Annotated in this window: 95 protein-coding genes, 1 tRNA gene, 1 rRNA gene and 1 pseudogene (1 of these 98 running past the window's edge); 44 read left to right on the top strand and 54 right to left on the bottom strand. The window is 64.8% G+C overall.

Going from position 1 to position 115,343, the window contains the following annotated elements; all coding sequences use genetic code 11:
- Together ACODS9_RS02575 and ACODS9_RS02570 are read left to right on the top strand one after the other, a co-directional pair.
- Positions 1-784, top strand: partial view of a purine-cytosine permease family protein gene (locus ACODS9_RS02575; protein ID WP_489093164.1) — the 3' portion only. It extends 716 nt beyond the left edge of the window; 784 of the gene's 1,500 nt are visible here — the last part of the coding sequence; its start codon lies beyond the left edge, outside the window; it ends in the stop codon at positions 782-784.
- A 13-nt stretch (positions 785-797) separates the two neighbouring features.
- A complete protein-coding gene (locus tag ACODS9_RS02570) occupies positions 798-2,228 on the top strand; it encodes an aldehyde dehydrogenase family protein (RefSeq protein ID WP_489093163.1) in 1,431 nt (476 codons plus the stop codon).
- Between the two features lie 114 nt (positions 2,229-2,342).
- Here ACODS9_RS02570 and ACODS9_RS02565 read toward each other — a convergent pair whose 3' ends face one another.
- The 5 genes from ACODS9_RS02565 to ACODS9_RS02545 all read right to left on the bottom strand — a co-directional run bounded on the left by ACODS9_RS02565 (position 2,343) and on the right by ACODS9_RS02545 (position 7,654).
- Positions 2,343-2,864, bottom strand: a complete 522-nt coding sequence (locus ACODS9_RS02565) for a GNAT family N-acetyltransferase (RefSeq protein WP_489093162.1) — start codon at positions 2,862-2,864, stop codon at positions 2,343-2,345.
- Entirely contained in the window at positions 2,822-3,112 is a 291-nt protein-coding gene (locus tag ACODS9_RS02560) for a type II toxin-antitoxin system TacA family antitoxin (protein WP_401111668.1), read from the bottom strand. Before ACODS9_RS02560 ends, ACODS9_RS02565 begins: the two co-directional genes overlap by 43 nt.
- Before the next feature lie 305 nt (positions 3,113-3,417).
- On the bottom strand, positions 3,418-5,820 hold the full coding sequence (locus ACODS9_RS02555; protein ID WP_489093161.1) for a DUF3772 domain-containing protein: 2,403 nt from the start codon (positions 5,818-5,820) through the stop codon (positions 3,418-3,420).
- Between the two features lie 54 nt (positions 5,821-5,874).
- The gene (gene ada / locus ACODS9_RS02550) at positions 5,875-6,933 is read right to left on the bottom strand and encodes a bifunctional DNA-binding transcriptional regulator/O6-methylguanine-DNA methyltransferase Ada (RefSeq protein WP_401111663.1); all 1,059 of its coding nucleotides are present in this window, start codon (positions 6,931-6,933) and stop codon (positions 5,875-5,877) included.
- A gap of 94 nt (positions 6,934-7,027) precedes the next feature.
- Positions 7,028-7,654, bottom strand: a complete 627-nt coding sequence (locus ACODS9_RS02545) for a DNA-3-methyladenine glycosylase family protein (protein ID WP_489093160.1) — start codon at positions 7,652-7,654, stop codon at positions 7,028-7,030.
- Between the two features lie 167 nt (positions 7,655-7,821).
- Between ACODS9_RS02545 and ACODS9_RS02540 the strand changes: the two genes are divergently transcribed.
- The 3 genes from ACODS9_RS02540 (at position 7,822) to ACODS9_RS02530 (ending at position 11,851) form a co-directional block, all read left to right on the top strand.
- A complete protein-coding gene (locus tag ACODS9_RS02540) occupies positions 7,822-8,337 on the top strand; it encodes a sigma-70 family RNA polymerase sigma factor (RefSeq protein WP_023632317.1) in 516 nt (171 codons plus the stop codon).
- Positions 8,324-9,280 (top strand): FecR domain-containing protein, encoded by a 957-nt coding sequence (locus ACODS9_RS02535; protein WP_489093159.1) that lies wholly within the window; start codon positions 8,324-8,326, stop codon positions 9,278-9,280. Before ACODS9_RS02540 ends, ACODS9_RS02535 begins: the two co-directional genes overlap by 14 nt.
- Before the next feature lie 96 nt (positions 9,281-9,376).
- Positions 9,377-11,851, top strand: a complete 2,475-nt coding sequence (locus ACODS9_RS02530; RefSeq protein WP_489093158.1) for a TonB-dependent siderophore receptor — start codon at positions 9,377-9,379, stop codon at positions 11,849-11,851.
- A 22-nt stretch (positions 11,852-11,873) separates the two neighbouring features.
- On the opposite strand, the gene ACODS9_RS02525 is transcribed toward ACODS9_RS02530, so the two are convergent.
- Complete coding sequence (locus ACODS9_RS02525) at positions 11,874-13,031, bottom strand: MFS transporter (RefSeq protein WP_046857169.1); 1,158 nt, start codon at positions 13,029-13,031, stop codon at positions 11,874-11,876.
- Between the two features lie 806 nt (positions 13,032-13,837).
- Between ACODS9_RS02525 and ACODS9_RS02520 the strand changes: the two are divergent.
- Positions 13,838-13,942, top strand: a pseudogene (locus ACODS9_RS02520) (DUF3077 domain-containing protein); the annotation flags it as partial.
- 97 nt (positions 13,943-14,039) lie between these two features.
- Here ACODS9_RS02520 and ACODS9_RS02515 read toward each other — a convergent pair.
- Positions 14,040-15,254 carry an MFS transporter gene (locus tag ACODS9_RS02515; protein WP_489093157.1) on the bottom strand — a complete coding sequence of 405 codons (1,215 nt, stop codon included), beginning with the start codon at positions 15,252-15,254 and terminating at the stop codon, positions 14,040-14,042.
- A 201-nt stretch (positions 15,255-15,455) separates the two neighbouring features.
- On the opposite strand from ACODS9_RS02515, the gene ACODS9_RS02510 reads away from it, so the two are divergent.
- Both ACODS9_RS02510 and ACODS9_RS02505 read left to right on the top strand, forming a co-directional pair.
- Complete coding sequence (locus ACODS9_RS02510) at positions 15,456-16,379, top strand: FecR family protein (protein ID WP_489093251.1); 924 nt, start codon at positions 15,456-15,458, stop codon at positions 16,377-16,379.
- Between the two features lie 96 nt (positions 16,380-16,475).
- A tRNA-Met gene (locus ACODS9_RS02505) sits at positions 16,476-16,552 on the top strand.
- Positions 16,553-16,672: 120 nt separating this feature from the next.
- Here the strand turns inward: ACODS9_RS02505 and ACODS9_RS02500 are convergent.
- Together ACODS9_RS02500 and ACODS9_RS02495 are read right to left on the bottom strand one after the other, a co-directional pair.
- Positions 16,673-17,932, bottom strand: coding sequence for a DUF4062 domain-containing protein (locus ACODS9_RS02500; RefSeq protein ID WP_401111649.1), 1,260 nt, complete (start codon positions 17,930-17,932; stop codon positions 16,673-16,675).
- Positions 17,933-18,015: 83 nt separating this feature from the next.
- On the bottom strand, positions 18,016-18,630 hold the full coding sequence (locus ACODS9_RS02495) for a LysE family translocator (protein ID WP_401111647.1): 615 nt from the start codon (positions 18,628-18,630) through the stop codon (positions 18,016-18,018).
- Between the two features lie 157 nt (positions 18,631-18,787).
- Here ACODS9_RS02495 and ACODS9_RS02490 point away from each other — a divergent pair, with 157 nt between their 5' ends.
- Positions 18,788-19,693 carry a LysR substrate-binding domain-containing protein gene (locus tag ACODS9_RS02490; RefSeq protein WP_401111644.1) on the top strand — a complete coding sequence of 302 codons (906 nt, stop codon included), beginning with the start codon at positions 18,788-18,790 and terminating at the stop codon, positions 19,691-19,693.
- Here the strand turns inward: ACODS9_RS02490 and ACODS9_RS02485 are convergent.
- Complete coding sequence (locus ACODS9_RS02485; RefSeq protein ID WP_046857175.1) at positions 19,633-20,217, bottom strand: D-Ala-D-Ala carboxypeptidase family metallohydrolase; 585 nt, start codon at positions 20,215-20,217, stop codon at positions 19,633-19,635. The genes ACODS9_RS02490 and ACODS9_RS02485 overlap by 61 nt on opposite strands.
- Positions 20,218-20,282: 65 nt before the next feature.
- Between ACODS9_RS02485 and ACODS9_RS02480 the strand changes: the two genes are divergently transcribed.
- On the top strand, positions 20,283-21,452 hold the full coding sequence (locus tag ACODS9_RS02480; RefSeq protein ID WP_489093156.1) for a hypothetical protein: 1,170 nt from the start codon (positions 20,283-20,285) through the stop codon (positions 21,450-21,452).
- Positions 21,453-21,584: 132 nt separating this feature from the next.
- Positions 21,585-22,100, top strand: coding sequence for a hypothetical protein (locus ACODS9_RS02475; RefSeq protein WP_401111638.1), 516 nt, complete (start codon positions 21,585-21,587; stop codon positions 22,098-22,100).
- Between the two features lie 214 nt (positions 22,101-22,314).
- Here the strand turns inward: ACODS9_RS02475 and rimI are convergent, their stop codons facing one another.
- The gene (gene rimI / locus ACODS9_RS02470) at positions 22,315-22,770 is read right to left on the bottom strand and encodes a ribosomal protein S18-alanine N-acetyltransferase (RefSeq protein ID WP_046857177.1); all 456 of its coding nucleotides are present in this window, start codon (positions 22,768-22,770) and stop codon (positions 22,315-22,317) included.
- Complete coding sequence (locus tag ACODS9_RS02465; protein WP_489093250.1) at positions 22,767-23,564, bottom strand: energy transducer TonB; 798 nt, start codon at positions 23,562-23,564, stop codon at positions 22,767-22,769. The genes rimI and ACODS9_RS02465 overlap by 4 nt, the downstream gene beginning before the upstream one ends.
- Positions 23,565-23,788: 224 nt before the next feature.
- Here ACODS9_RS02465 and mksB point away from each other — a divergent pair, with 224 nt between their 5' ends.
- From mksB to mksF, 3 genes are read left to right on the top strand one after another with little or no spacing between them, the layout of a single operon-like run.
- Positions 23,789-25,075: an Mks condensin complex protein MksB gene (gene mksB / locus ACODS9_RS02460; protein ID WP_046857179.1), complete on the top strand. Its 1,287-nt coding sequence runs from the start codon at positions 23,789-23,791 to the stop codon at positions 25,073-25,075.
- The gene (gene mksE, locus ACODS9_RS02455; protein WP_401111635.1) at positions 25,065-25,772 is read left to right on the top strand and encodes an Mks condensin complex protein MksE; all 708 of its coding nucleotides are present in this window, start codon (positions 25,065-25,067) and stop codon (positions 25,770-25,772) included. Before mksB ends, mksE begins: the two co-directional genes overlap by 11 nt.
- Positions 25,769-28,600, top strand: coding sequence for an Mks condensin complex protein MksF (mksF, locus tag ACODS9_RS02450; protein WP_046857181.1), 2,832 nt, complete (start codon positions 25,769-25,771; stop codon positions 28,598-28,600). Before mksE ends, mksF begins: the two co-directional genes overlap by 4 nt.
- Positions 28,601-28,686: 86 nt before the next feature.
- Here mksF and ACODS9_RS02445 read toward each other — a convergent pair whose 3' ends face one another.
- The 5 genes from ACODS9_RS02445 to rplU form a co-directional block, all read right to left on the bottom strand.
- Positions 28,687-29,151, bottom strand: a complete 465-nt coding sequence (locus ACODS9_RS02445; RefSeq protein WP_110702513.1) for a CreA family protein — start codon at positions 29,149-29,151, stop codon at positions 28,687-28,689.
- Positions 29,152-29,156: 5 nt separating this feature from the next.
- A complete protein-coding gene (gene proB / locus ACODS9_RS02440) occupies positions 29,157-30,275 on the bottom strand; it encodes a glutamate 5-kinase (protein WP_102683860.1) in 1,119 nt (372 codons plus the stop codon).
- Positions 30,276-30,362: 87 nt separating this feature from the next.
- Complete coding sequence (gene cgtA / locus ACODS9_RS02435) at positions 30,363-31,586, bottom strand: Obg family GTPase CgtA (protein WP_217868324.1); 1,224 nt, start codon at positions 31,584-31,586, stop codon at positions 30,363-30,365.
- A gap of 188 nt (positions 31,587-31,774) precedes the next feature.
- Positions 31,775-32,032: a 50S ribosomal protein L27 gene (gene rpmA, locus ACODS9_RS02430; RefSeq protein ID WP_003247464.1), complete on the bottom strand. Its 258-nt coding sequence runs from the start codon at positions 32,030-32,032 to the stop codon at positions 31,775-31,777.
- Positions 32,033-32,069: 37 nt separating this feature from the next.
- Positions 32,070-32,384 (bottom strand): 50S ribosomal protein L21, encoded by a 315-nt coding sequence (gene rplU / locus ACODS9_RS02425; RefSeq protein ID WP_003247466.1) that lies wholly within the window; start codon positions 32,382-32,384, stop codon positions 32,070-32,072.
- Positions 32,385-32,628: 244 nt separating this feature from the next.
- Between rplU and ACODS9_RS02420 the strand changes: the two genes are divergently transcribed.
- From ACODS9_RS02420 to ACODS9_RS02410, 3 genes are all read left to right on the top strand, one after another.
- Positions 32,629-33,597 carry a polyprenyl synthetase family protein gene (locus tag ACODS9_RS02420; RefSeq protein ID WP_102683861.1) on the top strand — a complete coding sequence of 323 codons (969 nt, stop codon included), beginning with the start codon at positions 32,629-32,631 and terminating at the stop codon, positions 33,595-33,597.
- 153 nt (positions 33,598-33,750) lie between these two features.
- Entirely contained in the window at positions 33,751-34,092 is a 342-nt protein-coding gene (locus tag ACODS9_RS02415) for a zinc ribbon domain-containing protein YjdM (RefSeq protein WP_186661734.1), read from the top strand.
- Positions 34,093-34,243: 151 nt separating this feature from the next.
- Complete coding sequence (locus tag ACODS9_RS02410; protein WP_038707330.1) at positions 34,244-34,489, top strand: PA4570 family protein; 246 nt, start codon at positions 34,244-34,246, stop codon at positions 34,487-34,489.
- 127 nt (positions 34,490-34,616) lie between these two features.
- On the opposite strand, the gene bamJ is transcribed toward ACODS9_RS02410, so the two are convergent.
- From bamJ to ACODS9_RS02385, 5 genes are all read right to left on the bottom strand, one after another.
- On the bottom strand, positions 34,617-35,234 hold the full coding sequence (bamJ, locus tag ACODS9_RS02405) for a BamJ family beta-barrel-assembly machinery protein (protein ID WP_046857187.1): 618 nt from the start codon (positions 35,232-35,234) through the stop codon (positions 34,617-34,619).
- Between the two features lie 85 nt (positions 35,235-35,319).
- The gene (locus ACODS9_RS02400) at positions 35,320-35,625 is read right to left on the bottom strand and encodes a DUF6482 family protein (RefSeq protein WP_046857188.1); all 306 of its coding nucleotides are present in this window, start codon (positions 35,623-35,625) and stop codon (positions 35,320-35,322) included.
- A gap of 128 nt (positions 35,626-35,753) precedes the next feature.
- Positions 35,754-36,242 (bottom strand): TIGR00645 family protein, encoded by a 489-nt coding sequence (locus tag ACODS9_RS02395; RefSeq protein WP_023631146.1) that lies wholly within the window; start codon positions 36,240-36,242, stop codon positions 35,754-35,756.
- A 179-nt stretch (positions 36,243-36,421) separates the two neighbouring features.
- A complete protein-coding gene (locus ACODS9_RS02390) occupies positions 36,422-36,760 on the bottom strand; it encodes a PA4575 family protein (protein WP_023631147.1) in 339 nt (112 codons plus the stop codon).
- Positions 36,761-36,923: 163 nt separating this feature from the next.
- Positions 36,924-39,362 carry a Lon protease family protein gene (locus tag ACODS9_RS02385; protein ID WP_046857189.1) on the bottom strand — a complete coding sequence of 813 codons (2,439 nt, stop codon included), beginning with the start codon at positions 39,360-39,362 and terminating at the stop codon, positions 36,924-36,926.
- 254 nt (positions 39,363-39,616) lie between these two features.
- Between ACODS9_RS02385 and ACODS9_RS02380 the strand changes: the two genes are divergently transcribed.
- The 4 genes from ACODS9_RS02380 to ACODS9_RS02365 all read left to right on the top strand — a co-directional run bounded on the left by ACODS9_RS02380 (position 39,617) and on the right by ACODS9_RS02365 (position 43,069).
- On the top strand, positions 39,617-40,105 hold the full coding sequence (locus ACODS9_RS02380) for a DUF3015 domain-containing protein (protein ID WP_023630569.1): 489 nt from the start codon (positions 39,617-39,619) through the stop codon (positions 40,103-40,105).
- Between the two features lie 78 nt (positions 40,106-40,183).
- Complete coding sequence (locus ACODS9_RS02375) at positions 40,184-42,037, top strand: Lnb N-terminal periplasmic domain-containing protein (RefSeq protein WP_489093155.1); 1,854 nt, start codon at positions 40,184-40,186, stop codon at positions 42,035-42,037.
- Positions 42,038-42,152: 115 nt separating this feature from the next.
- Positions 42,153-42,506, top strand: a complete 354-nt coding sequence (locus tag ACODS9_RS02370; protein ID WP_489093154.1) for a hypothetical protein — start codon at positions 42,153-42,155, stop codon at positions 42,504-42,506.
- 68 nt (positions 42,507-42,574) lie between these two features.
- Positions 42,575-43,069 (top strand): GreA/GreB family elongation factor, encoded by a 495-nt coding sequence (locus ACODS9_RS02365; RefSeq protein WP_367857162.1) that lies wholly within the window; start codon positions 42,575-42,577, stop codon positions 43,067-43,069.
- 56 nt (positions 43,070-43,125) lie between these two features.
- Here the strand turns inward: ACODS9_RS02365 and gdhA are convergent, their stop codons facing one another.
- From gdhA to ACODS9_RS02350, 3 genes are all read right to left on the bottom strand, one after another.
- A complete protein-coding gene (gene gdhA, locus ACODS9_RS02360) occupies positions 43,126-44,466 on the bottom strand; it encodes an NADP-specific glutamate dehydrogenase (protein ID WP_046857193.1) in 1,341 nt (446 codons plus the stop codon).
- 290 nt (positions 44,467-44,756) lie between these two features.
- A complete protein-coding gene (ettA, locus tag ACODS9_RS02355) occupies positions 44,757-46,424 on the bottom strand; it encodes an energy-dependent translational throttle protein EttA (RefSeq protein ID WP_038707327.1) in 1,668 nt (555 codons plus the stop codon).
- Between the two features lie 203 nt (positions 46,425-46,627).
- Positions 46,628-47,020 carry a hypothetical protein gene (locus tag ACODS9_RS02350; RefSeq protein WP_046857195.1) on the bottom strand — a complete coding sequence of 131 codons (393 nt, stop codon included), beginning with the start codon at positions 47,018-47,020 and terminating at the stop codon, positions 46,628-46,630.
- 251 nt (positions 47,021-47,271) lie between these two features.
- On the opposite strand from ACODS9_RS02350, the gene ACODS9_RS02345 reads away from it, so the two are divergent.
- Both ACODS9_RS02345 and glyA read left to right on the top strand, forming a co-directional pair.
- Positions 47,272-51,102: a sensor domain-containing protein gene (locus ACODS9_RS02345; RefSeq protein WP_401111615.1), complete on the top strand. Its 3,831-nt coding sequence runs from the start codon at positions 47,272-47,274 to the stop codon at positions 51,100-51,102.
- A 200-nt stretch (positions 51,103-51,302) separates the two neighbouring features.
- On the top strand, positions 51,303-52,556 hold the full coding sequence (gene glyA / locus ACODS9_RS02340) for a serine hydroxymethyltransferase (protein WP_094010328.1): 1,254 nt from the start codon (positions 51,303-51,305) through the stop codon (positions 52,554-52,556).
- A gap of 60 nt (positions 52,557-52,616) precedes the next feature.
- On the opposite strand, the gene ACODS9_RS02335 is transcribed toward glyA, so the two are convergent.
- The 5 genes from ACODS9_RS02335 to ACODS9_RS02315 all read right to left on the bottom strand — a co-directional run bounded on the left by ACODS9_RS02335 (position 52,617) and on the right by ACODS9_RS02315 (position 56,716).
- Positions 52,617-52,916: a helix-turn-helix domain-containing protein gene (locus ACODS9_RS02335; RefSeq protein WP_489093153.1), complete on the bottom strand. Its 300-nt coding sequence runs from the start codon at positions 52,914-52,916 to the stop codon at positions 52,617-52,619.
- A complete protein-coding gene (locus ACODS9_RS02330; RefSeq protein ID WP_401111730.1) occupies positions 52,913-53,269 on the bottom strand; it encodes a type II toxin-antitoxin system RelE/ParE family toxin in 357 nt (118 codons plus the stop codon). The genes ACODS9_RS02335 and ACODS9_RS02330 overlap by 4 nt, the downstream gene beginning before the upstream one ends.
- A 113-nt stretch (positions 53,270-53,382) precedes the next feature.
- Entirely contained in the window at positions 53,383-54,360 is a 978-nt protein-coding gene (yjiA, locus tag ACODS9_RS02325; protein WP_489093152.1) for a GTPase, read from the bottom strand.
- Positions 54,361-54,438: 78 nt separating this feature from the next.
- Positions 54,439-54,636: a YbdD/YjiX family protein gene (locus ACODS9_RS02320; protein ID WP_008094130.1), complete on the bottom strand. Its 198-nt coding sequence runs from the start codon at positions 54,634-54,636 to the stop codon at positions 54,439-54,441.
- A gap of 13 nt (positions 54,637-54,649) precedes the next feature.
- Positions 54,650-56,716 carry a carbon starvation CstA family protein gene (locus ACODS9_RS02315; protein ID WP_046857199.1) on the bottom strand — a complete coding sequence of 689 codons (2,067 nt, stop codon included), beginning with the start codon at positions 56,714-56,716 and terminating at the stop codon, positions 54,650-54,652.
- Between the two features lie 212 nt (positions 56,717-56,928).
- Here ACODS9_RS02315 and ACODS9_RS02310 point away from each other — a divergent pair, with 212 nt between their 5' ends.
- The 3 genes from ACODS9_RS02310 (at position 56,929) to ACODS9_RS02300 (ending at position 59,951) form a co-directional block, all read left to right on the top strand.
- Complete coding sequence (locus tag ACODS9_RS02310) at positions 56,929-57,732, top strand: lytic polysaccharide monooxygenase (RefSeq protein WP_401111607.1); 804 nt, start codon at positions 56,929-56,931, stop codon at positions 57,730-57,732.
- A 68-nt stretch (positions 57,733-57,800) separates the two neighbouring features.
- Entirely contained in the window at positions 57,801-58,172 is a 372-nt protein-coding gene (locus ACODS9_RS02305; RefSeq protein ID WP_104444528.1) for a PilZ domain-containing protein, read from the top strand.
- 261 nt (positions 58,173-58,433) lie between these two features.
- A complete protein-coding gene (locus ACODS9_RS02300; RefSeq protein WP_023630301.1) occupies positions 58,434-59,951 on the top strand; it encodes a nucleobase:cation symporter-2 family protein in 1,518 nt (505 codons plus the stop codon).
- Between the two features lie 100 nt (positions 59,952-60,051).
- Here the strand turns inward: ACODS9_RS02300 and ACODS9_RS02295 are convergent, their stop codons facing one another.
- The 9 genes from ACODS9_RS02295 to radA form a co-directional block, all read right to left on the bottom strand.
- Positions 60,052-61,389 (bottom strand): TolC family outer membrane protein, encoded by a 1,338-nt coding sequence (locus ACODS9_RS02295; RefSeq protein WP_489093151.1) that lies wholly within the window; start codon positions 61,387-61,389, stop codon positions 60,052-60,054.
- 5 nt (positions 61,390-61,394) lie between these two features.
- Positions 61,395-62,726 (bottom strand): HlyD family type I secretion periplasmic adaptor subunit, encoded by a 1,332-nt coding sequence (locus ACODS9_RS02290; RefSeq protein ID WP_401111600.1) that lies wholly within the window; start codon positions 62,724-62,726, stop codon positions 61,395-61,397.
- Between the two features lie 4 nt (positions 62,727-62,730).
- On the bottom strand, positions 62,731-64,503 hold the full coding sequence (locus tag ACODS9_RS02285; protein WP_401111597.1) for a type I secretion system permease/ATPase: 1,773 nt from the start codon (positions 64,501-64,503) through the stop codon (positions 62,731-62,733).
- Positions 64,504-64,672: 169 nt separating this feature from the next.
- Positions 64,673-65,290 carry a heme acquisition protein HasA gene (locus ACODS9_RS02280; protein ID WP_401111595.1) on the bottom strand — a complete coding sequence of 206 codons (618 nt, stop codon included), beginning with the start codon at positions 65,288-65,290 and terminating at the stop codon, positions 64,673-64,675.
- Between the two features lie 229 nt (positions 65,291-65,519).
- Positions 65,520-66,131: a heme acquisition protein HasA gene (locus ACODS9_RS02275; protein WP_489093150.1), complete on the bottom strand. Its 612-nt coding sequence runs from the start codon at positions 66,129-66,131 to the stop codon at positions 65,520-65,522.
- An 82-nt stretch (positions 66,132-66,213) separates the two neighbouring features.
- Positions 66,214-68,877, bottom strand: coding sequence for a TonB-dependent receptor (locus ACODS9_RS02270; RefSeq protein WP_489093249.1), 2,664 nt, complete (start codon positions 68,875-68,877; stop codon positions 66,214-66,216).
- Positions 68,878-69,072: 195 nt separating this feature from the next.
- Positions 69,073-70,065, bottom strand: a complete 993-nt coding sequence (locus ACODS9_RS02265; RefSeq protein WP_489093149.1) for a FecR family protein — start codon at positions 70,063-70,065, stop codon at positions 69,073-69,075.
- A gap of 68 nt (positions 70,066-70,133) precedes the next feature.
- A complete protein-coding gene (locus tag ACODS9_RS02260) occupies positions 70,134-70,637 on the bottom strand; it encodes an RNA polymerase sigma factor (protein ID WP_401111588.1) in 504 nt (167 codons plus the stop codon).
- 72 nt (positions 70,638-70,709) lie between these two features.
- Positions 70,710-72,077, bottom strand: coding sequence for a DNA repair protein RadA (radA, locus tag ACODS9_RS02255; RefSeq protein WP_489093148.1), 1,368 nt, complete (start codon positions 72,075-72,077; stop codon positions 70,710-70,712).
- A gap of 178 nt (positions 72,078-72,255) precedes the next feature.
- Here radA and mscL point away from each other — a divergent pair, with 178 nt between their 5' ends.
- The gene (gene mscL, locus ACODS9_RS02250; RefSeq protein ID WP_046857209.1) at positions 72,256-72,669 is read left to right on the top strand and encodes a large-conductance mechanosensitive channel protein MscL; all 414 of its coding nucleotides are present in this window, start codon (positions 72,256-72,258) and stop codon (positions 72,667-72,669) included.
- A 68-nt stretch (positions 72,670-72,737) separates the two neighbouring features.
- Here mscL and ACODS9_RS02245 read toward each other — a convergent pair whose 3' ends face one another.
- Entirely contained in the window at positions 72,738-73,514 is a 777-nt protein-coding gene (locus ACODS9_RS02245; protein WP_094010334.1) for a ferredoxin--NADP reductase, read from the bottom strand.
- Between the two features lie 216 nt (positions 73,515-73,730).
- Here ACODS9_RS02245 and ACODS9_RS02240 point away from each other — a divergent pair, with 216 nt between their 5' ends.
- Both ACODS9_RS02240 and ACODS9_RS02235 read left to right on the top strand, forming a co-directional pair.
- The gene (locus tag ACODS9_RS02240) at positions 73,731-74,435 is read left to right on the top strand and encodes an autoinducer binding domain-containing protein (RefSeq protein WP_401111584.1); all 705 of its coding nucleotides are present in this window, start codon (positions 73,731-73,733) and stop codon (positions 74,433-74,435) included.
- A gap of 78 nt (positions 74,436-74,513) precedes the next feature.
- Positions 74,514-75,638 carry a methyltransferase gene (locus tag ACODS9_RS02235; RefSeq protein WP_401111582.1) on the top strand — a complete coding sequence of 375 codons (1,125 nt, stop codon included), beginning with the start codon at positions 74,514-74,516 and terminating at the stop codon, positions 75,636-75,638.
- 55 nt (positions 75,639-75,693) lie between these two features.
- Here the strand turns inward: ACODS9_RS02235 and ACODS9_RS02230 are convergent, their stop codons facing one another.
- From ACODS9_RS02230 to ACODS9_RS02220, 3 genes are read right to left on the bottom strand one after another with little or no spacing between them, the layout of a single operon-like run.
- The gene (locus ACODS9_RS02230) at positions 75,694-75,834 is read right to left on the bottom strand and encodes a DUF2474 domain-containing protein (RefSeq protein ID WP_023630574.1); all 141 of its coding nucleotides are present in this window, start codon (positions 75,832-75,834) and stop codon (positions 75,694-75,696) included.
- A gap of 12 nt (positions 75,835-75,846) precedes the next feature.
- Complete coding sequence (cydB, locus tag ACODS9_RS02225; protein ID WP_046857213.1) at positions 75,847-76,854, bottom strand: cytochrome d ubiquinol oxidase subunit II; 1,008 nt, start codon at positions 76,852-76,854, stop codon at positions 75,847-75,849.
- Between the two features lies 1 nt (position 76,855).
- Positions 76,856-78,292, bottom strand: coding sequence for a cytochrome ubiquinol oxidase subunit I (locus ACODS9_RS02220; protein WP_367857177.1), 1,437 nt, complete (start codon positions 78,290-78,292; stop codon positions 76,856-76,858).
- 342 nt (positions 78,293-78,634) lie between these two features.
- On the opposite strand from ACODS9_RS02220, the gene ACODS9_RS02215 reads away from it, so the two are divergent.
- The 5 genes from ACODS9_RS02215 (at position 78,635) to ACODS9_RS02195 (ending at position 83,943) form a co-directional block, all read left to right on the top strand.
- Entirely contained in the window at positions 78,635-79,855 is a 1,221-nt protein-coding gene (locus ACODS9_RS02215) for an MFS transporter (protein WP_102684554.1), read from the top strand.
- Between the two features lie 206 nt (positions 79,856-80,061).
- Entirely contained in the window at positions 80,062-81,357 is a 1,296-nt protein-coding gene (locus ACODS9_RS02210; RefSeq protein ID WP_038707321.1) for an NCS2 family permease, read from the top strand.
- Positions 81,354-82,439 carry a tRNA (uridine(54)-C5)-methyltransferase TrmA gene (trmA, locus tag ACODS9_RS02205; protein WP_046857216.1) on the top strand — a complete coding sequence of 362 codons (1,086 nt, stop codon included), beginning with the start codon at positions 81,354-81,356 and terminating at the stop codon, positions 82,437-82,439. Before ACODS9_RS02210 ends, trmA begins: the two co-directional genes overlap by 4 nt.
- A gap of 58 nt (positions 82,440-82,497) precedes the next feature.
- Complete coding sequence (locus tag ACODS9_RS02200) at positions 82,498-83,397, top strand: LysR family transcriptional regulator (RefSeq protein ID WP_489093147.1); 900 nt, start codon at positions 82,498-82,500, stop codon at positions 83,395-83,397.
- A gap of 108 nt (positions 83,398-83,505) precedes the next feature.
- Positions 83,506-83,943, top strand: a complete 438-nt coding sequence (locus tag ACODS9_RS02195; protein WP_489093146.1) for a cupin domain-containing protein — start codon at positions 83,506-83,508, stop codon at positions 83,941-83,943.
- A gap of 15 nt (positions 83,944-83,958) precedes the next feature.
- Here the strand turns inward: ACODS9_RS02195 and pbpC are convergent, their stop codons facing one another.
- The gene (gene pbpC, locus ACODS9_RS02190; RefSeq protein WP_489093145.1) at positions 83,959-86,307 is read right to left on the bottom strand and encodes a peptidoglycan glycosyltransferase PbpC; all 2,349 of its coding nucleotides are present in this window, start codon (positions 86,305-86,307) and stop codon (positions 83,959-83,961) included.
- Between the two features lie 68 nt (positions 86,308-86,375).
- Between pbpC and ACODS9_RS02185 the strand changes: the two genes are divergently transcribed.
- Positions 86,376-86,669 (top strand): hypothetical protein, encoded by a 294-nt coding sequence (locus tag ACODS9_RS02185; RefSeq protein WP_023631497.1) that lies wholly within the window; start codon positions 86,376-86,378, stop codon positions 86,667-86,669.
- An 85-nt stretch (positions 86,670-86,754) separates the two neighbouring features.
- Here ACODS9_RS02185 and ACODS9_RS02180 read toward each other — a convergent pair whose 3' ends face one another.
- Entirely contained in the window at positions 86,755-91,659 is a 4,905-nt protein-coding gene (locus tag ACODS9_RS02180) for an alpha-2-macroglobulin (RefSeq protein WP_489093144.1), read from the bottom strand.
- A gap of 155 nt (positions 91,660-91,814) precedes the next feature.
- Between ACODS9_RS02180 and ACODS9_RS02175 the strand changes: the two genes are divergently transcribed.
- The 8 genes from ACODS9_RS02175 (at position 91,815) to ACODS9_RS02140 (ending at position 99,540) form a co-directional block, all read left to right on the top strand.
- Positions 91,815-93,152: an MATE family efflux transporter gene (locus ACODS9_RS02175; protein WP_401111561.1), complete on the top strand. Its 1,338-nt coding sequence runs from the start codon at positions 91,815-91,817 to the stop codon at positions 93,150-93,152.
- 124 nt (positions 93,153-93,276) lie between these two features.
- Complete coding sequence (locus tag ACODS9_RS02170) at positions 93,277-93,882, top strand: CDP-alcohol phosphatidyltransferase family protein (protein WP_367857183.1); 606 nt, start codon at positions 93,277-93,279, stop codon at positions 93,880-93,882.
- A gap of 30 nt (positions 93,883-93,912) precedes the next feature.
- Positions 93,913-95,667, top strand: a complete 1,755-nt coding sequence (locus tag ACODS9_RS02165; RefSeq protein WP_489093143.1) for a bifunctional alpha/beta hydrolase/class I SAM-dependent methyltransferase — start codon at positions 93,913-93,915, stop codon at positions 95,665-95,667.
- Positions 95,667-97,013 (top strand): phosphatase PAP2/dual specificity phosphatase family protein, encoded by a 1,347-nt coding sequence (locus ACODS9_RS02160; protein WP_489093142.1) that lies wholly within the window; start codon positions 95,667-95,669, stop codon positions 97,011-97,013. Before ACODS9_RS02165 ends, ACODS9_RS02160 begins: the two co-directional genes overlap by 1 nt.
- A complete protein-coding gene (locus ACODS9_RS02155; RefSeq protein WP_489093141.1) occupies positions 97,010-97,429 on the top strand; it encodes a hypothetical protein in 420 nt (139 codons plus the stop codon). The genes ACODS9_RS02160 and ACODS9_RS02155 overlap by 4 nt, the downstream gene beginning before the upstream one ends.
- A gap of 6 nt (positions 97,430-97,435) precedes the next feature.
- Positions 97,436-98,056: a lysophospholipid acyltransferase family protein gene (locus tag ACODS9_RS02150; RefSeq protein ID WP_489093140.1), complete on the top strand. Its 621-nt coding sequence runs from the start codon at positions 97,436-97,438 to the stop codon at positions 98,054-98,056.
- A 1-nt stretch (position 98,057) separates the two neighbouring features.
- A complete protein-coding gene (locus ACODS9_RS02145) occupies positions 98,058-98,990 on the top strand; it encodes a phosphatidate cytidylyltransferase (protein WP_023631694.1) in 933 nt (310 codons plus the stop codon).
- A gap of 205 nt (positions 98,991-99,195) precedes the next feature.
- Positions 99,196-99,540, top strand: a complete 345-nt coding sequence (locus tag ACODS9_RS02140; protein WP_023631693.1) for a cupin domain-containing protein — start codon at positions 99,196-99,198, stop codon at positions 99,538-99,540.
- 227 nt (positions 99,541-99,767) lie between these two features.
- On the opposite strand, the gene mmsB is transcribed toward ACODS9_RS02140, so the two are convergent.
- Both mmsB and ACODS9_RS02130 read right to left on the bottom strand, forming a co-directional pair.
- Positions 99,768-100,658 carry a 3-hydroxyisobutyrate dehydrogenase gene (mmsB, locus tag ACODS9_RS02135; RefSeq protein ID WP_028691313.1) on the bottom strand — a complete coding sequence of 297 codons (891 nt, stop codon included), beginning with the start codon at positions 100,656-100,658 and terminating at the stop codon, positions 99,768-99,770.
- A gap of 10 nt (positions 100,659-100,668) precedes the next feature.
- Positions 100,669-102,195: a CoA-acylating methylmalonate-semialdehyde dehydrogenase gene (locus tag ACODS9_RS02130; RefSeq protein ID WP_038707313.1), complete on the bottom strand. Its 1,527-nt coding sequence runs from the start codon at positions 102,193-102,195 to the stop codon at positions 100,669-100,671.
- 133 nt (positions 102,196-102,328) lie between these two features.
- Here ACODS9_RS02130 and ACODS9_RS02125 point away from each other — a divergent pair, with 133 nt between their 5' ends.
- Entirely contained in the window at positions 102,329-103,279 is a 951-nt protein-coding gene (locus ACODS9_RS02125; protein ID WP_031316500.1) for a LysR family transcriptional regulator, read from the top strand.
- 40 nt (positions 103,280-103,319) lie between these two features.
- Here ACODS9_RS02125 and yfiB read toward each other — a convergent pair whose 3' ends face one another.
- From yfiB to rrf, 7 genes are all read right to left on the bottom strand, one after another.
- Positions 103,320-103,820 carry an outer membrane lipoprotein YfiB gene (yfiB, locus tag ACODS9_RS02120; protein WP_231867455.1) on the bottom strand — a complete coding sequence of 167 codons (501 nt, stop codon included), beginning with the start codon at positions 103,818-103,820 and terminating at the stop codon, positions 103,320-103,322.
- 3 nt (positions 103,821-103,823) lie between these two features.
- On the bottom strand, positions 103,824-105,095 hold the full coding sequence (gene dgcN / locus ACODS9_RS02115) for a diguanylate cyclase DgcN/YfiN (protein WP_489093139.1): 1,272 nt from the start codon (positions 105,093-105,095) through the stop codon (positions 103,824-103,826).
- On the bottom strand, positions 105,092-105,667 hold the full coding sequence (gene yfiR / locus ACODS9_RS02110; protein ID WP_401111538.1) for a regulatory sequestration protein YfiR: 576 nt from the start codon (positions 105,665-105,667) through the stop codon (positions 105,092-105,094). Before yfiR ends, dgcN begins: the two co-directional genes overlap by 4 nt.
- 69 nt (positions 105,668-105,736) lie before the next feature.
- Positions 105,737-107,812 carry an exodeoxyribonuclease V subunit alpha gene (gene recD / locus ACODS9_RS02105; protein WP_489093138.1) on the bottom strand — a complete coding sequence of 692 codons (2,076 nt, stop codon included), beginning with the start codon at positions 107,810-107,812 and terminating at the stop codon, positions 105,737-105,739.
- Entirely contained in the window at positions 107,809-111,480 is a 3,672-nt protein-coding gene (gene recB / locus ACODS9_RS02100) for an exodeoxyribonuclease V subunit beta (protein WP_489093137.1), read from the bottom strand. Before recB ends, recD begins: the two co-directional genes overlap by 4 nt.
- Positions 111,477-114,959, bottom strand: coding sequence for an exodeoxyribonuclease V subunit gamma (gene recC / locus ACODS9_RS02095; protein WP_489093136.1), 3,483 nt, complete (start codon positions 114,957-114,959; stop codon positions 111,477-111,479). Before recC ends, recB begins: the two co-directional genes overlap by 4 nt.
- A 155-nt stretch (positions 114,960-115,114) precedes the next feature.
- Positions 115,115-115,230: ribosomal RNA gene (gene rrf, locus ACODS9_RS02090) — 5S ribosomal RNA — on the bottom strand.
- Between the last annotated feature and the right edge of the window lie 113 nt (positions 115,231-115,343).

Raw genomic sequence — 115,343 nt, 5'->3', positions numbered from 1 at the left:
CAAGTCGCGCATCATGCTGGCGGTGATTCTCGCCCAGGCCGCCACGCTGATCCCGTTCCTGTTCGGCCTGTGTACCGCCACCCTGGTGGCCAGCCAGGCACCGGACTACATCGCCGCCAACAACTACGTCGGCGGCCTGCTGGCAATTTCGCCGGGCTGGTTCTTCCTGCCGGTGTGCCTGATCGCGGTGATCGGCGGTATGTCCACCGGCACCACGGCGCTGTACGGCACCGGCCTGGACATGTCCAGCGTGTTCCCGCGCCTGCTCAGCCGCGCCGCCGCCACATTGCTGATCGGCGTGCTGGCCATCGGCTTCATCTTCGTCGGCCGCTTCACCTTCAACCTGGTGCAGAGCGTGTCGACCTTCGCCGTGCTGATCATCACCTGCACCAGCCCGTGGATGGTGATCATGATCCTCGGCCTGATCACCCGCCGCGGCTTCTACCATGCCGACGACCTGCAAGTGTTCACCCGTGGCCAGCAAGGCGGCCACTACTGGTTCAACCACGGCTGGAACTGGCGCGGCATGGGCGCGTGGATCCCCAGCGCGGTGGTTGGCCTGTGCTTCGTCAACCTGCCCGGGCAGTTCGTCGGCCCGCTGGGCGAGCTCGCCGGCGGCATCGACCTGAGCCTGCCGGCGACCCTCGGCATCGCCGCCGTGCTGTACCTGATCCTGCTCAACCTGTTCCCTGAACCGGCTGGCGTGTATGGCCCCCTGGGCCCGCGCTGGGTGCGTTGCAAAAGCACGCCGGTAAAGCCCGTGACCACTGCCGAAATGGCCTGACTGGAATCCGACCATGACCACTCCTCACTACATCGACGGCCGCTGGGTCGAAGGCCAGGGCAGCGACTGCATCGTTGTCCACAACCCGTCCGACGGCCAGCCGTTCGCCGAACTGATGGCTGCCAGCAGCGCCCAGGTCGACCAGGCCGTGACCGCCGCGCGCCGTGCCCTGGCGTCCTGGAAGACGGTCAGCGCCACCGAGCGTGCCAACTACCTGCGCGGCTTCGCCGAACAGCTGGGCCAGCGCCGCGACGAACTGATCGCGTTGCAGATGCGCAACAACGGCAAGCCGCGCCATGAGGCCGAGATCGATCTGGACGACGCCATCGCCACCTTCGCCTACTACGCCGACCTGGCTGAGCAGTTACCGTCGAAAAACCGTGACGTGCCCCTGGCCGCGCCGGGCTTCACCGCCCGCACCCGCCTTGAGCCGGTGGGCGTGGTCGGCCTGATCGTGCCGTGGAACTTCCCGCTGGTAACCAGCGCCTGGAAGCTCGCCCCGGCCCTCGCGGCCGGCTGCACCGTGGTGCTCAAGCCCTCCGAAATCACCCCGCTGATCGAGCAGGCCTACGGCCAGATCGCCGAGGTGCTTGGCCTGCCGGCCGGCGTGCTGAACATCGTGGGCGGCAAGGCCGAGACCGGCGCCGCGCTGAGCGGCCACAACGGCCTGGACAAGCTGTCATTCACCGGCAGCAACGGCGTCGGCAGCCAAGTGATGCGCGCCGCCGCGGCCCAGTGCCGGCCGGTGACGCTGGAGCTGGGCGGCAAGTCGGCCATCGTGGTGTTCGACGATTGCGATGTCGACCAGGCAGTGGAGTGGATCGTCGCCGGTATTACCTGGAACGCCGGGCAGATGTGCTCGGCCACTTCGCGCCTGCTGGTTCAGGACGGCATCGCCGATGCCCTGCTGCCGCGCTTGCAGGCGGCGCTGGCGGCGTTGCGCGTGGGCAACCCGCTCACTGAAGAAGTGGACATGGGGCCGCTGACCAGCCAGGCACAGTGGCTGAAGGTCGCCGGCTATTTCGCCACCGCCCGCGAAGAAGGCCTGAGGTGCCTGGCCGGCGGCACCGCGCTGGACCGCGACGGCTGGTTCGTCAGCCCGACGTTGTATGTGGATGTACCGGTAAGCAGTCGCCTGTGGGGCGAAGAAATCTTCGGCCCGGTGCTGTGCGCGCGGCGCTTCGGCAGCGAGGCCGAGGCCATCGCCCAAGCCAACGACAGCCGCTTCGGCTTGGTCGCCACCGTGTGCTCCGCCGACCTGGAACGCGCCGAGCGCGTGGCCGATGCGCTGGAGGTGGGGCATGTGTGGATCAACTCGGTGCAGGCGGTGTTCGTCGAAACCTCATGGGGCGGGACCAAGGGCAGCGGGATCGGGCGAGAGCTCGGGCCTTGGGGGCTTTCGGGGTATCAGTCGGTGAAGCATGTGACGCGGTGTCTGGGCTGATTACCGTTGACGACGCAAGCCCCTTGCCGGCTCAAACGGCATGGGCTTTTGCTTCTCGCTGGTAGTGTTCAGTCTTCGGCGACTACCTTGCAAAAATGCAGATTCGAGAAATGGCTAGCGTAGCGCAAGCATCATGGTCTTGGGCGACAGATCAGGGCAGTTCTTAAACCCGGCCGTCTTCGCATAGAACTGCTCAAGACGCTCATTCAGCGGGTGAACAACCATCGCCAGGCAGCCGACCGACTCAGAAGCGAAGAGTGCTCTTTCGATCGCATCCTGCAACAAGTCGGTGGCCACCCCCTGCCCCGCTGCCTGCCGAGTCACCCCCATTCGTCCCAGGAGCACTATTGGCAAATCACTTGGTGCATTACGTCGCAAGCTGGCCGTCGCTCCATGAGCACGAGCGACAGATCCATTTGACAGCGTGTAGTAGCCTGCAACGAGCGATGTACCTTTGAAACAGGTGACATAGACCACGGCATGTTTCGCGAGTTGTGCCTTCAAGGCTTGGTTGCGCAGGTAGGTGTCGATAGATGCCTCCCCGCTTTCGAACTGATCCAACAGGTGAAATGTCTCGAGCCTGCGTGGCGCCGTCAGCTCCAGCGCTTTGGTCTTGCCAGCAGTTTCCTCACGCATTCATTACTCCTGATGGGATTATCTTCCAGTGCCTGGGCGAAGCGGTCGAACGCCTCTTCATCGAGCAGAAAAAGCCGGCGTTCCATCAGGACTTCCTCGGCCCGCTTACAGGCAGCATCAAGAACAAAACTGGTCCTGTCGCCACCCACCACTTCCACGGCTGCATCGATCAGGTCACGCCGATGCTCGGCCACTCTCATGTTCAGAGGTACCGCCTTGGTGCGGTCCCGGGTCTGCAAATCACTCATTGGTGACTCCCTTGCCCATAACACGTGGGCGTTGAAATCGACGGAGGATGTCGACTTGCAAAAGGCTACCCCCCTGTAACGCAAATGTATAGCTGACAGATGATCTGCATTACGAACGGCCGCTACCTGACGATGGTCACTACCTTGCACATTCACGCCAAAAACTGCACGTCAGCGTTTTCTGAAAGGCCCGCAGGCAGCTTCGAGTCAGGTGGGCATAGCGGATTTAACGGCAGCGTTTTGCCGGAGAGCATCACGGGGCCTGTCACATCGGTGCGCCGATACGACTTGCCCCGCGATTGGCCTTATGCCGATTCGTCGGCCTGGCGCCCGTTCTCCTGCACCAGCACCATGCTGGCCGGCGACGACAGGGCGATGCCCTCTTCACGCAAGCGCCCGAGAATGGTGAATAGCAGGTCGCTGCGCGTGGTCGACACCTGTCGCGGCGAGGCAACGTAGCCACTGACTGCGATCACCATGCCACTGGCAGAAAGCTCCTTGAACTTCACCGTGGTCGCCGGCGCATCAAGAATCAGATCGTGCTCTTCGTAAGCTGCAAACAGCAATTCGCGCACTCGATTGGCGTCGGTTTCCAAAGGCAGTGTGAGCGTTACATCGACCACCCCCAAAGCATTGGCCATGGTCACGTTGCGCACGTTCTGCGAGATGAACTGCGAATTGGGCACGATCACCGTCGAGCGGTCGGACATCTGAATTTCCGTGGCGCGCACGTTGATCCGGCGAATATCACCCTCGACACCTGCCAGGCTAACCCAGTCACCCACCTTCACCGGGCGCTCGGTAAGCAGGATCAGGCCGGAGATGAAGTTCTGCACGATCTGCTGCAGGCCGAAACCGATACCCACCGACAGCGCACTGACTACCCAGGTCAGGCTGGTCAGGTTGATGTGCAGGGTGGACATCACCAGCATGGCCAGGAACAGGAAGCCCAGGTAGCCCACCAGGGTCACCAGCGAGGCGCGCATGCCGGCGTCCATATCGGTTTCCGGCAGCAGGCGCTCGCTCAGCCAGCGCTTGACCACGCGAATGGCGAACCAGCCACCGAGGAAGATCGCCACGGCCAGGAAGATGTCCTGGGGCACGATGTTCAGGTTGCCCAGCACCTTGCCACCGGTGCCGTCCCAGTCCGCCAGGCTCAGCAGCAGCTCGCCGGGGCTGGTGCCCGATGGCATGAATATCAACAACGCAGCGGCAAACAGCAGCAGAGTACGGCCGATGCCCGCCAGCACCGTGCTGGCCTGGGCCTGGTGGCGTTGCTGCAGGCCCAGCGCCGAGGCCAGCGCCAGGCCACCAGGCTGGCGCGGTGACAGCAGGGTTTCGCACAGATCGCCGAACACGGTCACCAGCAGGTAGGCGCAGGTCACCACCACACTGACCCACAGCAGCTTGGCGGTGAGGAAGTAGGCCAGCGTCAGGTAACCGGCGAGCAGGGTCAGCAGGACCGCCGCCACCCACACCACGATCACGAACGGGATCAGCCCGGCCAGGCCCTTGGGACGCTCCAGGTCGTGCAGGCGGTGGGCGCGGCGATAGCGCAGCAGCGCCACGACGAACAGCAGCGACACCACCAGCGCGGTAACGCCGTTGGTAGCCAGGGTCAGCGCCAGGCTGGTGCCGATCACGCTGTTGATGCGCTCCTGGGTCAGCAGCACCATCAACGCCAGGGCCAGCACCTTGGGGAACCAGCCCAGCGCGCTGGCCACCTCGTCGGCGATCGGCGGCAGGCGCCAGGACGGGCGCTGCAGCATCAGCATGGCGCGGCCCAGGCCCGAAATAAAGGCACTGAAGATCACCAACGCCAGGATATGGTTGGTCAGGCTGGCGACGTCGGTACCCAGGTCGGCGCTGCTCTCCAGGCCCCAACGCAGCAGCGACACCGAGCCGGAGATGGTGCCCAGCGTGGCCAGGCTGACGCTCAGGGCCAGGGCGCTGCGGCGCAGGCGGCCTTCGGGCAGCCAGCGGATCATCGCATCGGCCAGCAGGCGCTCCAGCAGCCGCCGTACCAGGGTCCAGACCAGCACCGCCGCCACCAGCGCGGTGATGAACAACCAGCGGTGTTCGGCGCTGAAGGCACTGGCCATGGCGTCCGAGACTTCGCCGCGCAGGTCGCGCAGGCGCGCCACGTCGTCGTCGGTGGGGCGGATCAGGCTCGACCAGAACGCCGGGCTCAACGGGCTGGCGGCGCGGCTGGTGATCTGCGAGTTGAACAGGCTGCGGCGCAGGTTGACGATCTGCGTGGACAGGTCACGGGCCGACTGGGTCAGCGTGGTGGCGTCCTTCTGCTCGGCGACCACCTTGTTCTTTTCGTCAGTGAGCTGCTTGCGCTGCCGCGTCAGGCTCTCGGCCTCTTCGGCCATGGGCGGGCCGAGCACGTTGAGCTGGTCGTCCAGGCGCTGCACGTCGGCGGTGCGCTGGGTGGCCAGCGCATCGGCCTGGCGCTGCACCTGCAGGGCCGACTGGCGCAACTGCGCGAGCAGGTCGTCGTTGGCGTTGCTGGTGACGCCCTGGCGGATCTGGTCGAGTCGTTCGCTCAACTCTTCCAGGCTGGCGTTCTCGTCCAGCACCTGCTGCTCGGCCACGGCCAGGCGCGATGCCGGCGTGGCCGGGGCAGCCCAGGCCGGGACGGCCAGGCACAACAGCAGGGCGAAAATCCCCGCATAGAATCGGTCAAGGCTGACACGCCTCATCGAATGTTCCTCTACGCAACTCGACAGGGCGTGAATTCTACTCGGTCCGGGCGCTCAGGAGAGTGCCGTCTCTCGGTCCAGCAACTGACGCTTGCGCTCGATGCCCCAGCGGTAGCCACTGAGGTCACCGTCACGGCGCACCACCCGGTGACAGGGAATGGCCACGGCGATCGCGTTGGCCGCGCAGGCCTGGGCCACCGCCCGCACGGCCTTGGGCGCGCCGATACGCTCGGCGATGTCGGTGTAGCTGACCCTGGTCCCGGGCGGTACCTCCCGCAGCGCTTGCCAGACCCGCTCCTGGAACGCCGTGCCCTGCACATCCAGAGGCAACGCCAATCCCAGCGCCGGCGCCTCGACAAAGCCGATTACCTCGGCCACCAGCCGCTCGAAGGTGTCATCGCCGCCGATCAGGCGGGCCTTGGGGAATTTGTCCTGCAGGTCCTTGAGCAAGGGCTCGGGCTCGTCACCCAGCAGGATCGCGCAGATGCCCCGCTCGCTCTGGGCCACCAGGATCGCCCCCAGCGAGCACTGGGCCACGGCAAAATGGATGGTGGCACCCTGGCCGCCGGCACGGTACTCCCGCGGGCGCATGCCCAGCCGCTCGGCGGCGCTCTCGTAAAACCGGCTGTTGGAGTTGTAGCCCGCGTCGTAGATGGCCTCGGTGACGCTGTCGGCGGCATCCAGGCGCTGGCGCAGACGCTGGGCGCGGAAGGCTGAGGCATAGGCCTTGGGGGTCAGGCCGGTCTCGGCCTTGAACAGGCGATGCAGATGGAAGGGGCTGACGTTCAGCTCGCTGCCGAGCTGGTCGAGGTTGGGCGCGGTTTCACTGGCTTCGATCAGGCGGCAGGCGCGGGCTACAAGGTCGGTGCGCCGGCTGCCCTGCCCGGCCTTGCAGCGTTTGCAGGCGCGGTAGCCAGCTGCCTCGGCCTGGCCGGGGTCGGCAAAGAACTCGACGTTCTCGCGCTTGGCCAGGCGCGACTTGCAGGCGGGCTGGCAGTAGACGCCGGTGGTGCGCACGGCGTAGACAAAGTGGCCGGTGGCGGCGGTGTCGCGGGACTGCACGGCATGCCAGCGTTCAGCGTCGGTGGTGTAGGTGGTCGGGGCGGGGGTCATGGCGCCTCTCCTTGGTTCAATGCGCCGAGCTTGGCGGGTTGGCCGAAAGTGAACACTCCGAATCTTGCGTTATCTTCAACGGCCCAATCACGGGTCAAGCCCGCCACAGGTACCAGGCCGCCACGGTGCGATACGGGCTCCACGCCCCGCCCAATACCCGCATCTGCGCGGGCGTCGGCGCCTTGTCCAGGCCCTTCATGCGTCGATACCCCTCACGCACGCCAAAATCATCCACCGGCAGGATATCCGATCGCTCCAGGCTATAGATCAGCAGCATTTCCACCGTCCAGCGCCCCACTCCGCGCAGCGCCACCAGGCGCTCGACCAGTGCGGCATCCGACATATGCAGCGCCTCTTCCCGGCTGGGCACCACACCCTCCACACGCGCCTGGGCGATCCCGTGAACCGTGGCGATCTTGCTCGCGGATAGCCCACAGGCGCGCATCGCCTCCGGCGTCACCGCCAGCAATTGTTTGGGCGAGGGAAACGCTCCCTCCGGGAACAGCGCCAGCAATCGCCCGAGGATCGCCTCGGCCGCCCGCGCATGCAACTGCTGGTAGGCGATGGCCCGCACCAGCGCTTCGTAAGGCTCGCGCCCGGGCGTGGCCCGATGCAAACAGGGGCCCACGGCGGCAATATGCCGCGCCCAGTCCGCATCCTGCACGGCCAACCAGGCAGCGGCATCGTCAAAGGCCTGCGGGGAAAGGTCTGCAAGGATCATTGTTGGCGTTCCCATGGACACAGCCTCCCAGCCTAACCCAACCGTTCATCGGTGAAACGCTCAATCTTGCGCATCTAATCGCTGGCATACCATTGATCCGCCCGTGGCGCCCCGCATAGAATTGAGAACTATTAACAATCACATTATCCGGGCAGGCTCTCCAGACGATGCAGATCGAAGACACGCTGAAACCGGCCGAGGTCGATCTGCTCTATCAGGCCCATCACCGCTGGCTGCGCGGCTGGCTCGGCGCCCGGGTGGGTTGCCGGGAGAACGCCGCCGACCTGGCCCAGGACACCTTCGTACGCCTGCTCAAGGCGCGCCAGGCCTCCCCACTCAAAGAGCCACGCGCCTACCTGAGCAGCATCGCCCGTGGCCTGATGATCGACCAGTTCCGCCGTCGCGCCCTGGAAAAAGCCTACCTGGAAAGCCTGGCCAACCTGCCGGAACAAGAGGCGCCCAGCGAGGAGCAACGCCTGTTGATCCTCGATACCCTCGAGCGCCTCGACCTTGCCCTGCAACGCCTCAAGCCCCGGGCTCGCCAGGCCTTCCTGCTGGCCCAGCTCGACGGCCTCAGCCTGACGCAGATCGCCCAGCGCCTGGACGTTTCCCGGGCCACGGTGGAACGCGACCTGGCCAAGGCCCTGGGCGTCTGCTACCGGATGCGCTATGCCGACGCCTGACCAGATACCGACCCAGGCCCAGATCGACCAGGCCATCGAATGGCTGGTCAAACTGCGCTACGACAGCCCCGGCCCGCGTACCGAACAGCAGTTCCAGCGCTGGCTGGCCAGCCACCCGCAGCATGCCCAGGCGTGGCAGCGGGTCAGCAGCCTCGGTGACGAACTGGCCAGCCTGCCCGCCGAGCTGAGTCGGCAGACCCTCGCCGGTACCGAGCGCCGACGCATGAGCCGGCGCGACCATCTCAAGCTGCTGTCGGTATTGGCCCTGGGCGGCGCCGCCGGCTGGGCGGCGCGTGAACCGCTGGGCCTGTCGGCCTGGATGGCCGACAGCCGCACCGCCATCGGCGAGCGCCGTGAACTGCTCGGCAGCGACGGCAGCCTGATCCGCCTGAACACCGCCAGTGCCATCGACCTGCGCTACAGCGCCGACCAACGCCGGCTGACCCTGCTGCGTGGCGAAATCAGCCTGGACAGCAACGTCAACGACAACCGCCCGTTCAGCATCAACACCCCGGTTGGCACCCTCGGCACCCAAGGCGGCCAACTGCTGCTGCGCGAGAACGACCAGGGCCTGCTGCTGACCGTGCGCCGCGGCGAGGTGACGTTGTTCCCCGCCTCCAGCGCCGCGCATTCGGTCAAGCCTGGCGAGGTGCTGCAGGTGTTCGCCCAAGGCGACTACCGGCCTGCCACCGTACATGGCGACCTCTGGGGCTGGACCGACGGCGTGCTCAGCGTGCAGCAGATGCCCCTCGGCGAGTTCATCGACGAGCTGTCGCGCTACCGCCCCGGCGTGTTGCGCTGCGCGCCGGAGGTGGCCGGGCTGAAGGTTTCCGGCACCTACCAGCTGGCCGACACCGATCAGGCCCTGCTGCTGGTCGCCCGTAGCCTGCCGGTGCGCGTCGACTACCGCACACGCTATTGGGTGAGCATCGGCGCCGCCTGAACAATTGATGAAAATAAATGAGGTGGAATCTCATTCTCGTCCGGCCTGAAGGAAAACAAGCCCGAACAGTGGTCTGACAACCTTCAGGAGCGCTTCATGATTCGCCCGTGTTCCCCTCGCAACGCCACCCTGCGCCATGCCATCCACGCTGCCGCCCTCGGCCTGGGCATGGCCTGCGCAGGCGTGCTGCCGCCAGTCGCCGTCGCCGCGCCCGCCAGCCAGAGCCAGCAGCGCGACTGGAACATCCCGGCCGGCCCGTTGGCCGCCGCGCTGGACCAGCTGGCGCGCCAGGGTGGGCTGAACCTGTCATTCGACGCCGGCAGCCTGCAGGGCAAGACCACCCAAGGCGTGCGGGGCCGGCATGACAGCGCGCAGGCGTTGCAGATCCTGCTGCAGGGCAGCGATGTGCAGGTCCAGCAGGAAAGCGAAAAAAGCTTCCTGCTGATACCCGCCCTGGAGGTGGGCGATGCCCTGCAACTGGGCGCCACCAGCATCTCCAGCAACCGCCTGGGCGAGACCACCGAGCACAGCGGCTCCTACACCACCGGGGCGGTCACCATCGGCAAGACGCCGCAGAGCATCCGCCACACGCCGCAATCGGTGACCGTGGTCACCCGCCAGCGGATCGACGACCAGAACATCACCAACCTCACCAACCTGCTCGAGCAGACCCCAGGCGTGGTGGTCAACCTGACCGACAGCGAGCGGGTGCAGTACTACTCGCGCGGCTACCAGATCGACGCCATCCAGTACGACGGCGCCACCGTGGTGCAGAGCAGCGGCGGTGGTTCGTTCATCCAGAGCGATTCGGCGATCCTCGACCGCGCCGAAATCCTGCGCGGCGCAACCGGCATGCTGCGCGGCGCCGGCAACCCCTCCGGCACCGTCAACCTGGTGCGCAAGCGCCCCACCTATGAGTTCCAGGGCGAAGGCAGCGTCACCCTCGGCACCTGGGATGCCCAGCGCTACGTCGCCGACCTTTCCGGCCCCTTGACCGAGACTGGCAACGTGCGTGGCCGGGTGATCGCGGTGCATGACGAGAAGGACCACTTCCAGCAATCGCGCCAGGAGCGCAAGGATGTGCTGTACGGGGTCATGGCCTTCGATCTCGACGACAGCACCACCCTGACCACTGGCCTCGAGTGGACCCAGCTCGACGCCACCGGCGCCTGGGGCAACCTGCCGGCCGACTACGACGGCTCGCCACTGCCGTTCGGCCGCAGCACCTACCTGGGCGCCGACTGGAACCGCTGGAACCGCAGCAACCTGCAGGCCTTCGCCGAGCTCGAGCATCGCTTCGACAATGACTGGACGCTCAAGCTGATGGCCCAGCGCACCCACTTCGAGCTGGACGACAACGGCTTCAAGCAGACCTACTTCAGCCGTGCCACCGGCACCGCCAACCCGACCCGCAACCCTTACCTGATGAGCTACCAGGTAACCGAAGGCGATGGCGGCGAGAGCCTGCAGAACAACCTCAGTGCCACCCTCAACGGCCCGTTCGACCTGCTCGGTCGCAGCCACGAGCTGATGCTGGGCGTCGAACGCATCCGCAACGACTCCTACGCCTCGGCCACCAACAATGTGCAATCGGGCGTGTTCGACATCCGCACCTGGGACCCGAAGACCAGCCTGGCCAACCCGAGCATCGACATCACCGCCCACCCGGTACGCACCCGCACCACCCAGGAAGGTGCCTATGCCACCTGGCGCATCTCCCTGGCCGATCCGCTCACCGCGATCATCGGCGCCCGCGCCAACTGGTACGACTACGAGCAGGAAAACAACACCAAGGCCAACGGCAAGTTCAGCGTCGACAACGAGATCGTGCCCTACGCCGCGCTGATCTACGACCTCAACGAGAACTTCAGCACCTACGCCAGCTACACCGAGATCTTCAACCCGCAGACCAACACCGATGCCGCAGGCTCCGTGCTCGAGCCGGTCACCGGCGAAGCTTACGAGACCGGGATCAAGGGTGAGTTCTACGAGGGCCGGCTGAACACCTCGCTGGCGTTCTTCCGCATCTACCAGGTCGGCAACGCACTGGACGACCTCAGCGGGCCGAACCCGTGCCTGCCCAACTACACCAGCGGCTATTGCAAGGTCGCCGCGGGCAAGAACCGCAGCCAGGGCTTCGAGCTGGAGATTTCCGGCGAAGTGCTGCCGGGCTGGAACGTGACCGGCGGCTACACCTACAACACCACCGAATACCTCAAGGACACCACCGGCAACAACGGCAACCCGATCCGCACCACCGACCCCAAGCGCATGCTGCGCCTGTTCACCAGCTATCGCCTGCCGGGCGAGCTGCAGGCCTGGACCGTGGGCGGCGGCGTGCAGGCGCAGAGCGCCATCTACAACCGCAGCGGCACAGCCGAAGCTTCGCAGTCGGGGTATGCGGTGTACAACGCGATGGTGAACTACCGCTTCAACGACAACTATTCGTTGCAGTTGAACGCCAACAACCTGTTCGACAAGAAGTACTACCGCCAGGTGGCGCCGACGCCGACCGGGTACTACTGGGGCGATCCGCGCAATGTGTCGGTGACCTTGCGCGGAACGTTCTGACCTACCGTTCGATGGCTGGGGGTCAGTCCGCCACAGCCTGAAGCTTGCCTGCCCGGCGATAGGCCTGGCGGGCGAAGCACACGAACAGCCCCGCCATCAGCGCCAGCGCCATGGGCAGGCCATGGGGCGCCACGTCCATCGCCGCGCCGCTGACCAGCGGCCCGACCAGGCTGCCGACGCCCCACAGCAAGCCGACGCTGGCGTTCGCCGTGACCAGGTCCTGGCCTTTGAAGCGCTGCCCGATCAGTACCAGCGCCAAGGTATAGATGCCCCCCGCCACCGCGCCGAGCACCACCAGCAGCGGCCACAGCAGCCAGGTCATCTGCAGCAGCCAGGGCAAGGCGATGCCGATAATCATTGCCACCAACCCGCACACCAGGTGCAGCCCGGTGCGCTCTACCCGGTCGGCGAGCCAGCCCAGCGGCAGCTGGAAGAGCATGTCGCCGGCGAACACCACGGTCACCATCAGCGCCGCCACGCCCACGGCGAAACCATGGCTGGTGGCGTACACCGGCAGCAGCGACAGCACCACGGCATCGAAGAACGAGAAGAACAGCACCGCCACGCACAAGGCCGGGGCCACACGGAAGAAACCGGCCAGGCCGAAGCTCTTGGCGTCTTCCTCATGCTCGACATGATCGTTGGGCACGGTGAACAGGATGCACAGCAAGGCCAGGCCATAACAGAGGGTGACCACGCCGGTCAGCCATGGGCTATTGGCGCCCAGCAACGCGAGCAGCGCCGGGCCGAGTACCTGGAAGCCGGTGAAGCTGGTGGCGTATAGGGCCATGATCTTGCCGCGGTTGTGCTCCGGGCACAGTTCGTTGACCCACGACTCGCCGAGGATGATCGCGATGCCCATGCCAATACCGAGCCCAAGGCGCAGCAGCGCCAGCCACAGCATCGAGTCGAAGGCCCACTCGAGCAAGGCGATGCTCAGGGTGCAAAGACTGAAGCTCAGCAGATAGATGACGCGGCGGGTCAGGTGCCGGCAACAAGCGTCGACCATGAACGCCGAGAGCATCATGCCCGCCGCCGGGATCGCCGAGATGATGCCGATCTCCAGGGTCCCCGCCCCCGCTTCGTGCAGGCGCAACGACACCAGCGGCAGGCTCGCCCCAAGGCTGAAACCGACCACCGACACGGCGAACAACAGGCCCGCCAGCAAACGCATGTTCATGTACCACTCCTTGCAAGCCGGCGCGCAGGGGCTCAGGCCCTGGCCGACTGGAAAATCCGCTGAAAGATGTTCGAACGCAGACGCCCGCCGTCACGCCGGGAAGGCGCGCTACGCAGGGGCGCGGATCAGTTCAGGGCAAGGTGTGGCGAGAAGGTGAAGGCGAACAGCACGCTGCGTCGACGCTTGAGCACCGTGTCGCTCGGCCACGCGCGGCGCGCTGTCGGGGCGACAGGCTGGCGATGTGGGCGAAGACTACGGGTACGGCGCATTGCATCGGCTACGCAGGTATTGAGGAGGCGGCACTCTAGGCCAAGGTGATCCGGACCGTCAATCGCCACAGTGGCTTCGCCCTCTCTGTGGACGCTGCCGCGCTACAACGCCCGCTGAAAGTCGTAAGCGGAGCAGTGCTGATTTTTTACGACTTTCCCCATTCCCTGTAGTCCATTTCCCAAACATACTCCCAAGCCCTTTCAAGCCATTGCGGTGCTCTGGGTTGGCCTCTAGTCTCGGGCGGTCGCTGCAAAATCAGCGACCGGCTTTGACAGGCCGCTCTGAACAAAACCGCATGGCGCTGCTTTATGGCGGCTGTGCGTGGGGCACCTTGTGTGCGCCGGTTTCTGGTCTTGTTCACCGGTCTGTCAACCCATGTACAGCTGCCACTTTGCAGATGCCGGTACAGGCGCCGACGCTGCATTAAGCCCGCTTCACGCAGCTAAGTACTGAGAAGTCCTGGCGTGGGAGCGGGCTTGCCCCGCGATGGCGCCCGCACAGGCACCGACCATTTCAGGGAGAACAACCATGACATCACCGGGATCATGGAGGAAAAGCCCCATCTGCTCTGGGCGTCGTATTACCTGAGCGCGCTGGCCAAGGCGCTGATGGATGATGCCGAGCTAGGCATGAAGCGCTGACACCTCAAAAGCATCGCGCAGGCAAGACGCCTGAGCGCAAACGCCCGGGCGCCGGCTTGTCGCGGCGGCGAAAGGGGCGCACAGCGCCCCTACCCTCTCAGCGCTTGCCGGTGGAAGGCAAGAACACCGCCAGCAACCCAAACAACGGCAGGAACGAGCAAACCCCGTACACATACTCGATCCCACGCAGGTCGGCCACATACCCCAGCAGCGCCGCGCCGATCCCGCCAAACCCGAACATCAGCCCGAAGAAGATCCCAGCGATCATCCCCACATTGCCCGGCACCAGCTCCTGGGCATACACCACGATGGCCGAGAACGCCGAAGCCAGGACAAAACCGATCACCACGCTGAGCACAGTGGTCCAGAACAGGTCGGCATAGGGCAGCGCCAGGGTGAACGGTGCCACACCCAGGATCGAGAACCAGATCACCGCCTTGCGCCCGATGCGGTCACCGATGGGTCCGCCAAAGAAGGTGCCCGCCGCCACCGCGCCAAGGAACAGGAACAGGTGCAGCTGCGAACTGGCCACCGACAGCTGGAACTTCTCGATCAGGTAGAAGGTGAAGTAACTGGTGAAGCTGGCCATGTAGAAGTACTTGGAAAACACCAGCAGGCCCAGCACCACCAAGGCCATGATCACCCGCTGGCGCGAGATGCCGTGGGTGGCCTGCACCGTCTTGCGCGCCTTGGCCTGGTTCAGGTGCTCCTTGTACCAGCGGCGCAGCATCAGGGTCACGGCAAAGAAGAACAGCCCGGCCACGCCGAACCAGGCCACGTGGGTCTGGCCGAAGGGAATGACGATTGCCGCCGCCAACAACGGGCCAAGGGCGGAGCCTGCGTTGCCGCCAACCTGGAAGCTCGACTGGGCCAGGCCGAAGCGCCCGCCCGAGGCCAGCCGGGCGATGCGCGAGGTCTCCGGGTGGAAGGTCGAGGAGCCGATGCCCACTAGCGCCGAGGCCAGCAGAATCATCGGGAAGCTGCCAACGAAGGCCAGCATCACGATCCCCACCAGGGTGCACAGGGTGCCCAGCGGCAACAGGTTCGGCGTGGGCCGCTTGTCGGTGAAGAAGCCCACCCACGGCTGCAGCAGCGACGCAGTGATCTGGAAGGTCAGGGTGATCAGGCCGATCTGGGCGAAGCTCAGGTTGTAGTTGGCCTTGAGCATCGGGTAGATCGCCGGCAGCACGGCCTGGATCAGGTCGTTGATCAGGTGCGCCAGGGCACAGAAACCAATGATGCTCATCACCAGCGGCGTGGCCGGGTTTGCCGGGCTGCTCGCGCTGGAAGTCGGGGTGCTGCTGATGGCCATGGGCTGGATGTCCGTCTGCGGGTTGGGATCCGATTATCGTGAAACAAATAGATACGAAGCTACCTTTTTATTTGCGCGAGCCTTCCATCCGACACGTACTTGTAAATAATTCTCAATATATTTAGCATCCTTTCTCCTCTTCCCTGTGAACGCTGGGCGAAACCGCCCGCCCTCTGCGAGCAGACCGATCCCATGAGCCCGATGCCCGCCTTGCAGCCCACGCCCGACCCCGAGCAGGAAGCCCTGGACTGGTTCTCGCGCCTGCGCCAACCCGGCTGTGACGAGGCCCTGCGCCAGACATTCGCCAGCTGGTGCCAGGACCCGCTCAACGCCAGGGCCTATGCCCAACTCGAAGCTTACTGGCAGCAGTTGCAGGTGCCGGCCGCCCGGCCACGACCACGGGTCGCCAAGGTGCGCCGCAGCCGTGCCGGGCTGTGCCTGGCGCTGCTGTTCCTGATGCTGGTGGCGGCACTGGCCTGGCTCTACTGGCCACTGATGCAGCGCCTGGGCAGTGAATTGCACACCGACAGCGGCGAACGCCGTAGCGTGCGCCTGGCCGACGGCTCGACCCTGCACCTGGACAGCGCCAGCGCGATGAATGTCGACCTGCGTGGCCGCACCCGCCAACTGCATCTGGTGCAGGGCCAGGTTTACTTGGAAGTAATGCTTGATGGCCGCGCCATGGAGGTGCAGGTCGATGACACCCGGATCCAGGTGTTCGGTACCCGCCTGCAGATCGCCCGCCATGCCGACCACGACGAACTGGTGGTGCTCAGCGGCAAGGCCGCAGTCCTGCAGGGTGGCGACCAGCGCCTGGTGAATGCCGGTGAGCGGGTGACGTTCAGCGAAAGCCGCATCAATCCGGTCGAAAAGATCGATGCCAAATTGGCCGATGCCTGGCGCAACGGCCAATTGAAGGCCAGGAGCCTGCCGTTGAGCGAAGTGCTGGAGCGCCTGGCCGATTACCGTGGCCAGCGTGTCTGGATGATGAACGAGCAAGCAGCCTATCAGCGGGTCAGCGGTGACTTCGACCTCGACCACCCGACGCAGAGCCTCGAGCGCCTGGCCGCCGATCAGCAATTGCGCCTGCACAGCCTGCTCGGCCACTGGCTGATCGTGCGCTGAGGCGCCCTTCCCGGCTAAGCGTTTGAAAGGTTGGAAAATTTTTTTGAAAACGTTGTTGACAGGATCGCGATTCGAGCTAATAATGCGCGCCAAGTTGGCTACATAGCTCAGTTGGTTAGAGCATAGCATTCATAATGCTGGGGTCCGGGGTTCAAGTCCCTGTGTAGCCACCACCTTCTAAAAGGGCTTATCGAAAGATAAGCCCTTTTTTTATGCTAAAAATTTCTTGCTCGTGCGCAACAACCAGGCACGACTCGGAAGCACTCGGCTTCACCGCCGTGCCCGCCCACACTTCAAACCGGCTCGTAAGACGCCATAAACTGATCCGCCGTGGCGATCACGCGCTTGAGTCCGAACAACGAAATGAGCACGTCATCGCCCGGTGCCTCCGAGGGCGACACATGGATGGCCGTACGCTCGCCGCGCTCACCAAGTAGCTGCTGAACATTGCTGTCTCGCAGTGAATGGCCGATGACCACAAGCTCATGCCTCTTGACCAGTTCCCGGATACTTTCGAAGACAGGCGTGCGCATACTGGAGGGTAGATCCGCACTGGTGATAATCAGCGAAGAGGGATCGGATGCGCTTCCCACGATCTTGTAGAGCGTTAACCCCTCGAAATCATCGTCTGGCAGCGCATCGTGAGGCTGAACAACACGGTAACGGATCCGCAGAAACTCACAGGCCCTCTCGAACAGAAGGTCGTAATTAGTAGTGACAATAACCTGAAAACTCACAACTGCACGCAGGTGCGCCAGGGTTGGCAGCACTGTCTGCGGCGTGTTCAGAAAATCCAGTACGCGCTGCTGCAAACGCGACGCACCAAATTTGGCTTGGTAGTAACCTGCCAATTCACTGAAGCTATATCGAACCTCGCTCACCTCTCCCTCCCAGAGGTCTCTTGCAAACGCCTCCATCAGCAACTGGGCAGTGGGGTAACCGGCCGCGACCGACATCCCGGCACCGGCAATCAGCACGCGTCCCGAGCGCTGGAGCGGCCGGATAGCGACAGCCGGCAAAGGAGTGCTGGACGGGCGGCGTGCTTCAGCCTCTTGGATGAGCTGCCTGGCCAAGGCATTTGTCCACAGCTCAGTGATCGACTCACCAACATGGGCAGCAAGATCATCTGCCCACTCGAACTCTCGTCTGAAAACCCCATCATTCCAGTGCGCCACCTCTTCTCGAAAGTCATCACGCTGCTTGTTTGCTGGATCGTAGGAGCTGGCGTAAGGCAGACGCTTGGTGAAAACCAGCATCGGCTTGTTCGCTGCCTTTGCGGCCTCAAACTCCAGATGCGTCACCGACTTTCCTGACTCGGCACCATATCCCGAGTCAGGAACCCAACCGTAGCGATCACCAAGAATCAAGATAAACAGGTGAGACTCTTCAATCGCCTGGCGCAGCGTCGCCCAACTCGTAGTGGTACTCGATGGCATTGTCTCTGCGTGGACAGGCTCTAGCCCCATTTCAGCGAGACGCTTGACGACGGCACGCCGCTCGTTGCCGAGGTCCTGCATGGTGCTGCTGATGAATGCGCGAAGTTTGCTTGCCACGTTCAACCACTCCCTGGAAAAACTCGCCGAGATGAAATCAACGCAGATTACCAGAGCGCCATCACTGCGCCACCTCGAAGTATCTAGTGGACTGCGGTCCACGCCACGCTAAAGCCCAGGCCAATGAGTGCCATGCCGATCGTTCGATCAATCACCACCTGCCGCTCGATCATCGCCCGACGCAGCAGGTGATTGGAAAAGAACACCGCCACCAGGCTGAACCACACCCAATGGGCGAACGACATGAACGCGCCATAGGCGAAGTCCAGCGCCAGCGGGCTGCCCGGCTGCACCACCTGGGTGTAGGCGCTGACCACGAAGAGCATGGTCTTGGGATTAAGCGCGTTGGTCAGAAAGCCCGTGCGCAACGCGCTCGCCACGCTGGACGCGCCTTGCGCCAGGCCGTCGAGGCTGATGCGCGTGGTGTTGGTCAGCGATTTATAGCCCAGGTACACCAGGTAGCCCGCCCCCACTACCTTCATGGCCAGGAACAGGGTCGGGCTCTGACTGATGATCACGGCGATGCCGAGCACGGTGTACAGCACATGCACTTGCACGCCCAGGGCGATGCCTGCCGCGGCAGCGAGGCCAGCCTTGCGACCTTGTGCGTAACTGCTGCGGGTGACCATGGCGAAGTCGGCGCCAGGACTGATGACAGCCAGGATGGTGAACAGGGCTACGGCGATGAGTTCGTTCACAAACAGGGATCCTCGATGAAAATTCACGTAATATGGGATTATCCTGTTGCCTTGAACGAGTAAAAATCGATTTATAGTCTGGCTAACCTGCTAGTTTTACTCACCTATCTGCATTGAATCGACTTGCCCCGCCGACAAAGCCGAAACAGGCCAGCACATGAAACTGCCTCCCCTTACCGCCTTTCGCTACTTCGACATCGCCGCTTGCACTGAAAGCTTCGTGCGCGCCGCCGAGCAGCTGCATGTCACCCACGGCGCCGTCAGCCGCCAGGTGCGCCTGCTCGAGGAAAGCCTCGGCGTGGCACTGTTCGAACGGCGCAACCGGGCAATCTTTCTCACCCCCGCCGGTCGCGAGTTGCACAGCACCACCCAGTCGATCTTCGAGCAATTGGAGGGCGCCGTGCAGCGCCTGCAACAGCAGCCTGAAGACAACGTACTGGTGGTCTCCTGCGAGCCGACCATCGCCATGCGCTGGCTGATCCCGCGCCTGCCGCGCTTTCACGCCGCACACCCCGACCTGCAGCTGCACCTGGTGGCGGCCGGCGGGCCGGTGGACTTCGCCCGTGGCGGCATCGACCTGGCACTGCGCCGCGATGACTTCCATTGGGATCGCCAGTTGCACAGCCTGAAGATCTGCGATGAGTGGATAGGCCCGGTCGCAAGGCCAGACTTCAAGGGCCAACGCCTGCTGCACAGCGCCACCCGCCCCGATGCCTGGGCCACCTGGCTACGCCTGAGCGGCCAAGGCATCCGGCACACGGCGCGCAGCGACTTCGAGCACTTCTACTTGTCGATCCAGGCTGCCAGCGCGGGCATGGGGCTGGCCATCGCCTCGGCGCTGATGGTTCGCGACGAACTGGACAATGGCCAGCTACAGGCGCCGTACAGCTTCCTGCGCGACGGCTCCGGCTACCACCTGCTCAGCCCGCAGCCGCTGGACGACGGCAGCAAGCGCCAGCGCTTCGCGCAGTGGGTCGGCGACGAATGCCAGGCCTGCCTGGCTCACCTGGGCTTGCTGCAGAACGACGACCCGGCCCCGCCGTCACCGCCCCAGGTGCGATAGCCGGCCGTGTCGATATGGATACGCCCCGAGGGGTAACGGCCAAGCCCCATGTTCCAGGCCTGGCCGTGCTGCTGCCAGAAGCGGCACAGCGGGTTCGGGTCGGCCCAGGGTGGCAGCAGCAGGTCGACGGCGAAGGCGCGCATGTGCGCACTGCTCGGCGCGCCGCCGGCACAGGCATTGAGCCGGGGATCGCGGTAGGCCGACACCACTTCGAACTGACGCAGGATGCCCTGCTGGTCCAGGGTCTTGATCAATGCCAGCGTCGAACGCACCGCCGGCCAGTGGCTCGCCGGCGGCACCGCAAAGGGTGAAGCCTTGCACAGGCGCCAGTCCGAGGCCGAACGCAGCAACTGATGGATCGGCACCACGCCATACAGCCGGGCGTCCACCAGCATTTCACGAAACCTGCGGTTCTCGTGATCCCCGGCCCACTGGGCGAACATCCACACATCGCGCTCATCGGCCTGCACCGCACCCAGCCCGACCAGCGCGCTAGCCAATAGCCATATCCTGGCGCTTTTCATTCCCCCACCTCTTCATCCACCATGGGCGGTCCGCCGTCCTGGCGGCCACTGACAAGGAGTTAAGCATGCACAAGATTGCTGTATCGGGCCTGGCCGCCCTCGCCTTCAGCGGCCTGGCCATGGCCGACGCGCAGATCGACCTGGGCGATGCCCAGCGGGTCACCCGGCTGTTCGCCTATCCCAACAACTGCAACGTGATCTGCTACCGCGACTGGACACTCGAACAGACCGTCGAGCACTACCTCACCCAGAGCGTGCAGCGCGACGGCTATGCCAATGCCAAGGTCACGGTGAACCGCGACAACGACAAGCTGCACGCCAGCATCACCGACGTACCGGCGAGCTACGCCGAACCCTTGCGCAAGCTGCTCGACAGCGGCGAGCTGGCCTACCAGGGCGCCACCCGCCTCAACCAGAAAGGCGGCTGGGACTATAGCTGGTACCTGTTCCTGCCCCTGGGCATGGCCCTGGAGAACCGTCGCAGCATCGAACTGCTGCACTTCCCGCCGGACTATTCGCTGACCCGCTACCAGGACTACCTGAAGTCCAACACCACCGACCGTTGGGCGCAGCTTCTGACCTTCAATGGTGTCGAGGCTGCCCAGACCCCGGCCTACCAAACCATCGTCGACATCGCCCCGATCGCCGCGCCGGCCAGCGCCGGCAAGGACCTGGAAGGGGTCTACAGCTACTTCAACGACTACCAGGTGCGCATGGTCAAGGAAGTGGCCCTGACCCACGATGGCAAAGGCGCCTTGCCGATGGTCGCGTTCGGCGCGCCGGTACGGGCCTGGATCCAGCAGCAGTATGGGCCGAAGGTCAACGTGCTCGGCCTGGTGAGCATCAGCCCCGAGGCCAACAGCGCCAAGGTGCCCGTGCTCGGCGCCAACCACCCGAGCGCGATCTGGTACGCCGCCGACCCGAAAAGCTACGACGGCGACCAGGACAAGGCCGATGCCGCAGGCCTGAAGATGATGGGCCAGGACCTCTCCGCCGCGTGCTGGCAGGCCGGCATGGGGCGCAACCCGCAGGCCGATGCAAAGCTCACCCTGGATGCCTGCACCAGCAAGTGGCAGGTAACCCAGAAGAAGCAGACCTGCGAATTGTTCTACCGCACCATTCGCGAGATGACTCCGGAGCAGGCGGCAGCCAAGTGCAATACCGGAACGGTGACGCGCAGCTTGCGCGACCTGCGTAAACCTTTGGAAACGAATGGCTCGGATCAGGCGCTTTGATGAGCATTTTGCGCACGGCATAATCTGTCCACCGCTCAGCCCCGAAACAATGACTCGGTTCATTGGCTATCAGGGTGAAGAAACCGGCCTCGTGCCGGTTTTTTCGTTTTTGGACACGACAGGAAGTCGGCCATGCGCAAGAACGCTACCCAACTAGGCGACGAAAGCCTTGCCGAGGCATTCAGCCGATTGCTGCACCAGGCAATCGCCCTGCAAGAGGCAGGCGGGTCGACGCATCATGCGCAACAGGTGACCGAGTTCAGCTACCTCCTGACACCGAAGCAGCTCGAACGCATTCGTCGCATCTGCAGGCAAATGAATTGGCCCGTGCCACAGTGCCGGGGCATTCGAATCGACCTCCAGGCCATCCTTCATCCTTTGCACGCCAGAGAGACGAAGGATCGATGCACGCCGCAGGAGACACTACAGATTCTGATCAACGCTTACAGCGCCTACAGCCAGGTCGGACTGAACAAGCCCAAGCATGGTCAAGGCATCCTGTTCAATACCGGCCGCAAGGTCAGGATCGGCAAAGGCAGCTATTACGCAGTGGCTGTCGTGAGAATCTGTAGCGCGGAAGGCAAAACGTACTTGGCCCCCGTTACGGCGTATCACGCAACGGAGGCCAAGATTCGGAATATTTCATGACTACGGAGGAAGGACGGCCTCGAAGGCAGGTCTCCCGCACCGAAGCGGAACAACCCATGCGCCTGCGAATTCCCTTCATATGACCCCGGTTGCCCAGGGCCTACGCAGCACCGCCGACAAATTTTCTGCTGTCTACGTAGTCGGAGTCCATCCTAGAAGGGGGCGGCCGGATTTGCAAACCCGTCTGGCGGAACGCGAAGCCCCCAGGCCCCGATCAGTCTTCCAGCAACGTACAGGCCATCACCAGCGCATCTTCTCGCCCGCCCGCCATCGGGTAGTAGTCACGGCGCCGGCCGACTTCATTGAAGCCATAGCGCTCATACAAGCGATACGCCGACTGGTTGCTGGCACGCACTTCCAGGAAACACTCCCGGCCATTGAGCTGGTAGGCCCGGGCCATCAAGTGCTCAAGCAGGCGCAGGCCGAGGCCACAACCCTGGTTCTCCGGCTTGACGGTGATGTTGAGCAGGTGCGCCTCGTCGATGATCACGTTGATCACGCCATGGCCGACCTGCTGCTGGCCGTCGAACATCAGCCACACTTCGTAGGACTTCAGCGCATCCTGGAAGATGCCGCGGGTCCAGGGATGGCTGAAGGCGGCATATTCGATCTTCAGCAGGGTATCCAGATCCGCCTCGGTCGCCGGGCGGAAACTGATCGAGTCACTCATTCAACGCGTTTCCAGCGCGCCATCAGCTGGCGCATGGCTTTCCAGACGTCCGCCTTGCGCTGCGGCTCGTCCATCAACAGTTCAAGGCCGGGCAAGGCCCAGGCATCGCCGAGCAGGTCGACCTTGAGTTCTTGGTAATAAGCTTCGCCGTCTGCCTGGCCGGCGAAGCGAATGGCCGGCAGGCCGATCAGCCACAGGCAGGCGCACGGCGCCTCTTCCAGGCGCGCGGCGATAAAGCCCTGGACAAAGTCCCGGGCGGCATCCGGCCCCTGGTCCATGTTGCCGCGCATCAGCAACGGCCAGCGTACCGGCTCGCCAATGATCTGCGGGGCGTCCGGCAGGCCGGCGGCGCGCAGCATGTCCTTGAGCAGCAGGTAGGACGGGTCGCGGCTCTGGAACGGCTGGCCGGTGGCCAGTTCCACCAGCAGCAGACAGTCGCCGGCACGTAGCAACTGCAGGGCGAAGCGCGGTGGTGGCACAGGCGCCGGGCGCGGCGCGGGAGGCTCTGCCTCTGCCTCGACCGGCTTGGCGGCGACTTTCGGCGCGCTGCCCGGGCGCGGGATCTCGATCTTCGGCCGCTCGGCACGTGCCTGAGGGGCTGCCGGGGTGGCGCTCGGCGCAGGCGCAGGCGCGGGAGCGACCGGACGCACCTCGAAGTCGACCTCATCGAGCGGTGCCACCGGCAACAGCAGCTCTGGCCGTGACGGCGCGGCGAACGGCAGTTCGGCGCGCGGCAGCCAGTGCACCACTTGCATGGCGGACAGGTAGGCGCGGCGGCGGGACTCGATCAGCAAGGCGCGGGTATCCGGTGGATAGTCGAAACAGTCGGGCATTCTAACGCTGTTGACCTGGATGCGCCGCAACAGATTGTCGGTCATCGTGCTCCCACGCCCCTTGGTGGGCCGGTGAATCCCCCCTTGAGCATCAGGGTTATCCCCATAACAGACCAAGGGGTGAAATCCTCCCCCCCGGATGCAGTACAATCGCCGCTTTTATTTGGCAACGAGTCGACCCGCCAATGATCGAACCCAAGCGCGTCCTGCGCGCCCTAGCCGAACACTGGGCCTTGATCGAGCCGCTGTGCGAGCGCTTCGACCAGGGCACCCTGAGCCTGGTCGAGCTGCGCCAGCAACTGGCCCGCCAGCAGGTGGAAAGCACCCCGCAGGACATCACCCAGCTGCTCGACGTGTGGATCCGCCTGGACATCCTGGTCCCGGTGGCCAAGAGCCCGAACCGTTTCGAGCTCAACGCGCAGATCCACGACTTCCTCGCCTACCTGCGCCGCGAGCACCGGCTGGGCCTGTGCCTGGAGATCGAGGCCTACCTGCGCCACCTGGAACGCCTGGCCGGACATATCCAGGACGCCTTCGACAACCGCGACAGCGACGACCTGGCGCGCCAGCTGCGCCTGCTCGACATGCGCGTGCGCGATGTACTGAAAAAGCTCGACAACGACGAGCAGGCGCTGGTGGCCGTGGCCGAGCGGGCCAAGACCAGCAACCGCCAGATCCCCCTGCGCCAGCGCTACGCCGAGGTACTGGCGACCTGGGACGAGTACGTCGAGCCGATGATCCAGCTGGTCAACGCCGACGGCGCCTTCGAGCAGGGCGTGCGCAAGGTCGAGACCGTGCTGCTGCGCCTGCTGGGTGAGCAGGCGCGCCTGGGCCACCTGGTCGACGACGACATGCTGCTGCGCACCCACGCGCGCATCCTCGAGATGCAGACCAGCGCCCAGCTGACCTTGCGCCACGCCCGCGAGCTGCTGCTGCCGCTGCGTGAAGAAGCGCGCCGGCACAACGCCGTGACCCGCGGCGCGGCGCTGGCCCTGTCGGTGATCCGCAAGAAGGGCATCGACGCCGTGCCGCAGGCGGCCATGCCGATGTTCACCCGCCCGCAGAGCACCTTCCTCGGCAGCGCCAGCCAGGTCGAGGCCTACGTCTACGCCCTGGCCCGCTTCGAGCCCAAGCCCGCGCGCTTCCCCAAGGCGCACAAGACGCAAAAAGGCCCGCTGCCCCGCGCCCCGCGCACGGTCAAGGAAATGCTCGAGCGTTGCGAAGACGCCCTGCCGCTGCCGGACCTGATGGTCTGGCTGCTGGAGCAGGAGCCTGAAGGCGCCACCGACGAACTGCTGTACTGGTTCTCGCGCCTGTCGCGCGAGAAGCGCTTCAGCCGCGAGCGCCTCGATCGCCAGCAATACCTCACCCGCGAACACCTGGTCAGCCTGCGCTCCTTCGCCCTGACCTCCAGCCGCGACAAGCCGGCGACCACGACCGAATCCACCGCGAGCCCCACCCATGCATCTTGATCTTTCCGAACTGTCCCAGCTCGCGCCGATCTTCCGCGAGCTGTTCAAGGGCTTCCACGTCAGCCGCCGCGACCCGGAGCTGTACACCCAGCTGTCGAACTTCCAGGACCAGTACCGCACCCTGTTCAAGGCCCTGGGCTTCGAGCTGGTCTGCGATACCCGCGGTTTCTACTACTTCGTCCCCGAGCAGGCCGCCGCGCAGGTCAACAAGACCGCCCAGCGCCTGTCGCTGTTCACCTTCATCCTGGTCGAGCACCTCGCCGACCAGGGGCGCGACCCGATGGCCGTGCTCGACGGTGGCAGCATCGGCCGTGACGAACTGCCGTCGCTGCTGGACAAGTACCGCGACCTGTTCCTGCAGGCCGAAGTGCAGACCGTCGACGAGCTCGAAGAAAAGATCATGCGCCGCATGAGCCAGCTCGGCTTTGCCCATGAGGAAGGCGGCATCTACCGCTTCCTGCCGCCGATGCACCGCTTCCTCGACGTCTGCCTGTCGGTCCAGCAGGACCGCGACCTGGCCGCCACCCTGCACAGCGACCTGCCGCTGCCGGTACCCGTGCTGGTGGTGGAAGAGACGCCCGAAGAACTCAACCGCACCGACGACCCGCTCGACCTCACCCCGTTCGACGGCGAGGAAAGCGAAGAGGATGCCCTGGCCCGGGCGATCCGCGAAGAGCAACAGGAGATTGACGCATGAGCCAGGAACGCTACGGCATCCGCCGCTTCGCACTGCTCAACACCGCCGGCTACAGCCTCGGTCTGTTCCCCCTGGAACACCCACTGTCGGTCTACGGCGCCAACAACCTGGGTAAATCGGCGTCGATCAACGCCCTGCAGTTCCCGATCCTGGCGCGCATGTCCGACATGAGCTTCGGCAAGTACAGCCTGGAGCAGTCGCGGCGCTTCTACTTCGCCAGCGACACCAGCTACATCCTCACCGAACTGAACCTGCCCCACGGCCCGCACGTGATCGGCGTGGTCGGCCGCGGGCCGGGTGGCGGCTTCGGCCACCAGTTCTTCGCCTACCAGGGCGAGCTGGACCTGGCCCACTACCAGAAAGACGACACCTGCCTGCGCCAGAAAGAGCTGTTCACCAACCTCGAGCGCCATGGCCTGAAGGCCTACGAGCTCAAACCGGACGAACTGCGCCGGCTGCTGGTCGGCGGCCACACCTCGGTGCCGCTGGACCTGACCCTGATCCCGCTGCGCTCGACCAGCGAGCAGAGCCTGAAGACCTTCCGCGCGCTGTTCATCAACCTGCTGCACATGCGCGAAATCACCGCCGCCAAGCTCAAGCAGCTGTTCCTCGACGCCTTCGAGCACAGCCTGCGTTCAGGTAGCGTCGACTACATCGCCGCCTGCGAAGAGGCCTTCCGCGACGTGCGCCGCATGGAGGGCGACTACAACGCCCTGGTGGCTGCCGGCCCGTTGGTCGAGGCCCTGGCCGGCGGCGTGGCCCAGCGCGACATCCTGCGCGGCAAGCTGCACCGTATCTCGCCCTTGCTCGACAACCTGCTGGGCACCTGGCAGGAATACGCCATGGCGCGCAAGGAAGAGCTGGTAATCCAATCCGAGCACTACCGTGGCGAGCAGGACCGCCTGCAGAACGACCAGCGCGGCGGTACCCAGGAGCTGATGCGTCTGGAGCGCGAGATCACCGGTATCCAGCGTTGGCTGGGTGAGCTGTCGGTGCTCAAGCACCGCTTCGCCCTGGTCACCGACGTCAAGACCCTGGAACAGCAACTGCTGGCCGCCAAGGACGCCCACGACGAACTGGCCGGCGCCCTGGCCCAGTCGCGGCAGTTCTCCGCCGAAGACCTCGACGAGCGCGTGCGCGACCTGGAAAAACGCGTCAAGGCAGTCAAGCAGCAGCTCGACCACGCCGACAACAACAGCTATGCCCGCCTGCGCGAGGAGTTCTCGCAGCAGGACGTGGACCGCCTGATGCGCCTGTTCAACGGCGCGCTGTTCAGCCTGCCGATGGGTGACCGCGGCATCGAGCTGGACGACAGCGACGTCTGGGTGAAAACCCTGGAAGGCGTGCTCGACCGCTTCAAGGGCGAACGCTTCGAAGTGCCTGGCCTGTCCATCGACATCTCGCACATCGACCCACCCGCGCTGCAGGCCCTGGCCGACCGCGCCGCCCTGCGCGACCAGAAGGAACGCCTGGAGAAGGAGCTCAAGCAGCTCAAGACCCAGCAGGCCGTGGCCCTCGACCGCGCCGCGAGCAAGGCGCAGACCGAGGCGCTGTACCAGCAGGTGCTGGATGCGCAGAAGGCCCTGGAAGACTTCCGCCGCACCGAGACCCTGGCCGCCGAAGAGCCGGAAAAAATGGAGCAACTGGGCCAGCTGGAAGCCGCCCAGGACGAGCTCAAGCGCTCCAGCGACGCCTTCACCGAGCGCGTCCAGCAGCTGTCGGCCAAGCTGCAACTGGTGGGCCGGCAGATCGCCGACCTCGAAGCCAAGCAGCGCACCCTGGAAGACGCCCTGCGCCGTCGCCAGTTGCTGCCGGCCGACCTGCCGTTCGGCACGCCGTTCATGGAAGCCATCGACGACTCCATGGACAACCTGCTGCCGCTGCTCAACGACTACCAGGACAGCTGGCAGGCCCTGCAGCGCGTGGACAACCAGATCGAGGCGCTGTACGCCCAGGTGCGCCTGAAGGGCGTGGCCAAGTTCGACAGCGAAGACGACATGGAGCGCCGCCTGCAGCTGCTGATCAACGCCTACTCGCACCGCACCGAGGAAGCGCTGACCCTGGCCAAGGCCCGCCGCGCCGCGGTCACCGACATCGCCCGGACCTTGCGCAACATCCGTAGCGACTATGACAGCCTCGAGCACCAGCTGGCGCTGTTCAACCGCGAGATCAACAAGCGCCAGGTATCGAACCTGGAGAGCTTCCGCGTGGTCCTGGCCCCGAACAAGGAAGCGCTCAAGCATATCGACCAGATCATCCACAGCGCCGGCCAGTACGAGGAAGGCGAGACCCTGTCGGTATTCGACCTGACCCAGAGCGCCGAGCAGGATCACAAGAACGAAGAGGCCAAGGAGTACCTGGCGCGGCTGGTGGCGGCCAACCACAACCAGCTGGGCCTGAAGGACCTGTTCGAACTGGCCTTCGAGATCACCAAGATCAACAGCCAGCCGGTGATCCACGCCGACATCGATGGCGCCGCGTCCAACGGCACCACCATGACCATCAAGGCGCTGACCAACATGTATTTGTTGCTGCACCTGATGGACCGCGACCTGGCCGGGCGCATTCGCCTGCCGTACTACCTCGACGAAGCGGCGGACATCGACGAACGCAACCAGGCGGCGTTGCTGGAAACCAGCCAGCAGCTGGGCTTCGTGCCGATCCTGGCGAGCGTGAAGCCGCAGGTGTCGGCGCGGGTGGCAATCGACCTGGAAGGTGGCAGCGGGCCGAACGGCATCTACATCGACGAGGCGGACTGGAAGTACATCAGCCGTCGCGACGAGGTGAAGGCGATCGTGCGTGAGGATGAGGCCGAGGAACTGGCCTGATTCAAACCGAAAAGCATCGCGGGGCAAGCCCGCTCCCACAAGGCTCTGTGGGAGCGGGCTTGCCCCGCGATCATTTCAACCGGCTGTTACTGTTGAGCCCAAGGCACAATCGGAATCGCCGTCACCGCATTCTGCGGGCTGCCTTCGATCACGCGGTCGCTGTACACCAGGTACACCAACGTGTTGCGCTTCTTGTCGAGAAAACGCACCACCTGCATGGTCTTGAACACCAGCGAGGTGCGTTCCTTGAACACCTCCTCGCCATCCTTGAGTTCACCCTTGAACTGGATCGGCCCGACCTGACGGCAGGCAATCGACGCTTCGGCGCGGTCCTCGGCCAGACCCAACCCACCTTTCAGGCCGCCGGTCTTGGCCCGCGACAGGTAGCAGGTCACGCCATCGACCTTCGGGTCGTCGAACGCCTCGACGACGATGCGATCATTCGGCCCGACGAACTTGAACACGGTGGACACCTGGCCGATTTCCTCGGCCCCGGCCAGCAGCGGCAGCGCCAGCGCGGCGGCGGCAATCAATCCTTTAAGCACTTGCATCTCCTTCAGACCAACACCAGGTTGTCGCGGTGCACCAGCTCAGGTTCGGCGCTGTAGCCCAGCAGGCTCTCGATGGCATCGGACGGCTGGCCGATGATCTTCTGCGCCTCCAGGGCGCTGTAGTTGGCCAGGCCACGGGCCACTTCCAGGCCGTCGGGGCCGACGCAGACCACCATCTCGCCACGGCGGAAGCTGCCTTGCACGGTCTTCACGCCGACCGGCAGCAGGCTCTTGCTCGATTCGCGCAGGGCCTTCACGGCGCCAGCGTCGAGCACCAGGGTGCCACGGGTCTGCAGGTGGCCGGCCAGCCACTGCTTGCGCGCGGCGAGCATGCCGCGCTCGGGCGACAGCAGGGTGCCCAGGCGCTCACCGGCCTTGAGGCGGTCGAGCACGCGCTCGATACGGCCACCGATGATGATGGTGTGCGCACCGGAACGGGCGGCCAGCCGCGCGGCGCGCAGCTTGGTCTGCATGCCGCCACGGCCCAAGGCGCCGCCGGTGCCGCCGGCCACGGCATCCAGCGCCGGGTCATCGGCGCGGGCTTCGTAGATCAGCTGGGCCTCGGGGTTGTTGCGCGGGTCGGCGTCGAACATGCCGTCGCGGTCGGTGAGGATCACCAGCAGGTCGGCTTCCACCAGGTTGGCCACCAGCGCCGCCAGGGTGTCGTTGTCACCAAAGCGGATCTCGTCGGTGACCACGGTGTCGTTCTCGTTGATCACCGGCACCACGCCCAGGTCGACCAGGGTGCGCAGGGTGCTGCGGGCGTTGAGGTAACGCTTGCGGTCGGAGAGGTCGTCGTGGGTCAGCAGGATCTGCGCGGTGTGCTTGCCGTGCTCGCCGAAGCTCGACTCCCAGGCCTGCACCAGGCGCATCTGGCCAAGCGAGGCGGCGGCCTGCAGCTCGTTCATCGCGCTCGGTCGCGTGGTCCAGCCCAGCTGGCTCATGCCCGCCGCCACGGCCCCGGAGGAGACCAGCACCAGTTCCACGCCCGCTTCACGCAGGGCCACCATCTGCTCGACCCAGACCGCCATGGCGCCCCGGTCGAGGCCCTTGCCGTCGGCGGTCAGCAGCGCGCTGCCGATCTTCACGACCCAGCGCTTGGCGCCAGTCACCTTGCTTCGCATCTTCTCTTCCAACCTATGTCGAATCTGTAGATACCTTGGATACAAAAACGCCGCTCCAGAGAGCGGCGTTTAGTGTACTGCAACCGATCAGTCGCGCACGTAAATGATTTCCGGGCCGTCTTCGTCGTCCTCGAAATCATCCCAATCGTCATCGTCGCCGATGTCGTGCACGCTCTTGACGCCGGTGCGACGCAGGGTGCGGGCGTCGTCCAGGGCCTGCAGCTGGGCACGGGCCTCGTCTTCGATGCGCTGGTCGAGCTCGGCCAGTTCCTCGGCGTAGGCCGGATCGTTGGCCAGGCGGTCGGCGCGGTCTTCCAGATAACGCATCAGGTCGTGGCTGAGCTTCTCGGTGCCCTGCTTGGCGATAGCCGAGATCACGTACACCGGGCCATCCCAGTTCAGGCGCTCGACCACTTCCTTGACGCGCTCATCCTTCTCGTCGTCCATGATCATGTCGGCCTTGTTCAGCACCAGCCAGCGCTCACGGTCGACCAGCGCCGGACTGAACTGCGCCAGCTCGTTGATGATCACCTCGGCGGCGTCGGCCGGGCTGCTGCCATCCAGCGGCGCCAGGTCGACCAGGTGCAGCAGCACGCGGGTACGGGCCAGGTGCTTGAGGAAGCGGATACCCAGGCCGGCACCTTCGGAGGCGCCTTCGATCAGGCCGGGGATGTCGGCGATGACGAAGCTCTTCCAGCGGTCGACGCTGACCACGCCCAGGTTCGGCACCAGGGTGGTGAACGGGTAGTCGGCGACCTTCGGCTTGGCTGCCGAAACCGAGCGGATGAAGGTGCTCTTGCCGGCGTTCGGCAGGCCCAGCAGACCGACGTCGGCCAGGACTTTCATTTCCATCTTCAGGTCGCGCTGATCGCCCGGCTTGCCTGGGGTGGTCTGGCGCGGCGCACGGTTGGTGCTCGACTTGAAACGGGTGTTGCCCAGGCCGTGCCAGCCGCCTTGGGCGACCATCAGCTTCTGGCCCGGAGTGACCAGGTCACCGATCACTTCCTGGGTGGAGGCGTCGATCACGGTGGTGCCGACCGGCACGCGCAGGAACAGGTCCTCGCCCTTCTTGCCGGTGCAATCGGTGCTGCCGCCGTTCTGGCCGCGCTGGGCCTCGTGGTGGCGGGTATAGCGATAGTCGACGAGGGTGTTGAGGTTCTCGTCGGCCACCATGTACACCGAGCCGCCGTCACCGCCGTCGCCGCCGTTGGGGCCACCGTTCTCGATGAATTTCTCGCGGCGGAAGCTCATGCAACCGTTGCCGCCGTCACCGGCTTTTACCCGGATCGATACTTCGTCTACAAACTTCATTCAAAACCGCCTCTCGTCGGACGACGAGTCGAAAACCAGAAAACCATGAGGCTCTTGCAAAGATGAGCGCGGCGGCCCCGTACGAACCAGAAACCAACGCCGGCAGCCCATTCAAACAGCTTTGCAAGAGGCTCACCACAAACGAAAAAGCCCCGTCGCATGACGGGGCTTCTGGAGCGACGTCGCGATTAAGCGGCGACGATGCTCACGTAACGGCGCATGAACTCGCCTTTCTTCTCGAACTTGATCACGCCTTCGATCTTGGCGAACAGGGTGTGATCCTTGCCCATGCCAACGCCGTAGCCAGCGTGGAATTCGGTGCCGCGCTGACGGACGATGATGTTGCCAGGCTTGATGACCTGACCGCCATACATCTTCACGCCAAGGCGTTTCGATTCTGAGTCGCGACCGTTACGAGTACTACCACCAGCCTTCTTGTGAGCCATGGTTCAATTCTCCAATAAATTCAGGGGATCGGGGCGATTAAGCCTGGATACCGGTGATTTTGATTTCGGTGAACCACTGGCGGTGGCCCATGCGCTTCATGTGGTGCTTACGACGACGGAACTTGATGATGCGAACCTTGTCGTGGCGGCCTTGCGAAACGACTTCGGCCACTACTTTAGCACCAGCAACAACTGGAGCACCGATGGTGACTTCTTCACCGTTGGCGACCAGCAGAACGCGATCGAAGGTCACGGATTCGCCAGTGGCGACTTCCAGTTTTTCGATCTTGAGGAATTCACCTTCAGCGACTTTGTACTGCTTGCCGCCGGTAACGATTACTGCGTAAGACATGGTATTTCTCCGATAATCCTGCTCACCCAGCGCTTTATATGATGAGTATTGGCTGGCATGGCTGCACAGGGCTGGAACGGCCCGATGCAATTGCGTAAGGCAGGTGCTGCCCAGGAAGTTAGGGTGCGCGATTGTACGCAACCCCATAAATGCTTGCAAGTACCGGCCCGGGGCCACGGCCACCGCGCCTTGACACACCGATACCTGCGACCTAGCATGCCGCGCAACCTCAATGGAGCAGCCGATGCAACCCCAAACCTTCTACCGCGCGGTAGCTGATGACTTCAGCGCCGTCGACGAGATCATCAAGAAGCAGCTGACCTCGCGCGTGCCGCTGGTATCGAAGATCGGCGACTATATCACGTCCGCCGGCGGCAAACGCCTGCGCCCCCTGCTGGTGCTGCTGTGCGGCAAGGCCCTGGGCCGCGAGGGCGATGACCTGCGCCTGCTGGCAGCGACCATCGAGTTCCTGCACACCGCCACCCTGCTGCACGACGACGTGGTCGACATGTCCGGCATGCGCCGTGGCCGCTCCACAGCCAACGCCCTGTGGGGCAACGCGCCGAGCGTGCTGGTAGGCGACTTCCTCTATTCACGCTCGTTCGAGATGATGGTCGAGCTGGGCTCGATGCCGGTCATGCAGATCCTCTCCAAGGCCACCCGGGTGATCGCCGAAGGTGAAGTGCTGCAGCTGTCGCGCGTGCGTGATGCCAGCACCACCGAGGAAATCTACATGGACGTCATCCGCGGCAAGACCGCGATGCTGTTCGAAGCCTCGACCCACAGCGCCGCGGCCCTGGCCGGCGCCACGGACGCTCAGCGCGAGGCCCTGCGTACCTTCGGCGACCACCTGGGCGTGGCCTTCCAGCTGGTCGACGACCTGCTCGACTACAAGGGCGACTCCGAGACCCTGGGCAAGAACGTCGGCGACGACCTGGCCGAAGGCAAGCCGACCCTGCCGCTGATCTACACCATGCGCGAAGGCACCGCGGAGCAGGCCGCGCTGGTGCGCCAGGCGATCCAGAAGGGTGGCCTGGAGGACCTGGAGCAGATCCGCATCGCCGTCGAGGCATCCGGCGCCCTGGACTATACCGCGCAGATGGCCCGCGACTACGTCGCCCGCGCCATCGCCTGCCTGGAAGTGCTGCCGGCCAGCGAGTACCGGGATGCACTGGTAGAGCTGAGCGAGTTTGCCGTAGCGCGTACGCACTGACACATCGCATCACCCCTATCGCGGGGCAAGCCCGCTCCCACGCCAGCACATCATGGCGTGGGAGGGGGCTTGCCCCGCGATGCTTTTGTGCAGGAAATCACTAAACCCTATACAATGTGCGCCTTTAACCGCCTGTACTTGAAAGGAAACGCCGTGAGCACTCTGCCACCCTGCCCCCAATGCAACTCCGAATACACCTATGAGGATGGCACCCAACTGATCTGCCCCGAATGCGCCCACGAGTGGTCGGCCAACGGCGAAGCCGAAGCTGCCAGCGACGACGTGGTGAAAAAGGATTCGGTCGGCAACATCCTGCAGGACGGCGACACCGTCACCGTGATCAAGGACCTCAAGGTCAAGGGTTCGTCCCTGGTGGTCAAGGTTGGCACCAAGGTCAAGAACATCCGTCTGTGCGACGGCGACCACGACATCGACTGCAAGATCGACGGTATCGGCGCAATGAAACTCAAGTCCGAGTTCGTACGCAAGGTCTGATCGCCTGCCCCTCGGGGCTGCCCAACGGGCGGCCCTGACAGATCCTGCAACAGGATCGCCGGGACCATTCGGAAGAAATCTTCCAATAGTCTCTTGCTATTTTGATAATAAGAATTATTCTCATTGGAACCGCTATCCAAGGAGAGTAGCCATGACCTATCTGATCGACGCCTGGCTCGACCGCCCTCACCCTTACCTGCGCATCCTGCATCGCGAGACTGGCGAAGTCTGCGCCGTGCTCGAGGAAGACGCGCTCGATGAACTGCGCGACCAGGGCGACCTGGACCTCATGGGGCTGAATTCGAGTGAGCCGGGAGTGCTCAAGGAGCTGGTGAGGAACCTGTTCCTGTTCTGCTATGCGCGGGCATTGCGCCCGGGGGGAACGGATTGGAACTGAATTTAGCAGACCTGCCCTCATCGCCGGCAAGCCGGCTCCCACACTGATCGCAACGACCTAAGGTCTTGTGCTGTTCCTGTGGGAGCGGGCTTGCCCGCGAATGGGCCGCAAAGCGGCCCCGACGGTATTACAGAACGTCGAGCAGCTCGACGTCGAACACCAGGGTGCTGTGCGGCGGGATGCTGCCGACGCCCTGGGCGCCGTAGGCCAGCTCGCTCGGCACGTACAGGCGCCATTTGCTGCCGGCGTTCATCAGTTGCAGGGCCTCGGTCCAGCCGGCGATCACGCCGCCAACCGGGAATTCGGCAGGCTGGCCACGATCGTAGGAGCTGTCGAACACGGTGCCGTCGATCAGGGTGCCGTGGTAGTGAGTACGCACGTTGTCTTCGCGGGACGGCTTGGCGCCTTCGCCTGCGGTCAGCACTTCGTACTGCAGGCCCGAGGCCAGGGTGACGATGCCTTCACGCTTGGCGTTATCAGCCAGGAATTCCTTGCCGGCGGCAGCAGCGGCTTCGGCCTTGGCAGCAGCTTCGGCCTGCATCACTTCACGGATGACCTTGAAGGCCGCCGACAGGTCTTCTTCGCTGACGCGGCTGTCGGCGCCGTTGAAGGCGTCGGTCAGGCCGGCGACGATGGCGTTCAGGTTGACGCCCGGTGGCGGGTTGTCGCGCAGCTGACCACCCAGCTGACGGCCGATGCCGTAGCTGACGCGGGATTCGTCGGTGGACAGATTGAGTTCGGACATTGGCGTGCTCCGCTTGAGGGCGCACTGCATCCGCGCCCTGATGAAAAGGGCGAGCAGCCTAGCACACTGGCGCCGCGCGAAGCAGCTACCAGGCCGAACGCTGGGAAATCGGTACTTTGAGGTCTTCTTCCGGGTGCGTGCCCATGCCGCACATCTCGTCCTGCACGGACCAGTGCACCAGATTCAGCGACAGCAGGGGGATCGATTGCAGAAGCAGGCGCGCATCCTCGACCGAATGCACGCGCAGGCGTTGACCACGCGGGTCGTCGAGTGGGTGGGCGCGGCCCTTGACCCGGGCCTCGAGCAGGTAATCACCGCCTTCGATGGCGATCAGGTTTAGTTCGTCGACATGGCCAGCCCTGGCCTCGGTGTTGAGCTGATGCAGGTTCATGGGCGTACCTCGCTGCGGGAACCACGCATGAGTGCTCATTTTTTGTACAGACCTGCTGAAAGTACAAGCCACCATCCGTCAGGAGCTGAAAAGCATCGCGGGGCAAGCCCGCGATGAGAACAGACGGATCAGTGCTTGGTGATGCGATCCAGGTAACCCATGACGAATGCCGAAATGACGAAGGTCATGTGGATGATCACGTACCACATCAGGTAGTCGGTGGAGATGTTCTGCGCATCCATGAACACCCGTAGCAGGTGGATCGAGGAAATGGCGACGATCGACGCTGCGACCTTCATCTTCAGCGAAGAGGAATCCATCTTGCCCAGCCAGTTGAGCTTTTCCTTGCTCTCGTCGATGTCCAGTTGCGAGACGAAGTTCTCGTAACCGGAGATCATCACCATCACCAGCAGGCCGCCAACCAGCGACATGTCGATCAGCGACAGGATCACCAGGATCAGGTCGGCTTCGGCAAGGGTGAAGACGTTGGGCAGGACATGGATGATCTCCTGGAAGAACTTCAGGGCCAGTGCCAGCAGGCCCAGCGAGAGGCCGAAGTAGATCGGGGCGAGCAGCCAGCGCGAGGCATACATCGCGTTTTCGAGGATACGTTCCATGGACAATAGGGGACTCTGAAGTGACTGGAAAAGCGAGCGCGAGTATATCCAGCCACCTGTGACAGCAAAAGCCTGCGGTCAGTTGCCGCAGGCCCGATACATCCTCGATACCCTATCGCCGGCAAGCCGGCTCCCACAGGTCAGGTGTGTGGGAGCTTGCTGGCGATGCGATCATTGGGTCAGGTTTCGGGATGGAACTGATAATCCCCAAGGTTCCGGCAACGTTCACCATTGATCCGGCGCAACTGCGCCTGCAGGTGCAGGCACCAGATCTGCGGATCTTCAGCGACCTGATAGCCATGGAGGGTGAGGCTGTCGACGATGGCGTTCATCACCGATTCGGCCACCATCGGCCCGTGAAACGGGCCCTGGGCCTTGATCGCCGAGGGTTGTTCACCGGCCATGCCGGCGGCGAACAGCAAGGTCCACATGCCATTGTCGCCGGCCAGCGGACGGATGCTGCATTCGATGCGGGTCACCAGGCCCAGGCACTGGCGGGTGAGGCTGAGGTTGCGCATGGCGGCGTCCCCTCTGTAAAGCCCTGTTCAGCCTGAAACCATCAGGCTGTTTCCATCCTGAACCCTGATAACGTCCTTAAGTTCCACTGTAGCCGACCTAAGGAAAAAGTTGGAAAACTGGCGCTGAACGGTAGCACTTCGCCGCTAACGCCAGTTTATTGACTTACGCAGGCTTGGCCTGGGCGATGACCTCCTCCAGGCGCTCTTTCTCGGCTTCCTTGATTTCTTCCTCGCTGATCATCTCGGCGATCACCCGCAGGCGCTCGACCACCCGGGCGTTGACACTGCCCTCGGCGAATTCGCCCTTGTCATCCATCTCGCCGGCCTCCTCGCCAACCAGCAGGCTCAAGGCTTCGTCGGCCTGGCTGACGGCATAGACATGGAAGCGACCAGCCTCGACCGCCTGCACTACCCGCTCGTCGAGCATCAGGGTGGCGACGTTGGCACGCGGGATGATCACCCCTTGTTCACCGGTCAGGCCACGGGCTTCGCAAAGACGGAAGAAGCCTTCGATCTTCTCGTTGACCCCACCGACCGCCTGTACCTCGCCAAACTGGTTGATCGAGCCGGTAATGGCGAAACACTGCTTGAGCGGGGTACGCGACAATGCCGAGATCAGCGTGCACGCTTCGCCCAGCGAGGCGCTGTCGCCATCGACGTAGCCGTAGGACTGCTCCAGCGCGATGCTCGCCGAGATCGCCAGGGGGAACTCCTGGGCATAGCGGCTGCCCAGGTAGCCGGTGAGGATCATCACCCCCTTGGAGTGGATCGGCTGCCCCAGGTTGACCTCGCGCTCGATGTCGACGATGCCGCTGCCGCCCGGGTAGACGGTGGCCGAGATGCGCGCCGGCATGCCGAACGCCGAATCGCCTACTTCAAGGACGGTCAGGCCGTTGCACTTGCCGATCGCCGCGCCTTCGGTGTCGATCAGGATAATCCCGGCGAGCATGTCGTCGAGTACCCGCTGCGACACCCGCCCGGTGCGCTGGGCCTTGGCCTTGAGCGCCCGCTCGATGTGGCCGGCGTCAGTCATGCTCTCGCTGGCCAACTGGCGGATGAAGTCGGCCTCGCTGACCAGCTGGAACAGGTCGCCGATACGCGCCGACAAGCGCGACTGGTTCTCGGCCAGGCGCGCGCTGTAGGTGGCCAGGCGCGCCACCGCATCGCTGGTCAGCGGCGCCATGCCTTCCTCGTTGGTGCGGGTGCGCAGCAACTGGGCGAACTGCTCCAGGTTCTCGTCGACCATGGGCATGTCTTCATCGAAGTCCACCAGCACCCGGAACATCTCCTGGAAGTCCGAATCATGGTCCTGCAGCGCGTAGTACAGCTGGCGCGAGCCGATGATCACCAGCTTGACGCTGAGCGGGATCACCTGCGGCGTCAGGCTCACGGTGGCGACACGACCCAGTTCGCCCAGCGGCGACTCCATCTTCAGCTTGCGCGACTGCAAGGCACGCTTCAGGGCGTCCCAGACGAAGGGCTCGCCGAGCATCTTCTCGGCTTCGAGAATCAGGAAGCCGCCATTGGCGCGGTGCAACGCACCGGCGCGAAGCTGGCGGTAGGAGGTGTACAACGCGCCCTGGTCAGTGCTGTATTCGATGCGACCGAACAGGTTGTCGTAGGTCGGGTGTGGTTCGAACACCACCGGCGCCCCGCCTTTGCCAGGGTGGCCGACCACCAGGTTGGGCGCGTACTGCTCCTCGAGCATCTTGCGCGCCACCGCGTCGGTCTTGCTGTCATCGACCAGTTGCTCGACCACGGTGCGCAGCAGGTTCAATTGCAGCGACTGCAGGTAGGCGCACACCGCGGCGTTTTCCGCGTACTTTTCCGACAACGGCGCCAGCAGCGGCTGCAGGGCGAGGGTGATGGTTTCCTCGTTGAGCTGGCGCAACTGGTTGTTCGATTCGCGTTTCCATTGCGGCAGGCTGGAGAGCTCCTCGTTCAGGCGCTCCTCGAGCTCGGCGATGTCTTCATGGAAACGCTCGCGCAATTCCTCAGGCAGTTGGGCGAATTCGGCTTCATCCAGCGCCTTGCCATCGGCCATGGGGGTAAAGGCGACATTGCTGCTGTCGCGGTACAGCGCCACGTCCTTCTCCAGCGAGGCGCGCTCGATCACGTCCAGCGCGCGGTCATAGCGTTGGTTGAAGGCGCGGTCGATGGCGCTTTTCTTCTGCTGGTAGGAAGGGTGCTCGAACACCGCCGGGAACGTGGCCAACAGGTTGTCGATCAGGCCGTTCATGTCGCTGAGGAACGCTTGCGCGCTGCCGGCCGGCAGCTCCAGCGCGCGCGGCTCGCGGGAGTCCTCGAAGTTGTTGACGTACAGCCAGTCGGCCGGGGTGTGCTGGCGCTTGCCTTCGGCCTTGAGGTAACGCTTGACGAAGGAGAAGCGGCCCGTGCCGGGCTCGCCCATCACATACACGTTGTAACCGGGGCGCGGCATCGCCACGCCGAACTGCAGGGCCTCGACGGCACGCTCCTGGCCCAGCACACCACGAAACGGCTCCAGATCGTCGGTATTGGAAAAAGCAAACTGTTCAGCGGAGAAACGCCGGGTCAGGGCTTCTGGCGCGAGACGCAGGCGCGAGGCGACAGGATCGGGCATTGGGTTTCCTTACTTCGGCGGGGCGGATGAAAGGCATTCTGGCGCTGCCAGCGCGCAGCGGCAAGGCTCCGTGGGACTTTATGTCACAGCCCAAGCCAAGCAATCACGCAAGCAATTTTTCGCAATAAACAACGCAACCTTTGGATCGTGCCTAAACTCCAAGCTGCGCAGGGGGATGGAAATCCTCCCGCCCTGGCAACCGCGTTGCCAGAAACCTGACCATTGGTACGTCACTTGAGAAAGAGAACAACGCTATGAAACGGATTCTTCTGGGTACTCTGTTCGCCGCTGTCTCGATCAACGCCATGGCCGAAGCGCCAGGCGGCCCGAACTGCGGCTGGGGCAACCTGCTGTTCGAGGGCCAGCGCGGCACGCCGGCCCACTTCCTGGCTTCCACCACCAACGGCACCTCCGGCAACGCAACCTTCGGCATGACCTCGGGCACCAACGGCTGCTCGACCAAGGCCGCACTCACCTATGGCGGCAAATCCTGGTTCGCCATGAACGGCATGATGAACGAGCTCTCCGAAGACATGGCCCAGGGCCAGGGCGAAGCCCTGACCACCTATGCCGTGGTCCTCGGTGTGGCGCCTGAAGACCGCGCGCATTTCGCCGCTGTCACCCACGAGCACTTCCAGCAGATCTTCAGCAGCGCCGACGTGACTGCCGAGACTGTCCATTCCAACACCCTGGCGGTGCTCAAGAGCGACCCGCAACTGGCCAAGTACGCCACCGAGGCTTGAGTACCACGCCTCCCGCCCCGGCAGCGGGGCGGGTTTGGCGCTTCACCTTTCGGCATCATCAGGATGTAGTTGCCCGACATGCTCAAACGCCTCGTTCCCCTGGCGCTGATCGTCAGCGCACCGCTTCATGCCGCCCCACAACCAGACCCGGCCCGCGTCCAGCAGTTGGCGGCCACGCCCTACTGGATCGCCCTCGGACACTACGAGACTGCCAAGCTTGGCGGTTGGCGCAGCTATGTGGACGACCCGCGCTTCTTTCTCGCCGAGGATGGCGCGCATCACCCGGACCAGGAGCTGCAGGCCACGGTCGCCGCGCTGTACGCCCCAGCCAGCCTGGGCGACAAGCACGCTCAATGCGTGTTCCCGGCACGGACCCGCTGGCTGCGCGAACAGCTGGCCCTCACCGATCTGCCGAGCCCGGCCTGCCAGGAATTCGATACCTGGTACAAGTCGATCGACCCGCACAGCGCGGCGCTGATCTTCCCGGCGGCCTATCTCAACAGCCCGTCGTCGATGTTCGGCCATACGCTGCTGCGCATCGACCAGTCCAATACCCGGCGCGACGACACCACGCTGCTGAGCTACGCGATCAATTTCGGCGCCTACATCGAGGGCAGCGACAACAGCATCCTCTATGCCTGGAAAGGCCTGATGGGCGGCTATCCCGGGCTGTTCGCGATGATGCCCTACCAGGAAAAGCTGTCCGAGTACCGCAGCCTGGAAAACCGCGACCTGTGGGAGTACCAGCTGGACCTGACCCCGGAAGAGACCGGGCGCATGGTCGAGCACGTGTGGGAACTCAAGCAGATCAAGTTCGACTATTTCTTCTTCGACGAGAACTGCTCCTATCGCCTGCTGGAGCTGTTGCAGGTGGCACGCCCCAGCCTGGACCTGACCTCGCAGTTCCCGCTGACCGCCATCCCTACCGACACCGTGAAGGCGGTGAAACAGTCCGGGCTGGTGGCGGACGTGCGCTACCGCCCGTCCCGCGAGCGTGAACTGCTGGCCCGTGCCGAGCCGCTGGACCACGAGGAAAAACAGCAGGTGCTGGCCATCAGCGCCGACACCGCGCAGTTGCAAAGCCCCTCCTTCACCGCCCTGCCCCGCGACCGTCAGGCGCTGGTACAGGACGCCGCCTACCGGTTGGAGCGCTACCGCGCCAATGGCCAGGAACGCGACCCGGCCCAGGCCGGCCGCAGCTATGAACTGCTCAGGGCGATCAACCGCAACCCGCCGCCGCCATTGCAGATCGAGCGGCCCGGCCTGCCGGAGGACGGCCACCAGTCGCGCACCTGGCAACTTGGCTTGGGTACCCGCGAGGACCGCGCCTACGCCGAGTATGGCCTGCGCATGGCCTACCACGACCTCAACGACAACATGGACAGTTTCCCCCTCGGCGCGCAGATCGAGATCCTGCAGCTCAAGCTGCGTCAGTACGAGGGTAACGACTGGCAGGTACAACGCCTGGACCTGGCCACCATCCGCTCGCTGACACCGCGCAACGAACTACTCAAGCCTTGGTCGTGGCAGGTCGCGGGTGGCCTGGAACGCGTGCCGGGCAAGCATGACGACGAGGTGCTGGTCAGCCATGTCAACGGCGGCGCCGGCGGTACCTGGCAACTGGGTGACGACTTGCTGGGCTTTGCCCTGGGCACGGTGCGGGTCGAGCATCACAACGATTTCGCCGAATTCATCTCGCCCGCCGCCGGGTTCAATGGCGGGCTGTTGTGGCGCAACCCGCTGGGCAACCTGACGCTTGAGGCCAAGGGTGATTTTTTCACCAATGGCGAAGTGCGGCGCAGCGTGAGCCTTAACCAGCAATGGGAGATCAGTCGCGACCTGGGCTTGCGATTGAGTGCTTCACGCCAGTTCAGCCACCTGGCCACGGCGCAGAACGAGGTGATGCTGGAGTTGAAGTGGTATCAGTACTGAGCACCTGGGCCGCTTTGCGGTCCCAGTCCCGGTGCAATCCTTCGACAGCGTTTTGACATAGTGCCAACAATTCCCGACCTAGACTTTGCGGTATCAATCCGAGGGTCCTGTGGTCATGTCGCGGTACTGGTTAGCCTTGTTTCTCTTGCTGCTGGCGGGTTGCGAAACCACCCATGAACAAATGGTCAACCAGGGCTACCCGCCCGCCTATGCCGACGGCTTCCAGGACGGCTGCAGCAGCGGTCGCCAGGCCGCCGGGCTGATGGCCGGCGACTTTCGCAAGGATGTCCCGCGCTACCTGCACAACCGCCAGTACGAAAGCGGCTGGGACGATGGCTTTCGCCAGTGCCACGCCATGCAGTCCAACGAAGACCTGCGCGAGTATCGCGAACGCTATTGGGACGAGCGTGACCGCGACTGGCAGCAGGAGAAAGACCAAGGTGCGGCCCGTGCCTATCGGCGCAATTGACGTCGCAAACGGACAACTGTTGAAACCCGCAGCCTGCCAACATGGTCTCCAGCACAAGGAGGCCAACCATGAGCCGAGCATTCGTCAATGAAGACCAGGCCGCCGCCCAGGCCAGCCAGCCGGTCGAGCGCCTGGTCAGCGACCAGCCCAACTATGTCACCGCCAGCGGCCTGGCGCAGTTGCAGCAGCGAGTGGCCGCGCTCAATGCATTGCGCGCCGAGCTGCAGGCCGAGGGCGATGCCGACAAGCAGCGTCTGGCCGATACCGAGCGTGACCTGCGCTATTTCACCGCCCGCGTACAGAGCGCGCAGGTGGTACCTGCTGCAACGTCCACGGAGAAAGTGCAGATTGGCAGCCTGGTGCGGTTCGTCGATGAGCATGACCAGGAGCATCAGGTGCAACTGGTGGGCGAGGATCAGGCCGATGCCGCCCAGGGGTTGGTCAACTGGGGCTCGCCGCTGGGGCGGGCGCTTTTGGGGGCCGGGCCTGGGGATGAAGTGTTGTGGCGAAGGCCGGCGGGGGACCAGATGATCGAGGTGCTGGCCATTCTGGGTGAGTGCTGAAATCATCGCGGCCGCTTCGCGCCCCTTTCGGCGCGAAGCGGCCGCAAGTTATCGAATCAGACCACGCCCTGGGCCAGCATCGCGTCAGCCACCTTCACAAAGCCGGCGATATTGGCGCCCTTGACGTAGTTGATGCTGCCATCGGCCTCCTCGCCGTAGTGCACGCAGGCATGGTGGATCGACTGCATGATGTGGTGCAGCTTGCTGTCCACCTCCCCGGCCGTCCACAGCAGGCGCATGGCGTTCTGCGACATCTCCAGGCCCGACACGGCCACGCCACCGGCATTGGATGCCTTGCCAGGCGCGTAGAGGATGCCGGCCTCGATGAAGATATCCACGGCCTCCAGGGTGGTCGGCATGTTGGCCCCTTCGGCAACGCAGATACAGCCATTGCGCAACAGGGTACGGGCGTCTTCGGCGCCCAGTTCGTTCTGCGTCGCGCACGGCAGCGCGATATCGCATGCCAGGCTCCAGGGCGTCTGGCCTTTGCGGAACTCCAGGCCGAACTGCTCGGCCAGCTCGCTGATGCGGCCGCGCTTGACGTTCTTCAGCTCCATCACCGCGTCCCACTGGGCATCGGTAAGGCCGGCTTCGGCATACAAGGTGCCTTCGGAGTCGGACAGCGAGATCACCTTGCCGCCCAGGTCCATGACCTTGCGCGCAGCGTACTGGGCAACGTTGCCGGAACCGGAGATCGCCACACGGCGACCGTCGATGCGCTGGTCGCGGCGCTTGAGCATCTCTTCGGCGAAGTACACGCAGCCGTAGCCGGTGGCCTCCGGGCGGATCAGGCTGCCGCCATAGGTCATGCCCTTGCCGGTCAGCACCGAAGTGAACTGGTTGGCCAGGCGCTTGTACTGGCCGAACAGGAAGCCGATCTCGCGGGCACCGACGCCGATGTCACCCGCCGGCACATCCAGGTCGGCGCCAATGTGGCGGTACAGCTCGCTCATGAACGCCTGGCAGAAGCGCATCACTTCGGCGTCGCTCTTGCCCTTCGGGTCGAAGTCCGAGCCGCCTTTACCGCCGCCCATGGGCAGCGAGGTCAGCGAGTTCTTGAACACCTGCTCGAAGGCCAGGAACTTGAGCACGCCCAGGTTGACCGACGGGTGGAAGCGCAGGCCGCCCTTGTACGGGCCGATGGCGCTGCTCATCTGGATGCGGTAGCCGCGGTTGACCTGGACCTTACCCTGGTCGTCGACCCACGACACACGGAACAGCACGGCGCGCTCGGGTTCGACCATGCGTTCGAGAATGCCTGCCTGCAGGTAGTGAGGGTTGGCTTCAAGGAAAGGCCACAGGCTGCGCAGCACCTCCTCCACGGCCTGATGGAATTCGGGCTGGGCCGGGTCGCGTTGTTGCAGTCGGGCCAGGAAATCGTCGACAGATTCGATCATGGTAGACATCTCACCAAGAGAGGGATTGTTTTTGGTTTTTTCGGGAATGTACCAAGAACCAATCGCACTGGAACAGGGCGCAATGTCGTTTTTATGAAATTAATTGGTGCGTTTTCTATAACTGTATACAAGTTTTTCGCTGTACTCGTGAAAGCGCACTTGCTCCCTGCTCTCCTGTAACGCAGCAACCGCAGGGCAAGCCCGCTCCCACGCCAGCCATCCCGACGCCTGTACGCCGGGCACAAAAATGGGGCCCCTGAGGGCCCCATCGTTGTGCAGCGAAAAACGGCTTACTGGGCCAGTTTCTTGTGACGCACGCGGTGCGGCTGGGCAGCGGCGTCGCCCAGGCGCTTCTTGCGATCAGCTTCGTACTCGGTGTAGTTGCCTTCGAAGAACACCACGCTGGAGTCGTCTTCGTATGCCAGGATGTGAGTGGCCACACGGTCCAGGAACCAACGGTCGTGGGAAATCACGATGGCGGCGCCCGGGAAGTCCAGCAGGGCTTCCTCCAGCGAACGCAGGGTTTCGACGTCGAGGTCGTTGGACGGTTCGTCGAGCAGCAGGACGTTGCCGCCCTCCTTCAGGGTCAGGGCCAGGTGCAGGCGGCCACGCTCACCACCGGAGAGGTCCTTGACGAACTTCTGCTGGTCGCCGCCCTTGAAGTTGAAGCGGCCGACGTAGGTGCGCGACGGGATCTCGTAGCTGCCGATGCGGATCTGGTCGGAGCCGTCGGAGATCTGCTGGAACACGGTCTTGCTGCCGTCCAGGTCTTCGCGGCTCTGGTCGACGCAGGCCAGCTGCACGGTTTCACCGATCTCGATGCTGCCCGAGTCCGGCTGCTCCTTGCCCATCAGCATGCGGAACAGGGTCGATTTACCGGCACCGTTACCACCGATCACGCCGACGATGGCGCCCTTGGGCATGGCGAACGACAGGTTGTCGATCAGCACGCGATCGCCGTAGCCCTTGGTGACGTTCTTGAACTCGATGACCTTGTCGCCCAGGCGCGGACCGGCCGGGATGTAGATCTCGTTGGTCTCGCTGCGCTTCTGGAACTCCTGCGACTGCATCTCTTCGAAGCGCTGCAGACGGGCCTTGGACTTGGACTGACGGGCCTTGGCGCCTTTGCGCACCCACTCCAGTTCCTCTTTCATGGCCTTCTCGTGGGCGCTCTGCTGCTTGGATTCCTGCGCCAGACGGTCCGACTTGGCTTCCAGCCAGCCCGAGTAGTTGCCTTCGTACGGAATGCCGGCGCCGCGGTCCAGCTCGAGGATCCAGCCGGCGACGTTGTCGAGGAAGTAACGGTCGTGGGTGATTGCCACCACGGTGCCTGGGAAGTCGTGCAGGAAGCGCTCCAGCCAGGCTACCGAGTCGGCGTCCAGGTGGTTGGTCGGTTCGTCGAGCAGCAGCATGTCGGGGGCCGACAGCAGCAGGCGGCACAGGGCCACGCGGCGCTTCTCGCCACCGGACAGGTGCTCGATCTTCGCCTCCCAGGCCGGCAAGCGCAGGGCATCGGCGGCGACGTCCAGCTGGCGCTCCAGGTTGTGGCCGTCGGCGGCCTGCAGGATGGCCTCGAGCTTGGCCTGTTCGGCGGCCAGCTTGTCGAAGTCGGCATCCGGGTCGGCGTAGGCGGCGTAGACCTCGTCCAGGCGGGCCTGGGCGTCCTTGATCACGCTGACCGCTTCCTCGACCACTTCACGCACGGTCTTGCTCGGGTCCAGCTGCGGCTCCTGGGGCAGGTAGCCGACGTTGATGTCGGGCATCGGACGGGCTTCGCCGTCGAATTCCTTGTCGACGCCCGCCATGATCCGCAGCAGGGTCGATTTACCAGCGCCGTTCAGGCCCAGCACGCCGATCTTGGCACCCGGGAAGAACGACAGGGAAATGTTCTTGAGAATTTCCCGCTTCGGCGGCACGACCTTGCTCAGCCGATGCATGGTGTAGACGTATTGAGCCAAAACCAAGCCCTCTATCAGATAGGTAAATACACGCGCCCCGGCATTGGCCAGGGGATGTGATTACGGGGTCATTGAACAAAGTGGGCCATTCTACGCCAAGTCGCGGCGTTGCACAGATGGGGTAGATGGCGGGGCCGCTCGGCGGCCTTCGCGGGGCAAGCCCGCGCCCACGCCGGCATGGGTGGGGCGGGCTTGGCGCGGGCTCAGACGTGCGACTGCCTGGCCTTGCCACGCGGCAGGCGGCAACGGTCCGATTGCTCGGCCAGGCGCGCGGCCCAGGCGGACTTGACGCTGAAGCCGCCACTGCGGGCAGGTTTGCCAGCCGGCTTGCTCACGGCCTTGGCAGGCGCGGCAGTGGGCTTGGCGGTGGGTTGTGCGGCAACCTGGGCGACCGGCTCGGCGGCAGCCTTGGCCGACTTGCGCAGCTCGGCCAGCGACGGCGTCTTGTTGGCACTGGCGGCAGCCGCGTCCGGCTTGGCCAGCGAGCGCTGGCAGGTCTTGCAGGATACGTCCTCGGCCACGGCAGTGCTGACCAGCGTCTGACTGCTACGCCCGCAGGCGGAATCGAGGCCATTGGTGGAATAGTGGGTAACCAAAACCGTACATCTCCGATGCGTTGACTATGAAGCGGGCGGCATTCTCGCACAGGTTGCAGGGACTTGCCGAACCGGCATGACCAACTGCGGGCCGGCATCAGACATGCGGACTGGCACTTTGCCATATTTGAAGGCATGCTAGTCGGCTTCCCGCGTGCGCCTTATAGTGCGCCCAGCAGCCACGGCACGGGCCGTGCATGCCGCGAGAACGCAACCCCTGCCATCGTCAGCCCAATCGCAGGACCCAACGCTTGACCAATCTCACGCAACCGTCATCCCTGCGTCCTGCCGATTCCACGGCCGGCACGCACCTGCGTGGCTCGCTCAAGGGGGCGCTGGCCCTGCTCGCCCTGGTTCTGCTGGGTCTGCTGCTGTGGCAACTGTTCGCCCAGTACCGCCATACCCAGGCCGACCTGCGCCAGCAGAGCCTGGCCACCAGTGCCGAACTGGCCGACCATCTGAGCCTGAACATGGCGCTGAAGGCCCAGCAATCACTGAACCTGGTCCAGCCCTACGTCAAACCTCCGGCGCCTGTCGCCCTGCCCAGCCTGCTCGCCACCTTGCAGGCCCGCCTGCCGGCCCTGCGCGACCTGGCCTGGCTTGACGCCACCGGGCAGGTGCGCAGCGACACCCTCGCCGGTTCACCCGACCGTCAGCTGATTGACGACCTGCTGCAATTGAATCAAGGCCGGGCGTTCTTCTATGGCAACGATGCCGACAATCAGCGGCTCTACCTGCTGCTGCGCCAGCCGACCGAGCAAGACCGCGGCTACTGGCTGCTGCGCCTGAGCCGCGACTACTACCAGGAGCTGACCCGTCACCTTGACGGCCCCACCCATCCCCTGTGGCTGCTGGAAAACAGCCGCAGCGGCGAGGTCATCGAGCGCCACGGGCACCGGCAGACCAGCGAAGAGCCTCTGCAAAGCGTGATGCTTGCCTTCATCGACAACAGCACCTGGCAACTGCGTGGCCTGTTCGATGCCGGCCTGGCCCGCGACAGGTTGCTGCCGGCGCTGCTCGGCAAATGCGTGCTGGTGCTGTTCTGCGCGCTGCTGCCGGTGCTGGCGCTGATCAACATGCGCCGTCGCCAACGCGCCTTGCAGGAAGATCGCCGACGCTACCAGGAAATCTTCGAGGGCACCGGCGTGGCCCTGTGCGTGCTCGATCTCTCCAGCCTGCCGGGGCAGCTCGACCGCTACCACCTGCGCAACCGCGCCGCGCTCAAGCAGAGCCTGGCCCTGGACACCAAGCTGCGCCGCTCGCTGCTCACCGAACTGAAGATCACCGAGATCAACCAGGTGGCCCGCCAGTTGCTCAACGTCGACTGCCACGAAGGCGCCTGGCAGCGCCTGATCGATGGCAGCGGCGACGGCCGCGACAGTGTCGGCATGCAGTTGATCGATGCGTTGATCGAAGAGCGCCCGCAGCTCGAGCTGGAGGTGCGCCTGCCGGCCCCGCTGGGCGGCGAACTGCACTTGTGGCTGATGGCCCGCCTGCCACAGCAGCGCCGCGACTACCAGGCAGTGATCCTGAGCATCAGCGACATCACCAGCCGCAAGCAGGTGGAGCTGTCGCTGCTCGAACGCGAGGGCTTCTGGTCGGACGTGGTGCGTACCGTGCCCGACCAGCTCTACGTGCAGGACGTTGACAGCCAGCGGATGATCTTCAGCAACCGCCACCTTGGCCAGACCCTGGGCTACGACCGCGCGGAACTGGCGCAGATGGGCGACCGCTTCTGGGAGATGCTCCTGCACCCCGGCGACGCCGAGCACTACCGCGCCCTGCGCCAGCAGCAGCGTGACACCGGCTACGGCCAGTCGCTGCACTGCCAGTTGCGCTTCCGCCACCGCGACGGCGGCTGGCGTTGCTACGATATCCGCGAGCAGGTGCTGACCCGCGACAGCGAAGGCCTGGTCACACGCATCATCGGCGTGGGCAAGGACGTCACCGTGCAGATCGAAGCCAGCGAATCGCTGCGCGACAGCGAACAGCGCTACCGCATGCTCGCCGAGAGCATCAGCGACGTGATCTTCTCCACCGACAGCCAGCTGCAGCTCAACTATGTCAGCCCCTCGGTGCAGGCGGTGCTGGGCTACCAGGCCGACTGGATCTTTGCCAACGGCTGGCAGTCGATCATTGCCAACCCGGCCCAGCTCAGCGGTGTCTACAACCTGCTCGAGCGCGTCAGCCAGGTGCTGGACGACAGCACGCAGCTGGCCCAGTTGCGCAGTACCCTGCCCACGCAGTTGTTCCTCTTCGACTGCCTGCGCGCTGACGGCCGCAAGATCCCCATCGAGCTGCGCCTGGTGCTGGTGTGGGACGAACACGAGCGCTTCGAGGGGGTGCTCGGCGTAGGCCGCGACATCAGCCAGCAACGCCGGGCCGAAAAAGACCTGCGCATGGCCGCGACCGTGTTCGAGCACTCCACCTCGGCGATCCTCATTACCGACCCGGCCGGCTATATCGTCCAGGCCAACGAAGCATTCACCCGCGTCAGCGGCTATGCCGTGGCCGAGGTGCTCGACCAGCTCCCCGGCATGCTCACCGTCGAGCAGCAACAGAACGCCCAGCAAGGCTACGTGCTCAAGCAACTGAGCCAGCGCGGCAGCTGGGAAGGCGAGGTCTGGCTGAAACGGCGCAACGGCGAGCACTACCCGGCGTGGGTAGGCATCACTGCGGTGCTCGACGATGAAGGCGACCTGGCCAGCTATGTGTGCTTCTTCACCGACATCAGCGAACGCAAGGCCAGCGAACAGCGCATCCACCGCCTGGCGTACTACGACGCCCTCACCCACCTGCCCAACCGCACATTGTTCCAGGACCGCCTGTACACCGCCCTGCAACAGGCCGAGCGGCAGAAGGCCTGGGTAGTGCTGATGTTCCTCGACCTCGACCGCTTCAAGCCGATCAACGACTCCCTTGGCCATGCGGCGGGCGATCGCATGCTCAAGGACATGGCCGAGCGCCTGCTGGCCTGCGTCGACGACGACGACACGGTGGCGCGCATGGGCGGCGACGAGTTCACCCTGCTGCTGCAGCCCAAGGCCAGCCGCGAGCAGGCGCTCAACCGCGCCATCCATGTTGCCGAGCACATCCTCGACGGGCTGGTCACCCCGTTCGTCCTGGAAAACCGCGAATTCTTCGTCACCGCCAGTATCGGCATCGCCCTGAGCCCGCAGGATGGCAGCGAGCTCAGCCAACTGATGAAGAACGCCGACACGGCCATGTACCACGCCAAGGAACGTGGAAAGAACAACTTCCAGTTCTACCAGGCAGACATGAACGCCAGCGCCCTGGAACGCCTGGAGCTGGAGAGCGACCTGCGCCATGCCCTGGAGCAGAACGAGTTCATCCTCTACTACCAGCCGCAGTTCAGCGGCGACGGCAAGCGCCTGACCGGTGCCGAGGCACTGTTGCGCTGGCGCCACCCGACCCGCGGCCTGGTGCCGCCGGGCGACTTCATCCCGGTGATCGAGGAACTGGGCCTGGTGGTCGACGTCGGCGACTGGGTACTGCGCGAGGCCTGCCGTCAGCTCAAGGCCTGGCACCAGCAGAAAGTGCGTGTGCCCAAGGTGTCGGTGAACATTTCCGCCCGGCAGTTCTCGGACGGCCAGCTGGGCACGCGCATCGCCACCATCCTCGACGAAACGGGGCTGCCACCGGCGTGCCTGGAGCTGGAGCTGACCGAAAGCATCCTGATGCGCGAGGTCAACGAGGCCATGCAGATCCTCGACAGCCTGAAGAACCTGGGCCTGAGCATCGCGGTCGACGACTTCGGCACCGGCTACTCGTCGCTCAACTACCTCAAGCAGTTCCCCATCGACGTGTTGAAGATCGACCGCACCTTCGTCGATGGCCTGCCCGAAGGCGAGCAGGATGCGCAGATCGCCCGGGCGATCATCGCCATGGCCCACAGCCTCAACCTCGCGGTGATCGCCGAAGGCGTGGAGACCCATGAGCAGCTTGAATTCCTCCGCGAACACGGCTGTGACGAGGTGCAGGGCTACCTGTTCGGCCGACCGATGCCGGCCAACCAGTTCGAGGCCCAGTTCAGCAACGAGACGTTGTTCATGTTCCAGTAGGCGTTGCGCGGGGTCTTCGCGCCCACGCAGACCTCATGCAGCCTGGAAAAAACCGGACCTCAAAGTCAACTCCAGCCCAGTCGCCACGCGGCCTGCAACATGAAGCCCATTGGTCCGCGACTTGATGCCACTTCATATGCCAGCGGCGAATCAATCGGTTAGAATGCTCCCCCAATTCTGCCCGATCCTTGAGGACCGCCATGTTCAGCCGTGATTTGACCATTGCCAAGTACGACGCCGAGCTCTTCGAAGCCATGCAGCAAGAAGCCCTGCGCCAGGAAGAGCATATCGAGCTGATCGCTTCGGAAAACTACACCAGCCCGGCGGTCATGGAGGCCCAGGGTTCGGTTCTGACCAACAAGTACGCCGAAGGCTACCCAGGCAAGCGCTACTACGGTGGTTGCGAGTACGTCGACGTCGTCGAGCAGCTGGCCATCGACCGCGCCAAGGAGCTGTTCGGCGCCGACTACGCCAACGTCCAGCCGCACGCCGGTTCCCAGGCCAACGCCGCTGTCTACCTGGCCCTGCTGTCGGCCGGTGACACCATCCTGGGCATGAGCCTGGCCCACGGCGGCCACCTGACCCACGGTGCCAGCGTTTCCTCCTCGGGCAAGCTGTACAACGCCATCCAGTACGGCATCGACGCCAACGGCCTGATCGACTACGACGAAGTCGAGCGCCTGGCTGTCGAGCACAAGCCGAAGATGATCGTTGCCGGCTTCTCCGCCTACTCGCAAGTGCTGGATTTCCCACGCTTCCGCGAAATCGCCGACAAGGTCGGTGCCTACCTGTTCGTCGACATGGCTCACGTCGCCGGCCTGGTCGCCGCTGGCGTGTACCCGAACCCTGTGCCGTTCGCCGATGTGGTCACCACCACCACCCACAAGACCCTGCGCGGTCCACGTGGCGGCCTGATCCTGGCCCGTGCCAACGCCGACATCGAGAAGAAGCTGAACTCCGCCGTCTTCCCAGGCGCCCAGGGCGGCCCGCTGGAGCACGTCATCGCTGCCAAGGCGATCTGCTTCAAGGAAGCCCTGCAGCCTGAGTTCAAGGCCTACCAGCAGCAGGTCGTGAAAAACGCTCAGGCCATGGCCAGCGTATTCATCGAGCGTGGCTTCGACGTCGTCTCCGGCGGCACCGAAAACCACCTGTTCCTGCTGTCGCTGATCAAGCAGGAAATCTCCGGTAAGGACGCCGATGCCGCCCTGGGCAAGGCCTTCATCACCGTCAACAAGAACTCGGTACCGAACGACCCACGTTCGCCGTTCGTCACTTCGGGCCTGCGTTTCGGCACCCCAGCCGTCACCACCCGTGGCTTCAAGGAAGCCGAGTGCCGCGAACTGGCCGGCTGGATCTGCGACATCCTGGCCGACCTGAACAACGAAGCGGTGATCGACGCCGTACGTGAGAAGGTCAAGGCCATCTGCAAGAAGCTGCCGGTGTACGGCAACTGATCGGCAGACGCCTGAAATGAAGAAGCCCGGCCTTGTGCCGGGCTTTTTCATGTTTGTACTTCATCGGGCTGGTGCGACATCCGGTACGAGACGTATTTCCACACGCTGCCCCAAGGCCCTGGCAGCGCTGGCCAGTGTTGTCAAGGTCATGCCAGCGTCAGTCTGATCCAAGGCTCGATCGACCGCCGCCCGGCTGGTGTGCATACGCTCGGCCAAGGCCTTCTTGCTGATCTTTTGCTGCTTCATCGCCTGCGTCAGTTGCCAGGCGATCACCCGTTTCAGCGCAGCCGCCGTGACCTCTTCGAGGATGCCCTCTTCGGCGAGAAAATCATCGAAGTTCGAACCGATGTGCGGGTTCATATAGTTGACCTCCGTAAGCTGGCCTTGCGTTGCCTGGCCAGAGCCAGATCTGCTGAAGGCGTTTTCTGGCTTTTCTTGATGAATCCATGGAGCATGAACATCACGCCATCCATGATCGTGAACAGTACACGGGCAACGACATGCCCCATGTCGATACGGATTTCCCAGAGCCCGTGCTCCAGCTTTCTGACCAAAGGCATGCCAAGTGGCCATCCCAACTGAACGGTCTTGATTTCCATGCCAATCAGATAGCGTTCTTCACGTGCCAAGCCCTTTAGCCACTCCCTCACGGGCTCATTACCCAACGCACTACGGAAGAACTGCACACTTATTTTTAGATCCGACGCGGCCAAGTGTACCAAAAAAAGTACCTCCTGCAAGCGGCCACCTCGACTGGCCTGATCGCTGAAACGAGGCCAAAAAAATGCCGCCTTACGGCGGCATCGAACAGTCGGCTGCATCCCAATCAGGCGTGACTCAAAGCTTCGAAACCAGCCCGAATCCTTTCCTCCGGCAGCTCATCGGCGATGAACACCATCACGCTTTCCCGCAGCTCGCCTTCCTTCCACTCGGCGTCCCAGTCGAAGCCGTACAGCTTCAGCACTCCCTGGAACACCAAACGGCGATCTTCACCCGCGATATTCAACACGCCCTTGTAGCGCAACAGCTGTTTGCCGTGCTCCTCCAGCAGCTCGTTCATGAAGTCGCTGAGTCGATCGATATCCAACGGCGTTTCGGTGCGCAGCACCAGCGTCGAAATGCGATCCGGGGTGGCGGGTTTGAGGACCGGGCGCAAGCTGGGCCCGGGGCTGATGCCCAGGTCCGGGTTGAGGTTGAACCCTCGCACATCGAGCAGTTCGGCCAGGTCGATATGCCCATGCTCGACTACGCGGATCGCCGCCCGGCCATTGATGCGCGCCAGGCGCTCGCGCAGGGCATCGACCACCTGCGGCTCGACCAGATCGGTCTTGCTCAGCAGCAGGCGGTCGGCAAAGCCGACCTGGGCCTGGGCGATGGCCTGGGTCAGGTGCAGTTCGGCGTGGGCGGTGTCGACCAGGGTGATGATGCCATCGAGGATATAGCGTTCTCGCAGCTCTTCGTCGATGAAGAAGGTCTGTGCCACGGGTGCAGGGTCGGCGAGACCCGTGCACTCGATCACCAGGCGATCGAAGGCGATCTCGCCGGCGTCCAGGCGTTCGAGCAGCAGGTACAGGGCACGGGTCAGGTCGCCATGGATGCTGCAGCACACACAGCCGTTGGCCAGGGTCATCACCTGCACCGGTTCATCGCCCAGCAGTTGGCTGTCGATGCCGGCCTCGCTGAACTCGTTCTCGATCACGGCGAGCCTCAGGCCGTGCTCGGCCTTGAGCATGTGCTTGAGCAGTGTGGTCTTGCCGGCACCAAGAAAGCCGGTCAGCACGGTAACGGGAATCGGCGTTTGCACGCGGTTGTCTCCTGCAGCTGAAAATGAAAGTGGGAGCCCGGTTACCCGGGCTCCCACTGGTTCATGCGTGTCGCGGGTTCAACAGCACTTGGGCCCGGACTTGCCACCATAACGCGCTTCCTGGCGCTCGCGGAAGAACGCCTCGTAGCTCATCACCGGCTTGTCCGGGTGCTTGGTCTGCATGTGCTCGACATAGTTGTCGTAATCGGGCATGCCGACCATCAGGCGGGCGGCCTGCCCCAGGTACTTACCCAGTCGACCCAGGTCGTTGAACATCGCGGCATTCCTCTCAAGCGTCAGGCAAAGCCTGGAACGGGGTTTCCTTGTCGCTGCGCTCCTTGCGGCCCCAGGCGGCGTAGCCGACCTTGAGGGCGAAGAACAGGATGCTGAACACCACCACCAGGAACAGGATCGTCAGGCCGGCGTTGGTGTAGGCGTTGAAGATCACATGCTGCATCTGGCCGATGTCCTTGGCAGGCGCCAGCACCTGGCCGGCGTCCAGCGCGGTGCTGTACTTCTTGGCCAGGGCCAGGAAGCCCACAGCCGGGTTCGGGTCGAACAGCTTGATCAGGCCCGCGGCGGTGGTGCAGATCAGCAGCCATACCGCAGGTACCAGGGTGACCCAGATGTAGCGCTGGCGCTTCATCTTGATCAGTACCACGGTGCCAAGCATCAGGGCGATACCGGCCAGCATCTGGTTGGAGATACCGAACAGCGGCCACAAGGTGTTGATACCCCCCAGCGGATCGATCACGCCTTGATACAGCAGGTAACCCCACATTGCCACGCAACCGGCGGTCGCGAGCAGGTTGGCCCCCCACGACTCGGTGCGCTTGAGCGCCGGGACGAAGCTGCCCAGCAGGTCCTGCAGCATGAAGCGCCCGGCACGGGTACCGGCGTCCACTGCGGTGAGGATGAACAGTGCCTCGAACAGAATGGCGAAGTGGTACCAGAACGCCATGGTGTTCTCGCCCGGCAGCACCTGGTGCAGGATCTGTGCGATACCTACCGCCAGGGTGGGCGCGCCACCGGCACGGGCGAGGATGGTGTGCTCGCCGATGTCGCGGGCGGTGGCCTCCAGCTGCTCGGGAGTAATCATGAAGCCCCAGCTGCTGACGGTCTGCGCCACCGAAGCGACGTCGGCGCCGACCACTGCGGCCGGGCTGTTCATGGCGAAGTACACGCCCGGCTCGATCACCGAGGCGGCGACCATGGCCATGATGGCGACGAACGACTCCATCAGCATGCCGCCGTAGCCGATGTAACGGGCGTTGGTTTCGTTATCCAGCAGCTTCGGCGTGGTCCCCGAGGAGATCAGCGCGTGGAAGCCGGACACCGCGCCGCAGGCGATGGTGATGAACAGGAACGGGAACAGGGTGCCCTTCCAGACCGGGCCGGTACCGTCGGTGAACTGGGTCAGCGCCGGCATCTTCAGCTCGGGCGCGATGATCAGGATACCGATGGCCAGGCCGACGATGGTGCCGATCTTGAGGAAGGTCGACAGGTAGTCGCGCGGCGCCAGGACCAGCCATACCGGCAGCACGGCGGCGACGAAACCGTAGCCCACAAGCATCCAGGTGATCTGCACGCCAGTGAAGGTGAACGCCGGGCCCCACACCGGATCCGCGGCGATCTGGCCCCCCAGCCAGATCGACAGCAGCAGCAGGACCACGCCGACGATGGAGATTTCACCGATGCGGCCCGGGCGGATGTAGCGCATGTAGATGCCCATGAACATCGCGATCGGGATGGTCGCGATCACCGTGAACATGCCCCACGGGCTCTCGGCCAGGGCTTTGACCACGATCAGCGCCAGCACCGCGAGGATGATGATCATGATCAGGAAGCAACCGAACAGGGCGATGGTGCCCGGTATGCGGCCCATTTCTTCCCGGACCATGTCGCCCAGCGAGCGGCCGTTACGCCGTGTGGACAGGAACAGGACCATGAAGTCCTGTACCGCACCGGCCAGCACCACGCCAGCGATCAGCCACAGCGTGCCGGGCAGGTAACCCATCTGCGCCGCGAGCACCGGGCCCACGAGCGGGCCGGCGCCAGCGATGGCGGCGAAGTGGTGACCAAAAAGGATGTGCTTGTTGGTCGGGACGTAGTCCAGGCCATCGTTGTTGAGTACCGCCGGCGTGGCTCGGCGAGGGTCGAGTTGCATCACCTTGGTGGCGATGAACAGGCTGTAGTAACGGTAGGCAACCAGGTAAATGGCCACTGCCGCGACGACGATCCACAAGGCATTGATCGCCTCACCGCGACGCAGGGCGACGACGCCCAGCGCGCAGGCCCCTATGACTGCCAGCGCCAGCCACGGGATATGGCGTAGCAGGCTGTTATTGTTGTTCATGGCATGCTTCCAGCTTAAGTGGTTGGAATAGACAGCCCTCTGAGTCTAGGGCCTGCTTGCCTCCATTACCATATCCAGATGAGCGGCGTCGCTACCCCGCGGGCTCCGACTTAGAGCGGCACCACCGCAACTCCCCTGGTAATTCTGTCAGTTGTCAGGCCACTGCCGCGGTTGCATCTTGAACAGGTCTTGAATGCACAAGGATGTTCACAATGAAGATCAAGTTCCTGCTTCACACCTCTTTCATCGGCCTGCTCGCCTCTGCGGCGATACATGCCCATGGCGCCATGGAAGAACCCGTGAGACCAATGCATGGCGCCATGGAAGTACCCATCGCACGCCAACTGGCTTGCTACAACGCAAAGGACTTTGACTGGCCAGAAGATGGCTCAGGCATCAAGAATCCCGGCTGTAAAGCGGCGTACCAGCACGCTTATCGCAAGTTCAACAACAACGCCCAACAGGCGGTCTATCAATTCAACCAGTGGCACGAAGTGTCAAGGAACGTCACCGACTACCGGAATATCGAAGCAGTCAAGGAGGCTATCCCCGACGGCCAGTTGTGCTCGGCGGGCAGTGACGTGGACGCTGCCGAGGTACGCAGGGCTCAGGACGAGGTCAACCGGGTCGCACCCAACAAGCAGCTGTTGGTCCTCGCCAACGACAAGAGCGGCCTGGACCAACCTGCCGAGTGGGTCACCCAGGAACTGCGCAAGGGGGCCGACAACAAAGTGCACATGCGCTACAAGATCGAGGCCGTGCACAACCCCAGTTACTGGGAAATTTATGTGTCCAAGCCTGGCTACAACCCCGCAGAGCGCGCACTGAACTGGGACGACCTGGAACTGGTGCAGGAAATCGGCGACGTGCCACCAGTAAATGGGTACTACGAGCTGGAGGTCGATCTCGAGAACCACATCGGTAAGCGTGTCATCTACAGCCGCTGGCAGCGCGTGGATCCGGCCGGCGAAGGCTTTTACAACTGCAGTGATGTGAATATCGTCAGCGACAAATAGCCGGTTGACCCTCCGAAAGGGGCGGCCATGGCTGGGCTATAGTCAGAAGATCTGACGAGGATCCAGCCATGACTAGCTCCCACGACGAACGCCGCCGTTTCCAGCGCATCGCCTTCGATGCCCCTACCGAACTGCGCCAGGGCGAACGTCGCTGGCCGGTGAAGCTCCTCGACCTGTCGCTCAAGGGCTTGCTGGTAGAGCGCCCAGAACCCTGGGATGCCGACCCCACCCAGGACTTCGACGCGGTCATCCATCTCAACGACAAGAAAACCCAGGTCAGGATGCAGGTCGAACTGCGCCACGACGAGTCCACCCGCCTGGGCTTCATCTGCCTGCACATCGACATCGACTCGATGACCCATCTGCACCGTCTTGTGGAACTCAACCTGGCAGACAGCACCGAAATGATGCGCGAGCTGCGCGAACTCATCGAAGATTGATATCTCTTAGCCTGCTAACAATCTGGCTGTGACAGCTTTCTTGTCCAGCCAGACAGCTTTCCTGCCTTTCCCAGCCCCTTTGTACACACCCCTCTGGAACAGCCTCTCGCAGGTTGGAACGCAACGTGCATCCAGGTTTCAGGCACCCTGGACGCACCCGTTACGGCGCTACGATCAAAACTTTGTATACAATTTTAGTGGCAATTATTTGCGCTAGTTGTCTACAGTAGCGGCACAACAATAAACAGAGAGCCTGCTCCAATGACCACGTCCCCCAGCACGTCTCCCGCCCCGCGCCCCGAGGACGAAAACCTCGGCCTCGGCGCCAACCTGGCCTACGGGCTGCAGCATGTCCTGACCATGTATGGAGGGATCGTCGCCGTACCCCTGATCCTCGGCCAGGCCGCCGGCCTGGCGCCGGCGGAGATCGGCCTGCTGATCGCTGCCTCGTTGTTCGCCGGTGGCCTGGCGACATTGCTGCAGACCCTTGGGCTGCCGTTCTTCGGCTGCCAGCTGCCACTGGTCCAGGGCGTGTCGTTCGCGGGCGTGGCGACCATGGGCGCGATTCTTGGCAGCCAGGGCGGCGGTGGCCTGCCGGCGGTGCTGGGCGCGGTAATGGCAGCTTCGTTGATCGGCTTCCTGATTACCCCGGTGTTCTCGCGTATCACCAAGTTCTTCCCGCCCCTGGTGACCGGCATCGTCATCACCACCATCGGCCTGACCCTGATGCCCGTCGCGGCCCGCTGGGTGATGGGCGGCAACAGCGCCTCGCCAGAGTTCGGCAGCATGGCCAACATCGGCCTGGCGGCGCTGACCTTCGCCATCGTCCTGCTGCTGAGCAAGCTGGGCAGCGCGAGCATTTCGCGCCTGTCGATCCTGCTGGCGATGGTCGCCGGCACATTGATCGCCTGGTCGCTGGGCATGGCCGATTTCAGCAAGGTCACCGAAGGCCCGATCTTCGCCTTCCCCACCCCGTTCCACTTCGGCATGCCGACCTTCCACATCGCCGCGATCCTGTCGATGTGCATCGTGATCATGGTGACCCTGGTGGAAACCTCGGCGGACATCCTGGCAGTCGGTGAGATCATTGACACCAAGGTCGACTCCAAGCGCCTGGGCAACGGCCTGCGCGCCGACATGGCATCGAGCATCCTGGCGCCGATCTTCGGCTCGTTCACCCAGAGCGCCTTCGCCCAGAACGTGGGCCTGGTGGCAGTGACCGGCGTGAAGAGCCGCTATGTGGTGGCCACCGGCGGCGTGATCCTGGTGGTGCTCGGCCTGCTGCCGATCATGGGCCGGGTGATTGCGGCAGTACCTACCCCGGTACTCGGCGGCGCCGGTATCGTACTGTTTGGCACCGTGGCTGCCAGCGGCATCCGCACCCTGTCGAAAGTCAGCTACAAGAACAACGTCAACCTGATCATCGTCGCCGCCTCGCTGGGCTTCGGCATGATCCCGATCGCGGCGCCGAACTTCTACCACAGCTTCCCCAGCTGGTTCGAAACCATCTTCCACTCCGGCATCAGCTCGGCGGCGATCATGGCAATTCTGCTGAACCTGATGTTCAACCACTTCACCACCGGCAACTCGGAAAACCAGTCGGTGTTCGCCGCGGCCTACGAGCGCACCATCCAGTACTCCGACATCTCGGCGCTGCGTGATGGCGACTACTTCAAGGATGGCAAGCTGTTCGACGCAGAAGGCAACGAGGTACCGGTGCTGGAACTGGACGAACACGGCAACGAGACGCCCAGACGCAAGGCGGTTGCCGAACACTGATCGCTGACCAGGACGGTCATCGAGGGGAGCCGACGCGCATCGTCAGCTCCCTTTTTTGTCTGGGTAGATACATGGAAGCAAGCCCGCTCCCACGACCGCCCTAGCCGTGCGCCACGAAGTACCGATTCAACACATTCAGGTCCCCGGCCTCCAGCACCCCCGCCAGATAGCGCAGCTGCAACCAGGCCCGCAGGTACTCATGCCGCGCCTGGGCCAGGTCGCGCCGGGCACCGAACAGCTGTTGCTCGGCATCCAACACATCGAGGTTGACCCGCTCACCGCCTTGCACGCTCTTGCGCGTGGCCTGCACCAGGGCTGTAGCTGCCTTGACCGCTAGGTCGTAGGCGCGAATCTTCGCCGTGCCGCTGGCGCATAGGTTGAACTGCCGACGCAACTGGTTGACCGTGTCGCGCAGTTGCGCATCCAGTTCGAAGCCCGCGGCATCCCGCTGGGCCCGGGCCTGGCGCACCGACGCGGACACGCCGCCACCGGCGAACAGCGGCACGTTCAATTGCACGCCGATGCTGTCGGTGTCGTAGCGCTGGTTATAGCTGCTCTCGGAGCTGGAGCTGGATATACCCTTGCTGGCATAGGCGCTCAACGAGGGCAGATGACCGGCCCGCTGACGCTCGATGTTCTGCTCGGCGACCTCCAGCCCATGGCGCTGGCTGGCCAGCTCGGCGTTGCGGGCAACAGCCAGGTCGCGCCAGGGCTCGAAACGCGCGGGCGTCAGTGGCTGGACGCGAAAATCACCGGTCATCGGCGCCAGGTCATCGACCTCTACCGGCTCGCCGATGATCGCCTGCAAGGCCCGCAACGCCGCATCGAGATTGTCGCCTGCCTCGATCTCCTGGGCCTGGGCCAACTCGTAGCGGGCCCGGGTCTCAAGCACATCGGTGCGGGTACCCTCGCCACCTTTGACCAGTTGTTCGTTGAGCGTCAGTTGTTCAGCAAAGGTACGCCGCTGGGCCTGGGCCAGGGCGATCTGTTCATTGGCGAACAGCGCTTCGCTGTAGGCGCCGAACAGCCGCACCATCAGTTCCTGGCCACGACCACGATAGCGTTCGTCGGCCAGCGCGGCCTGGGCCACGCCACGGCGGTAGTCACTCCAGGCGGCATAGTCGAACAGCGGCTGCTCGAGGGTCAGCGTCGAGCTGTAGCTGCGGTAATCGCGCTGTGTGGTCACGTCGCCGAACTGGCTGCGCTGGGTCACCTCTGAGTCGTTGCGGGCACGGTTGTAGCGATACGACAGTTTCGGCAGCAGTCCAGCGCGGCCGATCGCCCGGTTTTCAAGCCCGGCCTCACGCTCGGCTATGGAGCCCTGCCAGGTCGGGTCGTTGCGCAGGGCCAGGGCATAGGCATCGCCCAGGTCCAGGGCCTGCGCCGAGAGACTGGTGAGCAGTAGCAACAGGCCTGCGAAACGCAAAGATACCGGCATCACCCTTACTCCTCCGCCAGGGCAACGTGCACCCGGTCGGCCAAAGGCTTGAACAGGTAATTGAGCATCGAGCGTTCGCCGGTGCGCACGAAGGCCTCCACCGGCATGCCGGGGCGGATATCCAGGCCCGCCAGTTGCCCCAGCCCCTGTTCGCTGACCTTGATACGTACCTGGTAGTAGGGCTGCTGGGTCTTCTCGTCCACCAGGCGGTCGGCCGAGACCAGCGTCACCTCGCCGTCCACCCGCGGCGTGGTGCTCTGGTTGAACGCCACGAACATCAGCTCCACCGGCAAGCCTGGGCGCAGACGATCGATCATCTCCACCGAGGCCCGCGCATCGACCAGCAAAGGCGCATCGCGCGGCACGATCTCCATCAGTTGCTGGCCGCGGGCGATGACCCCGCCGTTGGTGAACACACTGAGGCCGACCACGGTACCGGCCACCGGGGCCCGCACCTGGGCATGGGCCAGTTCGAATTCAGCGCTGCGCAGGCGATTGCCCAGGTCCTCGGCGCTGGCCTGCAGTTCGGCGAGCTGCTGGCGCACCTCGTTCTGGTACTCCTGCTGGCGCTGGCCGATACGCAGCTTCAGCTCCAGCACCTGGCGCCGGGTGCGGCCGATGTTACCGAAGTCCTCGGCGATCGAGCCATTGACCTGGGCCAGCAGGCGTTCGCTGTCGAGCAGGCGATTGCGGGCGATGTAGCCGTCCCGGGCCAGCTCGCGCAGGCCGCGCAACTGCTCGTCCAGCGCATCGCGCTGGGCCTGCTTGCTGGCCAGCGAACCTTGCAGCCCCTGCAGCGAGGCTTCTGCACCGGCAATGCTCTCGCGCAGGCCGCCGAGTTCCATGTCCAACGCCTGGGCCCGGCTGCCACGCAGCTGGCGCTGCCCATCCAGCACCGTGGCCACCCAGGGGAGGTTCGCCCGGGCCAGCAGGTCTTCGGGATAGGCAATCGTCGCCCGACCATCGCGCTCGGCCAGCAGGCGCGCCTCCCCGGCGCGGGCGTTGACGTACTGCACCCGCAACGAACCGACCTGGGCCTGGGACTGGGTCGGGTCCATGCGCAGCAGCACCTGGCCGGCACTCACCGTGTCACCGTCACGCACCAGCAACTGTTCGATCACCCCACCCGTGGGGTGCTGCACGGCCTGGCGGCTACCGGCAACCATCACGCTGCCGCTGACCGGCACGCCCTTGTCCAAGGGCGCCAGCGCGGCCCACAACAGAAAGCCGCCGAAACCCGCCAACACCAGCCAGCGGCCGACACGACCCGGCCGGTGTTCATCGAGGCTGAGCAGGCTCGCTTCGGTCTTTTGCGTGGAGAGGGCGTGTACGCTCATGAAATCAGGCTCTTGGTTGGCCGAACGTAACGTTCATGCCGATGGGGTTACGGGCGATGGGGGGTGTGGTGGAGGGGACGACGGGGGCGGGCCGGGCAGCCCGTTGGGCGTCCTGCAATACCCTGGCGGTGGGACCGAAGGCCTGCAACTGGCCGCCCTTGAGCATCAACAGGTTGTCCAGGCCGGCCAACAGCGAAGACTTGTGGGTAATCAGGATCAGCGTGCGCTTGTGCTCGCGCAGCCTGGCAATGGCCTCGACCAGCGCCCGCTCACCGGCGTCATCGAGGTTGGAGTTCGGTTCGTCGAGCACGATCAGCGCCGGCAGCCCGTACAGCGCGCGTGCCAGGCCGATGCGCTGGCGCTGACCACCGGAAAGCCCCATGCCACCCTCCCCCAGCAGCGTGTCATAGCCGCCCGGCAAGGCTAGGATCATGTCGTGCACGCCCGCCAGCTGCGCCGCAGCGACCACCTGCTGGGCGTCGACAAGGCCGAGACGGGCGATGTTGTCGGCAATGCTGCCGGCGAACAGCTGCACATCCTGCGGCAGGTAGCCGATGTGCTGGCCCAGCGCGCCACGGTCCCAGGTCCGCAGGTCGGCGCCGTCCAGGCGCACCTTGCCGGTGATCGGCGCGCCAGCGCCGACCAGCAGCCGCGCCAGGGTCGACTTGCCCGACCCGGAAGGGCCGATGATCCCCAGTGACTCGCCCGCCGGCAGCTCGAAGCCCAGGTTGTTCAGGCACAGGCGACTGCTGCCCGGTTGCGTCGCGCCCACCTGCTCGACGGTGAGTTTGCCCAGCGGGGCCGGCAGCGGCATGCCAGCCGGGCGCGGCGGCTGGGCCTGCAGCAACTCGCTCAGGCGCTGATAGGCCAGGCGCGCACCGCTCCATTGGCGCCAGGCGCCGATCAGCTGGTCGATCGGCGCCAGCACGCGGGCCATGAGGATGGAGCCGGCGATCATCATCCCCGGGGTGATCAACTGTTCGATGGCCAGCCAGGCGCCCAGCCCGAGCACCAGCGACTGCAAGGCCAGGCGCACGGTCTTGGTCAGCGCGGTGACCGCCGCGGTACGCTCGCTGCCCAGGTTCTGCTGGGCCAGGAACCCATGATGCAACCGCGCCCAGCGCTGGCGCACGGCGCCAAGCATGCCCATGGCCTCGATCACTTCGGCATTGCGCAGGTTGGCGCTGGCCTCCAGGCCCGCCTGCTGCGACAACTGCCCGGCTTGCGCAAACGGCGCCTGGGTCAGGCGCTCGTTGACCCACGCCAGCACCGTCAGCAACACCGCGCCCGCCAGCGCCATCAGGCCCAGCCACGGGCTGAACATGAACATCACCAGCAGGTACACCGGGAACCACGGCGCATCGAAGAAGGCGAACAACGCCTGGCCGGTGGCGAACTGGCGCAACGCGGTCAGGTCGGCGAGCATCTGCCCCGCCGCCCCCTTGTGCCCGGCCAGGCTGGCCTCGTAGGCGGCCTCGAACACCCGCGGGTTGAGGTCCATGTCCATGCGCGTGCCCAGGCGAATCACTACCTGGCTGCGCAGCCACTCCAGCAGCCCCATGAAGGCGAACACCCCGAGCACCATGAGGCTGAGCATCAGCAGGGTCATCTCGTTGCGCGACGACAGGACCCGGTCATAGACCTGCAGCATGTAGAGCGCCGGTGCCAGCATCAGCACATTGATCACCGCGGTGAACAACGCGACGTTGCCAAGCCCGGCACGGCAGGCCTTGAGCGCCCGCAGCACTTCATTGGCCGCGGCGGGAGCGGTTCGCATTTGTTGGAAACCTCTTGGAAGGCGCCGACAGGCGATTGCATTCGCGCCAGCGTCGCCACAGAATTCGCACCGCCGCAGCCTGGGCCCGGCAAAGACACGGGCTGCGGGGTAAGTGCATCAGATCAGCGAATGGCAGGGTGACCTTCCATTCGCTTTTTCATGCCTGCGCTCAGGCCGCCAGGGCCAAGTCATCAGGCAGCGCCTGCACGCCAACCGCTTCGGCGGAGGCCGCGTGAACCGGGCCGGCAGCCAGGGCCGCGTCGATCTGGGCGAAGGTGCTGTTGGTGGATACGCCATAGTCGGCCAGCAGGTTGTCCAGCACGGTTTCCAGCGCGCCGGTCTTGCCCTGCATGAGGTTGTAGATGACGTTGTGCACGTCGTTGCCAGCACGGCCGGCACCTTGGGCGGCGCTCAGGTCCAGGCCGTCGAAGCTCACGGCCAGCGACTGCACGCTGTAGTTGCCGCTGGCGTCCTTGAGCAGGGTGTTGCCCAGGGTCACGGTGTCCAGCTCGCCGTACAGGTAGTGGTTCAGGTTGCTGCTGGCCGGCAGCGAGGCGTCCCAGACGTAGTGCAGGCCGGTCTGGGTATCGCTCTGGGCGATCACGGCATAGTTCGAGCCGTTGGTGCCACGAATGGCGTACTGGCTGCCATCGGTGCCACCTTCGTTGAAGCCACCAGTGTTGCTGGCGTTGTGGTCGGCGGTCTTGAAGCCGGCGGCCCAGACCGACAGGTACTGGTCGACGGTGACGCTGGCGAACGAAGCCGAGTAGGTAACGGACAGAGACATTTCAAATCCTCTTGGCGTTGCAGTTGAGAGCGAAGGCATTCATTGCCCTCGTGTTGCCCGACGTTGGGCGAACCTGGTGGATCGACATCCATCGCAATGGCGTCCAGGCATGGACACTGCAGCCCTGCCAGCCATGCAAATGAATATCAGTCTCATCACTAAGACGTAATGCTCGGGAAAAGTCAGTAAAGGAAATCTCGAAAAGAGTGCTGCCGCTTCGAACGGTGGATCAGGCAACCAACGCGAGGTCCTCGGGCAGCGCTTGCACGCCGAGCGCTGGCGCCGGGTTGGCCAGTACCGGGCCATGGGCCAGGGCGGCATCGATGGCGGCGAAGGTGTTGCCGGTGGATACGCCGTAATCCGCCAGGAGCGTGTCCAGTACACCTTCGAGCGCACTGGTGTCTCCCCGCATCAGACCGTGGATCAGGCCATGCACCGTGTTTTCGGCCACGCCTGCCCCCTCGCTGGCGCTCAGGCCGAGGCCGGCGAAGCCGACCTTCAGGTAGCCTGTGCTGTAGTGGCCACTGCCATCCCGTGCGAGGGTGTGGCCCAGATCGATGCTGTCGAGTGCGCCATGGAAGTAGAGGTTGGCATTGCTGTCCTCCGGGAGCAGTGGCTCGCGGTAATAGTGCAGGCCGTTCTGACTGTCGCTGCCGGCGATCAGCGCATAGTTGGTACCGTTGCCACCGCGCGTGGCGAACTGACTGCCACTGCTGGCGCCGTCGTTGAAGCCACCGCCGCTGTAGCTATCGGTGGTGCCGAATCCGGTGCGCCAGGCCGACAGGTACTGGTCGATGGAGACCCCGCTCAGGTATGGCTCATAGGTGACAGAGACGGTCATGCCTGGTTCCTCATGGTTGCAATGGAAACGAAGGCCATTCCCTGACCTTCGGTGTTGCCCGACATTGGGCGAGGCTGATAAATCAGAATCGATACTCGAGCATGCCGGACAGCGTCCGCCCGCGTGCCAGGGACAGGTTGTTTGCATCGCCCATGGCCACGAAGTAGGCCTGGTCGGTGACGTTCTCCAGAGACAGGGCGATGTTCAACTGCTTGGTCGCCCAGTAGCTGGCATAAAGGTCGTACACCTTGTATTCCGGCCAGCGTGCCTTCTCCAGATTGCCGAAGCCCTGGCTGTTCAGGTGCTCACCGTTACCGGCGCTGTAGCGCAGCCGGGCACCGACATCGAGGGTGTTGTCAAGAAAACGCAGGCCTGCGGTCAACGCGCCGCGATCGGAGGGCATGTAGGCAGCGTTGCCCATGATCTCGCCACAGCTGACTTCGTTATTGAGTGCTTGCCCTTCCGAGAACTTGTAGGCCTGTGTCGGAATCGGGATGGAGATGCCACCGAAATCGATCAGCACGTCTTGCATACCCGCCTCAGTGCGCAATACGCCGCCGCCCATGTACAACTGCTTGGAGCAGAACTCGTTGCTGCCGATCATGTGGGTGTAGCTCAGCTGCGTGTAGAAGCGGCCATTGTCGTAATCGAGCGTGTATTCCACACCGCGGAAATTGGTGCCCTTCAGGTTGTTGACATAGGCACTGTTGCCCAGCGACAGCCCGGTCACATCAGTGCCCGGCAGATCGACGCTGTAATCGAGGTAGGAGAAGTTCTCGATGCGCGTGTCGAAATAGGCCACCTTCATGCCGAAGCGGTCGCCGTCACGCAGCAGCGACTCCTTGAAGATGTTGAAGCCGGCCTCCCAGTTGTGCGATTGCTCAGGCTTGAGGAACGGGTTGGGGTAGACCATCTCGTTACCGCCACCATGGGGCTTGCCGCTCATGAAGGCCTCGGTCACCGCCGGCGGACGCCAGCCGCGCCCCCAGCGGGTGTAAAGCTGCAGCCAGTCCACACCCGGCTTGACGCCGATACCGAAGGTTGGCGAGAAACGGCCTTCCTCACGCTCGACGTCGTACTGCAATTCAGTGATCTCACGCGGCACATCCACGCCAGTGACACCGATCGGGTACGCCCAGGTGGTCATTGCGGTCTTGCCGGTCAGCCGATAGCGGTCGTAGCGCAGGCCGGCGTCCAAGGTCAGCCAACCGTCGTGTTCGAAGGTGACATCGCCGAACAGGCTGCCCATGGCGCGCTTGCCCTTGGGGTTCGCACCGCTGGCGAACGGGTTGTACTTCTCCGAAGGCGCCGGGATACGCTCGCTGCTGGGCTTGAAGGTGTCCTGAAATAACTCCACGCCATAGTTGAAGCTCAACTGATCGGTCTGGCCGAAGTAGAAGCGCGAGGTGTTCTGCACCTGCAGCCCCCAGGTGTCGGTCTGGAACCGGTCGTTGTAAGGGTCGTAGTAGTTGTTGCTGCCCTCGCTTGCGGTGTTGCTGCTGTTCCAGCGGTCCTGGCGGGTAGTCACGAAGTACAGCTTGGCCTTGAGGTCGATCAGGTCGTTGTCCGGCGCATAGCTGTAGTCCAGCGCGGCATTCCTGGCATTGACATCACTGCTCGCGGTGCGCCGGTAGTAGAAGGCGTCCCGCTCGGTGTCGAGGAAGGTCCAGGCATCCTTGCTGTCGGTGTCGGTCTCCATGTAGCTCAGTTGCAGGCGCTGGTGCTCGGGCAGGTTCAGCCCCACCTTGACCAGCTGGGAACGGGTCACGGTGCCCATGTCGCCCACTTCGGACTCCAGCCAGTTGTCCCAGGCCCGCGGGTAGAACTTGCGCAGGCGCATTTCAGAACCCAGGTTGTCCCGGTTGCGGGTCCCGGCGCGATAGTCGCCGAAGTGGCGCTCGCTCATGCCCAGCAGCAGGTCGCCCACTTCGTTGCCAAAGGCGAACACGCCACTGCCGTTGAAGTAGGTGCCGTTGCCCAGCTCACCGATGCCATGCCCGGCGCGCACGCGTCCGCCGAACTCCTTGCCCGGCCCGAGAAAGTCGCTGGCGTTCAGGGTATTGAACGAGGCGATGCCGCCGAGCACGCCAGCGCCGCCCATGCCGGACTGGCTGCCCTTCTCGATCTCGACGCTGCTGACGAACTCCGGGTCGATGAACATCGTGCCGTTGCGCTGTTGGTGGCCGTTGACACTGAAGTTCTGGCGCATGCCATCGATGTTCATGTTGACCCGACCATAGTCCTGCACGCCGCGGATGTTCACCGACAGCCCGGGATCGCGCTGGTTGACCGCCGTGTACACACCCGCGGTCTGCTCGAGCATGTCGGCGGCATGCCGCGGCGGACGCTTGTCGATCTGCTCGCGGGTGATCACGCTGGCCGAACGGGGCGTCTGGTAGACCCAGTCACCGTCACGCGCCGAGTCGATATGGGTAGCGCCCAGTTCCATGGCCTGGCCACCTTCGGCCAGACGCTCCAGGCCTACCTGCCCAGGGGCACTGAAGCGATAGCGCACGGGCATGCCGCGCAGCAATCGGTGCAGTCCCTCTTCGATGCTGTAGCCCCCATGCAGCCCCTCGCTTTGCAAGCCGGCCAGGGTTCGGCTGTCGAAGAACACCTGCACACCGGACTGCTCGGCATAGGCCAGTACGGCGCTGTCGAGGGACTGGGCAGGGATGTCGAACTGAATGATGGTGTGCTTGGCGCTGCTGGCGGCGGTAGCAGCCTGCACCATGCCGATCCCCATCGACAGGGTGCAGGTGCCCAGGGCCAGACTGCCGGCAAGGGCGATGCGGCTCAGAGGCCGGAGGGATCGAGTTGATTGCGTGCTCACTGCGCGTCTCGTCTGTTGGCGTTTTCTAGTAATGAAAATCAATCTCAACAGTCAGACGAGCAACGCGCGAAAACTCAGTAACGCCAGATGAAAGTTTTTGCGAAAGACTCAGTAGATCACGGTCAAACCCGGTAACTGCAGGCGCTTGGCCTTCAGCTCGCGGGTAAGGGTTTCGGCGGCGGCGCCCAGGTTGTCGAGGCGGAACACCCCGCTCACCTCTCGCTGCGCCAGCGTGCCATCGACCACCATCAAGCGGCCATCGCGATAACGGTTCAGGCGCTCGACCACCTCGGCCAATGGCTGGCGCTCGAACACCAGCACGCCCCGCTGCCAGTCGGTGGCCCGGTGCAGATCGCGGCCAATCCATGGCCGTATACCCTGGGCCTGGTCGTAGCGCAGTACCTGCCCCTCCTGCAGGAGCTGATGGGCGGCACCCTGGGCCGGCGCCGTTTGCAGCCGCACGTCGACACTATGCTCGAGCATGCCCACCCAGCCGCCATCACCCGCCTTGCCCACCACGAATCGGGTACCCAGTGCCTGGCTGGTGGCACCGGCATATTCGACCACGAAGGGCCGCGGCTCATCCGCGCTGACCGGCGCCGCACTGAACACCGCCTCCCCCGCCAACAGGCGCACTCGACGCTGCCGACCATCGAAGTCGAGCTGTACGGCACTGTCGCTGTCCAGGTCGACCTGGCTACCATCGGGCAGGCTGACGCGGCGCACTTCGCCAGCAGCGGTGGCGTAATCGGCACGCCAGTCGAGCAGTACCCGAGGGCCTTGTTCGACGCCCAGAATTGCCAGCAGCAGCAACGCACTGCTGGCCACCGCCCAGCGCAGCCGCGTCGGCCGACGCCGGCCACGCGGACGCTCGGCCCGGGTCACTGGTGCCCGGTGCGGCGTTGTCGGCACCAGGCTCGTCACCTGGCCGAGATCGGCCCAGGTCGCCTTGGCGAAGGCATAGGCCCGCGCATGGCGCGGATCGCTGCCGCACCATTGCGCCAACGCCAGCTGCTGCGCCGGGCTCAGGGGGCCGCCCCCCTCCAGCACCACCCACTCGGCGGCCTGCTCGCGGATGGCTTGCTCGTTCTGGCTGCTCACACGGTTCTCTCGCGATCTGGTTATGTCTGGGCTGACGTCTGAAGCGGCATTAGTCAGTAAACCGTTGGTCATTCGGTTTCCTGCAGGCACTGCATCACATAGGCCAGGGCCTTGGCCAGATGCTTTTGCACCGAGCTGTCGGAGATCCCCAGATGCCTGGCGACCTCGGCGTGGGTCATGCCTTCCAGGCGGTTGAGGCGGAAGATCTCCCGGGTGCGCTCGGGCAACTCGCCGAGGATCGTCTGCAGGCGACGCAGGTGCTGCTCGCGCACGGCTTGCTCCTCAAGCCCAGGGCCGTCCTCGACGAGCGCCTCGAAAGCCTCGTGTGGCACCGTGTCGGTCTTGCGCCGTTGCTGCTGACGCACGTGATCGATCATCAGGTTGTGCGCGGTGCGATAGAGGTACGCCTGGGCGTTGTCGATGGTCTCGGTACGCTGCTGCTCGGCCAGGCGCAGGAAACTGTCCTGCACAAGGTCAGCGGCCAGCTGTGGGTCGCGCACCTTGCGCGAGAGCAGGCCTTGAAGGTTTTTCGCGTGCTTGAGAAACAGCCGCTTGAGGTCTAACTCCGCCACACGCGCTCCATGAGGTGGTCGCAAGGTGGCGGTATGCTACTCGTTATTGAGAATCACTTACAAGAAAATGACCTACTCGAACAATGCATCCAGCGCTTGTTCCAGACGGGTCACGGCAATCACCTGCAACCCGGCGGGAGCCTCTTTCGGCGCGTTGCCCTTTGGCACGATGGCTCGCTTGAAGCCATGTTTTGCCGCTTCTTTCAAACGCTCCTGGCCACTGGGTACCGGGCGCACCTCGCCCGACAGGCCGATTTCGCCGAACACCAGCAGGCCATGGGCCAGCGGACGATTGCGCAGGCTCGACATCACCGCAGCCAGTAACGCCAGATCGGAAGCTGTCTCGAGCACCTTCACGCCACCGACGACGTTGAGGAACACGTCCTGATCATGGGTGGGGATGCCACCGTGTCGGTGCAGCACCGCCAGCAGCATGGCCAGGCGGTTCTGGTCCAGGCCCAGGGTCACCCGTCGCGGGTTGGCCAGGTGGCTGTCGTCGACCAGCGCCTGGACCTCCACCAGCATCGGCCGGGTGCCCTCCCAGGTGGCCATGACCACACTGCCGGGCACCTCTTCCTGGGTGCGATTGAGGAAGATCGCCGACGGGTTGGAGACTTCCTTGAGGCCGCGGTCGGTCATGCCGAACACGCCCAGCTCGTTGACCGCGCCAAAGCGGTTCTTCACTGCGCGCAGCAGGCGCAGGCGGCCATCGGACTCGCCCTCGAAATACAGCACGGTGTCGACCATGTGCTCGAGCACCCGAGGACCTGCCAACGAGCCTTCCTTGGTAACGTGACCGACCAGGAAGATCGCCGTGCCGCTCTGTTTGGCATAGCGCACCAGCAATGCCGTGCTCTCGCGTACCTGGGCCACTCCGCCCGGCGCCGACTGCAGTTGTTCGGTGAAGATGGTCTGGATCGAGTCGATCACCATCACCCGCGGCTTTTCCTGGCGCGCGGTGGCGATGATGCTCTCGATGCAGGTTTCAGTCATGACCTTGAGCTGGTCCTGGGGCAGGCCCAGGCGCCGGGAGCGCATGGCCACCTGCTGCTGCGACTCCTCGCCGGTGACATACAGCGCCGGCATCTGCACGGCGATGTTGCACAGGGTCTGCAGGAGGATGGTCGATTTGCCGATACCCGGATCGCCCCCGATCAGCACCACCGATCCATCCACCAGGCCGCCGCCCAGTACGCGGTCGAGTTCGGTGCTGCTGGTGGTGAAGCGCGGGATCTCCTCGACGCTCACTTCGGCCAGGGTCTTGATCTGCGCCTGCTGCCCGGTCCAGCCGGCGCGCCCGCTCGGTGCCGCGGCGCCGCCGCTTTCGATCATGCTCTCGACCAGGGTGTTCCAGGCCCCGCACTCACCACACTGCCCGGCCCACTTGGGGAAGGTCGCGCCGCACTCGGTGCAGCCATACAAACGCTTGGCCTTGGCCATGGGCTGGGTCTCCTGGAAAAAACCGCCATGATAGCCGAACACGGACGTGCCCCGGAGGCCTCGGTGGGCGACAAAACTATTCGCTCTATAAACAGTCTGTAGCTGCGAACGTCACGCATGAAGCGTTTTAGTGGCTTACACTGCGTTTACCTCTCCATTCGTAACAAAGGAATACAGCATGGGCATGCTCAGTGAATTCAAGGCCTTCGCGGTCAAGGGAAATGTCGTCGACATGGCGGTGGGTATCATCATCGGCGCGGCGTTCGGCAAGATCGTTTCGTCCTTTGTCGGTGACGTGATCATGCCCCCTATCGGCCTGCTGATCGGCGGTGTCGACTTCAGCGACCTGGCCATCACGCTCAAGGCTGCCGAAGGCGATGTGCCGGCCGTGATGCTGGCCTACGGCAAGTTCATCCAGACCGTGCTCGACTTCATCATCGTCGCCTTCGCCATCTTCATGGGTGTGAAGGTGATCAACCGCCTCAAGCGCGAAGAGGCAGTGGCACCGACCGCACCGCCTGTGCCCAGCGCCGAGGAAACCCTGCTGACCGAGATTCGTGACCTGCTCAAGGCGCAGAATCGCCAGCCCTGAAGCACAAAACGACTGGGGCCGCTTTGCAGCGGCCCCAGTGACGGCGATCCAAAAGGCGCCATTGTTCCTTACCAGTAGTTCTCCACCGCCACCTGCCCCGGCCGCTTGCTCAGGCTCAGTTGCAAGTCCCGCGCCTTGAGCACCTTGCGCGTCTCGTCGATCATCTCCGGGTTGCCGCACAGCATGATCCGTGAATGCTCCGGCGACAGCGCCAACCCCGCCGCCTTTTCCAGTTCACCGTTCTCGATCAACGTGGTAATCCGCGCGTTCAACGCACCCGGATGCTGCTCTCGGGTGACCACCGGAATGAACTGCAGCTTGCCCGCGTACTCCGCCAGGTAATCGCGCTGCTCCAGCGCGGCGATTTCATCGACATACGCCAGCTCCTTCGCCTCGCGCACCGAGTACACCAGCTTGATGTTGTCGAAGCGCTCCCAGGCCTCGAAGTCCTGCAGGATCGACATGAACGGTGCGATGCCGGTGCCGGTGGCCAGCAGCCACAAGTCACGGCCGCCGACGAAGCGGTCAAGGGTCAGGTAGCCGAAGGCCTGGCGATCGATCAGCAGGGTGTCGCCCTCGCCAAGCCGGCTGAGCTCACTGGTGAACTCGCCCCCGGGCACCACGATGGAGAAGAAGTCGAGAAACTCGTCATGGGGCGCGCTGACCATGGAATAGGCACGCCAGACGACGCTGCCATCGGCCTTGTTCACGCCCAGCCGGGCGAACTGACCGGCACGAAAGCGAAAGCCTGCATCGCGGGTCACGCGCAAGGAGAAAAGGTTGGGTGTCAGGGGCTGGACGCCGAGCAGGGTCTGGCGGGTGAATTTGTCGGCGCTGGCGGTCATGACGGGCTCCATGGAACAAATGCGCTTAGTGTCGCGCAAAGCAGCGGATATAAACACCGTCGGTTTGTAAGGTATCGCCTGGGACTGCTCGCAATCAGCTAAAAAGACGCGCCAGCTATAACAAAAAAACCCAGCACAGGGTTAGGGGATTTCCTACACTTCGCTTCGTGCGTTACGCACATTGGATCCAAGGAGAAGCATAAGGGAGCTTCCTCGATGGAAAATTGGACGATTGAAGATTACGAGCAGTTGCAGAGCGTGCACGAGCCCAAGCAGCTTTTCGCATGCGCCGTAGGTCTGATACAGAAACTCGACATGGAGTATCTGGGATTGACGCTGCACCTGCATGTTTGCGGTCAGCGGCCGAAGGTAATTCTCTACAATAACTATCCCAAAAGCTGGAATGATCGTTACCAGAACGAAAATTTCATCAGTATGGATCCGACAATATCAAAGTGCCACAGTAGCGAGTTGCCTTTTGTCTGGACCGACGACCTCTTCCGCGATGTCCCACACCTACGCGAGGAGGCCCAGTTGCATGGCCTTTCCTACGGCTGGAGTCAGTCAACGCACGAAGGCTCGGTTAACCAAAGCCACTTGAGCGTGTCCCGGCGCTTCGGCGCCATCGATCGAGATGAGCTCTACAGTAAGTGCGGTTCGACGATGTGGCTATGCAATACCTTGCACAGGTTGCTCAGCAGATATCACCTGGCTCACCTCTATGAACTCAGCGTACGTGAACTGGAAGTGATGGAGTGGTGCGCAAAGGGCAAAATTTCCGAGGACATCGCGAAGATCCTGCGTTTATCGACCAGCACTGTGAACTTCCATATCCGTAGCGCCATGGACAAGACCAATGCTCCCAACAAGACGGCGGCCGTCGCCAAGCTCGTCGAATCCAAGCAGATCAGTCCCAGGTAAAGACTCGGAACCTGTAGAATCGCGGACCTCAAGCTCATCACGCCCCGGGATGAGCAGCGCCACCTTGAGCCGTACGCCATGCCCCTGTTCAACAGCCCCTTCGCCGACCTCGACCTGATCCGCCAGCCGGCCCAGGCTAACGACCCGCTGCTGGCCTTCGATGCCGCCGATCAGTACCTGCTTGAACACTTGGCCGCCCAAATGCCGCAGGCGAGTTGCAAGGTGCTGGTGCTCAACGACAGCTTCGGCGCCCTGGCCACCAGCCTGGCCGGGCACCTTAACGTGACCAGCAGCGGCGACTCGCACCTGGCGCACCTGGCCCTGGAGAAAAACCTCGCGGGTAACGGCAAGGCCTTCGACAGCGTGCCCTTCATCCCGGCCAGCGAACCCTTCCAGGGCCCGTTCGACCGCGTGCTGGTGCGCGTACCCAAGACCCTGGCCCTGCTCGAGGAGCAACTGATCCGCCTGCAGGGCCAGTTGGCGCCAGGCGCCCAGGTGATCGCCGGGGCAATGATCAAGCACTTGCCCCGAGCCGCCGGCGACCTTATGGAGAAGTACATCGGCCCGGTGCAGGCGTCGCTGGCGCAGAAGAAAGCGCGCCTGCTGATTGCCACTGCAGCCGAACGCCCGGGCGCCCGCTCCCCCTACCCCAGCCGCTACCACCTGGACAGCCCGGCCCTGGAGTTGGTCAACCACGCCAACGTGTTCTGCCGCGAAGGCCTGGACATCGGTACCCGTGCCTTCCTGCCACATCTGCCACGTGACCTGGGCCGCGCCCGGGTCGCCGATCTGGGCTGCGGCAATGGCGTGCTGGCGATCGCCTGCGCCCTGGCCAATCCGGATGCGCAGTTCACCCTGGTCGACGAGTCGTATATGGCGGTGCAGTCGGCACGGGAGAACTGGCAGGCGGCACTTGGCGAACGTGAAGTGACGATCAGGGCCGCGGATGGCCTGGCCGGCCAGGAGAAACAATCGCTGGATGTGGTGCTGTGCAACCCCCCGTTCCACCAGCAGCAGGTGGTGGGCGACTTCCTCGCCTGGCGCATGTTCCAGCAGGCCCGGGAGGCGCTGGAAATCGGTGGCGCGCTGTACATCGTCGGCAACCGCCACCTGGGCTATCACAGCAAGCTGGCGCGCTTGTTCCGAGGCGTCGATCAGGTCGCGGCAACGCCGAAGTTCGTGGTGCTCAAGGCCCGGAAATAAAAGCATCGCGGGGCAAGTCGCATCGGTACGACTTGCCCCGCGATGACTCAATGGCTTAGTGAGTACTCAGGCCTGCCGCGTTCATGAACATGCGCATGCCATAAGCCACCACGCCAAGCGCTGCCACGCTCAGCCCCCAGATCAGCACCAGCCAACCCAGGCGTTGCCACAGCGGTTTCTTCTCTTCGACATTCATCGCCCGGCGCTCCTAGTGATAGCCGTCTTCATGGGTCACCTTGCCGCGGAACACGTAGTAGCTCCAGTAGGTGTAACCAAGGATGAACGGCAGGATGAACAGCGTGCCCACCAGCATGAAGCCCTGGCTCTGCGGCGGCGCCGCGGCATCCCAGATGCTGATCGACGGTGGGATGATGTTCGGCCACAGGCTGATGCCCAACCCGCTGTAACCGAGGAAGATCAGCACCAGGGTCAGCAGGAACGGGGTGTAGTGGGCATTGCGTGCCACCGCCCGCAGCAACCCGTAGAAGGTCACCAGCACCAGGATCGGCACCGGCATGAACCAGACCAGGTTGGGCATGCTGAACCAGCGCTCGGCGATCTGCGGATAGGCGATCGGCGTCCACAGGCTGACGATGCCGATCACCACCAGCAGCACCAGCGCCAGGGGACGGGCCATGTCATGCATCTTCTGCTGCAGCGGCCCTTCGGTCTTCATGATCAACCAGGTGCAGCCCAGCAGCGTGTAGGCGACGATCAGGCCCAGCCCCGAGAACACCGTGAACGGCGTCAGCCAATCAAGTGTGCCACCGACGAACTTGCGGTCGACCACCTTGAAGCCCTCGATGAAGGCGCCCAGGGCCACGCCCTGGAAGAAGGTCGCCACCAGCGAACCCCAGATGAAGGCCTTGTCCCAGATATGACGCCTGTTGGCCCTGGCCTTGAAACGGAACTCGAAGGCCACGCCCCGGAAGATCAGGCCCACCAGCATCAGGATCAGTGGCAGGTACAGCGCCTCCAACACCACCGAGTAGGCCAGTGGGAAAGCCCCGAACAGCGCCGCCCCGCCCAGTACCAGCCAAGTCTCGTTGCCGTCCCACACCGGGGCGACCGTGTTCATCATTACATCGCGGTCACGCTCGTCCTGGACGAAGGGGAAAAGCATGCCGATGCCCAGGTCGAAACCATCCATCACCACGTACATCATGACGCCGAAAATGATGATCACGGCCCAGATCAGCGGAAGATCGATACCCATCTCAGTTCCCCTTGCTCAGGCTGGTGGAGTCGGCCTCATGGCCTTCATCGGCGGCGGACAACGGCCGCGCCGGCGTACGTTTCTGGCCAGGGCCACCGGGGGTGTGCTCATCGCCTTCACCGGTCTTCGGCCCTTTGCGCACCAGGCGCATCATGTAGCCGATGCCGGTGCCGAACAGGGCGAAGTAGACCACCACGAACATCACCAGGGTGAACCCCAACTGCGCGTAGCTATGGTTGGACACCCCATCGGCAGTGCGCATCAGCCCGTAGACCACCCACGGCTGACGACCGATCTCGGTGGTGAACCAGCCGGCGAGGATGGCGATCAACCCCGACGGGCCCATCCACAGGGTCAGGTAGAGGAACGGGCGCGAACTGTACAGGGTGCCGCGCTTGCGCAGCCACACACTCCACAGGCCGACGAAGATCATCAGCATGCCCAGGCCGACCATGACCCGGAACGACCAGAACACGATGGTCGAGTTGGGTCGGTCCTCAGGCGGGAACTCCTTCATCGCCGGCACTTGCTTGTCCAGGCTATGGGTCAGGATCAGGCTGCCCAAGGCTGGGATCTCGACCTTGAAGCGCGTGGTTTCGGCCTGCATGTCGGGAATGCCGAACAGGATCAGCGGCGTCGGCTCACCGGGTTTGTTCTCCCAGTGGCCTTCGATGGCGGCGATCTTCACCGGTTGATGCTTGAGCGTGTTCAAACCATGGAAGTCGCCGATCACGGCCTGGATCGGTGCCACCACCAGGGCCATCCACATGGCCATCGACAGCATCTTGCGCACCGCCGGGTTGTCCCGCCCGCGCAGCAGGTGCCAGGCCGCCGAGGCGCCGACGAAGAACGCGGTGGCGACGAAGGCCGCGGTGGCCATGTGCATCAGGCGATAGGGGAAGGACGGGTTGAAGATCACCGCGAACCAGTCCACCGGAATCACCTGGCCATTGACGATCTCGTAGCCCTGGGGGGTCTGCATCCAGCTGTTGGAGGCGAGGATCCAGAAGGTCGACACCAGCGTGCCGAGCGCCACCATGCAGGTGGCGAAGAAGTGCAGGCCACGACCGACACGGTTCCAGCCGAACAGCATGACGCCGAGGAAACCGGCCTCGAGGAAGAAGGCGGTCAAGACCTCGTAAGTGAGCAAGGGACCGGTGATGGATCCGGCAAAGTCGGAGAACTGGCTCCAGTTGGTGCCGAACTGATAGGCCATGACCAGGCCCGAGACCACGCCCATGCCGAAGTTCACGGCGAAGATCTTCGACCAGAAGTGGTAGAGGTCACGGTAGGTGTTGTCGCCGGTCTTCAGCCAAAGGCCTTCGAGGACCGCCAGGTAGCTCGCCAGGCCAATGGTGATGGCCGGGAACAGGATGTGAAAGGACACGGTAAAGGCAAACTGGATTCGGGCGAGCTCTAGGGCTTCCAATCCGAACATGGTGCTTCCTCTTCAGGTAATCCGGCGACCGGGCTCATGGCCTGTCGCCCACTGCCCCCACGGGTATCGAGTGCGGCGCGTTGGAATTGTTCTGTTCGATCGCGGGGATTCCGGCCCGAAGGCCAAGATCGTTGCATCTGGAACGATTGATCCAGATCAACGACTGAATGGAAGCATAGTCCTGAATGACCCATCCGGATGTGTGGTTGATTGCCGCGTGACCGGTTGCCTCACCCTCTTTTGCGAAGTCGCGGGAGTTGATCCACACGACTTTCAGCAACTATTTGTTACAAACAGATGTTACTCTGCAGGCCCCTCTATCTCCGAGGCTGCAGCCCCCCGATGTCCGATTCCGCCCCGCAATTGCTGCGTCATCACCGCCCTTTCCTGGCCTTCTGGCTGGCCCGCGTATTCACCGCCAGCGGCTTCCAGATGCTCACCGTGGCCATTGGCTGGCACCTCTACCAACTGACCGGAAATGTCCTCGACCTGGGCCTGGTCGGGCTGGTCGAGTTCGCGCCCCGGGTGCTGTTCATGCTGCACACCGGCCATGTTGCCGACCGCTACGACCGACGCAAGGTGGCCGCCCTGTGCCAGACCCTGCAGGCGCTGATCGCCCTGGCGCTGGCCCTGGGTAGCGTCAGCGACAACGTCAGCCGCGAGCTGATCTTCATCCTCGCCTTCCTGCTCGGCGCCACCCGTTCGTTCGAGATGCCGGCGACCCAGGCGCTGCTGCCCAACGTGGTGCCGCCAGGGCTGTTCCCACGGGCCGTGGCGGCGTCGGCGTCGGCCACCCAGTCGGCGACCATCGTCGCCCCGGCGGTCGGCGGTTTTCTCTACGCCTTCGGCAGTACCTGGGTGTACGGCCCGACCGTGGCCCTCTACCTCATCGCCTGCCTGCTGACCCTGAGCCTCGACGCGCGCCAACAACTCCCCCAGCGCGGTCGGGCCAACCTGGAATCGCTGCTGGCCGGGGTGCGCTTCATCCGCAGCCGCCCGGACATCTTCGGCGCCATCTCCCTGGACCTGTTCGCCGTGCTGCTGGGCGGCGCCACCGCGCTGCTGCCAGTGTTCGCCAAGGACATCCTGCTCACCGGCGCCTGGGGCCTGGGCCTGCTGCGCTCGGCACCGGCAGTGGGCGCGCTGCTGATGTCGCTGTGGCTGGCGCGCTTCCCGGTGGAGCGCAAGGTAGGCCTGATCATGTTCGCCTCGGTCGGCGTGTTCGGCGTGGCGACCATCGCCTTCGGCCTCTCGACCTCGTTCTGGTTCTCCCTGGCGGTGCTGGTGGTGCTCGGCGCGGCGGACATGATCAGCATGGTCATCCGCGGCGCCTTCGTGCAGCTGGAGACGCCGGACGAGATGCGCGGCCGGGTAAGCGCGGTGAACGGGCTGTTCATCGGTGCTTCGAACCAGCTCGGCGAGTTCGAGTCGGGTCTGACCGCGCACTGGTTTGGCACAGTCCCGGCGGTGGTGCTCGGCGGCGTGGGCACGCTGCTGGTGACCGGGGTATGGATGAAGCTGTTCCCGACGTTGACCCATCGCGACCGTATGCATAACGGCTGAAAACCGTGTTCGCCCCCTCGCGAGGCGAAAAACCCGCGAGAGGGCCCGAATGGCCTCTCTCCCCAATGGCCATAGGCCCCCGCCATCCTTGCTGGTATGATGCGCGGCTTTTTTCCACCCCACACAAAACCACGGCACCCGGTACGGTCTGTGCTTTGCTGTTGGGGTCGATACATTCACGGCGCGAGGGCGCCCGGGGAGCAGGCATGCTGGAAAGGCTGTTTCAACTAAAAGCACACAACACCAACGTGCGCACCGAGATTCTCGCGGGCGTCACCACCTTCCTGGCCATGGCCTACATCCTGTTCGTCAACCCGAGCATCCTCGGCGAGACCGGCATGGACAAGGGCGCGCTCTTCGTCGCCACCTGCCTGGCCGCGGCCATCGGCTCGGTGACCATGGGCATCATCGCCAACTACCCGATCGCCCTGGCGCCGGGCATGGGCCTGAACGCCTTCTTCACCTACACCGTGGTCCTGCACATGGGCCACACCTGGCAGGTGGCGCTGGGCGCGGTGTTCCTTTCCGCGGTGCTGTTCTTCCTGCTGTCGATCTTCCGCATCCGCGAATGGATCGTGAACAGCATCCCGCTGCCGCTGCGCTCGGCCATTGCTGCCGGCATCGGCCTGTTCCTGGCGCTGATCGCCCTGCATAACGCCGGCATCGTCGTCGATAACCCGGCCACCCTGGTGGGCCTGGGCGACCTCAGCAAACCCGCGCCGATCCTCGCCACCCTGGGCTTCTTCCTGATCGTCGCCCTCGAGTCGCTGAAGGTTCGCGGCGCCGTGCTGATCGGTATCCTGGCGGTGACCGTGGCCGCGATCGCGCTGGGCGTCACGCCGTTCGGCGGGGTGGTCTCGATGCCGCCATCGCTGGCCCCGACCTTCCTGCAACTGGACATCGCTGGCGCCCTGGACGTCGGCCTGATCAGCGTGATCTTCGCCTTCCTGTTCGTCGACCTGTTCGACAACTCCGGCACCCTGATCGGCGTGGCCAAGCGCGCCGGCCTGATGGGCAAGGACGGCCACATGCCGAAGATGGGCCGCGCCCTGATCGCCGACAGCACCGCCGCCATGGCCGGTTCGCTGCTGGGCACCTCCACCACCACCAGCTACATCGAGTCGGCGGCGGGCGTGAGCGCCGGCGGGCGCACCGGCCTGACCGCCATCGTGGTCGCCATCCTGTTCCTGCTGGCGCTGTTCTTCGCCCCGCTGGCCGGCAGCGTGCCGGCCTTCGCCACCGCCCCGGCGCTGCTGTTCGTCGCCGTGCTGATGGCTTCGGGCCTGGCCGAGATCAACTGGGATGACGTTACCGAAGCCGCGCCGGTGGTGGTGACCGCCCTGGCCATGCCGCTGACCTACTCGATCGCCAACGGCATCGCCTTCGGCTTCATCGCCTGGACCGCCATCAAGCTGATCTCCGGCCGTCGCCATGACCTGAACCCGGCGCTGGTGATCCTGTCCATCCTGTTCGTCATCAAGCTGGGTTGGTTCCCCGCATGAGTGCTGCCTACGATCCCGCGCAATACGACGCGCAACTGGCGGCCAAGGCCGCCCGCCTGCGCGACCTGCTGGCCCCGTTCGACGCGCCGGAGCCGGCCGTGTTCGACTCGCCGCGCGGGCACTACCGCCTGCGCGCCGAGTTCCGCCTGTGGCGCGAGGGCGGCCAGCGTCACTATGCGATGTTCGCCCCGGGCGAGAAGCACAAGGCCATCCTGATCGACGACTTCCCGATCGCCAGCGAGCGCATCAATGCGTTGATGCCGCGCCTGAAAGCCGCCTGGCAGGCCAATGAAGACCTCGACAACCGGCTGTTCCAGGTGGAGTTCCTCACCACCCTGGCCGGGGATGCGATGATCACCCTGTGCTACCACCGCCCGCTGGACGAGGCCTGGGAGGCCGCCGCGCAGCAGTTGGCCGCCGACCTCGGTGTCAGCGTGGTCGGCCGCTCGAAAGGCAAGCGCGTGGTGATCGGCCGCGACTACGCGGTGGAGAAGCTCGACATCGCCGGGCGCACCTTCAGCTATCGCCAGCCCGAAGGTGCCTTCACTCAGCCTAACGGCGCGGTGAACCAGAAGATGCTCGGCTGGGCCTTCGAGGCCATGGGCGAGCGCCAGGACGACCTGCTCGAGCTGTATTGCGGCAACGGCAACTTCACCTTGCCGCTGGCCACCCGCGCCCGCCAGGTACTGGCCACCGAGATCAGCAAGACCTCGGTCAACGCTGCCCTGCACAACCTCGACGAGAACGGCGTGGACAACGTGCGCCTGGTGCGCCTGTCGGCCGAAGAGCTGACCCAGGCCCTGAACGAGGTCCGCCCGTTCCGCCGTCTGGAAGGCATCGATCTGAAGAGCTACGACTTCGGCACGGTGTTCGTCGATCCGCCGCGCGCCGGCATGGACCCGGACACCTGCGAGCTGACCCGTCGCTTCGAGCGCATCCTGTACATCTCCTGCAACCCGGAAACCCTGGCGCAGAACATCGCCCAGCTGCACGATACCCACCGTATCGAACGCTGCGCGCTGTTCGACCAGTTCCCCTACACCCACCACATGGAAAGCGGGGTGCTGCTGGTTCGGCGCTGACCCGCGACGACGCGGGGCCACCAGGGCCCCGCCGTTCGCTGCAAGGAGTGATGTGCCATTGGACCAGTTGAGCGCCATGCAGACCTTCCGCCGGGTCGTCGACCTCGGCAGCTTCAGCGCCGCCGCCCACCAGGCGGGCGTTTCCCACACCGTGCTGTCGCGCCAGGTGAAGCACCTCGAACGCCATCTCGGCACGCAACTGCTCAACCGCACCACCCGGCGCCTGCAAGTGACCGAAGCCGGGGCACTGTTCTATCGCCACTGCACGCGGATCCTCGAGCAGATGCAGGCCATGAACCTTGAACTGTCCGAGCATCAACAACAGCCCAGCGGCACGCTGCGCCTGGGTGTGGCCACTGCCTTTGGCGAGCTGGAGCTCGGACACTGGCTACCCGACTTCGTCGGGCGTCACGAGCGATTGCAGGTCGAACTGCATTGCAGCGACCGCTTCATCGACCTGCTGGAAGAAGACATCGATGTTTGCCTGAGGGTCACCGACCACCTGCCCGACTCCAGCCTGGTAGCCCGCAGGCTGGCGGACAGCGAGGTGGTGCTGGTGGCCGCTCCCGGCTACCTGGAGCGCCACGGCACGCCGACCACCCCCGACGCCCTGGCTGCCCACCCGCTGCTCGGCTACAGCCGCTTGCCGCACCCACAACGCCTGCAACTGACCGGCCCCGCTGGCGAGCGCCGTGAGTTGCTGATGCCCCAGCGCCTGAGCGCCAACTCACCGATGGCCCTGCGCGCGGCAGCGGTCGGAGGGTTGGGGATCGCCAGCTTCGACCGCTTCATCGCCCACGATGCCTTGCGCGACGGGCGCCTGGTGCCGGTGCTGGCGGATTGGTCGCTGCCCTCGCGCACCCTATACGCGGTCTACCCGCAAAGCCGCTATGTGGCGCCCAAGGTACGGGCGCTGCTCGACTACGTGCAGGCGTACTACGCAGAGCCGCGATGGTAAAACTTATTTGTGCTTTAAGCGCACAAGACATGGCAAATTTAAGACGTATTTGTGCACAACTTGATTGTTTAACCTTCGCCCATTGTCACTTGGCGAAGGAGCCTCCCCATGAAAGCACTGCACACGATTTTCGCCGGCCTCACCCTGGCCACTATTACCGCCACCGCCAGCGCCGCAGGCGACACCCTGAGCTCGGTCCCTGACAGCGCCGCGCTGAAATGGCAGCAGGTGCCCGGCACCCACGGCGCGGTGAGCTACGCCAATGTCGAAGGCGACCTGTTCGGCAAGGGACCGTACTCGGCCTACGTAAAATTCCGCAAAGGCACCGACAATGGCCTGCACACCCATAGCCAGACCCTGCCGACCCTGGTGTTGAGCGGAACCTTCTACGCGGTCATCGATGGCAAGCGGGTGGAGTACCCGGCAGGTGCCTACTACAAACTGCCCGCCAACCTCGTGCATGAAAGTGGCTGCACCGCGGCGGCCGATTGCCTGCTGTTCCAGTACCAGGCCGGTGCCTTCGATCTGAACCCGGTCAAAGGCTGAGCCTGGGCAACGTGCTTACTCGCTGACCTGGAACTCCACCCGCGCCGTCTCGCCGCTTTCATCCAAAGCACTCAACTCGATGCGCCCGGCCTGCTCGAAACTTACCTGCAGGCTGTCCTGCCCTTGGGTTTCGCCCAAGGGTTGGCCATTGAGGAACCACCAGCGTCGCCCCGCCCCACCCAATGCCGACACCCGCACCTGCAGCGGATCATGACTGGTGGCCGGGCGGCGCAGGCTGTCGCCGGCCCGCACCCCGACGATCGACAGCGGTGGCGCGCTGGCCGCCATCCGCGGTGGGCAGGCAGGGTCGACAGCCGGCAGTCGCGCTGCCCGGCGTTCGGCGCTGGGCAACCACGGTTCGAGCGGGGCCGGCCACAGCGCGACGTCATGGGCCTTGGCACCGGGACAAGAGGCATCGACACGCAAGCCACGCTCGTTGAGCCACACCGTTTCGCGCAACCCCAGCCCCAGCGGCTGGTCGGCAGCCTGCAAGGTCGGTGGCGTGGTGGCGTCGAGGGTCCAGGCGAAACGTTGCCGACGGCAGTTCGGGTCCTGACGGTTCATCGGCTGGCCCAGCGGCCAACAGATCGCCGCCACCCCGACCGAATCCGGCACCGGCTCGACCGGCACTTCGATGCCGCGTTGGCTGTCGCGGTTGCTCAGCAGGTCATGCACCTGCAGCATCAATGGCGCCGCCGAGGCCAGGCCGAACTGGCCCGGCACCGGTGTGCCGTCGGGGCGGCCGATCCACACGCCGATCAGGTAGCGCGGGCCGACGCCCACCGACCAGGCATCGCGAAAGCCGTAGCTGGTGCCGGTCTTCCAGGCCAATTGTGGACGCTGCACCAGCTCGGCGTGGGGGTCTCGGTCCGGCCGCGCCAGGCCGCTGAGAATGCGCCGGGTGATCCAGGCCGACCCCGGCGACAGCAAGCGGCGCTCCATCAGCGGGTCCTGAGGTTGCAGGCGTACCTGCGCGCTCAACCCTCCACGAGCCAGCGCGGCATAGCCACCGACCAGATCCTCCAGGCGACTGCCTGCGCCACCGAGGATCAGCGACAGGTTCGGCTCGGCCAGCGGCGGCAGCACCAGCGGCATCCCGCCCATGCGCATCTGCGCGGCGAAACGTTTCGGGCCGTAGGCCTCGAGCAGTTGCACCGCCGGCAAGTTGAGCGACAGCGCCAGCGCCGAACTGGCCGACACCGGGCCACTGAAACCCATGGAGAAGTTGCCGGGGCGGTAGTCGCCGTAGCGCCGAGGCACATCCTGCAACAGCGACTCGGAGTGGATCAGGCCGTCGTCCATGGCCATGGCGTAGAGGAACGGCTTGAGGGTCGAGCCGGGCGAACGCAGGGCGTGGATCATGTCCACGTGACCGAAGCGGCGCTCATCGTTCAAGTCGATGGAGCCGAGATACGCGCGCACGGCCATGCTCTGGGTCTCGACCACCAGCAACGCCGCCGAGGTGCGCTCGGGCAGGCGGGCACGCCAGCCCAGCAGCAGGTCTTCGAGGCGCCGCTGCAAGGCGGCGTCCAGGGTGGTGCGGATCAGTGGCGGGCTGTTCGGGGTATTCAGGCGCCGGGCCAGCAGCGGCGCCAGCGCCGGCTCCTGACGTGGCGCCAGCAACAGCGGCTCCTCACGCGCCTCGTCGATGCGCTGGGCTGGCCACACCTGGTACTCGGCCAGGCGCTGCAGCACCTTGTCCCGGGCACGCTGGGCGCGTTCAGGGTGGCGGTCCGGACGCAGCCGGCTCGGCGCCTGAGGCAGCACCGCGAGCAGCGCGGCTTCGGCCGGAGTGAGGTGTTTCGGCGACTTGCCCAAGTACGCCCAACTGGCCGCCGCCACGCCCTGCAAGGTGCCGCCGAACGGCGCCCGGTTGAGGTACAGCTGCAAGATCTCGTCCTTGGACAGGTGCCACTCCAGCTGCGCCGTGCGCCACAGCTGGCGCAGCTTGCCGGGCAAGGTGCGGTCGTGCGGGTCGAGCAGGCGCGCCACCTGCATCGACAAGGTGCTGCCGCCGGACACCACCCGCCCGCCACGCAGGTTGAGCCAGGCGGCCCGGGCCAGGGCCATGGGGTTGACGCCGGGGTGATGATAGAACCAGCGGTCCTCGTAGGCGAGCAGGGCTTCAAGGTACAACGGCGAGACTTCCTGCGGGCTGACCGGATAGCGCCACACGCCGTCGGCATCGGCGAAGCGCCACAACGGTGTGCCGTCCTCGGCCAGCACCACCCGCGCCAGGTCGTCGCCCGGCATGGGCAATGGCCAGATACGGTCGGCCAGCCACAGCAGGGCCATGCCCAGCAGCACGCCGACGGCGACACGCCGCAACAGCCTGGTCAGGCGCGAGCGCGCTAAGCTTGGCATCGGGAACCGACCGGGCCAGGTGATGGCCAAAGGCTGGGAATCGCCGATTCGTTGATCAGGAAGCGACTATGCATGTAGAAGGTTTTTTCGAATGGCTGGGCCAGGCACTGGGTTCGGTGATCCGGTTCATCGTCGATGGCTTGAGCGGGTTGTTCAACCTGCTGGCCAACGCCGGTGGCAATTTCATCGATGGCCTGGCGCGCACGCTGGGAATGGACACCTCGCTGGTAAGCATCCTGGCGCTTATCGTCGGCCTGATGTTGCTGTACTCGGCGGTCCGCGCATTTATGCGCGCATCGATCATCCTCGGGATCATCTGGGCGTTGCTGGGGTTGTGGGTGTTGAGCTGGGTGGTGCATTGAAAGCAGCTGCAAGCTTGGAGCTGCAAGCGGCAAGTTGAAAGCAGCCTGCATCGACTGCTTTCTCTTGTAGCTTGCAGCTTGAGGGTCAGCGAGCTCTTACAATCATCTCACCCTGGCTATCACCAATCGCCTGCAGGTTGGGCCGGTACATCGACTCCACCTGCGGTGGCGGAATGCGGTAGCTGCCCGGTGTCACCGCACGGGCCAGGTACAGCAGGTGGGTAGTGCCGTAGCTGTCGAGCTTGAGCGCGGCCACGTAGCGGTCGTCGCGATACTCCTGGTGCGCCACGCTGGCGTTCTGCATCGACTCGCGCCACTGCTTCACCGCGCTGCTGGCGTTGTCCAGGCTGGCGGCGCTCTGCGCCAGGTTCTGGTTCTCCAGCTCCAGGCCTGCCGGCAGCAGGTCCACCACCAGGGCGTCGGGCACTTGGTCCTGGGCCTTGAGCGCCAGGTGCACCAGCACCAGGTCACCGCTGCGCAGGTTGCGCACATCCAGCGTCTGGCCATTCATGCCCAGGTACTCGCGGCGGATTTCCATGCCATTGCCGCTGGCGACCGGAGCATGGCGCGGGTAGCCGGACAGGGTCAGCTGCTGGTACAGGGTCTCGCCACCCTGGTTCTGCACGGTCAATGGCGAGGCCAGCAGCGGGCCCTCGAGCTTCATGCCCGAGTCATTGTTGTCGAACTCGCGGACCTCTCCGGCGCTGTCCAGGCGGGCCTTCCAGTTGCCCTCCGGCTTGCCCAGCAGGCCACGGCCGGCAAGGAACAGCGCGTTGCGCTCCTGGGTGGACAGCCAACGGTTGGCGGCCAACTCGTCGGACAGGCCGAACAGGCGCTGGTCGACCTGATTGGCGGCCAGGTTGTTCTCCTGCAGCAGGGACAGGATCAACGCCTGGTCACGCAGGGCGCTGCCGTAGTCGGCCAGCCAGCCTTTGCCGCGGGTGACCGCCAGGCCCGCCTGCAGCGCCTGCTGCGAACGCTGCTTGTCGCCCATCTTGTCCAGCGCCACCGCCAGTTGCACCAGCGGCAAACCGGAGCGGGCGTCGGCGCGACGCTCGAACAGGCTGCGCAAGGCGCCCAGCGGCGCCTGTTGGCTGCGCGCCAGCACCAGGCCGGCGTAGGCCTGCACGGCGAAGCGGGTGTGGTCGGCGTTCTGGCTGTAGTCGACTTCGATCAGGTTGCGCTCCTGCACATAGCGCAGCAGGCGCTCGCTGGCCTTCTTCAGCGCCTCGGCCGGTACGCCGTAGCCTTGCTCGCGGGCGCGCAGCAGGAAGTCGGTGACGTAGGCGGTCAGCCAGTATTCCTCCTCGCTGTCCGAGCTCCACAGGCCGAAGCTGCCGTTGTAGCGCTGCATGCCCAGCAGGTGCTCGATGCCCATCTCGATCTTGCGCTTGCGCACATCGGCCGGCTCACCCTTGATGCCCAGGCGCTTGAGGCTGTCGGCATCGGCATACAGCGACGGGTACAGGCCACTGGTGGTCTGCTCCAGGCAGCCGTAGGGGTAGGCTTCCAGGGCGCGGATCTGCTCGGCAAGGTTCAGCGGTGGGCGGCTCGACAACGCCAGGCTGGCCTCCAGGCCCGCAGGCTCGAACTCGGCCAGGTCGCTGTCGGGCAGGCTCCAGGGCTGGTCCTTGAGGGCCACGCGGTAGTGCTTGAGCATCGCCGGGTAGGCCGGGCGAATACCCAGGGTCCACTCACGCTCGAAGGTACTGGCCGGCTCACCCGGCAGCTGCAGGCCGTTGACCTGCACGCGGACCTTGCCCTGGCCCAGGCCACCCTGGGCCTGCACCGGAATCATCAGGGTGGTGCGCTGACCTTCGGCGAGGCTGAAGTTCTGCTGCGCGCCACCGACCAGGCTCAGTTGGCCTTCGCTGGACACCTGCACGCTCAGTTGCTGATCGCGGCCGGACAGGTTGGCCAGGTCCAGCGCCAGGCGGGTCTGGTCGCCACCGGCGAGGAAGCGCGGCGCGGACAGCTCGGCGATCAGCGGCGCGGCGACCACGGTCTTGCCTTCGGCCATGCCGAAGTGTTCCTCGGTCCAGGCCTGGGCCATCAGGCGCAGTTCACCGTTGAAGTCAGGGATATCGACGCTGGCCTGGCCCTCGCCTTTTTCATCGAGGGTGACCGGCAGGCTCTGCTGGGCAACGATGGTCACCGTGGTGTTCGGGCGCTTGCCGCCCTTGGCCATGGCGGCGTCACCGCCGAAGGCCAGGCTGGCCAGGCGGCCCTGGCCGGCTTCGATCAACTGGCCATAGATGTCCAGCTGGTCGGCGCCATAGGCCTTGCGGCCGAACAGGCTGGCGAACGGATCGGGGGTCTTGAAGTCGGTGATGTTGAGGATGCCCACGTCCACCGCCGACAACAATACATGCACCTGCTTGGGCACGCTGCCATCGGCGTTGACCGCCTTGACCTTGACGGTCAGCGGTTGCTTGGGCCGCATTTTCTCCGGTGCCTGCAGCGACACGGCCAGCTTGCGCTCGGCGCGGTCCAGCGGCAGGTGCAGCACGCCCACGGCACGTTTCGGCGTGGCGTTGGCCTTGCGCTCACCCGGGCGGATCACCAGGGCGCTGATGTACAGGTCGTGGCGCGCCCACTTCTTGTCCAGTTCGACATCGAAGGTCTTGCCCTCGGCCGGCACCTCGATTTCCTGCCACCACAGCGGGCCGTCGGCGGACTCGATCATCAGGTAGCCGCTGCCGGCGGCCGGCGGGGTGACGGTGACCTTGGCGGTGCCGCCTTCCTTGAAGGCTGGCTTGTCCAGGGCGATCTTCACCTGGTCGGGGCGCACGGCGCCGCCCTCGGCGTTGTCCTGGGCGCGGTAGCCGGCCCAGAAGCGGGCGCTGGAGACCAGACCGGTCTGCGGGTCTTCCACCTCGACGCGGTACGGGCCCCACTCCACCTGGAAGTTCAGCTTGGCGGTGGAACCTGCCTTCACGCTGACGGTTTCTTCAGCCTGGGTGAGGAATTTCTCGTTGTAGTTGTAGCTCCAGCCATCGCTCTGCGAGTAGTTCCAGTAGTAGTCGCGGCGCTCGCGGATCAGCCGTACCTTCAGGTTGTCGGCGGCCAGTTTCTTGCCGTTGCGGTCAGCCACCAGGAACTCGAACTCCACCGGGCCGTCGCCATCGGTTTCTTCGCCGTCGAACAGGCCGCGCAGGCCCGGCAGGCGCTCGGCTGGCCAGATCGGCTGCTCCAGGCGCCGGGTGATCGGCCGACCACCGGACTCCTGCAGGCTGGCTTGCACGGTCAGTTGCAGCGGCGAGCGGGCTTCAGCCCAGCGACTTTCGATGTCGATGCGGGCCTTGCCGTTCTGGTCGAGGGTGACTTCGTCCAGTTCCAGGTCCTGGTTCAGCTCGGTCTCGGTGACCGCGCCGAACTGATAGCCCGGCAGCGCCTTCACCGCTTCACGCAACGGACGCACGTAGGCCTGGCCACTGAGACGGTTGCCGGCGGCGGGCGCACCATAGAGATAGCGACCATTGACCTGGATCGTGGCGGTCTGGTCCGGCGCCAGCGGCGCGGCACTGCCTTTGAGCTCCAGCGCCAGGCGCTCGGGGAGGAAGTCCTCGACAAGGAATTCGTAGACCTGCTTGCGGCCACCGCCCATGTCGAGCAGCAACTGCCAGCGGCCGGTCGGCGCTTCGCTGGCCAGTTGCAGCTGGTACTGGAACAGGCCGTTCTGGTCGGCCTCCCAGACGAACTTGCGGCTGACCTGCTCATCGGGGCGGCGTACTTCCACGTTCACCGGCTGGGCCTTGACCGGCTTGCCATCCTGGTCGCGCAACAGGCCGTTGAGCAGCACGGTCTCGCCTGGGCGATAGAGGTCACGGGGGCCAAAGATGAAGAACTGCAGCGGGTTGGCCTGGGGCCCGGTGATGTCGAACTCGGCCAGGTCCAGCGCCGCGGTGTTCAGGCGCAACAGGGTGGTGTGCACACCCTGGGTGGCGATCAGTGTATCGGCCTTGGCGGTGATCGGCAGCTGCGCATGGCCGTCGCCGTCGGTCTTGGCCTGGGCCAGCAGCTTGCCCTTGTCGTCGTGCAGCTCGAGGGTGACGTCCTTGAGCGCCTTGCCGCCCTCGAGGGCCTGGGTGAACACGTCCAGGCGATCGCGATAGCGGTGCGCCGAGACGCCGATGTCACTCAGGGTGAACAGGGTCGCCGGCTGCGAGTAGTCATAGGTGCCCGAGGCACGCATCACCGCCAGGTACACGCCTGGCTCCTGCAACGGCTTGATCCCAGCGATCGGCAACAGCACGGTTTCGCGGGTATTGCGCGCCGGGTTGAGGTCGAAACGGCCGCTGTAGACCAGCTCGGCCATCTCCAGGGTTTCCTTGGACTGGTAGTAGTACAGGCTGCTGTTGCGCCCCCAGTTGACCAGGAAACTCGAGAGCATGTCCGGCTTGATGCGGAAGAACTCGACATCGACCTTGTCGACGTTCAGGGCAATCACCGGCAGGCCTTCGGCCAGGCGCGTGGGCAGCAGCGAACCGCGGCTGGCGAAGCCCACCGTGGCCTGCATGTCGCGGGTCTCGAAGCGGCTGACCGATTCGGCCTGCAGCTGGTTGCCGTTGACCGAGAGCAGGCCCTTGTCGATGGTCAGGACCATCTTGCGCTGCGGCTCCAGGTGGCGCAGGCGCAGTTCCATCTGGTTGTCGGAGAGTTCCCAGGCGCCGTCGACCTTGCCCTTGACGGTGTCGATCAGGTGCAACTTGCCGGCGAAGTCCTGGTTGGCGTCCAGCGGCGCGGAGACGCTGACCGACAGGGTGCTGGCGCCGTCGAGCTGCACTTCCGAGACGTCCAGCACGGTCAACTCGCGGCCGGCATAGCGCTTGGCGAGCACTGCCGGATCTTCGCGCTTGGCCGTCCGGGTTTCGACGGGCGCGACGGCAGCGGCGTCAGCGGCAGTCGCCGATGGCTTGTCCGGGGTGGAAGAATCACAGGCACTGAGCAGGGCCAGCGCGCAGGCCAGCAACAATCCTTTGTTGAGCATTTGAGAGAGAACTCTTCGGCAGCGTGTACGTGAGGGGGGCAACTATAGCGCAACGGCTCGAGGCTTTCCTGGCGATGCGCGGCAAGTGAGACCGTGTTCGCGCCAATAGGTTGCCGGGCCGGTACAATCCGTTGCGCAATCACGCAGGAGCCCGCATGTCTTCACTGTCCACCGCCTGGCGTAACCGCTCCACCCACCACAAGGTCTGGGCCCTGGCCGCGCCGATGATCCTGTCCAACATCTCGGTGCCGCTGGTGGCGCTGGTCGACAGCACGGTGATCGGCCACCTGCCCCATGCCCATCAGTTGGGCGCGGTGGCCGTCGGCGCCACGCTGTTCACCTTCATGGTTGGTCTGCTGGGCTTCCTGCGCATGGGCTCCACCGGCTTCGCCGCCCAGGCCGCCGGCCGCGCCGACGGCGCCGCGCTGCGCCAGGTGCTGGTGCAGGGGCTGCTGCTGGCGCTGGCTTTCGCCGTGCTGATCGGCCTGCTGGCCCTGCCCTTCAGCCAGCTGGCACTGCAGGCGATGCAGCCCAGCGAGGCGTTGCATGCCTCGACCGAAGCCTTCTTCCACACCCGCCTGCTCGGCCTGCCGGCAGCACTGGCCAGCTATGCCCTGGTCGGCTGGTTCCTCGGCACCCAGAACGCCCGGGCGCCGCTGGCGATCCTGCTGACCACCAACCTGCTCAACATCGCCCTGAACCTGTGGTTCGTGCTTGGCCTGGACTGGGGGGTAGTCGGCTCGGCGCGGGCCTCGGTGATCGCCGAATGGAGCGCTGCCCTGCTCGGCCTGGCCCTCACCCGCCCGGCCTTGCGCGCCTACCCCGGGCAGGTCGCCTGGGCCGCGTTGAAACGCTGGCAGAGCTGGCGGCCACTGCTGGCGGTCAACCGCGACATCTTCCTGCGCAGCCTGGCCCTGCAACTGGTGTTCCTGCTGCTCACCGTGCAGGGTGCGCGCCTGGGCGAGGCGACGGTGGCGGCCAATGCCCTGCTGCTCAATGGGCTGATGCTCACCGCCTATGCCCTCGATGGCCTGGCCCATGCGGTCGAGGCCCTGTGCGGCCATGCCATCGGCGCCCGTGACCGCAGTGCCCTGAAGCAGGCACTGGTGGTGGCCTGCGGCTGGTCACTGATCGTCAGCCTGGTGTTCGCCGTGCTGTTTTTACTGGGTGGGCACCTGTTCATCGACCTGCAGACCGACATTGCCAGTGTGCGCGAAGCCGCGTATCCCTATCTGCCTTATCTGGCGGTACTGCCATTGGTAGCCGTGTGGAGCTACCTGCTCGACGGCCTGTTCATCGGCGCGACGCGGGCACGCGAGATGCGCAATGCGATGCTGCTGTCGGTGGCGGTCGCGCTGCCCCTGGCGCTTGCCATGCGCGGGTTCGGCAACCATGGGCTGTGGTGGGCGTTCCTCGGCTTCATGATGCTGCGGGCGGTGACGCTGGGGTGGCTGGGGTGGCGTTTGCAGCAGCGCGACCGCTGGATTCGCTGAGAGCGGCGCCGCTTTGCAGCGCTGCGTCACGAAACCAGGAGAAAGCCCTCACCTGCCCCCTTGCCTGCGCCCGGCCTGATTCCCCACAATCGCGGCCATGCCGCACCATGACAGGGAATTCGCCGTGCCATCCATCTACCAGCTCAAACCCCGCTTCCAGGCGCTGCTGCGCCCTTCGGTGCAACGCCTGTACGAGCGTGGCGTCACCGCCAACCAGGTCACCGTCGCCGCCGCGGCGGTCTCCATCGTCCTTGGACTGCTGCTCGCCTGGCAGCACCAGGTCACCTGGCTGTTCATCCTGATACCGCTGTGGATGCTGCTGCGCATGGCGCTGAACGCGGTCGACGGCATGCTCGCCCGCGAGTTCGGCCAGCAGTCCAGGCTCGGCGCCTACCTCAATGAACTGTGCGACGTGATCGCCGACACCGCGCTGTACCTGCCGTTCGCCCTGCTGCCCGGCGTTTCGCCGACACTGGTGGTGCTGGTGGTGGTGTTCGCCGTGATCAGCGAATACGCCGGGGTAATGGGCCCGCTGGCGGGCGCGTCACGCCGCTACGATGGGCCGATGGGCAAGAGCGACCGGGCCTTCGCCTTCGGCGTGCTGGGCACAGGCGTGGCGTTCGGGCTGCTGGCCGCGAGCTGGATCAATGGCCTTCTGCTGGTGATCCTGCTGCTCTCGCTCTATACCCTGTACAACCGGGTTCGCCACGGCCTGGCCGAAACCCGCTGAGCCCCTCGCTGCCGGACAAGGATATTCGCCATGCGCCAAGCGCAATCGCTGCATTTCTGCACCCATGACGGCGTCGAGCTGCACTATCGCCACTGGCCCGCCACGCGCAACGAGCATCAACCACGCCGCGCCGTGGTGATGTTCCACCGCGGCCACGAGCACGGCGGGCGCATGGCCCACCTGGCCGACGAACTGAACATGCCCGGTTATGATTTCTTCGCCTGGGACGCCCGCGGCCATGGCCAATCGCCAGGAGCACGCGGCGACAGCCCGGGCTTCGCCACAAGCGTGCGCGACGTGCAGACCTTCATCGAGCACCTCCAGGCCCAGCATGGCATCGCAGAACCCGATATGGTGGTGCTGGCGCAAAGCGTCGGCGCGGTGCTGATCGCCACCTGGGCCCACGACTATGCGCCCAGGGTGCGCTGCCTGGTGCTGGCCTCGCCAGCGTTCAAGGTCAAGCTCTACGTGCCCTTCGCCCGCCCCGGGCTGAAGCTGATGAAGGCCCTGCGCGGCAACTTCTTCGTCAACAGCTACGTCAAGCCGCGCCTGCTGACCCATGATCCGGAGCGGGTCATGTCGTATGTCGCCGACCCGCTGATCAGCCGGCCCATTTCGGTCACCATGCTGCTGGGCCTGTATGACGCCGCCGACCGCGTGGTGGCCGACGCCCAGGCAATCCAGGTGCCGACGCAATTGCTGATCTCCGGCGCGGACCTGGTGGTCGAGCGCAAGCCGCAGGAGCAGTTCTTCGATAGCCTGGGCAGCGCACGCAAGGAAAAGCACATCCTGCCCGGCTTCTTCCATGACACCCTTGGCGAGCGCGACCGTGCCCACGCCCTGGCGCGGATCGAACGCTTCGTCGAGCACTGCTTCGACGCGCCGCCAGCGCGCCCTTCCTTGTTGGACGCCGACAGGAGCGGCGCCAGCTGCGCCGAGGCCGAGAGCCTGGCTGCGCCGTTGCCACGCCATTCGCCACGCGACCTCTACTGGCGCGCCACCCGCGCCGGCCTACGGCTGGGCAAGGGCCTTTCCGAGGGGGTGAAACTGGGCTTCGACACCGGCTTCGACTCCGGCTCGACCCTCGACTACATCTATCGCAACACACCAACCGGCAAAGGCCGGTTGGGCGAGCTGGTCGACCGGAACTACCTGGACGCCATCGGCTGGCGCGGTATCCGCCAGCGCAAGCTGAACGTCGAGGAGCTGTTGCGCCTGGCCATCGCCCGGTTGCGCGAGCAGCAGCGTCCGGTCCATATCGTCGATATCGCCGCCGGCCATGGCCGCTATATCCTTGAGGCCTTGCAAGGCCTGCAGCAACTGCCCGACTCGATCCTGCTGCGCGACTACAGCGAGCTGAACGTGCAACAGGGCAACGCACTGATCAGCGAAAAAGGCTTCGGCGAGATCGCCCGCTTCGTCCAGGGCGATGCCTTCGATCGGCAAAGCCTGGCCAGCCTCACCCCACGCCCCACCCTCGCGGTGGTCTCGGGCCTCTACGAGCTGTTCGCCAGCAACGAGCTGGTCGGCAATTCGCTGGCGGGCCTGGCCGATGCCGTCGAGGACGGCGGCTATCTGGTCTACACCGGCCAGCCCTGGCATCCGCAGCTGGAGATGATCGCCCGCGCCCTGACCAGCCACCGCGGCGGCCAGGCCTGGGTGATGCGCCGACGCAGCCAGGCAGAGATGGATCAGTTGGTCGAGGCCGCAGGGTTCCGCAAGATCACCCAGCGCATCGATGAATGGGGCATCTTCAGCGTCAGCCTGGCGCAGCGGGTGCGCTGATGGCCCGTGAAACCGGGCTGATCCGCCGCGGCGTGCTCTGGCTGTTGCTGCTCGGACCGTTGTTTTTCCTCAGCTACGGCCTGGCCAACTCCTACACGGCAGGGCGCGACGATATCGGCAGCCTGGTGTTCGCCTGGGAACGGCACATGCCGCTGTGGCCGTGGACGATCATCCCGTACTGGTCGATCGACCTGCTGTACGGGTTGTCGTTCCTGCTGCCGCGTACACGTCGCGAGATGGACCGACATGCCCTGGCCTTGCTCACGGCACAGGTGATCTGCGTGGCCTGCTTCCTGCTCTGGCCGCTACGCTTCACCTTCGAGCGCCCCGAGCTGTCGGGGCTGTTCGGCTGGCTGTTCGATGTGCTGATGGGCTTCGACAAGCCCTACAACCAGGCGCCTTCGCTGCATATCGCGCTGTTGGTGATCATCTGGACGATGTTCACCCGCCATACGCGGCATCCAGCCTGGCGCTGGCTGGTGCACGGCTGGATGGGGCTGATCGGGCTGTCGGTCCTGAGCACCTGGCAGCATCACTTCATCGATGTACCGACCGGAGCGTTGGCCGGGTTCGTCTGCCTGTGGCTGTGGCCGCAACAAGGGCCGTTGCCCTGGCAGCAGGCGCGCCTGGCACGCGATCCCAAACGCTGGCGGCTGGCGCTGCGTTATGGACTGGGCGCGCTGGTGCTGGCGGTGCTCGGGTTCAAGCTGGGGCACACCGCCTTGTGGCTGCTCTGGCCTGCGGCTTCACTGCTGTTGGTAGCGTTGAACTATGCGCTGTTCGGGGCGCAAGGTTTCCAGAAAGGCAGCGATGGCCGGCTGTCGGTCGCGGCGACGGCATTGCTGGCGCCTTACCTGATTGCGGCCTGGATCAATTCAAGGCTGTGGACCTGGCGGCACCCGCAGGCGGATGAGGTGTGCGAGGGGGTGTACCTCGGGCGTGTACCGGGCGCAGGCGATGCGGTGCAGTTCCCGGCGGTGATCGACCTCAGCGCGGAGTTCGCCTGCCGGGTCCTCATCGCGGGGCAAGCGCGCTCCCACGAGCAGACGCCACAGGCTTCGCAGTCCTACCTGAATCTGCCGTCACTGGACCTGATCGCCCCTGACACGCAGACCTTGCAGCGAGCTGCCGAGGCTATCGAACACCTGCGCCAGCACGGCCCGGTACTGGTCTGCTGCGCACTCGGCTATTCACGCAGCGCCAGCGCGGTCGCCGCCTGGCTGGTGGTCAGCGGCCGCTGCAAGGCAATCTCGCATGCCGAAACACTGATCCGCCAGGCGCGCCCCGGCGTGGTATTGCATCCAGCCCACCGCCAGGCCCTGCGGCCGCTGGAGACACGGCCATGAACCTGCTCATCGTCGCCAGCCTGCTCGCCCGTGGTCGCCAACTGGAGCGCTGGTCCGACGGCATCACCTTGCTGGCCCTGGCCTGCAGCCTGGCGCCCATGCTGGGCGTACCGTTGCCAGCGCTGCCCCGGGTGTTCTGCGCAGCGTTGCTGGCGCTTGGCCTGGCACACAAGTACTGGGCCATACGCGTTGCCCTGGATGCCGAGCTGTTCGCCCGGCTCGCCACCCGCGACGACCTGCCCGCCGATACCCAGGCCCTGGACCGTGCCCTGTTCGAACTGCGCCTGAAACCGACCGCCGACGATCCACGCGGCTGGCCTGCGCGCAGCGAGGCCGCCCTGGCCCTGCTGCGCCGTCAGGCCTTGTGCCTGGCCGCGCAGGTGCTGCTCGCCGTTACCCTCCCCTTCACCGGATAACCCTCGATGCTCGCCAGCCTGACTGCCTTCGTCATCACCTCCGCCGCCCGCCTGATCACCGGTGCCCGCGCCCTGTGGCTGGGCTGCACGCCGCAACCGGTGCAGCGCCTGTACTTCGCCAACCACAGCAGCCACGGCGACTTCGTGCTGCTCTGGGCCGCGCTGCCCGAGCCGCTGCGCCGCCGCACCCGGCCAGTGGCCGGCGCCGACTACTGGTGCAAGCCGGGCATCCGCGATTTCCTCATCCGCCAGGTGTTCAACGGCGTGCTGATCGATCGCCAGCAGGCCAGCGAGGGCAACCCACTGCAACCGGTGCTCGACGCCTTTGCCCAGGGTGACTCGCTGATCTTCTTCCCGGAAGGCACGCGCAACCTCACCGATGACGCGCTGCTGCCGTTCAAGAGCGGCCTGTTCCACCTGGCCTCGGCCAACCCGCAGGTGGAGCTGGTGCCGGTGTGGATCGCCAACCTCAACCGGGTCATGCCCAAGGGGCGCGCCCTACCGTTGCCGCTACTGTGCACCCTGAGTTTCGGCGAGCCGCTGCACCTGCAGCCGGACGAAGCCAAGCACGCCTTTCTCGAGCGGGCCCGCCAGGCCCTGCTGAACCTGGCCCCGAAGGAAGCCTGAGATGGATCACAACACCCTGTCGCTGTTCGCCGGTATCGGCGCCCTGCTGCTGCTCGCCAGCCTCGTCGGCCGCCTGCTGAAGTGGCGTGCCGGCCCCGCGCCACATGCGGTGATCGACAACCTCAACGCGCGCATCAATGCCTGGTGGGTAATGGTGCTGGTGATCGGCATCGCCTTCCTGTTCGGCAAGTACGGCGTCATCGTGCTGTTCTACGGCGTCTCGTTCTACGCCCTGCGCGAGTTCATGACCCTCACCCCGACCCGACGCAGCGACTACCCCGCCCTGGTGGCGGCGTTCTACGTGGCGTTACCGGTGCAGTACCTGCTGATCGCCATGGACTGGTACGGCCTTTTCAGCATCTTCATCCCGGTGTACCTGTTCCTGCTGCTGCCGATCCTCGCCAGCTTTGGCGGCGACACCACGCGCTTCCTCGAGCGCGCCTCGAAGGTGCAGTGGGGCCTGATGATCGCGGTGTACTGCGTGTCCTCGGTGCCGGCGCTGATGACCCTGGACATCCCCGGCTACGAAGGCCGCAACCTGCTGCTGATCGCCTGGCTGATCCTGGTGGTGCAGATCAGCGACGTGCTGCAGTACGTCTGCGGCAAGCTGTTCGGCAAGCGCAAGGTGGCGCCCAACCTGTCGCCGTCGAAGACCGTCGAAGGCCTGGCCGGCGGCGTGGCCTTGGCTACCCTGGTCGGCGCGCTGCTGTGCTGGATCACCCCGTTCACCTTCTGGCAGGCGGCGCTGATGGCGCTGACGGTCAATGCCATGGGCTTCTTCGGCGGGCTGGTGATGTCGGCGATCAAGCGCGACCGTGGGGTGAAGGACTGGGGCCACATGATCGAAGGCCACGGCGGCATGCTCGACCGCATGGACTCGGTGTGCTTCGCCGCGCCGGTGTTCTTCCACTTCGTGCGTTACTGGTGGGCGTGAGGTACTGGGGTTTGGCGAAAGCCTTGCAGTGTCGGTGAGATCGAGCGCCGCCCGCGCGGCGCTCGATCTCATAGGCGCTGCAAGGCATCCGGCAAACACCTGAGCATAGCGCGCTCTGACAGCTGGACGTCGAGCCCAGGCAACTGCCCATACGTCGATGGCCCTATGGTGACGCGTCATCTCACCCGTTACCTGGAGCCACGCCATGTCCGACTTCATCACCGTCCTGCGCGAAACCTGCCCGACCCCGGTGGTCGACGCGACCAAGTGGAAGCGCATCGGCGGCGACCCGCACACCGTCAACCTAAACGCCTACCTGTCCGCCGACGGCAGCAAGATCATGGGCACCTGGATCTGCACGCCGGGCAAGTTCGAGGTCAACTACGAGAAGTGGGAGTACTGCCATTTCCTCGATGGCTACTGCATCGTCACCCCGGAAGGCGAGGAGCCGAAGCATCTGAAGGCGGGGGATGTGTTCGTGATCGAGCCGGGGATGAAAGGGACCTGGGAAGTGGTCGAGACGGTGCGCAAGTATTTCGTGTTTGCTTGATCGTTCGGCAAAAACGCACATCCTGTGGGAGCCGGCTTGCCGGCGATCACCGGCAAAGCCGGTGCCCAAAACCGCGCTGCCTGCATCGCTGGCAAGCCAGCTCCCACAGGGGCTTCATTGCCTGGAAGATCGCGGGCAAAAAAAATCGCGAATCGCATGCCCCTCCCCCAAGGTGCGCAGTTACAAGGGGGAAGACCATACGCTCCGCGATCAAGTCCACTCGCGGGTCAATCCTTCTTGCGGTACCCCTCGACGATCGCCGAGAAATCCTTGCCACCCTCGCCGCGCAGGCTCATGGCCTGGTACAGCTGCTGGGCCACGGCACCCAGGATCACCGGCTGGTGCGCCTGGCGCGCGGCCTCGGTGGCCAGCCCCAGGTCCTTGAGCATCAGTTCGGCGCCGAAGCCGCCGGTATAACCCCGTGAAGCCGGGGCAGTCTCGATGATGCCTGGCCACGGGTTGTAGGTGTCCGAACTCCAGCAACGTCCGGTCGAGCTGTTGATGATCCCGGCCAGCACCTTGGTGTCGATACCCAACGCATTGCCCAGGGCCATGGCCTCGGACACGCCGATCATCGAGATGCCCAGCAGCAGGTTGTTGCAGATCTTGGCGATCTGCCCGGTGCCGACTTCGCCGCAATGCACGATATTGCGGCCCATCTGCTCCAGCACCGGCTTGAGCGTGGCGAACAGCTCGGCGCTGGCGCCGACCATGAAGGTCAGGGTGCCGGCCGCCGCGCCACCGGTGCCGCCGGAGACCGGCGCATCACCCATGTCGATGCCCTTGGCCGCCGCGGCCTTGGAGACCTCACGGGCGGTCTGCGGATCGATGGTGCTGCAGTCCACGGTCGGGGTGCCGGGACGAATGCCGGCCAGCACGCCGGTTTCTTCGTCCAGGTACACGCCACGCACATGAGCGGCGGCCGGCAGCATGGTGATCACCAGCTCGCTGTTGGCGGCGGCGTCCTTGGGCGAGGTGCTGACCTGACCGCCCAGCTCGGCGAGTTCGGCCAGCACGGTCTTGTTCAGGTCGAACAGGTTGAGCTGGTGCCCGGCCTTGATCAGGTTGCGGGCCATGGGCGCGCCCATGTTGCCCAGGCCGATGAATGCGATACGCATGACGAGCTCCTTAGCGCAGGCTGATGGTGGTGTTCACACCGTCATTGACGCTGTCATCGTCGAACCAGCGGGCGGTGACGGTCTTGGTCTGAGTGTAGAACTGCACCACCTGCTTGCCGTACGGGCCGAGATCGCCGAGCTTGGAACCGCGCGAACCTGTGAAGCTGAAGAACGGCACCGGTACCGGGATAGGGATGTTGATACCGACCTGGCCGATGTCGATCTCGCTCTGGAACTTGCGCGCCGCCGCGCCGCTCTGGGTGAACAGGCCGGTGCCGTTGCCGAACGGGTTGGCGTTGACCAGGGCGATGGCCTCGTCGAGGGTATCCACCTCCAGAGTCACCAACACCGGGCCGAAGATTTCCTGGGTGTAGACCTGCATGTCGGTCTTCACCCCGGAGAACAGGGTCGGGCCGACGAAGTTGCCTTGCTCGTAGCCCGGCACCTTCACGTCGCGGCCGTCCAGTTCGAGCTTGGCGCCCTCCTTGATACCGCTTTCGATCAGGCCCAGCACACGCTCCTTGGCGCGCTTGGAGACCACCGGGCCGACATCGGTGCCCGGCTCGTTGCCGGCATTGACCTTGAGCTTGCTCGCCGCGTCCTTGATATCCGGCAGCCATTCGCGGGCCTTGCCCACCAGCACCGCCACCGAGGTGGCCATGCAGCGCTGGCCGGCCGCGCCGAAGGCGGCGCCGACCAGGGCGTTGATGGTCTGGGTACGGTTGGCGTCGGGCAGCACCACGGCGTGGTTCTTGGCGCCCATCATCGACTGCACGCGCTTGCCATGCTGGCTGCCCAGGTTGTAGACGTGGGTGCCGACTTCGGTGGAGCCTACGAACGAGATCGCCTTGATGTCCGGGTGGGTGCAGATGCCATCGACCACTTGCTTGCCGCCATGCACCACGTTGAGCACACCGGCCGGCACGCCAGCCTCCAGTGCCAGCTCGACCAGCATCATGGTCGACAGTGGGTCCTGCTCGGACGGCTTGAGCACGAAGGTGTTGCCGCAGACGATGGCCATCGGGAACATCCACAGCGGGATCATCGCCGGGAAGTTGAACGGGGTGATGCCGGCGCACACGCCGATCGGCTGGCGCAGGGTGTAGGTGTCGACGCCGCCGGCGACGTTCTCGGCGAACTCGCCCATCTGCAGGGTGCCGATGGAGGCGGCGTGCTCGACCACTTCCAGGCCACGGAATATATCGCCCTCGGCATCGGCAATGGTCTTGCCCTGCTCGGCGCTGAGGGTCACGGCGATGCGCTTGCTGTGTTCGCGGATCAGCGCCTGCAGCTTGAGCATGATGCGCATGCGCGCGCCGATGGGAGTGTCGCGCCAGGTCTTGAAGGCGCGCTCGGCGGCGGCCACCGCGGCGTTCACTTCCTCGACGGTGGCGAACGGCACACGCGCCAGCACTTGCTGGGTGGCCGGGTTGACGATGTCGCGCCACTCGGTGGTTTTCGACTCGACCCATTGGCCGTCGATCAGCAGCTTGACCTGCTCGACCTTGGTCTGGTCGGGCGTCTGGGGTGCGTTCATCTGCGCTCTCCTTGGAATTATTGTCGGAACGAAGACGCCTACGCCGGCATGGACACGGGGTGGCGTACAGGGGCTGAGATCGAGTATAGATGTGCAAACATCCAACAAGAATGCACAAAAAAACCGGATCATCATGCAAAAAGACCTCACCTCCCTGAGCGCGCTGAACTGGGACGACCTCAAGTTCTTTCTTGAGGTAGCGCGCACCCGCAAGGCCAGCAGTGCGGCCAAGCGCCTGGCCGTGGACTACACCACGGTGTCGCGGCGCATCGGTTCACTGGAAGGGGCGCTGGGCACTTTGCTGTTCGAGAAATCGCGGACCAACGGCTTCGTCCTCACCGCCGAGGGCCAGCGTCTGCTGGGCTATGCCGAGTCGATCGAGAGCACCCTGCACATGGCTTGCGAGCAAGTCTCGGGCTCGGGCGTGGCATTGTCGGGGCATGTGCGCATGGGCTGCACCGAAGGCTTCGGCAGCTTCTTCGTCACCCCGCAGCTGAGCCACTTCGTCGATGCCTGGCCGGCGATCTCGGTGGACATCCTGCCGCTGCCGCACTTCATCAGCCTGTCCAAGCGCGAAGCCGATATCGTCATCGCCCTGGAGCGCCCGGAACACGGCCCTTACGTGTGCTGCAAGCTGTGCGACTACCGCCTGCGCCTGTATGCCACCCAGGATTACCTGGACAGCCATGAACCCATCCGCGAGATCGCCGACCTGGGACGCCACCCGTTCATCAGCTACGTGGACGACCTGGCCTTCAGCTCGGAGCTGCTGTACCTGGCCAACCTGATCCCCAACGCCAACGCGCACCTGCGCAGCACCAGCGTGATCGCCCAGTACACGGCAGCGTTGCAGGGGCGTGGGCTGGCGATCCTGCCGTGCTTCCTGGCGGCGCAGGACCCACGGCTGGTGACGGTGCTGCCGGAGCAGATCGAGGTGACGCGGCAGTTCTGGATGTACTGCCGGGAGGACCTGCGCAAGTTGAAGCGGATCACCCTGCTGTGGGATTACATCCGTGAGGTGACCGAGGCCAATGCGCCGTTGTTGATGGGGGAGACGCGGGAGATGAAGTTCGCTCGGGATTGAGGGTAGGCATCATCGCGGGGCAAGCCCCGCGATGTCGGTATCACTCCGACCCCACCACGATCGATACGCGGCGATTCTCCATGCGCCCTGCGGCGGTGCGGTTGTCCGCCACCGGCTGGCTGCTGCCCATGCCGCGGGTCTGGATGTTCTGCGGCTGCATGCCGATGCCGGCCAAGGCCTTGGCCACGCTCTGCGCGCGGCGCTCGGACAACTGCTGGTTGTAGGCGGCCTTGCCCGAGGCGTCGGCGTGGCCGTCGATGCGCACGCGCTGGATATCCACCGACAGCAACGCCTTGCCGATGCGCTCGACGATCGACTCGCTCTGGCTGTTGAGGCTGTCCAGGTCGCTGCCGAACAGCACCTTGCCGGACAGGTCGAACGCCCAGCCGTCATCGGTCGGGGCGAAGCCCTCGCGCTTGAGCACGGCGACCTGCTCGGGTGTCAGCCCCTTGGGCGGCACGCTCTGGCAGCCGGTGAGGGCGAACAGCGCCAGCAGCAGGGTGAATAACGGGAAACGCAGTACGGAAAAACGCTTGGTCACGGTTCAGCTCCTGTTCTTTGCATCGTTGGCACAGCGTTCCGTCTGTGCCACTTGCCAATGGCCGCGGCGATTGCGCTTGGCCTGGTACATCGCCGCATCGGCGGCATTGAGCAGACTGGCCGGGTCGCGGCCGTCGTCCGGGTAATAGGCGATACCGACGCTCAGCGAGGTGGTCAGACTGGTACCATCCTCCAGCTGCACCGGCAGCTTCATGCTGGCGACGATTTTCTCGGCGATACGCTTGGCATCCTCACGCGAATGCAGCGGCGTCAGCAGCACGGCAAACTCGTCGCCGCCCAGACGCGCCACCAAATCATGCTCGCGTAACTGTGCGCGTACGCGGCTGGCCACGCTGATCAGCACTTCGTCACCCACCGCATGGCCGAGGCTGTCGTTGATCTGCTTGAAATGGTCGCTGTCGAGGAACAACAGGGCCAGGTGATCTTCAGTGCGTGCGGCGTTGCGCAGGCTGCGATTCAGCCGCCCTTCGAAGAAGGCGCGGTTGGGCAGGCCGGTCAGGCTGTCGTGGCTAGCCTGGTGGGCGAGGGTTTCGTTCTCGCTTTGCAGGTGGCTCTGCCACACCTCCAGCTCATCGAGCAGGGCATTGAAGTCGTTGCCCAGCTCGTTGAGCTCGGCGATCTGGGTTTCCGGCACGCGGCGATCGAAACTGCGCTCGCGCCGCGCCGCATGGGCGACGCTGGCCAGGTTGCGCAGGGGCCGGATGATGTCGCCGAACAGGCGCCGTGACAGGTACAGCGCCAGCACCGCACTGAGCACCGTGCACACCAGGATCCCGACCAGGCCGCTGAGCAGGAAGCGCACCAGGCTGCCACCCTGCCCGGTCAACTCGATATGCCCGACGCGCTGGCCCATGTGTTGCACCGGCATGTTGATCGGCTCTTCCAGCAGGCTGCGCGCCACCTGCGTCTGCAACTGCGCCATCACGCCGGGCGTATCACGCTGCCAGTGGGCGAGCAGTTCGCCGTCGTTGTCGTAGACCTTGGCGTCGGCGACTTCCTCGGTGGAGGCGATCAATGCCAGCGCTTCGTTGGCCGCGGCACTGTCGTCGAACACCACGGCGGCCTCGACGGTGTAGTTGATGGAGCGGGCGATCAGGTGCAGGTTGTGATTGGCATAGACGCGCAACGCCGCCACGCCGAGCAGGGTCACCAGCACACCGGCCAGGCCCGCGGCGAGCAGCGCCACGCTCAGGTGACGACGGCCGAGCACGGCACGCAGGGTCGGCCGGCTGAAGCGCTTGGCTGAACGCTTCATGGCTGCCCTGCCCGCCGTCGCGACAGCTGCAGCACGCTGGGGTGGATGCGCACACCGCTGCGCGCCACCGAGTCGAGGTTGACGTCGAACGCCACCTGCTGGTCGCTGACCCGCAGGCAGAACAGGCTACCCACCGTGCACGGGTCATCGGCCTCGCTGATGCTCAGCAGCGGATGACCATTGACCCTCTGGAACAACTGCTCACGTTCCAGCTTGTCGAGCTTGCCGATATAGATGGCATCACAGGCATTGGCCACGCTCGGGTCGTCGGCCAGCAGACGGCGCACCTGCAGGGGTTGCCCGGAGTTCTGCACATTGCCCTTGATCAGGTCGTCGGCGTACTCGGTAGGGCCGACCAGGCACAGGCGCAAGGGGTTGGGGTCGGCAGGCCAGCGTGCGTAGCTGAGGATCCCCAGTACCACCTGGGTCACGGCCTTGGCCCGTTGCTGCGCCTGGGCGTCCGACGCGGCAGTGCCCGCCCAGGCGGGAGCGCCGGTCGACAACAGCGTGGCCATCAGCAGCGAGAGCGCACAACCCGTCACTCGTCTCAAGAACGAGACAGCCACAGTCATGGGGGAAAATCTCACAAAATGTTTGCGGATAATGCCGCAACGATAGCATATCGGCGGCGAACTCCAGAGTCAGACTTGCTCCAGCATCAGCCCCGAGACACGCCTGACCTTGCGCTCCACCGCTTCCTCGAACACCCCGGCGCGCGGCTCGATCAGGCTGAAGCAGTGCTTGGCGCGGGTGATGCCGGTGTACACCAGTTCCTTGGTCAGCACCGGGTTCAAGGCATCGGGCAGCACCAGCGCGGTATGGCTGAATTCCGAGCCCTGGGACTTGTGCACGGTCATGGCGAACACGGTTTCCACTTCGCTGAGCCGGCTGGGCAGGACGAAGCGCACCCCGCCGCTGCCATCGTTGCGCGGGAAGGCCACGCGCAGCAACGCCTCGCCCTGCTCGTCCGGCAGGCGCAAGGCAATGCCGATATCACCGTTCATCAGGCCGAGACCATAGTCATTGCGGGTGACCAGTACCGGGCGGCCCTCGTACCAGGGTTGCTGGCTATCGATCAGCCCGGCATTGTGCAGCACCCGGGCCACGCGTTCGTTCAGGCCTTCGACACCCCAGGCGCCCCTGCGCACGGCGCAAAGCAGCTGGAAGGCTTCGAAGCTCTGCAGTACCTCGGCCGCCCAGCGCTCCCAGCGCGGATCGTCGCCCGGCGTGCCAGGCGGCGGGCGCAAGCGGCCGATGGTGCGCAGGTAGCCACGGTAACCCTGCGGCCCTTCGCCGCCCTGGCCGAGGCCGTCGAGCAGCAGGCGATCGAAGCGCTTGTCGTGTTCGCCGCCCAGGGTCAGGCAATGAACGTCCGCAGGCCGGGTCGCCAGCAGCGCCCGCGCCTCCAGCGCCTGCTGGCGATTGACCAGGCGCGCCAGCTGGCCGATGCCGCTGCCTTCGCCGAAACGCCGCGAATGACGCAGCATCACGATCTGCTGGGCCAGCGGATTGCGCTGGCCATCGCCCGGTTTCAGGCCGATGCCCGCCAGCGACTGCCCGCCCACCTGCTCCAGCCAGGCCAGGGTCTGCGGCCAGTAGCAGCCTTCCTCGGCATCGCGACACAGGTCGCCCAGCACCGCCCCGGCTTCCACCGAGGCCAGCTGGTCCTTGTCGCCCAGCAGCACCAGCCGTGCGGTGGACGGCAGGGCATCGAGCAGGTTGGCCATCATCTCCAGGTCGATCATCGAGGCTTCGTCGATCACCAGCACGTCCAGCGGCAACGGGTTGCCGGCATGATGGCGGAAATGCCGCGAGCCTGGGCGGCTGCCGAGCAGGCGGTGCACGGTGCTGACCTCGGTGGGGATCTGCGCCCGTACCTCAACGTCCACCTGCAGGCGCTCGACCTGCTGGCCGATGGACTCGGTCAGGCGCGCCGCGGCCTTGCCGGTCGGTGCCGCCAGGCGGATACGCAGCGGTCGGCCCTGCTCGACCGCCGGCCCCTGCAACAACGCCAGCAGGCGTACCACGGTAGTGGTCTTGCCGGTGCCGGGGCCGCCGGTGATCACACTGAAACCCGCTCGGGTGGCCAGGGCGCAGGCCAGTTTCTGCCAGTCCACCTCGCCGGCCGCCGAGCCGCCGTCGAACAACTGCGCCAGGCGCTGGGCCAGATCGGCGGGCTGAGGCTGACGGCGTGCCAGCCGCTCATGCAGGGCGCCGTCGATCCGCCGCTCGTAGGCCCAGTAGCGGCGCAGGTACAAACGCTCGGCGCTGAGCACCAGTGGCCGGGCGCGCTGTTCGACGCTATCGCCCGCCGCGACCAGCGGGCTCTCGGCAATCCGTTGCAGCCAGGTACCCAGGTCAAGGCTGGCTAGCAATTGCGAAGGCAGCAGCAGCGGCCCGGCGAGGGCATCGCCTTCCGGTGGCAGCGACAGGGCGAAGTCTGGTTCAGCGAGGGTCTGGCGCAGATCCAGGCAGACATGCCCATGCCCCAGCTGGTGGCTGGCCAGCGCCGCGGCGAGCAGGACCAAAGGGTCACTGCCTGGCGCCCGCTCCTCGAGAAAGATCACGAAGGCCCGGTCCAGGGCACGCAACCAACCGCGCTCGACCCAACGATCGAGCAACGCCAGCAGGTCGTGGCTGGCGCTCAGCGGCGCCAGGGCGCTCAGATGCTCCGCCTGCAATGGCGTGGGCAGCAGGTCATCGAGGTTGCGGCTCATGGCGCGGCTCCGGCAAACAGGTCCTGTTGTTCAGGTTCTTGCTCACCCCGGAACATCGCGTCGAGCTGTTCGATCAGTGCCCGGGGTGGGCGCGCATGATACAGCCCGTGGCCTGCCGACGTGACGCCGCGCAGGAAGATGAACACGGCGCCACCGACATGCCGATCGTAGTCGTAGTCAGGCAGGCGGGCGCGCAACTGGCGATGCAGGGCCAGCAGGTAGAGCACGTACTGCAGGTCGTAGCGGTGTTCGAGGATCGCCTGCTCCATCGCCAGGTCGCCATAGGCCTCGGCGTCGGGGCCAAGCCAGTTGGACTTGTAGTCGGCCACGTAGTAGCGCCCATCGAGCTCGAACGCCAGGTCGATGAAGCCCTTGAACATGCCATTGAGCAAGGTCGGCTGCGCGGCCGGGCGCGCCGCGCCGCCATGGGTATGGCGCGCCACCTGGTAGTCGAGGCGCAGGGCGTCGACCTGGTGGCTGGCGAACCAGAACTCCATTTCGATCTGGTAATGGTTCAGTTGCGCCAGGGTAAGGGTGGCCCCCTGCAGCGGCATGGGTTGCAGCAGCAATTGCTGCAGCCACTGCGTCAGCGTGGGGATCCAGCCGGTCCAGTCGCGTCGATTGCAGCGCCGCCCCACGGTGCGCTCGATCACCTCGGCCTGGCTGCTGATCTCGGCGAAGCCTTCGCGACCCGCCCATTCGAGCAGGCCATGGAGGAAGGTCCCCGGGTTCGGCCCACGGGGGAAGCGGTGGATATCGCCCGCCTCGGCCGGGACCTCGCGCAGCAGCTGGCTGTCCAGCACCTCGTCGTCCAGCAGTTGCTGGGCCTGGGAGCTGTCGGCGATCAGCGTCTGGTCGCCCACCCGCAGGGCACTGTAGGAGGCAATCCACCAGTGTTCCGCGGCGGCGCGCCGTGGCTTGCGTGGCGGCAGGAGTTCGCGCTGGCTGTCCGGCGTGCGATAGCTCTGTGTCTGCACTTCGGGCAGCGGCTCTCGGCTGATGGCCGGGTTGCTCGCCGCCAGTGCCTGGAGCCACTCGCCCAGCTGGCTGGAGGCAGGCAACGGCAGCCCGCCGCCGAGCAGGTAACCCAGTGCCGAACGGTGCAGTTGCGAGCTGCGCTGGGTGCCGCGCTTGAGGTCGGCGACGCCCAGCCAGCAGGCGTATTGGGCGCGGGTCAGGGCGACGTAGAGCAGGCGCAGGTCCTCGGCCAGGCGCTCGTCGTCGGCGCGCTCGATCTGCTCGGCATTCGGCGTCAGGGTCAGGTGCGCCACGCCCTGATCATCGTGCCAGCCCAGGGGCAGGCGCTGGCCATCCACCGGTTTGCTGGTACAGATGAACGGCAGGTACACCAGTGGGTATTCCAGGCCCTTGGACTTGTGGATGGTCACCACCTTGACCAGTTGCTCGTCGCTTTCCAGGCGCAGGATCTGCTCCTCGCCCGCCTGCCCGGCGTTGGCCAGGTGCTCGGTGAGGTGGCGAATCAGCGCTTGCTCGCCATCCAGTTCGCCCGCCGCCTGCTGCAACAGCTCGGCCAGGTGCAGCAGGTTGGTCAGCACGCGTTCGCCGTCACTGCGGCCCATCAACGCACGGGGCAGCTGGAAATCATGCAGCAGGCGGCGCAGCATCGGCAGCACGCCCTGGCGTTGCCAGATGTCGCGGTAGCGGCGAAAACGCATCACCCAGCCCTCCCAGACCCGTTCGTCCTGGTTCAGGCGCTCCAGTTCGACCAGCGGCAGGTCGAGGGTCAGACTGGCCAGGGCGGCCTTGAGCAGGCGCTCCGAGTCCGGTTCGGCGCAGGCCTTGAGCCAGGCCAGCAGGTCGTGGGCCTCCTGGGCGGCGAACACCGAGTCCTTGTCCGACAGGTACACGCTGCGCACATCGCGGGCGGCCAGCTCGGCGCGGATCAGCTGGGCCTCGCGACCGTCGCGCACCAGGATGGCGATATCGGAGGGCAGGCAGGGGCGCAGCTTGCCAGCGGCGTCGGCGAAACCACTGATGCCTTGCTGCCCGCCATTGAGCAGCTCGACGATATGGCTCGCGCAACTGGCCGCCAGCTGCTGGCGATACAAGGTACTGGATACCGGCTCATCGCTATCCAGCTGCCAGCAACAGAGGGCTGCGCTCGGCTGACCGGCCACCAGCAATTGCTCGCCACGGCCCTTGGCGCGTACCTCGACGAAAGGCAGCGGGTTGTCGCCATGGGCCCGGAACAGGAATGCCCCACGGCCCTCGGCACGCTCCTCGGCCTGGAGGAATACCCGGTTCACCGCCGCGACCATGGCCTGGCTGGAGCGGTAGTTGGTGTCCAGGCTGTGCAGGCGCCCGGCGGTGGCGCGGCGCGCGGCCAGGTAGGTGAAGATGTCGGCGCCGCGGAAGGCGTAGATCGCCTGCTTGGGGTCGCCGATCATGAACAGGCCGGTGTCCGGGTTGTTCTCGCTGATGCGGTAGATGCGCTCGAAGATGCCGTACTGGACGGGGTCGGTATCCTGGAACTCGTCGATCAACGCGACCGGGAACTGCTCGCGGATCAACGCGGCCAGGCGCTCGCCGGCATCACTGCCCAGGGCATGCTCAAGGCGCAAAAGCATGTCGTCGAAGCCCATTTCAGCGCGTCGACGCTTCTCCACCTCGAAGCGCGCCGAAACCCAGGCGGCGGCATGCTCCAACAGGCGCGCATCGGGACTGGCCAGCCCCTGCAACTGTTCACGCAGGGCCGCCATGGCGTGCAGCGCCGGGTGCTGCGGTGGCTCGCCGGCCTTCCACGCCTCGGCCATGCCCGCCGGGGTAAGGCGGGTAAAGCCGGTGCCCAGGTCCAGCTCCATGGCCTGCTCATCACCGGCCCAGGCGCGCAGCTTGTCGAACCAGGGCTCGAAGTAGCGTGCCTGCAACTTGCGCCCGTCCGCCTGCTTCGCGGCCACGGCATCGCGGCAGATCTGCTGCAGCTCATCGGCCCAGGCGGCCCAAGGGGCCTTGAGCTGGGCCAACTGCTCGGTACGCTGGCGCAGGGTCGCCTCGATCAAGGCTTGCGGCTCCTGATCGTCCACCTGGCCACGCACTCGGCCGAACAGTGGCCTGATCCTTGGCAACAAGGCATCGGGGCTGCCCCAGTTGCCGCGCACCCAGGCCAGCGACTCGCCACGCATGCCGTAGCAGAAGCGCCGCCAGTAGTCGCGCATGACCTGGCCCAGCAACTCGCTGTGATCGGTTTCCAGGCTCTGGGTGAACAGGCTGCCACTGTCGAACGCATGCTCGCGCAACATACGCTGGCACCAGCCGTGGATGGTCGACACCGCCGCTTCGTCCATCCACTGCACGGCGATTTCCAGGCGGTTGGCACAGCGTGGCCAGTGCGCCTGTGGATAATCCTCGCGCAGCAGGTGCAGCAAGGGGTCGGCGTCCTCGAGCTCGCCGCGGAAAAAGCGCGCCGCTTCAGCCAGGCGCGCACGGATACGTTCACGCAGTTCCTTGGTCGCCGCATCGGTGAAGGTCACCACCAGGATCTGCGGTGGCAGCAGCTCGCGGGCAAAGCCCTGCTCGCCGCCATGCCCGAGGATCAGGCGCAGGTACAGGGCCGAGATGGTGAAGGTCTTGCCGGTGCCGGCGCTGGCCTCGATCAGTTGGCTGCCGTGCAAAGGAAAGCTCAGCGCCAGGGGGCGGGCTTGGGTCATTGGGCGCTCTCCGGGTTACCCAGGGTTTGCCAGGACGCCGCGAACAAGGGGCGATACAGGGTTTCGCACCACCCCTCGAAGGTTTCCTCGAGGGCCAGTGCGGCGAAGTCACGGTATTGACGGGCCAGGGCCAGGCTCTCGCTGCGCTCGCCAAAGCTGTTCTGGCCGTCACCTTCGTAGGCACGGGCTGCGGTAGCCAGGGCCTTGTCCGGGTCCTCCTGGGCCAGCCAGGCGAAGGCGGTCTTGGCCGCGACGGGCAAGGGCGCGTTCATTCCCGCCTGGCGTGCCACCAGCAACTCGCCCAGGCGCTGCGTCGCATCGGCCTGCGGCAGCGGTGCCAACAGCAAGGTCAGGTCGCTGGCCACCAACGCGCTGTGCAGCGGATAGCCCGAGGCGCAGGCGGCAAGGTGCATGACCCAGGCCGGAATCAGGCGATGCCATTTCAGGCTGTTGCGCCCGGCACTGAGGGTATTGGGCACTGTGGCGATGCTCAGCAGGCTTTGGTCTTCGCCCTGGTACACACGGCCGAGCCAGCCTTCCAGGCGCTGCGCGCCCTGTTCGAAGTGAATCGGCAGGGCACCCTCGACCAGCGTCGGCCAGCGCTGCAGCAACTGTCGATGGCGTTGCAGCAAGTCCGGCAGCGGCTGGATCAGCTCCGCCTGCAAGGCCTCACCAAACCCGGCCAACGGTAGCAGCCCACAGGCCTGCAGCCTCCGGGCCTGGGCTTGCAGGGCTCGCTCGGCGTTGTCGGGGTCGGCCAGCGCGGCGCCGAGCAGGCTCTCACTCAGGCCATAGCGCTGCAGGGCATCGAGGACGAAGGGTTCTTCGTCCGGCGTCGGCGCTTCCAACATTTCGAAGAACACTTTCAGGCGCTGGCTGAAGAAATGTCGTACCGGGTGGCGCAGGAAATCCTGAAGCTGCACCAGGTTCAGCGGTTCATCGCTGACGTAGGGCGACAGCCCGATAGCGGCGGTCGCTGCGCCCTCCTCGGCCTGATGCAAGGCCAACCACTCATGGGCAAAGCTGAACAGCGGGCTGCCTTTCTGGAAATAGCGCTGGCTGAACGGTTGCAGCGGATGCTCCTGGGTCAACGCATGCAGCAACTGCTGTCCAGCGTCATCGCGCAACCCGGCCTTGGCACCGGCGAGCTGCCAGCCGGCAGCCAGGTGATCGCGCAGTTGCCCGATCAGCACCGAGGCCGGACGCTCGCTGTTGTCGCGGATACTGCGCCCGACCCAGCTGACATAGAGCTGGTCACGTGCCGACAGCAAGGCTTCGAGCAACAGGTAACGGTCATCCTCTCGCCGGGAGCGGTCGCCCGGACGATAGTCGCTGGCCATCAGGTCGAAGTCCAGGGGCGGCTGGGCGCGTGGATAGTCCCCATCGTTCATGCCCAGCAGGCAGACCACGCGGAACGGGATGGCGCGCATGGGCATCAGGGTGCAGAAGTTCACTGAACCCGCAAGGAAGCGTTGCGACAACTTGCCCTGGTCCAACCCCGACAGCCAGGCCTCGCGCACCACCGTTAGCGGCAGGAGATCTTGCAGGCCAACCGCCTCGCAAGTCTCCAGCCAGGTGTCGCGCAGATCCTGCAGTTGCACCAAGAGCAGCTCGTCGTGTTCGTTCTCGGCCAGGAAGAAGATCTGCAGCAAGGCGTGCAGCCGTGCGCCCCAATCTGGCGCCGAGGCCGGCTGGGTCAGGGCCTGGCAAGCAACCTCCAGGGCATCAAGCAAGGCCACCAGCGGCCCGATCAATGCGGCATCGAGGCCGCCAATCTCATCATAAGGCTCGATGCCGTCACAGCTTTCGCCCACCCCGACCGCGTACCCCAGCAACATCCGGCGCAGGCCAAACCGCCAGCTGTTCTGCTCCAGCCCTTCCGGCAGCCCCAGGCTGGCGCGCTGTTCGGCACTCAGCCCCCAGCGGATGCCCGCCCCTTCGATCCAGCGATGCAGCGTCGGCAGGTCGCCTTCCTGGATGGCGAAACGGGCGCGCACGGCCGGTACGTCCAGCAGGTCGAGCACTTCACTGACGGCAAAGCGGCTGTCGGGCAGCTTGAGCAGGTGCTCCAGCGCAATCAGCAGTGGGTCGCGACCACGCTGGCCCTGGTCGGTCAGGGTGAAGGGGATGTAGCGCGGGTCGTTGCGATCGAGCTGGCCGAACACGGCACGGATATGCGGCGCGTAGGTGTCGATAGCCGGCAGCATGACGATGACGTCGCGGGGGCGCAGCGTCGGGTCGGCGCTGAAGCGGGCGAGCAACTGGTCGTGGAGGATCTCGACTTCGCGCTGCGGGCTATGGGCCAGGTGGAAGCGCACGGAGCGGTCCTTGGCCGGATCGACTGCTGGCCATTGCGTACGCGTCTCGGCCAAAGGCCGCAGCTCAAGGATATCGTCCTGCAGCTGGTTGAGCAGGGTCTCGGGTTGGGCGTCACTGAACAGGTCGATACGGCCTTCGCTGAAGACATTCTGGTAGCTGCCTGGGTCGTCGTAGCTGTCGAGCAGGTTGATGTAGTCGCGCCCCTGCTTGCCCCAGGCCGCCAACAGCGGATGGGCATGCTGATGCAGCAGTTCGTCGTCCAGCTGCAAAGGCATGCCCTGCTTGCGTTGCTGGCGTTTGTACTGGTGCCGCAGCAGGTCCTTGTCAGCGACGATATCGCCCCAGTGGTGACGACAGGGGTTGTGCACGCACAGCAGCACCTGGCTGAAACGGGCAAGGCCTGCCAAGGCTTCCAGGATCTGTGCCGGCAGCGACGAAATGCCAAACACGATCAACCGCGCCGGCAGCCCTGGGGGCGCCTGCTCCAGGCTGTTGATCCGCTCAATGAAGCGCTGGTGCACACCAGCTCGGCTCTGGGCCATGCCCTCCTCGCCCACGTCCTCGAGCAGGAGCCGCCACAGCTCGGCCTGCCAGCGATTGCCAGCAGCCAAGGGCTTGCGCTCGCCACGGGCGGTATTGAGCACATGGGCACCATCTGCCCAGTCCTTCAACCAGTCGGCGCGGTAGACCTGGTACTGGTCGAACAGGTCGGCGAGGCGCTCGGCCAGCTGGTAGCGCTTGCGCAGGTCGCTGTCGTCGGTGAGGAAGCGGCGCAGTGGTTCGAAGTGCGGGCGCTCGATCACTTCCGGGAGCAGGCGCATCAGGCGCCAGGTCAGGGGGGCCTTGTCGAGCAGCGAAACCTCGGGGATTTCATCACGGCCTAACACGCGGCGATACAGCTGCCACATGAAGCTGCCCGGGAGCTGCACATCAATGGCAGCGGCGATGCCGCAACCGCCCTCATCGTCGTCTTGCGGGTCTTCGGCCAGCGCCAGTTTCAGCCATTGGGCGATACCGTTGCTCTGTACCAGCGCAATCTCGTTCTCCAGCGGCGCCAGGGGATAGCGACGCATCACGCTCACCACCAGATTGCGCAGCTCGTCCAGGCGGTTGCCCTGGACGATCATGAAACCTGGGTGGAGTGAGGTGGTCTGCGGCATAGAAGCTCTCGGGAATACGGTTGATGCTGACGGGAAACCTTATCACGGAGACAGCAGGCGGGGTCTCGCGATGCTGCCCGGTCAGGCCATGAGTTTTCCGGGCACAAAGACAAAACCCCTACCTGCTCGCGCAGATAGGGGTTTTGCGAAATGAATCTTGACGATGACCTACTCTCACATGGGGAAACCCCACACTACCATCGGCGATGCATCGTTTCACTACTGAGTTCGGGATGGGATCAGGTGGTTCCAATGCTCTATGGTCGTCAAGAAATTCGGTTGCCAGTACGTCCTTGCAGACATGCCAGCCAATTCGGATATGCGATATTTGTGGTTCGTCGCGAACTTTCGGTTCGTTTCGTCTTCACCACCGCAATCTGCGCT

The organism is Pseudomonas sp. FG36 (assembly GCF_057809275.1).
The sequence above is the reverse complement of the archived record's forward strand: the minus strand, read 5'-3'. Positions and strand labels throughout refer to the sequence as shown.

Bases quoted from the DNA above. Each gene is read 5' to 3' on its own strand.
- ACODS9_RS02160 (WP_489093142.1), top strand. From the start codon at position 95,667: ATGGCCCGTGAAACCGGGCTGATCCGCCGCGGCGTGCTCTGGCTGTTG.
- rplU (WP_003247466.1), bottom strand. From the start codon at position 32,384: ATGTCTTACGCAGTAATCGTTACCGGCGGCAAGCAGTACAAAGTCGCT.
- ACODS9_RS02365 (WP_367857162.1), top strand. From the start codon at position 42,575: ATGAGCCGAGCATTCGTCAATGAAGACCAGGCCGCCGCCCAGGCCAGC.
- ACODS9_RS02410 (WP_038707330.1), top strand. From the start codon at position 34,244: ATGACCTATCTGATCGACGCCTGGCTCGACCGCCCTCACCCTTACCTG.
- ACODS9_RS02270 (WP_489093249.1), bottom strand. From the start codon at position 68,877: ATGGGGATCGGCATGGTGCAGGCTGCTACCGCCGCCAGCAGCGCCAAG.
- ACODS9_RS02280 (WP_401111595.1), bottom strand. From the start codon at position 65,290: ATGTCTCTGTCCGTTACCTACTCGGCTTCGTTCGCCAGCGTCACCGTC.
- ACODS9_RS02390 (WP_023631147.1), bottom strand. From the start codon at position 36,760: ATGCGCAACCTCAGCCTCACCCGCCAGTGCCTGGGCCTGGTGACCCGC.
- ACODS9_RS02420 (WP_102683861.1), top strand. From the start codon at position 32,629: ATGCAACCCCAAACCTTCTACCGCGCGGTAGCTGATGACTTCAGCGCC.
- ACODS9_RS02210 (WP_038707321.1), top strand. From the start codon at position 80,062: ATGCTGGAAAGGCTGTTTCAACTAAAAGCACACAACACCAACGTGCGC.
- ada (WP_401111663.1), bottom strand. From the start codon at position 6,933: ATGACCCCCGCCCCGACCACCTACACCACCGACGCTGAACGCTGGCAT.
- ACODS9_RS02445 (WP_110702513.1), bottom strand. From the start codon at position 29,151: ATGCAAGTGCTTAAAGGATTGATTGCCGCCGCCGCGCTGGCGCTGCCG.
- ACODS9_RS02565 (WP_489093162.1), bottom strand. From the start codon at position 2,864: ATGCGTGAGGAAACTGCTGGCAAGACCAAAGCGCTGGAGCTGACGGCG.
- ACODS9_RS02510 (WP_489093251.1), top strand. From the start codon at position 15,456: ATGCCCGCCTTGCAGCCCACGCCCGACCCCGAGCAGGAAGCCCTGGAC.
- ACODS9_RS02570 (WP_489093163.1), top strand. From the start codon at position 798: ATGACCACTCCTCACTACATCGACGGCCGCTGGGTCGAAGGCCAGGGC.
- ACODS9_RS02195 (WP_489093146.1), top strand. From the start codon at position 83,506: ATGAAAGCACTGCACACGATTTTCGCCGGCCTCACCCTGGCCACTATT.
- ACODS9_RS02180 (WP_489093144.1), bottom strand. From the start codon at position 91,659: ATGCTCAACAAAGGATTGTTGCTGGCCTGCGCGCTGGCCCTGCTCAGT.
- ACODS9_RS02125 (WP_031316500.1), top strand. From the start codon at position 102,329: ATGCAAAAAGACCTCACCTCCCTGAGCGCGCTGAACTGGGACGACCTC.
- ACODS9_RS02540 (WP_023632317.1), top strand. From the start codon at position 7,822: ATGCAGATCGAAGACACGCTGAAACCGGCCGAGGTCGATCTGCTCTAT.
- recB (WP_489093137.1), bottom strand. From the start codon at position 111,480: ATGACCCAAGCCCGCCCCCTGGCGCTGAGCTTTCCTTTGCACGGCAGC.
- ACODS9_RS02400 (WP_046857188.1), bottom strand. From the start codon at position 35,625: ATGAACCTGCATCAGCTCAACACCGAGGCCAGGGCTGGCCATGTCGAC.
- rpmA (WP_003247464.1), bottom strand. From the start codon at position 32,032: ATGGCTCACAAGAAGGCTGGTGGTAGTACTCGTAACGGTCGCGACTCA.
- ACODS9_RS02235 (WP_401111582.1), top strand. From the start codon at position 74,514: ATGCCCCTGTTCAACAGCCCCTTCGCCGACCTCGACCTGATCCGCCAG.
- mksB (WP_046857179.1), top strand. From the start codon at position 23,789: ATGATCGAACCCAAGCGCGTCCTGCGCGCCCTAGCCGAACACTGGGCC.
- ACODS9_RS02395 (WP_023631146.1), bottom strand. From the start codon at position 36,242: ATGGAACGTATCCTCGAAAACGCGATGTATGCCTCGCGCTGGCTGCTC.
- ACODS9_RS02560 (WP_401111668.1), bottom strand. From the start codon at position 3,112: ATGAGTGATTTGCAGACCCGGGACCGCACCAAGGCGGTACCTCTGAAC.
- ACODS9_RS02295 (WP_489093151.1), bottom strand. From the start codon at position 61,389: ATGCCGGTATCTTTGCGTTTCGCAGGCCTGTTGCTACTGCTCACCAGT.
- ACODS9_RS02305 (WP_104444528.1), top strand. From the start codon at position 57,801: ATGACTAGCTCCCACGACGAACGCCGCCGTTTCCAGCGCATCGCCTTC.
- ACODS9_RS02240 (WP_401111584.1), top strand. From the start codon at position 73,731: ATGGAAAATTGGACGATTGAAGATTACGAGCAGTTGCAGAGCGTGCAC.
- ACODS9_RS02215 (WP_102684554.1), top strand. From the start codon at position 78,635: ATGTCCGATTCCGCCCCGCAATTGCTGCGTCATCACCGCCCTTTCCTG.
- ACODS9_RS02475 (WP_401111638.1), top strand. From the start codon at position 21,585: ATGCGCAAGAACGCTACCCAACTAGGCGACGAAAGCCTTGCCGAGGCA.
- gdhA (WP_046857193.1), bottom strand. From the start codon at position 44,466: ATGATCGAATCTGTCGACGATTTCCTGGCCCGACTGCAACAACGCGAC.
- ACODS9_RS02315 (WP_046857199.1), bottom strand. From the start codon at position 56,716: ATGAACAACAATAACAGCCTGCTACGCCATATCCCGTGGCTGGCGCTG.
- ACODS9_RS02490 (WP_401111644.1), top strand. From the start codon at position 18,788: ATGAAACTGCCTCCCCTTACCGCCTTTCGCTACTTCGACATCGCCGCT.
- ACODS9_RS02230 (WP_023630574.1), bottom strand. From the start codon at position 75,834: ATGAATGTCGAAGAGAAGAAACCGCTGTGGCAACGCCTGGGTTGGCTG.
- ACODS9_RS02155 (WP_489093141.1), top strand. From the start codon at position 97,010: ATGAACCTGCTCATCGTCGCCAGCCTGCTCGCCCGTGGTCGCCAACTG.
- ACODS9_RS02300 (WP_023630301.1), top strand. From the start codon at position 58,434: ATGACCACGTCCCCCAGCACGTCTCCCGCCCCGCGCCCCGAGGACGAA.
- ACODS9_RS02140 (WP_023631693.1), top strand. From the start codon at position 99,196: ATGTCCGACTTCATCACCGTCCTGCGCGAAACCTGCCCGACCCCGGTG.
- ACODS9_RS02385 (WP_046857189.1), bottom strand. From the start codon at position 39,362: ATGCCCGATCCTGTCGCCTCGCGCCTGCGTCTCGCGCCAGAAGCCCTG.
- ACODS9_RS02370 (WP_489093154.1), top strand. From the start codon at position 42,153: ATGTCGCGGTACTGGTTAGCCTTGTTTCTCTTGCTGCTGGCGGGTTGC.
- recC (WP_489093136.1), bottom strand. From the start codon at position 114,959: ATGCCGCAGACCACCTCACTCCACCCAGGTTTCATGATCGTCCAGGGC.
- radA (WP_489093148.1), bottom strand. From the start codon at position 72,077: ATGGCCAAGGCCAAGCGTTTGTATGGCTGCACCGAGTGCGGCGCGACC.
- trmA (WP_046857216.1), top strand. From the start codon at position 81,354: ATGAGTGCTGCCTACGATCCCGCGCAATACGACGCGCAACTGGCGGCC.
- ACODS9_RS02310 (WP_401111607.1), top strand. From the start codon at position 56,929: ATGAAGATCAAGTTCCTGCTTCACACCTCTTTCATCGGCCTGCTCGCC.
- ACODS9_RS02380 (WP_023630569.1), top strand. From the start codon at position 39,617: ATGAAACGGATTCTTCTGGGTACTCTGTTCGCCGCTGTCTCGATCAAC.
- recD (WP_489093138.1), bottom strand. From the start codon at position 107,812: ATGAGCCGCAACCTCGATGACCTGCTGCCCACGCCATTGCAGGCGGAG.
- mksE (WP_401111635.1), top strand. From the start codon at position 25,065: ATGCATCTTGATCTTTCCGAACTGTCCCAGCTCGCGCCGATCTTCCGC.
- ACODS9_RS02130 (WP_038707313.1), bottom strand. From the start codon at position 102,195: ATGAACGCACCCCAGACGCCCGACCAGACCAAGGTCGAGCAGGTCAAG.
- ACODS9_RS02275 (WP_489093150.1), bottom strand. From the start codon at position 66,131: ATGACCGTCTCTGTCACCTATGAGCCATACCTGAGCGGGGTCTCCATC.
- ACODS9_RS02150 (WP_489093140.1), top strand. From the start codon at position 97,436: ATGCTCGCCAGCCTGACTGCCTTCGTCATCACCTCCGCCGCCCGCCTG.
- mksF (WP_046857181.1), top strand. From the start codon at position 25,769: ATGAGCCAGGAACGCTACGGCATCCGCCGCTTCGCACTGCTCAACACC.
- cgtA (WP_217868324.1), bottom strand. From the start codon at position 31,586: ATGAAGTTTGTAGACGAAGTATCGATCCGGGTAAAAGCCGGTGACGGC.
- glyA (WP_094010328.1), top strand. From the start codon at position 51,303: ATGTTCAGCCGTGATTTGACCATTGCCAAGTACGACGCCGAGCTCTTC.
- ACODS9_RS02290 (WP_401111600.1), bottom strand. From the start codon at position 62,726: ATGAGCGTACACGCCCTCTCCACGCAAAAGACCGAAGCGAGCCTGCTC.
- ACODS9_RS02145 (WP_023631694.1), top strand. From the start codon at position 98,058: ATGGATCACAACACCCTGTCGCTGTTCGCCGGTATCGGCGCCCTGCTG.
- ACODS9_RS02515 (WP_489093157.1), bottom strand. From the start codon at position 15,254: ATGGCCATCAGCAGCACCCCGACTTCCAGCGCGAGCAGCCCGGCAAAC.
- ACODS9_RS02525 (WP_046857169.1), bottom strand. From the start codon at position 13,031: ATGAACATGCGTTTGCTGGCGGGCCTGTTGTTCGCCGTGTCGGTGGTC.
- proB (WP_102683860.1), bottom strand. From the start codon at position 30,275: ATGCGAAGCAAGGTGACTGGCGCCAAGCGCTGGGTCGTGAAGATCGGC.
- ACODS9_RS02245 (WP_094010334.1), bottom strand. From the start codon at position 73,514: ATGACCGCCAGCGCCGACAAATTCACCCGCCAGACCCTGCTCGGCGTC.
- ACODS9_RS02555 (WP_489093161.1), bottom strand. From the start codon at position 5,820: ATGAGGCGTGTCAGCCTTGACCGATTCTATGCGGGGATTTTCGCCCTG.
- dgcN (WP_489093139.1), bottom strand. From the start codon at position 105,095: ATGAAGCGTTCAGCCAAGCGCTTCAGCCGGCCGACCCTGCGTGCCGTG.
- ACODS9_RS02175 (WP_401111561.1), top strand. From the start codon at position 91,815: ATGTCTTCACTGTCCACCGCCTGGCGTAACCGCTCCACCCACCACAAG.
- ACODS9_RS02480 (WP_489093156.1), top strand. From the start codon at position 20,283: ATGCACAAGATTGCTGTATCGGGCCTGGCCGCCCTCGCCTTCAGCGGC.
- ACODS9_RS02530 (WP_489093158.1), top strand. From the start codon at position 9,377: ATGATTCGCCCGTGTTCCCCTCGCAACGCCACCCTGCGCCATGCCATC.
- ACODS9_RS02375 (WP_489093155.1), top strand. From the start codon at position 40,184: ATGCTCAAACGCCTCGTTCCCCTGGCGCTGATCGTCAGCGCACCGCTT.
- ACODS9_RS02335 (WP_489093153.1), bottom strand. From the start codon at position 52,916: ATGAACCCGCACATCGGTTCGAACTTCGATGATTTTCTCGCCGAAGAG.
- ACODS9_RS02545 (WP_489093160.1), bottom strand. From the start codon at position 7,654: ATGATCCTTGCAGACCTTTCCCCGCAGGCCTTTGACGATGCCGCTGCC.
- ACODS9_RS02165 (WP_489093143.1), top strand. From the start codon at position 93,913: ATGCGCCAAGCGCAATCGCTGCATTTCTGCACCCATGACGGCGTCGAG.
- ACODS9_RS02535 (WP_489093159.1), top strand. From the start codon at position 8,324: ATGCCGACGCCTGACCAGATACCGACCCAGGCCCAGATCGACCAGGCC.
- mscL (WP_046857209.1), top strand. From the start codon at position 72,256: ATGGGCATGCTCAGTGAATTCAAGGCCTTCGCGGTCAAGGGAAATGTC.
- ACODS9_RS02320 (WP_008094130.1), bottom strand. From the start codon at position 54,636: ATGTTCAACGACCTGGGTCGACTGGGTAAGTACCTGGGGCAGGCCGCC.
- pbpC (WP_489093145.1), bottom strand. From the start codon at position 86,307: ATGCCAAGCTTAGCGCGCTCGCGCCTGACCAGGCTGTTGCGGCGTGTC.
- mmsB (WP_028691313.1), bottom strand. From the start codon at position 100,658: ATGCGTATCGCATTCATCGGCCTGGGCAACATGGGCGCGCCCATGGCC.
- yfiR (WP_401111538.1), bottom strand. From the start codon at position 105,667: ATGACTGTGGCTGTCTCGTTCTTGAGACGAGTGACGGGTTGTGCGCTC.
- ACODS9_RS02220 (WP_367857177.1), bottom strand. From the start codon at position 78,292: ATGTTCGGATTGGAAGCCCTAGAGCTCGCCCGAATCCAGTTTGCCTTT.
- cydB (WP_046857213.1), bottom strand. From the start codon at position 76,854: ATGGGTATCGATCTTCCGCTGATCTGGGCCGTGATCATCATTTTCGGC.
- rimI (WP_046857177.1), bottom strand. From the start codon at position 22,770: ATGAGTGACTCGATCAGTTTCCGCCCGGCGACCGAGGCGGATCTGGAT.
- bamJ (WP_046857187.1), bottom strand. From the start codon at position 35,234: ATGTCCGAACTCAATCTGTCCACCGACGAATCCCGCGTCAGCTACGGC.
- ACODS9_RS02285 (WP_401111597.1), bottom strand. From the start codon at position 64,503: ATGCGAACCGCTCCCGCCGCGGCCAATGAAGTGCTGCGGGCGCTCAAG.
- ACODS9_RS02185 (WP_023631497.1), top strand. From the start codon at position 86,376: ATGCATGTAGAAGGTTTTTTCGAATGGCTGGGCCAGGCACTGGGTTCG.
- ACODS9_RS02485 (WP_046857175.1), bottom strand. From the start codon at position 20,217: ATGAAAAGCGCCAGGATATGGCTATTGGCTAGCGCGCTGGTCGGGCTG.